This window comes from Enterobacter sp. DC4, from assembly GCF_000568095.1.
GTDB lineage: Bacteria > Pseudomonadota > Gammaproteobacteria > Enterobacterales > Enterobacteriaceae > Enterobacter > Enterobacter pseudoroggenkampii.
In genome coordinates this window covers 230,687-346,029 of the sequence record NZ_AZUB01000004.1, presented here as the reverse complement: position 1 = coordinate 346,029, position 115,343 = coordinate 230,687, and the positions used below count along the sequence as shown (strand labels likewise).

Annotated in this window: 104 protein-coding genes, 7 tRNA genes and 1 pseudogene (2 of these 112 running past the window's edge); 77 read left to right on the top strand and 35 right to left on the bottom strand. The window is 54.8% G+C overall.

Annotated features, from left to right (window positions below; translation table 11 throughout):
• From ptsI to cysZ, 4 genes are all read right to left on the bottom strand, one after another.
• On the bottom strand, positions 1-1,660 hold the 5' portion of the coding sequence (gene ptsI / locus P349_RS10475; RefSeq protein ID WP_032646702.1) for a phosphoenolpyruvate-protein phosphotransferase PtsI. Its footprint begins 68 nt before the window's first position; 1,660 of the gene's 1,728 nt are visible here — the first part of the coding sequence; it begins with the start codon at positions 1,658-1,660; its stop codon lies beyond the left edge, outside the window.
• A gap of 44 nt (positions 1,661-1,704) precedes the next feature.
• Positions 1,705-1,962: a phosphocarrier protein Hpr gene (gene ptsH, locus P349_RS10480; RefSeq protein WP_000487600.1), complete on the bottom strand. Its 258-nt coding sequence runs from the start codon at positions 1,960-1,962 to the stop codon at positions 1,705-1,707.
• Positions 1,963-2,279: 317 nt separating this feature from the next.
• Positions 2,280-3,251 carry a cysteine synthase A gene (cysK, locus tag P349_RS10485; RefSeq protein ID WP_014884739.1) on the bottom strand — a complete coding sequence of 324 codons (972 nt, stop codon included), beginning with the start codon at positions 3,249-3,251 and terminating at the stop codon, positions 2,280-2,282.
• Positions 3,252-3,414: 163 nt separating this feature from the next.
• Positions 3,415-4,176 carry a sulfate transporter CysZ gene (gene cysZ, locus P349_RS10490; protein WP_032646700.1) on the bottom strand — a complete coding sequence of 254 codons (762 nt, stop codon included), beginning with the start codon at positions 4,174-4,176 and terminating at the stop codon, positions 3,415-3,417.
• A gap of 230 nt (positions 4,177-4,406) precedes the next feature.
• Between cysZ and zipA the strand changes: the two genes are divergently transcribed.
• From zipA to P349_RS10505, 3 genes are all read left to right on the top strand, one after another.
• Positions 4,407-5,384: a cell division protein ZipA gene (gene zipA / locus P349_RS10495; protein WP_032646698.1), complete on the top strand. Its 978-nt coding sequence runs from the start codon at positions 4,407-4,409 to the stop codon at positions 5,382-5,384.
• Between the two features lie 69 nt (positions 5,385-5,453).
• Positions 5,454-7,469 (top strand): NAD-dependent DNA ligase LigA, encoded by a 2,016-nt coding sequence (gene ligA / locus P349_RS10500; protein ID WP_032646696.1) that lies wholly within the window; start codon positions 5,454-5,456, stop codon positions 7,467-7,469.
• A 1-nt stretch (position 7,470) separates the two neighbouring features.
• On the top strand, positions 7,471-7,686 hold the full coding sequence (locus tag P349_RS10505) for a DUF3820 family protein (protein ID WP_003861328.1): 216 nt from the start codon (positions 7,471-7,473) through the stop codon (positions 7,684-7,686).
• On the opposite strand, the gene P349_RS10510 is transcribed toward P349_RS10505, so the two are convergent.
• Complete coding sequence (locus P349_RS10510; RefSeq protein ID WP_023332950.1) at positions 7,683-8,678, bottom strand: bile acid:sodium symporter family protein; 996 nt, start codon at positions 8,676-8,678, stop codon at positions 7,683-7,685. The genes P349_RS10505 and P349_RS10510 overlap by 4 nt on opposite strands.
• An 89-nt stretch (positions 8,679-8,767) precedes the next feature.
• On the opposite strand from P349_RS10510, the gene P349_RS10515 reads away from it, so the two are divergent.
• A complete protein-coding gene (locus P349_RS10515) occupies positions 8,768-9,703 on the top strand; it encodes a LysR family transcriptional regulator (protein WP_032646694.1) in 936 nt (311 codons plus the stop codon).
• Here the strand turns inward: P349_RS10515 and P349_RS10520 are convergent.
• Complete coding sequence (locus P349_RS10520; RefSeq protein ID WP_024907617.1) at positions 9,700-10,038, bottom strand: FlxA-like family protein; 339 nt, start codon at positions 10,036-10,038, stop codon at positions 9,700-9,702. The genes P349_RS10515 and P349_RS10520 overlap by 4 nt on opposite strands.
• A gap of 207 nt (positions 10,039-10,245) precedes the next feature.
• On the opposite strand from P349_RS10520, the gene xapA reads away from it, so the two are divergent.
• From xapA to P349_RS10535, 3 genes are all read left to right on the top strand, one after another.
• The gene (gene xapA / locus P349_RS10525) at positions 10,246-11,070 is read left to right on the top strand and encodes a xanthosine phosphorylase (protein WP_032646692.1); all 825 of its coding nucleotides are present in this window, start codon (positions 10,246-10,248) and stop codon (positions 11,068-11,070) included.
• A 51-nt stretch (positions 11,071-11,121) separates the two neighbouring features.
• Positions 11,122-12,378: a nucleoside permease gene (locus P349_RS10530; protein ID WP_032646691.1), complete on the top strand. Its 1,257-nt coding sequence runs from the start codon at positions 11,122-11,124 to the stop codon at positions 12,376-12,378.
• Between the two features lie 67 nt (positions 12,379-12,445).
• The gene (locus P349_RS10535; protein ID WP_032646689.1) at positions 12,446-13,336 is read left to right on the top strand and encodes a LysR family transcriptional regulator; all 891 of its coding nucleotides are present in this window, start codon (positions 12,446-12,448) and stop codon (positions 13,334-13,336) included.
• Between the two features lie 47 nt (positions 13,337-13,383).
• Here the strand turns inward: P349_RS10535 and P349_RS10540 are convergent.
• The 4 genes from P349_RS10540 to P349_RS10555 all read right to left on the bottom strand — a co-directional run bounded on the left by P349_RS10540 (position 13,384) and on the right by P349_RS10555 (position 13,761).
• Positions 13,384-13,459 (bottom strand) — tRNA-Lys (locus P349_RS10540).
• A 4-nt stretch (positions 13,460-13,463) separates the two neighbouring features.
• Positions 13,464-13,539: transfer RNA gene (locus P349_RS10545), tRNA-Val, on the bottom strand.
• Between the two features lie 29 nt (positions 13,540-13,568).
• A tRNA-Val gene (locus P349_RS10550) sits at positions 13,569-13,644 on the bottom strand.
• Between the two features lie 41 nt (positions 13,645-13,685).
• Positions 13,686-13,761 (bottom strand) — tRNA-Val (locus P349_RS10555).
• 258 nt (positions 13,762-14,019) lie between these two features.
• Here P349_RS10555 and gltX point away from each other — a divergent pair.
• Complete coding sequence (gene gltX / locus P349_RS10560) at positions 14,020-15,435, top strand: glutamate--tRNA ligase (RefSeq protein ID WP_024907621.1); 1,416 nt, start codon at positions 14,020-14,022, stop codon at positions 15,433-15,435.
• A gap of 38 nt (positions 15,436-15,473) precedes the next feature.
• Here the strand turns inward: gltX and P349_RS10565 are convergent.
• Positions 15,474-15,865 (bottom strand): annotated as a pseudogene (locus P349_RS10565) (YfeC-like transcriptional regulator).
• 1 nt (position 15,866) lies between these two features.
• Entirely contained in the window at positions 15,867-16,229 is a 363-nt protein-coding gene (locus P349_RS10570; protein ID WP_024907623.1) for a YfeC-like transcriptional regulator, read from the bottom strand.
• Positions 16,230-16,446: 217 nt separating this feature from the next.
• On the opposite strand from P349_RS10570, the gene P349_RS10575 reads away from it, so the two are divergent.
• The 3 genes from P349_RS10575 to P349_RS10585 all read left to right on the top strand — a co-directional run bounded on the left by P349_RS10575 (position 16,447) and on the right by P349_RS10585 (position 19,044).
• A tRNA-Ala gene (locus tag P349_RS10575) sits at positions 16,447-16,522 on the top strand.
• A 41-nt stretch (positions 16,523-16,563) separates the two neighbouring features.
• Positions 16,564-16,639, top strand: a tRNA-Ala gene (locus P349_RS10580).
• Positions 16,640-16,854: 215 nt separating this feature from the next.
• Positions 16,855-19,044 (top strand): sensor domain-containing phosphodiesterase, encoded by a 2,190-nt coding sequence (locus P349_RS10585; protein ID WP_032646688.1) that lies wholly within the window; start codon positions 16,855-16,857, stop codon positions 19,042-19,044.
• Between the two features lie 45 nt (positions 19,045-19,089).
• Here P349_RS10585 and P349_RS10590 read toward each other — a convergent pair whose 3' ends face one another.
• On the bottom strand, positions 19,090-20,277 hold the full coding sequence (locus tag P349_RS10590) for a NupC/NupG family nucleoside CNT transporter (protein ID WP_024907625.1): 1,188 nt from the start codon (positions 20,275-20,277) through the stop codon (positions 19,090-19,092).
• Between the two features lie 348 nt (positions 20,278-20,625).
• On the opposite strand from P349_RS10590, the gene P349_RS10595 reads away from it, so the two are divergent.
• Positions 20,626-21,864: an Nramp family divalent metal transporter gene (locus P349_RS10595; RefSeq protein ID WP_024907626.1), complete on the top strand. Its 1,239-nt coding sequence runs from the start codon at positions 20,626-20,628 to the stop codon at positions 21,862-21,864.
• Positions 21,865-21,897: 33 nt separating this feature from the next.
• Here P349_RS10595 and P349_RS10600 read toward each other — a convergent pair whose 3' ends face one another.
• A complete protein-coding gene (locus P349_RS10600) occupies positions 21,898-22,248 on the bottom strand; it encodes a DUF2502 domain-containing protein (RefSeq protein WP_024907627.1) in 351 nt (116 codons plus the stop codon).
• 127 nt (positions 22,249-22,375) lie between these two features.
• Positions 22,376-23,374, bottom strand: coding sequence for an L-glyceraldehyde 3-phosphate reductase (mgrA, locus tag P349_RS10605; RefSeq protein WP_032646685.1), 999 nt, complete (start codon positions 23,372-23,374; stop codon positions 22,376-22,378).
• A gap of 187 nt (positions 23,375-23,561) precedes the next feature.
• Here mgrA and ipdC point away from each other — a divergent pair, with 187 nt between their 5' ends.
• Entirely contained in the window at positions 23,562-25,220 is a 1,659-nt protein-coding gene (gene ipdC, locus P349_RS10610; protein WP_032646684.1) for an indolepyruvate decarboxylase, read from the top strand.
• Here the strand turns inward: ipdC and P349_RS10615 are convergent, their stop codons facing one another.
• Positions 25,221-26,456, bottom strand: a complete 1,236-nt coding sequence (locus P349_RS10615) for an ion channel protein (protein WP_024907630.1) — start codon at positions 26,454-26,456, stop codon at positions 25,221-25,223.
• Positions 26,457-26,661: 205 nt separating this feature from the next.
• On the opposite strand from P349_RS10615, the gene glk reads away from it, so the two are divergent.
• Positions 26,662-27,627 carry a glucokinase gene (glk, locus tag P349_RS10620; RefSeq protein WP_032646682.1) on the top strand — a complete coding sequence of 322 codons (966 nt, stop codon included), beginning with the start codon at positions 26,662-26,664 and terminating at the stop codon, positions 27,625-27,627.
• A gap of 35 nt (positions 27,628-27,662) precedes the next feature.
• Here the strand turns inward: glk and P349_RS10625 are convergent, their stop codons facing one another.
• Both P349_RS10625 and P349_RS10630 read right to left on the bottom strand, forming a co-directional pair.
• On the bottom strand, positions 27,663-28,394 hold the full coding sequence (locus P349_RS10625) for a LytR/AlgR family response regulator transcription factor (RefSeq protein WP_024907632.1): 732 nt from the start codon (positions 28,392-28,394) through the stop codon (positions 27,663-27,665).
• Between the two features lie 3 nt (positions 28,395-28,397).
• A complete protein-coding gene (locus P349_RS10630) occupies positions 28,398-30,104 on the bottom strand; it encodes a sensor histidine kinase (protein WP_024907633.1) in 1,707 nt (568 codons plus the stop codon).
• A 386-nt stretch (positions 30,105-30,490) separates the two neighbouring features.
• On the opposite strand from P349_RS10630, the gene alaC reads away from it, so the two are divergent.
• Complete coding sequence (gene alaC, locus P349_RS10635; protein ID WP_023308710.1) at positions 30,491-31,729, top strand: alanine transaminase; 1,239 nt, start codon at positions 30,491-30,493, stop codon at positions 31,727-31,729.
• 52 nt (positions 31,730-31,781) lie between these two features.
• On the opposite strand, the gene ypdK is transcribed toward alaC, so the two are convergent.
• Positions 31,782-31,853, bottom strand: coding sequence for a membrane protein YpdK (ypdK, locus tag P349_RS26350; protein ID WP_099458937.1), 72 nt, complete (start codon positions 31,851-31,853; stop codon positions 31,782-31,784).
• Between the two features lie 358 nt (positions 31,854-32,211).
• Positions 32,212-33,132 carry a kdo(2)-lipid IV(A) palmitoleoyltransferase gene (gene lpxP, locus P349_RS10640; RefSeq protein WP_152540059.1) on the bottom strand — a complete coding sequence of 307 codons (921 nt, stop codon included), beginning with the start codon at positions 33,130-33,132 and terminating at the stop codon, positions 32,212-32,214.
• 794 nt (positions 33,133-33,926) lie between these two features.
• On the opposite strand from lpxP, the gene tssB reads away from it, so the two are divergent.
• The 22 genes from tssB (at position 33,927) to P349_RS10750 (ending at position 63,014) form a co-directional block, all read left to right on the top strand.
• On the top strand, positions 33,927-34,424 hold the full coding sequence (tssB, locus tag P349_RS10645; RefSeq protein WP_032646679.1) for a type VI secretion system contractile sheath small subunit: 498 nt from the start codon (positions 33,927-33,929) through the stop codon (positions 34,422-34,424).
• 32 nt (positions 34,425-34,456) lie between these two features.
• Positions 34,457-36,001, top strand: a complete 1,545-nt coding sequence (gene tssC, locus P349_RS10650) for a type VI secretion system contractile sheath large subunit (protein WP_032646678.1) — start codon at positions 34,457-34,459, stop codon at positions 35,999-36,001.
• Between the two features lie 18 nt (positions 36,002-36,019).
• The gene (tssK, locus tag P349_RS10655; protein WP_032646675.1) at positions 36,020-37,357 is read left to right on the top strand and encodes a type VI secretion system baseplate subunit TssK; all 1,338 of its coding nucleotides are present in this window, start codon (positions 36,020-36,022) and stop codon (positions 37,355-37,357) included.
• On the top strand, positions 37,354-38,007 hold the full coding sequence (tssL, locus tag P349_RS10660; RefSeq protein ID WP_032646673.1) for a type VI secretion system protein TssL, short form: 654 nt from the start codon (positions 37,354-37,356) through the stop codon (positions 38,005-38,007). Before tssK ends, tssL begins: the two co-directional genes overlap by 4 nt.
• 3 nt (positions 38,008-38,010) lie before the next feature.
• Positions 38,011-39,735 (top strand): OmpA family protein, encoded by a 1,725-nt coding sequence (locus P349_RS10665; RefSeq protein WP_081758209.1) that lies wholly within the window; start codon positions 38,011-38,013, stop codon positions 39,733-39,735.
• Positions 39,736-39,739: 4 nt separating this feature from the next.
• Positions 39,740-40,231 carry a type VI secretion system effector Hcp gene (hcp, locus tag P349_RS10670; RefSeq protein ID WP_023325816.1) on the top strand — a complete coding sequence of 164 codons (492 nt, stop codon included), beginning with the start codon at positions 39,740-39,742 and terminating at the stop codon, positions 40,229-40,231.
• A gap of 156 nt (positions 40,232-40,387) precedes the next feature.
• Positions 40,388-43,021, top strand: a complete 2,634-nt coding sequence (gene tssH / locus P349_RS10675) for a type VI secretion system ATPase TssH (protein WP_032646672.1) — start codon at positions 40,388-40,390, stop codon at positions 43,019-43,021.
• A gap of 25 nt (positions 43,022-43,046) precedes the next feature.
• A complete protein-coding gene (locus tag P349_RS10680; protein ID WP_032646670.1) occupies positions 43,047-43,688 on the top strand; it encodes a hypothetical protein in 642 nt (213 codons plus the stop codon).
• A 291-nt stretch (positions 43,689-43,979) separates the two neighbouring features.
• On the top strand, positions 43,980-46,826 hold the full coding sequence (locus tag P349_RS10685; RefSeq protein ID WP_238550719.1) for a type VI secretion system Vgr family protein: 2,847 nt from the start codon (positions 43,980-43,982) through the stop codon (positions 46,824-46,826).
• Between the two features lie 461 nt (positions 46,827-47,287).
• Complete coding sequence (locus P349_RS10695) at positions 47,288-49,315, top strand: lipase family protein (RefSeq protein WP_032646665.1); 2,028 nt, start codon at positions 47,288-47,290, stop codon at positions 49,313-49,315.
• Complete coding sequence (locus tag P349_RS10700) at positions 49,308-50,078, top strand: hypothetical protein (protein ID WP_032646663.1); 771 nt, start codon at positions 49,308-49,310, stop codon at positions 50,076-50,078. Before P349_RS10695 ends, P349_RS10700 begins: the two co-directional genes overlap by 8 nt.
• 30 nt (positions 50,079-50,108) lie before the next feature.
• Entirely contained in the window at positions 50,109-50,375 is a 267-nt protein-coding gene (locus P349_RS25465) for a PAAR domain-containing protein (RefSeq protein ID WP_071601076.1), read from the top strand.
• Between the two features lie 33 nt (positions 50,376-50,408).
• Positions 50,409-51,539, top strand: a complete 1,131-nt coding sequence (locus P349_RS10705; protein ID WP_238552258.1) for a hypothetical protein — start codon at positions 50,409-50,411, stop codon at positions 51,537-51,539.
• Positions 51,526-54,939, top strand: a complete 3,414-nt coding sequence (locus P349_RS10710; RefSeq protein ID WP_032646660.1) for an ImcF-related family protein — start codon at positions 51,526-51,528, stop codon at positions 54,937-54,939. Before P349_RS10705 ends, P349_RS10710 begins: the two co-directional genes overlap by 14 nt.
• Positions 54,939-56,534 (top strand): type VI secretion system protein TssA, encoded by a 1,596-nt coding sequence (gene tssA, locus P349_RS10715; protein WP_032646658.1) that lies wholly within the window; start codon positions 54,939-54,941, stop codon positions 56,532-56,534. The genes P349_RS10710 and tssA overlap by 1 nt, the downstream gene beginning before the upstream one ends.
• 64 nt (positions 56,535-56,598) lie before the next feature.
• Positions 56,599-57,333, top strand: a complete 735-nt coding sequence (locus P349_RS10720; protein ID WP_032646656.1) for a hypothetical protein — start codon at positions 56,599-56,601, stop codon at positions 57,331-57,333.
• Between the two features lie 23 nt (positions 57,334-57,356).
• Positions 57,357-59,120, top strand: a complete 1,764-nt coding sequence (gene tssF, locus P349_RS10725; RefSeq protein ID WP_032646654.1) for a type VI secretion system baseplate subunit TssF — start codon at positions 57,357-57,359, stop codon at positions 59,118-59,120.
• A complete protein-coding gene (tssG, locus tag P349_RS10730) occupies positions 59,075-60,178 on the top strand; it encodes a type VI secretion system baseplate subunit TssG (RefSeq protein WP_032646652.1) in 1,104 nt (367 codons plus the stop codon). Before tssF ends, tssG begins: the two co-directional genes overlap by 46 nt.
• Entirely contained in the window at positions 60,159-60,695 is a 537-nt protein-coding gene (tssJ, locus tag P349_RS10735) for a type VI secretion system lipoprotein TssJ (RefSeq protein WP_193745666.1), read from the top strand. The genes tssG and tssJ overlap by 20 nt, the downstream gene beginning before the upstream one ends.
• Entirely contained in the window at positions 60,688-61,140 is a 453-nt protein-coding gene (tssE, locus tag P349_RS10740; protein WP_032646649.1) for a type VI secretion system baseplate subunit TssE, read from the top strand. The genes tssJ and tssE overlap by 8 nt, the downstream gene beginning before the upstream one ends.
• A gap of 14 nt (positions 61,141-61,154) precedes the next feature.
• Complete coding sequence (locus P349_RS10745) at positions 61,155-61,625, top strand: hypothetical protein (protein WP_032646647.1); 471 nt, start codon at positions 61,155-61,157, stop codon at positions 61,623-61,625.
• 57 nt (positions 61,626-61,682) lie between these two features.
• Positions 61,683-63,014 carry a VasL domain-containing protein gene (locus P349_RS10750; protein ID WP_032646644.1) on the top strand — a complete coding sequence of 444 codons (1,332 nt, stop codon included), beginning with the start codon at positions 61,683-61,685 and terminating at the stop codon, positions 63,012-63,014.
• A 49-nt stretch (positions 63,015-63,063) separates the two neighbouring features.
• Here the strand turns inward: P349_RS10750 and P349_RS10755 are convergent.
• Together P349_RS10755 and P349_RS10760 are read right to left on the bottom strand one after the other, a co-directional pair.
• A tRNA-Arg gene (locus P349_RS10755) sits at positions 63,064-63,135 on the bottom strand.
• Between the two features lie 75 nt (positions 63,136-63,210).
• Positions 63,211-64,140, bottom strand: coding sequence for a formate/nitrite transporter family protein (locus tag P349_RS10760; protein ID WP_032646643.1), 930 nt, complete (start codon positions 64,138-64,140; stop codon positions 63,211-63,213).
• Between the two features lie 316 nt (positions 64,141-64,456).
• On the opposite strand from P349_RS10760, the gene mlaA reads away from it, so the two are divergent.
• Positions 64,457-65,209 carry a phospholipid-binding lipoprotein MlaA gene (mlaA, locus tag P349_RS10765; RefSeq protein ID WP_024907657.1) on the top strand — a complete coding sequence of 251 codons (753 nt, stop codon included), beginning with the start codon at positions 64,457-64,459 and terminating at the stop codon, positions 65,207-65,209.
• A 44-nt stretch (positions 65,210-65,253) separates the two neighbouring features.
• Here mlaA and fadL read toward each other — a convergent pair whose 3' ends face one another.
• Positions 65,254-66,537 carry a long-chain fatty acid transporter FadL gene (fadL, locus tag P349_RS10770; RefSeq protein ID WP_032646642.1) on the bottom strand — a complete coding sequence of 428 codons (1,284 nt, stop codon included), beginning with the start codon at positions 66,535-66,537 and terminating at the stop codon, positions 65,254-65,256.
• 372 nt (positions 66,538-66,909) lie between these two features.
• Here fadL and P349_RS10775 point away from each other — a divergent pair, with 372 nt between their 5' ends.
• The 4 genes from P349_RS10775 to sixA all read left to right on the top strand — a co-directional run bounded on the left by P349_RS10775 (position 66,910) and on the right by sixA (position 71,625).
• Positions 66,910-67,194: a YfcZ/YiiS family protein gene (locus tag P349_RS10775; protein WP_024907659.1), complete on the top strand. Its 285-nt coding sequence runs from the start codon at positions 66,910-66,912 to the stop codon at positions 67,192-67,194.
• A gap of 278 nt (positions 67,195-67,472) precedes the next feature.
• On the top strand, positions 67,473-68,783 hold the full coding sequence (gene fadI / locus P349_RS10780; protein WP_032646640.1) for an acetyl-CoA C-acyltransferase FadI: 1,311 nt from the start codon (positions 67,473-67,475) through the stop codon (positions 68,781-68,783).
• Positions 68,783-70,930, top strand: coding sequence for a fatty acid oxidation complex subunit alpha FadJ (fadJ, locus tag P349_RS10785; protein WP_032646639.1), 2,148 nt, complete (start codon positions 68,783-68,785; stop codon positions 70,928-70,930). Before fadI ends, fadJ begins: the two co-directional genes overlap by 1 nt.
• A 209-nt stretch (positions 70,931-71,139) precedes the next feature.
• Positions 71,140-71,625, top strand: coding sequence for a phosphohistidine phosphatase SixA (gene sixA / locus P349_RS10790; protein WP_024907662.1), 486 nt, complete (start codon positions 71,140-71,142; stop codon positions 71,623-71,625).
• Positions 71,626-71,671: 46 nt separating this feature from the next.
• Here the strand turns inward: sixA and smrB are convergent, their stop codons facing one another.
• Positions 71,672-72,223, bottom strand: a complete 552-nt coding sequence (gene smrB / locus P349_RS10795; RefSeq protein WP_032646638.1) for an endonuclease SmrB — start codon at positions 72,221-72,223, stop codon at positions 71,672-71,674.
• A 145-nt stretch (positions 72,224-72,368) separates the two neighbouring features.
• Between smrB and prmB the strand changes: the two genes are divergently transcribed.
• From prmB to P349_RS10825, 6 genes are read left to right on the top strand one after another with little or no spacing between them, the layout of a single operon-like run.
• Positions 72,369-73,301: a 50S ribosomal protein L3 N(5)-glutamine methyltransferase gene (gene prmB, locus P349_RS10800; protein ID WP_025757143.1), complete on the top strand. Its 933-nt coding sequence runs from the start codon at positions 72,369-72,371 to the stop codon at positions 73,299-73,301.
• A gap of 60 nt (positions 73,302-73,361) precedes the next feature.
• Positions 73,362-74,447: a chorismate synthase gene (gene aroC, locus P349_RS10805; protein ID WP_024908934.1), complete on the top strand. Its 1,086-nt coding sequence runs from the start codon at positions 73,362-73,364 to the stop codon at positions 74,445-74,447.
• Positions 74,448-74,449: 2 nt separating this feature from the next.
• Positions 74,450-75,274, top strand: coding sequence for a penicillin-insensitive murein endopeptidase (gene mepA, locus P349_RS10810; RefSeq protein WP_024908935.1), 825 nt, complete (start codon positions 74,450-74,452; stop codon positions 75,272-75,274).
• Positions 75,274-76,083 carry a sulfite exporter TauE/SafE family protein gene (locus tag P349_RS10815; RefSeq protein ID WP_032646637.1) on the top strand — a complete coding sequence of 270 codons (810 nt, stop codon included), beginning with the start codon at positions 75,274-75,276 and terminating at the stop codon, positions 76,081-76,083. The genes mepA and P349_RS10815 overlap by 1 nt, the downstream gene beginning before the upstream one ends.
• Positions 76,083-76,628, top strand: coding sequence for an elongation factor P hydroxylase (locus tag P349_RS10820; RefSeq protein WP_024908937.1), 546 nt, complete (start codon positions 76,083-76,085; stop codon positions 76,626-76,628). Before P349_RS10815 ends, P349_RS10820 begins: the two co-directional genes overlap by 1 nt.
• A gap of 13 nt (positions 76,629-76,641) precedes the next feature.
• Positions 76,642-76,920: a YfcL family protein gene (locus tag P349_RS10825; protein ID WP_032646635.1), complete on the top strand. Its 279-nt coding sequence runs from the start codon at positions 76,642-76,644 to the stop codon at positions 76,918-76,920.
• 57 nt (positions 76,921-76,977) lie between these two features.
• Here the strand turns inward: P349_RS10825 and mnmC are convergent, their stop codons facing one another.
• Positions 76,978-78,975, bottom strand: coding sequence for a bifunctional tRNA (5-methylaminomethyl-2-thiouridine)(34)-methyltransferase MnmD/FAD-dependent 5-carboxymethylaminomethyl-2-thiouridine(34) oxidoreductase MnmC (gene mnmC / locus P349_RS10830; RefSeq protein WP_032646633.1), 1,998 nt, complete (start codon positions 78,973-78,975; stop codon positions 76,978-76,980).
• A 158-nt stretch (positions 78,976-79,133) separates the two neighbouring features.
• Here mnmC and fabB point away from each other — a divergent pair, with 158 nt between their 5' ends.
• Together fabB and P349_RS10840 are read left to right on the top strand one after the other, a co-directional pair.
• Positions 79,134-80,351: a beta-ketoacyl-ACP synthase I gene (gene fabB, locus P349_RS10835; protein WP_014832795.1), complete on the top strand. Its 1,218-nt coding sequence runs from the start codon at positions 79,134-79,136 to the stop codon at positions 80,349-80,351.
• A 208-nt stretch (positions 80,352-80,559) separates the two neighbouring features.
• Entirely contained in the window at positions 80,560-81,738 is a 1,179-nt protein-coding gene (locus P349_RS10840) for an MFS transporter (RefSeq protein ID WP_032646632.1), read from the top strand.
• A 90-nt stretch (positions 81,739-81,828) separates the two neighbouring features.
• Here the strand turns inward: P349_RS10840 and flk are convergent, their stop codons facing one another.
• On the bottom strand, positions 81,829-82,833 hold the full coding sequence (gene flk / locus P349_RS10845) for a flagella biosynthesis regulator Flk (protein ID WP_032646631.1): 1,005 nt from the start codon (positions 82,831-82,833) through the stop codon (positions 81,829-81,831).
• A 113-nt stretch (positions 82,834-82,946) separates the two neighbouring features.
• On the opposite strand from flk, the gene pdxB reads away from it, so the two are divergent.
• From pdxB to hisP, 15 genes are all read left to right on the top strand, one after another.
• Complete coding sequence (gene pdxB / locus P349_RS10850) at positions 82,947-84,083, top strand: 4-phosphoerythronate dehydrogenase PdxB (RefSeq protein WP_032646630.1); 1,137 nt, start codon at positions 82,947-82,949, stop codon at positions 84,081-84,083.
• Positions 84,084-84,150: 67 nt separating this feature from the next.
• Positions 84,151-85,164: an aspartate-semialdehyde dehydrogenase gene (locus tag P349_RS10855; RefSeq protein WP_032646629.1), complete on the top strand. Its 1,014-nt coding sequence runs from the start codon at positions 84,151-84,153 to the stop codon at positions 85,162-85,164.
• Positions 85,164-85,976 carry a tRNA pseudouridine(38-40) synthase TruA gene (truA, locus tag P349_RS10860; RefSeq protein ID WP_023312566.1) on the top strand — a complete coding sequence of 271 codons (813 nt, stop codon included), beginning with the start codon at positions 85,164-85,166 and terminating at the stop codon, positions 85,974-85,976. Before P349_RS10855 ends, truA begins: the two co-directional genes overlap by 1 nt.
• A gap of 28 nt (positions 85,977-86,004) precedes the next feature.
• Complete coding sequence (locus P349_RS10865; protein WP_008502599.1) at positions 86,005-86,664, top strand: DedA family protein; 660 nt, start codon at positions 86,005-86,007, stop codon at positions 86,662-86,664.
• Positions 86,665-86,818: 154 nt separating this feature from the next.
• Positions 86,819-87,724 carry an acetyl-CoA carboxylase, carboxyltransferase subunit beta gene (gene accD, locus P349_RS10870; protein WP_003861408.1) on the top strand — a complete coding sequence of 302 codons (906 nt, stop codon included), beginning with the start codon at positions 86,819-86,821 and terminating at the stop codon, positions 87,722-87,724.
• Positions 87,725-87,794: 70 nt separating this feature from the next.
• On the top strand, positions 87,795-89,063 hold the full coding sequence (folC, locus tag P349_RS10875) for a bifunctional tetrahydrofolate synthase/dihydrofolate synthase (protein ID WP_032646627.1): 1,269 nt from the start codon (positions 87,795-87,797) through the stop codon (positions 89,061-89,063).
• Entirely contained in the window at positions 89,053-89,757 is a 705-nt protein-coding gene (gene dedD / locus P349_RS10880) for a cell division protein DedD (RefSeq protein ID WP_024908946.1), read from the top strand. The genes folC and dedD overlap by 11 nt, the downstream gene beginning before the upstream one ends.
• Before the next feature lie 229 nt (positions 89,758-89,986).
• Positions 89,987-90,475: a colicin V production protein gene (gene cvpA / locus P349_RS10885; RefSeq protein WP_000262116.1), complete on the top strand. Its 489-nt coding sequence runs from the start codon at positions 89,987-89,989 to the stop codon at positions 90,473-90,475.
• Positions 90,476-90,508: 33 nt separating this feature from the next.
• Complete coding sequence (gene purF, locus P349_RS10890; protein WP_024908947.1) at positions 90,509-92,026, top strand: amidophosphoribosyltransferase; 1,518 nt, start codon at positions 90,509-90,511, stop codon at positions 92,024-92,026.
• Positions 92,027-92,115: 89 nt separating this feature from the next.
• On the top strand, positions 92,116-92,685 hold the full coding sequence (locus tag P349_RS10895) for a UbiX family flavin prenyltransferase (RefSeq protein WP_029740194.1): 570 nt from the start codon (positions 92,116-92,118) through the stop codon (positions 92,683-92,685).
• A gap of 291 nt (positions 92,686-92,976) precedes the next feature.
• Positions 92,977-93,759 (top strand): lysine/arginine/ornithine ABC transporter substrate-binding protein ArgT, encoded by a 783-nt coding sequence (argT, locus tag P349_RS10900; protein WP_023312560.1) that lies wholly within the window; start codon positions 92,977-92,979, stop codon positions 93,757-93,759.
• A 226-nt stretch (positions 93,760-93,985) separates the two neighbouring features.
• A complete protein-coding gene (gene hisJ / locus P349_RS10905; RefSeq protein ID WP_024908950.1) occupies positions 93,986-94,768 on the top strand; it encodes a histidine ABC transporter substrate-binding protein HisJ in 783 nt (260 codons plus the stop codon).
• An 88-nt stretch (positions 94,769-94,856) separates the two neighbouring features.
• Positions 94,857-95,543, top strand: coding sequence for a histidine ABC transporter permease HisQ (locus P349_RS10910; protein WP_032646626.1), 687 nt, complete (start codon positions 94,857-94,859; stop codon positions 95,541-95,543).
• Entirely contained in the window at positions 95,540-96,256 is a 717-nt protein-coding gene (locus P349_RS10915) for an ABC transporter permease (protein ID WP_008502590.1), read from the top strand. The genes P349_RS10910 and P349_RS10915 overlap by 4 nt, the downstream gene beginning before the upstream one ends.
• An 8-nt stretch (positions 96,257-96,264) precedes the next feature.
• Positions 96,265-97,038: a histidine ABC transporter ATP-binding protein HisP gene (hisP, locus tag P349_RS10920; RefSeq protein WP_010433274.1), complete on the top strand. Its 774-nt coding sequence runs from the start codon at positions 96,265-96,267 to the stop codon at positions 97,036-97,038.
• 100 nt (positions 97,039-97,138) lie between these two features.
• Here hisP and P349_RS10925 read toward each other — a convergent pair whose 3' ends face one another.
• From P349_RS10925 to yfcG, 4 genes are all read right to left on the bottom strand, one after another.
• Positions 97,139-97,657 (bottom strand): GNAT family N-acetyltransferase, encoded by a 519-nt coding sequence (locus tag P349_RS10925; protein ID WP_032646625.1) that lies wholly within the window; start codon positions 97,655-97,657, stop codon positions 97,139-97,141.
• A gap of 44 nt (positions 97,658-97,701) precedes the next feature.
• Positions 97,702-98,595 carry a TIGR01777 family oxidoreductase gene (locus P349_RS10930; RefSeq protein WP_032646624.1) on the bottom strand — a complete coding sequence of 298 codons (894 nt, stop codon included), beginning with the start codon at positions 98,593-98,595 and terminating at the stop codon, positions 97,702-97,704.
• 13 nt (positions 98,596-98,608) lie between these two features.
• Entirely contained in the window at positions 98,609-98,977 is a 369-nt protein-coding gene (folX, locus tag P349_RS10935; protein WP_032646622.1) for a dihydroneopterin triphosphate 2'-epimerase, read from the bottom strand.
• 75 nt (positions 98,978-99,052) lie between these two features.
• Positions 99,053-99,682, bottom strand: a complete 630-nt coding sequence (yfcG, locus tag P349_RS10940) for a GSH-dependent disulfide bond oxidoreductase (protein ID WP_032646621.1) — start codon at positions 99,680-99,682, stop codon at positions 99,053-99,055.
• A gap of 141 nt (positions 99,683-99,823) precedes the next feature.
• Between yfcG and yfcF the strand changes: the two genes are divergently transcribed.
• Genes yfcF through yfcD form a run of 3 tightly spaced genes read left to right on the top strand, consistent with a single transcriptional unit; the run spans position 99,824 to position 101,686 of the window.
• Entirely contained in the window at positions 99,824-100,468 is a 645-nt protein-coding gene (gene yfcF, locus P349_RS10945) for a glutathione transferase (protein ID WP_032646620.1), read from the top strand.
• Between the two features lie 56 nt (positions 100,469-100,524).
• On the top strand, positions 100,525-101,076 hold the full coding sequence (gene yfcE / locus P349_RS10950) for a phosphodiesterase (RefSeq protein ID WP_024908956.1): 552 nt from the start codon (positions 100,525-100,527) through the stop codon (positions 101,074-101,076).
• Positions 101,077-101,131: 55 nt separating this feature from the next.
• The gene (gene yfcD / locus P349_RS10955) at positions 101,132-101,686 is read left to right on the top strand and encodes an NUDIX hydrolase YfcD (RefSeq protein WP_032646619.1); all 555 of its coding nucleotides are present in this window, start codon (positions 101,132-101,134) and stop codon (positions 101,684-101,686) included.
• A gap of 3 nt (positions 101,687-101,689) precedes the next feature.
• On the opposite strand, the gene P349_RS10960 is transcribed toward yfcD, so the two are convergent.
• Positions 101,690-102,709, bottom strand: a complete 1,020-nt coding sequence (locus P349_RS10960; RefSeq protein WP_024908958.1) for a LacI family DNA-binding transcriptional regulator — start codon at positions 102,707-102,709, stop codon at positions 101,690-101,692.
• Positions 102,710-102,943: 234 nt separating this feature from the next.
• On the opposite strand from P349_RS10960, the gene P349_RS10965 reads away from it, so the two are divergent.
• The 5 genes from P349_RS10965 to P349_RS10985 all read left to right on the top strand — a co-directional run bounded on the left by P349_RS10965 (position 102,944) and on the right by P349_RS10985 (position 106,926).
• The gene (locus P349_RS10965; protein WP_032646618.1) at positions 102,944-103,387 is read left to right on the top strand and encodes a PTS sugar transporter subunit IIA; all 444 of its coding nucleotides are present in this window, start codon (positions 102,944-102,946) and stop codon (positions 103,385-103,387) included.
• 80 nt (positions 103,388-103,467) lie between these two features.
• Complete coding sequence (locus tag P349_RS10970; RefSeq protein ID WP_024908960.1) at positions 103,468-103,740, top strand: PTS sugar transporter subunit IIB; 273 nt, start codon at positions 103,468-103,470, stop codon at positions 103,738-103,740.
• A 21-nt stretch (positions 103,741-103,761) separates the two neighbouring features.
• Entirely contained in the window at positions 103,762-105,153 is a 1,392-nt protein-coding gene (locus P349_RS10975; protein ID WP_023312548.1) for a PTS ascorbate transporter subunit IIC, read from the top strand.
• Positions 105,150-105,980 (top strand): transketolase, encoded by an 831-nt coding sequence (locus P349_RS10980; protein WP_032646617.1) that lies wholly within the window; start codon positions 105,150-105,152, stop codon positions 105,978-105,980. Before P349_RS10975 ends, P349_RS10980 begins: the two co-directional genes overlap by 4 nt.
• Positions 105,973-106,926 (top strand): transketolase family protein, encoded by a 954-nt coding sequence (locus P349_RS10985; protein WP_032646616.1) that lies wholly within the window; start codon positions 105,973-105,975, stop codon positions 106,924-106,926. The genes P349_RS10980 and P349_RS10985 overlap by 8 nt, the downstream gene beginning before the upstream one ends.
• Positions 106,927-107,038: 112 nt before the next feature.
• On the opposite strand, the gene pta is transcribed toward P349_RS10985, so the two are convergent.
• Together pta and ackA are read right to left on the bottom strand one after the other, a co-directional pair.
• On the bottom strand, positions 107,039-109,180 hold the full coding sequence (pta, locus tag P349_RS10990) for a phosphate acetyltransferase (protein WP_032646614.1): 2,142 nt from the start codon (positions 109,178-109,180) through the stop codon (positions 107,039-107,041).
• A 76-nt stretch (positions 109,181-109,256) separates the two neighbouring features.
• Positions 109,257-110,459, bottom strand: coding sequence for an acetate kinase (gene ackA, locus P349_RS10995; RefSeq protein WP_024908964.1), 1,203 nt, complete (start codon positions 110,457-110,459; stop codon positions 109,257-109,259).
• A 337-nt stretch (positions 110,460-110,796) separates the two neighbouring features.
• Here ackA and yfbV point away from each other — a divergent pair, with 337 nt between their 5' ends.
• The 4 genes from yfbV (at position 110,797) to P349_RS11015 (ending at position 114,417) form a co-directional block, all read left to right on the top strand.
• Positions 110,797-111,252, top strand: a complete 456-nt coding sequence (yfbV, locus tag P349_RS11000) for a terminus macrodomain insulation protein YfbV (RefSeq protein WP_008502875.1) — start codon at positions 110,797-110,799, stop codon at positions 111,250-111,252.
• A 91-nt stretch (positions 111,253-111,343) separates the two neighbouring features.
• The gene (locus P349_RS11005) at positions 111,344-111,838 is read left to right on the top strand and encodes a YfbU family protein (protein WP_008502874.1); all 495 of its coding nucleotides are present in this window, start codon (positions 111,344-111,346) and stop codon (positions 111,836-111,838) included.
• An 11-nt stretch (positions 111,839-111,849) separates the two neighbouring features.
• Positions 111,850-112,509, top strand: coding sequence for a sugar phosphatase (locus P349_RS11010; RefSeq protein WP_032646613.1), 660 nt, complete (start codon positions 111,850-111,852; stop codon positions 112,507-112,509).
• A gap of 75 nt (positions 112,510-112,584) precedes the next feature.
• Complete coding sequence (locus P349_RS11015; protein ID WP_032646611.1) at positions 112,585-114,417, top strand: SLC13 family permease; 1,833 nt, start codon at positions 112,585-112,587, stop codon at positions 114,415-114,417.
• A gap of 80 nt (positions 114,418-114,497) precedes the next feature.
• On the opposite strand, the gene yfbR is transcribed toward P349_RS11015, so the two are convergent.
• Both yfbR and alaA read right to left on the bottom strand, forming a co-directional pair.
• Complete coding sequence (yfbR, locus tag P349_RS11020) at positions 114,498-115,097, bottom strand: 5'-deoxynucleotidase (protein ID WP_024908967.1); 600 nt, start codon at positions 115,095-115,097, stop codon at positions 114,498-114,500.
• 118 nt (positions 115,098-115,215) lie between these two features.
• Positions 115,216-115,343 carry the 3' end of an alanine transaminase AlaA gene (gene alaA, locus P349_RS11025; RefSeq protein WP_008500204.1) on the bottom strand. Its footprint extends 1,087 nt past the window's final position, so the window shows 128 of its 1,215 coding nt (coding positions 1,088-1,215); its start codon lies beyond the right edge, outside the window; its stop codon occupies positions 115,216-115,218.

The following is a 115,343-nucleotide window of genomic DNA, read 5'->3' as shown; positions in this document are numbered from 1 at the left end:
CAAGAGCCTGCTCTGCTAATACCTTCGCATCTTCGAAGTTCGTGTTACGGATAATCTTCTTAATGCGCGGGATGGAAATGGCGCTCATAGAGAATTCGTCCAGACCCATACCCAGCAACAGAAGTGTAGCACGTTCGTCGCCTGCAAGCTCACCACACATGCCAGTCCATTTACCTTCTGCATGAGAAGCATCAATAACTTGCTTGATCAAGTTCAGTACGGACGGTGACATTGGCTGGTAGAGATGTGAAATCATATCATTACCACGGTCAACTGCCAGGGTGTACTGCGTTAAATCATTGGTACCGATACTAAAGAAATCAACTTCTTTGGCTAAATGACGCGCAATGGTCGCCGCCGCTGGTGTTTCCACCATCACGCCGATCTCGATTGACTCGTCAAACGCTTTACCTTCGTCACGCAGTTCCTGTTTGTAGATTTCAATCTCTTTCTTCAGTGCACGCACTTCTTCAACAGAGATGATCATCGGGAACATGATGCGCAGTTTACCGAAAGCAGAGGCGCGCAGGATCGCACGAACCTGGTCACGCAGGATCTCTTTACGATCCATCGCGATACGCACGGCACGCCAGCCCAGGAACGGGTTCTCTTCTTTCGGGAAGTTCATGTACGGCAGCTCTTTGTCGCCACCGATGTCCATGGTACGGACGATAACCGCCTGAGAGCCACACGCTTCAGCCACGGCTTTGTAAGCAGCAAACTGCTCTTCTTCCGTTGGCAGCGCGTCGCGGTCCATGAACAGGAATTCTGTACGATAGAGACCGACACCTTCCGCACCGTTGCGCTCAGCGCCATCAACGTCGCGGACGGTACCGATGTTTGCGCACACTTCAACCTGATGGCCGTCCAGGGTGATGGCTGGCAGGTCTTTCAGCTTAGCGAGTTCCGCTTTTTCAGTCGCAACCTGCTCCTGAACCGCGCGCAGTTTGTCGATCTCTTCATTGGTTGGGTTGACGTAAACCAGATTGTTTACGGCATCCAGAATCAGATAGTCGCCATTTTTCACCTGAGAGGTGACGCTACCGGTACCCACGATGGCAGGCAGTTCCAGAGAACGCGCCATGATAGAGGTGTGGGAGGTACGGCCACCCGCGTCGGTGATGAAACCGAGGACCTTTTTCAGGTTCAGCTGTGCGGTTTCAGACGGGGTGAGGTCAGCGGCAACCAGGATCACTTCATCCTGAATCGCGCTCAGGTCGATGATGGCCAGGCCCAGGATGTTGCGCAGCAGGCGCTTACCGATGTCACGTACGTCAGCCGCACGCTCTTTCAGGTATTCATCATCCAGTTCTTCCAGGGCAGTTGCCTGACCTTCGATAACTTCATGCGCAGCCGCGTCGGCCGTCATGCCTTTATCTTTAATCAGGGCTATGATTTCCTGCTCCAGCTCCTCATCTTCGAGCAGCATGATGTGCCCTTCGAAGATGGCTTCTTTTTCTTCACCGAAAGTTTCGCCAGCTTTAGTCTTGATTGCTTCCAGTTGCGCAGATGCCTTGGCACGACCGCTCAGAAAACGTTCAACTTCCTGATCAACCTTGTCGGCAGAAATTTTTTTCCGGTCGATGACGATCTCGTCTTCTTTCAGCAGCAGTGCCTTGCCGAAAGCGATACCCGGGGATGCTAAAATGCCTGAAATCATAACCCTACCTTACTTGTGACTGATATTTAAAAGAACCCGGAAACTTACTCGAGCTCAGCCATCAGTTTAACCAGATGCTCAACTGCTTTCTGCTCGTCTTCACCTTCTGCAGAGATGGTGACAACGGTGCCCTGAGTCAGGCCCAGAGTCTGCAGTTTGAACAGGCTTTTTGCGCTCGCGCTTTTGCCGTTGGAAGTCACAGTGATTTCAGAAGTGAAGCCTTTTGCTTCTTTAACAAACTGAGCAGCAGGGCGGGTGTGCAGACCGTTCGGAGCGGTAATGGTAACTTCTTGCTGGAACATTGTATTTCCCCAACTTATAGGTTTAGTGTTGTGGAACTAAAGTCTAGCCTGGCGACTGAACTTTAGCCTGTATTGTTAGCGCTGACGTTTCGATCGTCATTAAACATTATGCAGCGAAAGCAAGACTTGAACCAAATCATAAAATCGATTCAGCAAGGCTATTTCGTTTGCCGATTAATTTCACGCATCAAAATAATTGCTGGTTTAAATACCAGACCCTTCGGGGTGAAGCAATGCCAGGAGGGGTAAAAGTTTGAAGCAGGCCACAAAAAAGCACCTGAAAAGGTGCTTTTTTACGCGTTATTAACATGCTGGCACTACTGTTGCAGCTCTTTTTCGGTAAACAGATCGGCAAACAGTGCGGTGCTCAAGTAACGCTCACCCGAGGACGGAAGGATAACCACAATATTCTTATTGGTAAAGGCTTCATCTTCCTGAAGCTTGAGCGCTGCCGCAACGGCCGCACCGGAAGAGATACCCGCCAGAATGCCTTCTTCATCCATCAGGCGACGCGCGGTAGAGATGGCTTCTTCGTTAGTGATGGTAACCACTTTATCAATAAGCTTCAGATCCAGGTTTCCCGGAATGAAGCCTGCGCCAATACCCTGAATTTTGTGTGGGCCGGGTTTGAGCTCTTCACCCGCCAGTGCCTGGGTGATAACCGGTGAGTCGGTTGGCTCAACGGCAACGGTGATCAGGTCTTTTTTACCCTTTGTGCCTTTAATATAGCGCGACACGCCGGTCAGCGTACCGCCGGTACCCACGCCGGAGATAAAGACGTCAACCTGGCCGTCGGTATCTTCCCAGATTTCCGGACCGGTGGTCTTCTCGTGAATTTCCGGGTTAGCCGGGTTGCTGAATTGCTGCAGCAGGAGATATTTCGCCGGATCGCTGGCCACAATCTCTTCGGCTTTCTGAATGGCACCCTTCATGCCCTTCGCGCCTTCGGTCAGCACCAGGTTCGCACCCAGCGCTTTGAGCAGCTTACGCCGCTCGATGCTCATGGTTTCTGGCATGGTCAGCGTCAGCTTGTAGCCACGTGCGGCAGCCACATAGGCCAGCGCGATACCGGTATTGCCGCTGGTCGGTTCCACCAGCTCAACACCAGGCTTCAGTACGCCACGTTTTTCAGCATCCCAAATCATGTTTGCACCGATACGGCATTTTACGCTGAAGCTCGGGTTACGTGATTCGACCTTCGCCAGAATGCGTCCATTACCGATACGGTTCAGTCGAACCAGGGGCGTATGACCGATAGTCAGCGAGTTGTCTTCATAAATCTTACTCATGGCCTGTCCTTAACTGTATGAAATTGGGATACCGACCCAGCATACCTGCTAAGCAGGTAGGGGGAAGTAAGGAATTCGCATATCTATATACTGCAAGGAAATAATGGGGATCAGTATGGAATAAGGGGCGGCATAAGCCACCCCTGCTTTACACATTTTTGCATTATTTCCATAACGCGTGCTTAGCACGATAGCAGTCGACCCACATCGCCGTCGCGCCGCAGACGGCGACGGGCATAATGAACAGATTCAGGAAGGGAATCATGGTGAACAGGCTGGTCAGCGCGCCAAACTGCATATTGGCGACCTTCTGGCTGCGCAGGGCGGTGCGCATCGTTTTAAACGGCACCTTGTGGTTATCGAACGGATAATCACAGTACTGGATGGCCAGCATCCAGGCGCTGAACAGGAACCACAGCACGGGTGCCACCGTCTGGCCAATGCCTGGCACAAAGTAGAGGATAAGCAGCACAACCGCGCGGGGCAGGTACCAGGCAAACTTCTGCCATTCACGCTTCATAATGCGAGGGAGGTCTTTCATGATCCCCCATATGCCCGTATCCGGCGGCGTCGCGCCGGTAAGCCGCGCTTCCAGCTGTTCCGCCAGCAGACCGTTAAACGGCGCGGCTATCCAGTTGGCAATCGTCGAGAAAAAATACCCAAACACCAGCAGCACGGAGATCACCGCCACTGGCCAGAGCAGGTAGTTAAGCCACTGCAGCCAGTCTGGCACGTAGCTCATCAGTGACGGGATCCAGCTCTCCAGCTTGGTGAACAGCCACCAGAACGCGCCGCCCATCAGAATAATGTTGATCAACAGTGGGAGAATGACGAAGCGTCGAATCCCCGGCAGGGAGACCAGTTTCCAGCCCTGAGAAAAATACCAGACGCCGCTGCGTGGGGGAGAAGAAGATGTTGAAACCATAGCCAGGCTGTACTCCTTTTTACACAACCAGTGGAATTGCCCGCCTATATTATCCACTTACGGAGCAATGACCAGTTCGGAAATGTTCGAAAAACCAGCAAAAAGCACGATTTCCTTCATCTTTATGCTGTGAATGCTCTGCACACACTTGCACTTGACGTAAACGGCAAATACTCTTAGTGAGTAAATGTTTGCCGTGGTGGCAAGGTGTTAGAACAACAGAGAATATAATGATGCAGGATTTGCGTCTGATATTAATCATTGTTGGCGCGATCGCCATAATCGCTTTACTGGTACATGGTTTCTGGACCAGCCGTAAAGAGCGTTCCTCGATGTTTCGCGATCGCCCACTGAAGCGCATGAAGTCCAGTCGTGATGACGATGACAGTGAAGATGACATCGACGGCAGCGACGACGACGGCGTGGGTGAAGTTCGTGTTCATCGGGTCAATACTGCGCCCGGCGCAGGCCATGGGGAGCAAGAAGCACCTCGTCCTTCGCAGCACCAGTATCAACCGCCGTATGCTTCCGCACAGCCGCGCCAGCCAGCGCAGCAGCCTGTGGAAGAGCCGGTGCGCCAGCCGCCGCAACAGCCTGTCTATCAGCAGCCTGCCCAGCCGGTTCAACAGCAACCGGTGCAGCAGCCCGTGCAACAACAGCCTGCTCAGCCGGTACAACAGCCGCAGCAGCCTGTTCATGTGCAGCCTGCGCCTCAGCCCGCTCCGGCCCCGCACGTTGAGCCTGAGCCCGTTGTAGAGCCAGAGCCGGTTGTTGAAAAACCGCAGCGTAAAGAAGCGGTGATCATTATGAACGTGGCCGCGCATCACGGCAGCCATCTCAACGGTGACGTGCTGCTCAACAGTATTCAACAGGCAGGCTTCAAGTTTGGTGATATGAACATCTTCCATCGCCACCTGAGCCCTGACGGTAGCGGCCCGGCGCTGTTCAGCCTGGCCAACATGGTTAACCCTGGCACCTTTGATCCGGAAATGACCGGTGATTTCGTGACCCCGGGTGTGACTATCTTTATGCAGGTGCCGTCCTACGGCGACGAACTGCAAAACTTTAAGCTGATGCTGCAGTCCGCTCAGCACATCGCTGACGAAGTCGGCGGTGTGGTGCTCGACGATCAGCGTCGAATGATGACCCCGCAGAAGCTGCGCGAGTATCAGGACCGCATCCGCGAAGTTAAGGAAGCTAACGCGTAATCGCCGCGTTGACTTCAACTCCTCCTCAACCCCCGCATGTCGGGGGTTTTTTCTCATTGATGGTGCGATATGGACTCAATCGAACAACAACTCACTGAACTGCGAACCACGCTTCGCCATCATGAATACCTCTATCATGTTATGGACGCGCCGGAAGTTCCGGATGCGGAATATGACCGCCTGATGCGCGAGCTGCGCGAATTAGAGGCGCAGCATCCTGACCTTATCACACCGGATTCCCCCACCCAGCGCGTCGGCGCTGAGCCGCTGGGGGCTTTTAGCCAGGTGCGTCATGAAGTGCCGATGCTGTCGCTGGATAACGTCTTCGATGAAGAGAGCTTCCTCGCGTTTAACAAGCGCGTGCAGGATCGCCTGAAAAGCAGCGATTCCCTCACCTGGTGCTGCGAGCTGAAGCTGGACGGCCTGGCCGTCAGCCTTCTCTATGAAAACGGCGTGCTGGTGCGTGCCGCGACGCGTGGCGACGGCACGACGGGCGAAGACATCACCACCAACGTGCGTACCATCCGCGCGATCCCGCTGAGACTGCAGGGCGACAACATTCCTGCGCGTCTGGAAGTGCGCGGCGAAGTGTTCCTGCCGCAGGCGGGCTTCGAGAAAATTAACGAAGAGGCGCGTCGCACCGGCGGGAAGGTGTTTGCTAACCCGCGTAACGCGGCGGCGGGCTCGCTGCGCCAGCTTGACCCGCGTATCACCGCGAAGCGACCGCTTACTTTCTTCTGCTACGGCGTCGGTATTCTGGAGGGCGGCGAGCTGCCGGATACCCACCTCGGGCGTCTGCTGCAGTTTAAAGCGTGGGGCTTGCCGGTGAGCAACCGCGTTCAGCTCTGCGACTCGCCGGAAGCGGTCCTGGCGTTCTACCACAAGGTGGAAGAGGACCGTCCGACGCTCGGGTTTGATATTGATGGCGTGGTCATCAAGGTGAATTCACTGGCGCTGCAGGAGCAGCTGGGCTTTGTGGCGCGCGCGCCGCGCTGGGCGGTGGCGTTTAAGTTCCCGGCTCAGGAGCAGATGACCTTCGTCCGCGACGTGGAGTTCCAGGTCGGCCGTACGGGCGCCATTACCCCGGTTGCGCGTCTGGAGCCCGTGCAGGTTGCGGGCGTGCTGGTCAGTAATGCCACGCTGCATAACGCCGATGAGATTGAACGCCTGGGCCTGCGCATTGGTGACAAAGTGGTGATTCGCCGCGCGGGCGACGTGATCCCGCAGGTGGTTAACGTCGTGGAGTCAGAACGTCCCGACGATACGCGCGAGATTGTCTTCCCGACCCATTGCCCGGTGTGCGGCTCTGACGTTGAGCGTGTGGAAGGTGAAGCGGTGACGCGCTGCACGGGGGGCTTAATCTGCGGTGCGCAGCGTAAAGAGTCGCTGAAGCACTTCGTCTCCCGTCGGGCGATGGACGTTGACGGCATGGGCGATAAAATTATCGATCAGCTGGTTGAGAAAGAGTATGTCCACACGCCAGCGGATCTCTTCAAACTGACGGCGGGCAAACTGACCGGTCTGGATCGCATGGGGCCGAAGTCAGCCCAGAACGTGGTTAACGCGCTGGAAGCCGCCAAAGAGACCACCTTCGCCCGCTTCCTGTACGCGCTGGGCATTCGTGAAGTGGGTGAAGCAACCGCAGCAGGTCTGGCGGCGTACTTTGGTACGCTGGAGGCACTGGAAAAGGCGAGCATCGAGGAGCTGCAGAAAGTCCCGGATGTCGGCATCGTTGTCGCCACGCACGTCTTTAACTTCTTCGCCGAAGAGAGCAACCGCGAAGTCATCGGCAAACTGCTGGAAGAGGGCATCAGGTGGCCCGCACCGGTAGTGGTCAACGCCGAAGAGATCGACAGCCCGTTCGCCGGTAAAACGGTGGTGCTGACCGGCAGCCTGAGCCAGCTTTCACGCGACGATGCAAAAGCGCGTCTGGTGGCGCTGGGGGCAAAAGTGGCGGGCAGCGTGTCGAAGAAAACCGACCTGGTGATCGCCGGGGAAGCGGCGGGTTCTAAGCTGGCGAAAGCCCAGGAGCTCGGCATTGAGGTTATCGACGAAGCGGAAATGATGCGTCTGTTAGGAGAGTAACGTGGAGAAAGAGCAGCTCGTTGAGATCGCCAATACCGAGATGCCGTTCGGTAAATACAAGGGCCGCAGGCTGATCGATTTGCCGGAGGAGTATCTGCTGTGGTTTGCCCGCAAGGATGAATTCCCGGCAGGGCGACTGGGCGAGCTGATGGCTATCACGTTACTGATCAAAACCGAGGGGCTGACCCAGCTGGTGCAGCCCCTGAAACGTCCTTAAGCCTTCGCGGCGCGGGTCTCTTCCTGCGCCAGCTTTTCGGTCTGGCGTTTGTAGCGACGCGCCAGCACCGCGCAGACCATCAGCTGGATCTGATGGAAAATCATCAGCGGCAGCACCATCATCCCAATCACCGAGGTCGGGAACAGAATGTTGGCCATCGGGATACCGTTAGCCAGACTCTTCTTCGAACCGCAGAATACAATCGTAATTTCATCCGCTTTGTTGAAGCCGCACCTGCGTGCCACAAAGACGTTTACCGCTATTACAATCGCCAGCAGGACAATGCTGACCACCACGATAAACAGCAGCGAGCCTGCCCCCACCTTGTGCCAGATCCCGTTCACGACCGCTTCGCTGAAGGCGGAGTAAACCACCAGCAGAATCGAGGTCTGGTCGGTTTTTGAGATCCACTTTTTATGCTTCGCCACAAACGCGCCGGTCCACGGACGGGAGAGATGGCCCAGGACAAACGGCAGCAGCAGCTGCAGACAGATTTTGCCCACCTGCTCAAGGTTACCTTCCGCACCGTGCATGTTCATCAGCAGGCCCACCAGCAGCGGAGAGACGAAAATCCCTAACAGGCTGGATGCCGATGCCGAGCAGACCGCGGCCGCCACGTTGCCGCCTGCCAGCGAGGTAAAGGCGATGGCGGACTGCACGGTGGCCGGCAGAATACAGAGATACAGGAAGCCGGTGTAGAGTGCCGGGTCAACATTCACCGGTGCCCACCAGGCAAACAGCACCCCGAGGATTGGGAACAGAATAAAGGTGCTGCACATCACCCACAGATGCAGTCGCCAGTGTCCGCCGCCTGCGATAATGGCTTCGCGGGAGAGTTTGGCGCCGTGCATAAAGAACAGCAGGGCGATGGCCGCCGTGGTCAGCCCTTCAAAGAATGGGACGAAACCGCCGCGAGCCGGGAAAAACGAGGCCAGTAAAACGGTAACCACCAGGGTAAGCGTGAACGGATCAAGGATACGAAAAAGTTTCATAATCACTCCTGAAAGCAGATGTCGCTATTGTGCTTTCTTCCGTTTGAGAAATAAAATTGATTTATTGCATCCATTCATGAATTAAACAGATGAATTATTCATTACGTCAGCTTCGTGTTTTTGTCACCGTGGCGCAGGCTCGCAGTTTTAGCCGGGCAGGGGAGATGATTGGCCTGAGCCAGTCGGCGGTCAGCCACAGCGTGAAAGAGCTGGAGAATCAGACCGGGGTGAAGTTGCTTGACCGCACCACGCGCGAAGTGGTGTTGACCGAAGCAGGGCAGCAGCTGGCCCTGCGTCTTGAGCGGCTGCTGGATGAGCTGAACAGCACGCTCAGAGACGTGGGGAGGCTGGGGCAGCAGCTTTCGGGTACCGTGCGGGTCGCGGCCAGCCAGACGATCTCTGCACACCTTATCCCGCAGTGTATAGCCGAGGGCAGTCATCGCTACCCGGACATTGATTTTGTCCTGCATGACAGGCCGCAGCAGTGGGTGCTGGAGAGCATCCGTCAGGGAGATGTGGATTTTGGTATTGTTATCGATCCCGGTCAGGTGAGCGATCTGGCGTGCGAAAGCGTACTTTCGGAGCCCTTTTTACTGCTCTGCCGTGACGACGATCCGCTGGCCACGTTGCCGGAGGTCAGCTGGCAGTTCCTGCAGGGCGCCAACCTGGTTTTACAGGACTATGCCTCGGGCAGCCGTCCGCTGATTGATTCCGCGCTGGTGAATCAGGGCGTAAAGGCAACGATTGTCCAGGAGATTGGTCACCCGGCGACGCTGTTTCCGATGGTGGAAGCCGGGATTGGCATCAGCGTGTTGCCAGCCCTGGCGCTTCCCCTGCCGCAGGGAAGCCGGCTGGCCGTCAAGCGATTAACACCCGTTGTCGAGCGAAAGCTGATGCTGGTGCGGCGAAAAAATCGTTCACTCTCGGGGGCGGCGCAGGCTATCTGGGAAGTGGTGCGTATTCAGGCACAACGATTAACCGAAGCCCGCATACGCGACCCACTGTTTAACGCATCAGAAGATTAGATGTAGATATCGATCTGATTTTTGTCTGACGGGCTGTTCACTCCTTCCACTTTGCCCAGTTTTTGATCCTGCTTCTTCTGGGCCTCTTCAGCCTGCTGGCGCTGCAGTGCGGCGAGCTGCGCCTGCAGCACTTTGATCTGGGTCTGAATAAGTTCCTGCTGCTTCTTCTTCTCATCCGTGCTGACGGGGCTGTTCGCCAGCTCTTTTAACTGCTGGGTCAGCTTTTTGATCTTGTCGAGAATGCGGGTGATTTGCGCAGAGATATCGTTACTGCTCGAAGTGCCACTCGCGCCGCTGGTTTGAATCTGTTGGGTTGAAGCCTGAATGGTCGTCATACTTTTTCCTCGCGTTATAAAACAGAGGTATCGGCACCGACGGGATTAGCTTGAGCAAAACTGCCATATCTGGCAGGGAGTTGCATCGATACACAATCAGTATTGATGGTGCGGTGAAAGTGTATTGGAGGTCACCGGCAGGCTGCGGATATAAGACGTAAGTCATGCGATCCCCGCTATCGCGATTTTCATCCTTAAGGAGCCTCTATGACCCTCTCGAATAACCCGTGGTACTGCGCCGATATCATTCGCGCCGCTAAGCCGAACTTCACGCCTCGCGTGGCGTTTATTCTCGGCTCTGGCCTGGGCGCACTTGCCGACCAGATTGATGACGCCGTTTCCCTGAGCTACGAAAAGCTGCCGGGCTTCCCGGTGAGCACCGTGCATGGCCATGCCGGCGAGCTGGTGCTCGGGCATCTGGCCGGGGTGCCGGTTGCCTGCATGAAGGGGCGCGGCCATTTCTATGAAGGGCGCGGGATGACCATCATGACCGATGCGATCCGCACCTTTACGCTGCTGGGGTGCGAGCTGCTGTTTAGCACCAATGCGGCGGGTTCGCTGCGCCCGGAGGTTCAGCCGGGAAGCCTGGTTGCCCTGAGCGACCATATCAACACCATGCCGGGCACGCCGATGGTGGGGCTGAACGATGAGCGCTTTGGCGATCGTTTCTTCTCTCTGGCCAATGCTTACGACGCGGATTACCGTGCCGTTCTGCAAACTGTGGCAACGAAAGAAGGCTTCCCGCTGCATGAAGGGGTGTTTGTCTCTTATCCCGGCCCGAACTTTGAGACGGCGGCCGAGATCCGCATGATGCAGATTATCGGCGGCGATGTGGTGGGGATGTCCGTGGTGCCGGAAGTGATTACCGCGCGCCACTGCGGCCTGAAGGTCGTGGCCGTTTCTGCAATTACCAATCTCGCCGAAGGGCTGGGGGAGGTCAAACTCTCGCATGAGCAAACCCTCGCTGCTGCCGAGCTCTCCCGCCAGAACTTTATCAATCTTATCTGCGGTTTTCTTCGCCATATTGCCTGAGTAAAACAATAAAGTGGCCCGCCAGGGCCACACTGCTATAAGGAATGGGTTATGAACATCACGACTCGCTTAAAGCTGATGTCCTTTATGCAATATTTTATCTGGGGGAGCTGGCTGGTAACCCTCGGCGCTTACATGATTAACACCCTACACTTTACCGGCTCCGACGTGGGCATGGTGTACAGCTCCAAAGGACTTGCCGCGATTGTTATGCCCTCGCTGGTGGGAATTATTGCCGACAAATGGCTGCGGGCAGACCGTGCTTACGTGATTTGCCACCTCGTCTGCGCCGTCGCGCTCTGCTATGCCGCACAGGTCAATGAGCCCGGCCTGATGTTCTGGGTCATGCTGGTGAATGCGATGGCCTTCATGCCCACGATTGCGCTGTCGAATACGATTTCTTACTCCTGTCTTGAACAGGCAGGGCTGGATACGGTGAGCCATTTTCCGCGAGTACGGGTGTATGGCACCGTGGGCTTTATTGCCGCGATGTGGGCCATAAGCCTGATGGGGGCGGAGCTGAGCAACGTGCAGCTCTATATTGCGGCTGCCGCGTCTCTGCTGCTGGCGCTCTATTCTCTGACATTGCCAGCCATTCCAGTTGCACAGGCGAAAACCTCTCAGTCGCTGGCAAGCAAGCTCGGCCTCAATGCGTTTATCCTGTTTAAACAGCCCCGCATGGCGGTGTTCTTTTTATTCGCGATGCTGCTGGGCGCCGTGCTGCAGATAACCAACACGTTTGGCAGCCCCTTCCTGCATGATTTTGCGCGTAATCCGGCGTATGCCGATAGCTTTATCGTCAACTATCCGTCCATCCTGCTCTCCGTTTCGCAAATGTCTGAGGTGTTCTTCATTCTGACCATTCCGTACTTCCTCGGACGCTTTGGCATTAAAGCCGTCATGCTGATGAGCATGGTGGCCTGGATGCTGCGGTTCGGTCTATTTGCCTTTGGCGATCCGTCCGCGACGGGCTTCGTGCTGCTCATGCTCTCAATGATTGTCTACGGCTGCGCGTTCGACTTCTTCAATATTTCCGGCTCGGTATTTGTTGAACAGGAGGTCAGCGCCGATATCCGCGCCAGCGCGCAAGGGTTGTTTATGACGACCGTTAACGGTATCGGGGCGTATTTCGGTTCGGTATTGAGCGGTATGGCCGTTGATTATTTCTCGGTGGACGGGGTGAAGGACTGGCAGACGATCTGGCTGGTATTTGCGGCCTATGCCCTGGCGCTCGCGGTAGTGTTTTATTTCAGCTTTAACTATAGCCACACCTGCAAAAACAGCGGGATGCGCACAGTTGCGCACTAAATTTCCCCTCCGGACGCGGAAAGGCTTTAAGGTAGGCGCATAAGTGTTATCGCCAGGATATGTTTTGATGGAACGCGTCTATCGGACCGATCTCAAGCTGCTGCGCTATTTTCTGGCCGTGGCGGAGGAACTGCATTTTGGACGGGCTGCGGCCCGTCTCAATATGTCTCAGCCGCCGTTAAGCCTGCATATTAAAGAGCTGGAAAGCCAGCTGGGCACGTTATTGTTTATTCGCCACTCGCGGAGCGTCGCGTTGACGCATGCCGGTAAAGTGCTGATGGAAGAGTCACGACGGCTGCTCGCCAGCGCAAACCAGGTTCTGGCTCGCGTCGAGCAAATTGGCCGGGGGGAAGCAGGGCGCATTGAGCTGGGGATTGTGGGCACCGCCATGTGGAGTGAGGTGCGCACGGTTATGCGCGCTTTTTTGAAAGAACATCCGAATGTTGATGTCGTTTTTCGCGAGAAATCCCCGGTCATGCAGATGGCGCTGCTTGAGCGCCGGGAGCTGGATGTCGGGATCTGGCGAATGGCAACGGAACCTACCGCGGGGTTTACCAGCGTGCGGTTACGTGAGGCGGCTTTTCTGGTGGCGATGCCGGAAGATCACCGGCTGGTCAGGGAACCTTCTATTGCGCTCGCAGAATTGCAGGACGAGTATTTTGTCACGATGCCGTCGGCTCACTCTGACTGGGCGTTTTTACATCGCGTCTGCCAGCAGGCCGGTTTTTCGCCGATGATTGTGCGCGAAGCCGTTGAACCGCAAACGGTGCTGGCGATGATCAGCATGGGCATGGGAATTACGCTCGCCGCAGACAGCTACGCGCAAATGCAGTGGCCGGGCGTGGTGTTCCGTCCGCTGAAAGAGCGGATACCGGCAGATTTATATGTGGTGTATGACGAGAAGCAGGCAACGCCAGCGGTGAAGACGTTAATTGCGACGTTGACGGCTGGGAAGTAGACAAATCGCAGATAGCAAAAAAGCGCCTTTAGGGCGCTTTTTTACATTGGTGGGTCGTGCAGGATTCGAACCTGCGACCAATTGATTAAAAGTCAACTGCTCTACCAACTGAGCTAACGACCCGAAATGGTGGGCGATGACGGGCTCGAACCGCCGACCCCCTCCGTGTAAAGGAGATGCTCTACCAACTGAGCTAATCGCCCATTTCGGAACTGCTGCGATAAGGTGAGAATGGTGGGCGATGACGGGCTCGAACCGCCGACCCCCTCCGTGTAAAGGAGATGCTCTACCAACTGAGCTAATCGCCCAATCTCAATTCTTATCTACACTGCGAGTCTACCGAAGTAGATGGTGGGTGATGACGGGCTCGAACCGCCGACCCCCTCCGTGTAAAGGAGATGCTCTACCAACTGAGCTAATCACCCCCGCTGTGTGGAGTCGCATTATAGGGAGAGTTGAAAATGAGTCAACGCATTTTCTAAAGTTTTTATTCGTTCGTCGTAAAATTAAACAAAACGACCGCGAAACGGGCTGTGGCGCATGATTTCTAAACAAAAATCGCAAACCCGGTCATGATAAAGGGATCAACATTGAGGATTCCCCCCACAGTGATAGAATATTGCCCATCGTTTTTTCCCCAGGATTTGCCGATTGCCGGCATCTTTATAACGTAAGGCCATTTCATGAAAATCAAAACTCGCTTCGCGCCGAGCCCGACAGGCTATCTGCACGTCGGTGGTGCACGTACCGCTCTCTATTCCTGGCTTTTCGCACGCCACAACAAAGGTGAGTTCGTGCTGCGTATTGAAGACACCGATCTTGAGCGCTCCACGCCGGAAGCAATTGAAGCCATTATGGATGGGATGAACTGGCTGAATCTGGAATGGGACGAAGGCCCGTATTTCCAGACCAAACGCTTTGACCGCTATAACGCCGTCATTGATGAGATGCTGGTCGCGGGCACGGCGTATAAGTGCTACTGCTCAAAAGAGCGTCTGGATGCGCTGCGCGAAGAGCAGATGGCGAACGGTGAGAAGCCGCGTTATGACGGCCGCTGCCGCCACGACCACAGCGAGCATGCTGCTGATGAGCCTTGCGTCGTGCGTTTTGCTAACCCGCAGGATGGCTCGGTGATCTTTGACGACCAGATCCGTGGCCCGATCGAATTCAGCAACCAGGAGCTGGACGATCTGATCATCCGTCGCACCGATGGTTCCCCAACCTACAACTTCTGTGTTGTGGTTGACGACTGGGATATGGAAATTACCCACGTTGTGCGCGGTGAAGACCACATCAACAACACGCCACGTCAGATCAACATCCTGAAGGCGCTGAACGCGCCGGTGCCTGTTTATGCGCACGTCTCCATGATCAACGGTGATGACGGCAAAAAACTGTCTAAACGTCACGGTGCGGTGAGCGTCATGCAGTATCGTGACGACGGTTATCTGCCGGAAGCGCTGCTGAACTATCTGGTGCGCCTGGGCTGGGCCCACGGTGATCAGGAGATCTTCAGCCGCGAAGAGATGATCGAACTGTTCTCTCTGAGCTCTGTGAGCAAATCAGCGAGCGCATTTAATACCGACAAGCTCCTGTGGCTGAACCATCACTACATCAATACCATGCCGCCAGAATATGTGGCGACGTATCTGCAGTGGCACATTGAGCAGGCAAATATTGATACCCGCACTGGCCCTGAGCTGGCGGATTTGGTGAAACTGCTCGGCGAGCGCTGCAAAACCCTGAAAGAGATTGCCGAAAGCTGCCGCTACTTCTATGAAGAGTTTGATGCGTTCGACGCGGACGCCGCTAAGAAACACCTCCGTCCGGTTGCGCGTCAGCCGCTGGAAGTGGTGCGTGATAAGCTGGCTGCCCTCACCGAGTGGACCGCTGAGAATGTGCATCACGCCATTCAGGCGACGGCAGACGAGCTGGAAGTCGGCATGGGTAAAGTCGGTATGCCACTGCGCGTCGCGGTGACCGGTGCGGGTCAGTCTCCGGCGCTGGACGTAACGGTTCATGCCATCGGCAAGTCGCGCAGCGTGGCGCGCATTAACAAGGCGCTGGACTTCATCGCTGAACGTGAAAATCAGCAGTAATCACGTCTACAAAAACGGCAGGGTAACCTGCCGTTTTTTTATGCCTCTTTTTCCGCGATACCCAGACGTGTAAGAAAACCGTGTATACCCTCGCGTTTCAAAAAGCGTCCAGACGCTTCTGCTCTGACGGAGTCATACTCTCCAGCGTCTCAATAATGCCCGGAGACAGGTTTGAAGAGGGTCCATTATAGGCAGACGTGGCCTCAGCGAGATGGTAAACCACCTGACGGTTACGGATCGCCGGGAGGCTTATAATATGTTCCTTCACGCGCGCATCAACATGAATGAGCCGAGCCCGACCCCCCTTTACGCCGTTGAGTCCTTCCGTTTTCCACCCCTGCTGGCGTATCCAGCTATTAACCGTTTGTCTGGCAACGCCTAAACACTCCGCCAGCTCTTCCGTGGTCATTTTGCTACGTAATTTTTTCATATCAGTTCTGATCGCGAATCCCTAAACGTTGCAACAATCCGGTAATCCCTTCCCGCATTAACAGCGATGTCATCTGCTTCTGCTCTTCCGGCGTCATTTCATTGGCCAGCGTGAGGAGTAGGGTGTGAAGCGAACCGTCAAGGCTGGTGCCTTCCGGCAGTTCGGACGTTTCACTTGCCCGACGTGCGCTGCGGATAAAGTCACGGACTTTTTCGTTCACATGCACCAGGCGCGCTTTCCCGCCCTGGACGCCTGGCTTTGGTGATGTAATCCAACCCTCTTTGCGTACCCATTTATTGATGGTCTGGCGGCTATAGCCAGTGAGGAGGGCTAACTCTTCTGGCGTCATTCGTTCCTTGATCATGCAATTTCCTGAATATCTGTGGGGTTAATTAACGGCTCATTTTATAGCACCGTTTTACGTGAAAACGTGACAGGCTTAACTCCTGATTACGAGCACGCTCGCAAAGTGATTCATTTGCATGATTTTTCGGCGATCGAACGACGGTCATTGATTTTGCCGTTGACACTCCGCAGCGGAATTCATATTATGCCGCCCGTCAACATGACAGCTTTACGATGGGGCTATAGCTCAGCTGGGAGAGCGCTTGCATGGCATGCAAGAGGTCAGCGGTTCGATCCCGCTTAGCTCCACCAAACTCTGAACCCAACAGAGTGCGGTTAGTAAAGTAACATGTGGGGCTATAGCTCAGCTGGGAGAGCGCTTGCATGGCATGCAAGAGGTCAGCGGTTCGATCCCGCTTAGCTCCACCAAAATTGTAAACCCTCGTCAAAAGACGAGGGTTTTTTTTATGTGTTTGTAACACCCTCTCCCGTATTTTGTTATCAAAAAGAAGGTATTCTCGTACCTCACCTCAATCGACATCAATAAAGCAGTCTATAAATAGACTTGAACTTGATTCGTGCAATTAATAAACCTATTATCCACCCGGTCAATGATTCGAACGGATAATATACTCATCAGCTTAATGAATAGAAAAACGTACAATAATGTAAAGATATTTATAATTGCCCTGACACTTTGTCTGATTGCGGTACCTGTCTCCCGTTATCTCTCCCCCCGCGCAATGGTTAATGGTCACGACGTTTATTTAGCATGGCTACCGCTAAGCGTGATGCTGGCAGTAATTCTGCTATTTGGGCGCAGGGCAATTCTTCCCATTGTGTTAGGTTTTACTGTCACTAATTTATTTTATGTTAATTTAGCACCGCTACAATATTCAGTTTTACTGTTCTGTCAGACCTTTGCGCTGTTCGCGGCGTGCGGCCTGCTGCGCCTCATGCTGGGCAAGCGCTGGCGTCACAGCATCCCTAACAAGCACATCGGGCTACGTATATTCTGGCTCGGTTTTATTGTGCCATTAGGTATTAAACTGTCGATGTATATGGCAGGCTATTTGTTTGATTTTCCGGTGACTATTTCCACCTTTTTCGGCGAAGGGACGGTAATTTATAACGTTGTGGATATACAAAGCCTGATATGTGCGGCATTGATTTTTACCATGATGTTCTATTACCCATTAAGAATGATAATTAATCCTCGTTATGCCATGACCTTCTGGCGGCGAAGCGTGAAGCCCGTGTTTAATCACAAGAATCTATTATTTATTTTTGTCTGGCTGATGCTTTTAGGCTTCATTCTCGTCATTTTATGTGGTCCTTTTGAATCACCGGTCATTGCGGGCTACTTGATGCCGCTGATTTTTATTCTTTTTACCTTAGCGATAAGCCGCCTGACCTATGCGCTTATCTCTCTGCTGTGGGCTGCATCCGCGCTCCTGCTGTTGACCTACAACTACAACTTCCTTAACGGAGTGGAATCGGGCCATTCGCTCTCTTTTATCCTGTCCGTGCTTATCTCTTTTGCTATCTGTCTGCTTTACATGTCACGAATTTACCAGCGCAGCGAGTGGCTGAAACGGGGCTGGCAGGGCAGGGCGCTGACCGATCCGCTGACCGGTTTGCCCAATATTCGTGCGCTGGAGGATTACCTCGAGATTCATCCGGATGCCAAAGTGTGCATTCTGCGTATGGATAACCTGGAGTTTTTGAGCCGCCACTACGGGATTATCATGCGGGTCCACTGCAAACGTACGATCGCCACGTCGCTACAGCCGCTTTTGCAGAAAGATGAGACGCTCTTCCAGCTTCCGGGAAGCGAACTGGTGCTGGTATTACTGGGGCCGGGAACCGCCGAGCGTCTCCAGCACATGGTCGATCGGCTGAACAGCCGTAAGATTTTCTGGAACAACACCGGGCTGGATATTGAATTTGGCGCGTCCTGGGGAATGGTCGAAAACGGCGAAAAGCTGCATCACACGCTGGGACAGCTGAGCTGGCTGGCAGAGCAGGCCTGCGGAGAGCAAAACGTTCTCGCGCTCACAAATAGCCTTGAGGCGGCATCAGGCCAAACGACAGAGCGTGTCCTGATGCTGGCGCGAATTAAGCATGCCCTTGAGGCGGGGCAGTTCCATTTATACGCGCAACCGATCCAGAAAGCGGACGGGAGCGGGTATTACGAAATCCTGGCGCGTATGGAGAGCGAGGGCGAGATCTTCACCCCTGACCGCTTTATTCCGCTGATTGCCCAGTTCAACCTCAGCCATCGGTTTGATATGTGCGTCATGGAAAAATTACTGGTGTGGCTGCGCGATCACCCTGCAACGCAGGCTGGCGCCCGTTTTTCCGTCAATCTGATGCCGCTCACGCTGATGCAAAAAGAGGTGGCGAACGAGATTTGCGCGCTCTTTGAACGCTATGGCGTTGCGCCGCAAGCCGTCGTGATTGAGATCACCGAAGAGCAGGCCTTCTCAAACTCTGGCTGCAGCATCCACAATATTCAGCAGCTGCGGGATTACGGTTTCCGGATTGCCATTGATGATTTTGGTACTGGCTACGCCAACTACGAGCGTCTCAGACGCCTGCAGGCAGATATCATTAAAATTGACGGCTGTTTTGTTAAAGACATTTGTACCGACGATATGGATGCGATGATCGTCCAGTCGATGTGTAATCTGGCAAAGACGAAATCGCTGTGCGTTGTAGCGGAATATGTAGAAACACCTGAGCAGCGGGAGATGCTGCTTCGCTTCGGCGTGGATTACCTGCAGGGCTACCTGATAGGTAAACCCAAACCGCTGGAAGAGTTGCGGGCATAAAAAAACCGGGAGCCAGGCTCCCGGTTTTTTGTTTAACGGTAAACGTTACAGTACCAGTGCCGCGATGGAAGCAGACAGGACGCTCACCAGCGTAGAGCCGTAAACCAGCTTCAGGCCAAAGCGAGAAACCACGTTACCCTGTTCTTCGTTCAGACCTTTAATCGCACCCGCGATAATCCCGATGGACGAGAAGTTAGCGAAGGAGACCAGGAACACGGAGAGAATGCCTTCCGCGCGCGGAGAAAGCGTGCTGGCAATTTTCTGCAGATCCATCATCGCAACGAATTCGTTAGATACCAGCTTGGTTGCCATGATACTGCCCACCTGCAGCGCTTCGTGCGCAGGAACACCCATCACCCATGCAACAGGGTAGAAGATGTAGCCCAGAATCCCCTGGAAGGAGATGCCCAGCACAGCGGCGAACAGGGCGTTCAGGCCAGAAATCAGCGCAATGAAGCCGATCAGCATGGCGGCAACGATAATCGCCACTTTGAAACCGGCCAGAATGTACTCACCCAGCATTTCGAAGAAGCTCTGGCCTTCGTGCAGGTTTGACATCTGGATGTTCTCTTCGCTGGCGTCAACGCGGTACGGGTTGATCAGCGACAGAACGATAAAGGTGCTGAACATGTTCAGAACCAGCGCCGCAACAACATACTTCGGCTCCAGCATGGTCATATACGCACCCACGATAGACATGGAAACGGTAGACATTGCGGTTGCCGCCATGGTGTACATGCGGTTGCGGGACATTTTGCCGAGAATATCTTTATACGCGATGAAGTTCTCAGACTGACCGAGGATCAGGGAACTGACGGCGTTAAAGGATTCCAGCTTGCCCATGCCGTTCACTTTGGATAACAGGAAGCCAATTCCACGAATAATGAACGGCAGAACGCGGATGTGCTGCAGAATACCGATCAGTGCGGAGATGAAGACGATTGGGCAGAGAACCTTCAGGAAGAAGAACGCCAGACCTTCGTCGTTCATTTTACCGAAGACAAAGTTGGTCCCTTCATTGGCGAATCCGAGCAGTTTTTCGAACATTTCGGAGAAGCCTTTTACGAAGCCGAGGCCTACGTTGGAGTTCAGGAAGAACCACGCAAGTAAAACTTCAATGACCAGCAGCTGGACAACATAACGGATACGAATTTTTTTGCGGTCTGTGCTGACCAGCAATGCAAGTGCAGTAACGACAACAAGTGCCAGGACAAAATGAAGGACGCGGTCCATATTTGCTCCAAATATGAGGCAGGTTTAATTTTCGTGCACATTCTATGTAACAAGCGAAAAGAAAACGAGATCGAGGACACACTATAGTTACATCCTGTGACGAGTCTCAAAAATAGTGATCCACAATACATTTTTGTTATGTTAGGTAAATGAGTGAAAAGTTAAGTTTGTGTGCTAGTCTTCACAAAAGCGCGCGCGATTTCAGTTTCTGTTAGATCGCCCCACTTACCCGCCCGTCTATCGTTCAAAGCTATCAGAGAAATCACTGTAAACCTCACAAATGAACTTGATAATCATTCTCATTTTGATAGCATTAAACATAGCAAAGGCTATATTTCAGAGGCAGAAATGACAAACAGTCGCGTAGAGGGTAGCAGTGGCAGAGCCGCGCGCAAGTTGCGGTTCGCATTAATGGGACCTGCGTTCATCGCTGCCATTGGCTATATCGATCCAGGTAACTTTGCGACCAATATTCAGGCCGGGGCCAGCTTCGGCTATAAGCTGCTGTGGGTGGTCGTCTGGGCTAACCTGATGGCGATGCTGATTCAGATGCTCTCTGCAAAGCTGGGGATTGCCACGGGCAAAAACCTGGCGGAGCAAATTCGCGACCATTATCCGCGTCCGGCCGTCTGGCTCTACTGGATCCAGGCGGAAATCATCGCTATGGCCACTGACCTCGCTGAGTTTATCGGCGCAGCGATCGGCTTTAAGCTGATTCTGGGCGTGTCGCTGTTGCAGGGGGCGGTACTCACCGGGATTGCCACGTTCCTGATCCTGATGCTACAGCGTCGGGGTCAAAAGCCGCTGGAGAAGGTCATTGGCGGTCTGCTGCTGTTTGTCGCGGCGGCCTATATCGTCGAGCTGATTTTCTCACAGCCGAATCTGGCGCAGCTCGCTAAAGGGATGGCGATCCCAAGCCTGCCAACCTCGGAAGCGGTGTTCCTGGCCGCCGGGGTATTGGGGGCGACCATCATGCCGCATGTGATTTACCTGCACTCCTCGCTGACGCAGCATCTCCACGGTGGGACGCGCAAAGAGCGTTACTCCGCCACCAAATGGGACGTGGCGATCGCCATGACCATCGCCGGGTTTGTCAATCTGGCGATGATGGCTACCGCAGCTGCCGCTTTCCACTTTAACGGTCACACCGGTATTGCCGATCTCGACCAGGCGTATCTCACGCTGGAGCCGCTGCTGAGCCATGCTGCCGCCACGATATTTGGTCTTAGCCTGGTGGCTGCCGGTCTTTCTTCCACGGTGGTGGGCACGCTGGCAGGCCAGGTGGTGATGCAGGGGTTTGTCCGGTTCCATATTCCGCTGTGGGTGCGTCGCTCCGTCACCATGCTGCCGTCATTTGTGGTGATTCTGATGGGGCTCGACCCAACGCGAATTCTGGTCATGAGCCAGGTGCTGCTAAGCTTTGGCATCGCACTGGCGCTGGTGCCGCTGCTGATCTTTACCAGCGACAAAAACCTGATGGGCGAACTGGTCAACTCAACGCTGGTGAAACGGACCGGGTGGGCCATCGTGGTGGTGGTGGTGGCGCTGAACCTGTGGCTGCTGATTGGTACAGCGTTGGGACTCTAAAAGAAAAAGGAGCCGTGAGGCTCCTTTTTGCTGTTAGTCGTCATGACCGTGGTGACCATGTCCGTGACCTTTGCCGCGACCCCAGCCGCCGCGACGGTCATCACGATCGTTCCACCCTTCACGGTAGCCGCGCTCGTAGGCGCTGTCTTTATACCAGCCGCGGTGTCTGCCGTTATCATGCTTCCACCAGCGGTCTCCGCGCCACTCATAGTGACGGTTCCAGTAGTCACGGTCGCGCCAGTAGCCACCGTCCCAGTATCTGCCGTAGTCGTCACGATCGCCAATTTGTAATTTTACTGATGGCAACAGGGTGATTTCGCCCGCAGTGGCGATCAGCGGAGCCGAAGCCAGTAATACCGCTGCAAGAATCAGTGACCTGAACATACTCTTTCTCCTTCACGATCGGAGCCTTTGTGGGGCCTGTTAACGCAATTTTACGAGTTGGTAAAGCTTCGTATCATCGCCTCAACTCCGAATTCCTGGGTGAGAGCACTTTTTGCTAAAAATGATTCTATTTTGAGCTGCTCAGGATCCCTTCTATACGGGACAGCTCTTCCGCAGAGAAATGGCGGTTTGCCAGCATGCCCACGGCGTCATCAATCTGCGCCGCTTTACTTGCCCCAATCAGCACAGACGTCACATTCTCATGGCGTAATACCCAGGCCAGCGCCATCTGGGACAGCTTCTGGCCGCGCTCTTCCGCCATGGCGTTCAGCTTTCTTACCTTCTCCAGCTTCTCTTCGGTTATCTGGTCAGGGTTAAGGAACTGACTGCCGCTTGCCGCGCGTGAGTCTGCCGGAATGCCGTTCAGATAGCGGTTGGTCAGTTGCCCGCCAGCCAGCGGCGAGAAGGGAATACAGCCAACCCCTTTTTCCTGCAGCACGTTCAGCAGTCCCGCTTCTGGAGCACGTTCAAAGAGGGAGTATTTCGGCTGGTGGATAAGGCAGGGCGTCCCGAGGTCATTAAGGATATCAATCGCCTGGCGAGCCAGTTCAGCCGGGTAGTTGGATAACCCGACGTACAGGGCTTTTCCCTGGCGCACCACATGGTCAAGCGCTTTCATGGTTTCCAGCAGCGGCGTTTGTGGGTCTGGACGGTGATGATAGAAGATATCCACATACTCCAGCCCCATGCGCTTCAGGCTTTGATCGAGGCTCGCCAGCAGATATTTGCGTGACCCCCAGTCGCCGTAAGGACCCTCCCACATGGTATAACCCGCTTTGGTAGAGACGATCAGCTCATCGCGCCAGGGCAGGAAATCCTCCTGCAAAATACGGCCGAAATTACGTTCGGCCGATCCGGGAGGCGGGCCATAGTTGTTGGCAAGGTCGAAATGCGTAATGCCCAGATCGAATGCGCGCTGTAAAAGTTGACGGCTGTTTTCGATAAGAGTGATGTCACCAAAGTTATGCCACAGCCCAAGCGAGATGGCGGGTAACCTGAGCCCGCTTCGCCCGCAGCGGCGATACTCCATTGTCCCGTAACGATTTTTGTCCGGCTGATAACCCATTTTCGTGACCTCTGGCGCTGAAGTGAAAAATCAGTGTATGCGTTTACATTTACGTGAAAAAAAGCAGCATAGCGCAGCCTTTTTTGTAAAGCATTCTTTCCATGCCCTTCTTATCGCCAATTCTGGACAGCCATCACGCTTATTTAATACTCAAGGTGAGGTCAAAACATTAGAAGGATACCTGTTTATGCGTACCCCATACTGCGTCGCCGATTACCTGCTGGACCGTCTTACAGATTGTGGAGCCGATCATCTGTTTGGCGTGCCGGGCGACTATAACCTGCAGTTTCTCGACCATGTGATAGACAGCCCGGATATCTGTTGGGTGGGCTGTGCCAACGAATTAAACGCCTCTTACGCCGCGGACGGATATGCCCGATGTAAGGGCTTCGCCGCGCTGCTGACGACATTTGGCGTAGGAGAGTTAAGCGCCATGAACGGCATTGCGGGCAGCTACGCCGAGCACGTTCCGGTCTTGCATATTGTGGGTGCGCCGGGTACGGCGTCACAGCAAAGAGGTGAGCTGCTGCACCATACGCTGGGCGACGGTGAGTTTCGTCATTTTTACCATATGAGCGAACCGATCACCGCTGCACAGGCGATCCTGACCGAACAAAACGCCAGTTATGAAATCGACCGGGTATTAACGACCATGCTCCGGGAACGTCGTCCCGGCTATCTGATGCTGCCTGCCGACGTGGCAAAAAAAGCCGCCACTCCGCCTGTAAACGCTCTCACTCTCCGGCACGCGCATGCCGATAGCGCCTGTCTGAAAGCGTTCCGGGATGCCGCAGAAAACAGGCTTGCCAGGAGCAAGCGTACTGCGCTGCTGGCCGATTTCCTTGTCCTGCGCCATGGCCTGAAGCATGTGCTACAGAAATGGGTCAAGGACGTGCCGATGGCGCACGCCACCATGCTGATGGGTAAAGGCATATTTGACGAGCGTCACGCCGGTTTTTACGGCACGTACAGCGGTTCGGCGAGCGCAGGCGCGGTAAAAGAGGCGATTGAAGGGGCGGATACCGTGCTGTGCATCGGCACGCGATTTACCGATACCCTGACCGCCGGCTTCACGCATCAGCTTACCCCGGCTCAAACGATAGAAGTTCAGCCTCACGCCTCACGCGTCGGTGATATCTGGTTTACCGGCATCCCCATGCTCCAGGCAATCGAAACGCTGGTGGAGCTGTGTAAACAGCACGTGCACGAGACGCCGGTACCGGCCTCTCAAAGCGCGATGGCCTACCCGCAGCCGGATGGCTCGCTGACGCAGGCGAATTTCTGGCAAACGTTGCAGACGTTTATCCGCCCGGGGGACATCATTCTTGCGGATCAGGGCACCTCGGCCTTCGGCGCGATCGACCTTCGTCTGCCGGCTGACGTGAATTTTATCGTCCAGCCGCTGTGGGGATCGATCGGCTATACGCTGGCGGCGGCATTTGGCGCGCAAACGGCCTGCCCGAACCGGCGCGTGATTGTGCTGACGGGGGATGGCGCGGCACAGCTCACCATTCAGGAGCTAGGCTCGATGCTGCGGGATAAACAGCACCCCATCATTCTGGTTCTGAACAACGAAGGGTACACGGTAGAAAGGGCGATCCACGGGCCGGAGCAGCGGTATAACGACATTGCGCTATGGAACTGGACGCAAATCCCGCAGGCACTGAGCCTTGATCCTCAGGCCCAGTGCTGGCGGGTCAGTGAAGCGGAGCAGCTGGCGGACGTCCTTGAAAAAGTGGCGCACCACGAGCGGCTCTCGCTGATTGAGGTGATGCTGCCGAAAGCAGATATCCCACCGCTGCTGGGGGCGCTTACCAAAGCGCTGGAAGCGCGCAATAACGCCTGACTACTTGTCGTTTCGCCAGGCCATCATCATCGGTTTGCCCGCCAGCAGGAGCCAGGCGGGCAACATCACGATACAAAGCAGAGGGAAAAGCGTCGAATCCGGTACGACTACCGCCGCCATGAACAGGCTGAGCCACGCGTCGCGCGTGACTACCAGAACCAGTCCCAGAATAGAGCAGGAGACGGTAATCGCCGCCGGCACCGCATCGACATGTTCGTGCAGCATCAGCCCCAGCGCGACGCCGACAAAGACCGCCGGGAAGATGCGTCCACCGCGGAAACCGCAGGCGGCCGCCACCACCAGCGCTGCCAGCTTGATTACGGCAAACAGCAGATAGTCGGAGACGCTAAATACCTGACTGAAGGCCAGCTGTTGCATCTCGTCCAGACCTTTAAACAGCGTCACCGTCCCACCGATTGCCCCTAAAATACCGAGGATCAAACCGCCAGCCCCCAGAATTAACACCGGGTGTTTGAGTCTATGCATTAGCCGGTGCAGACGTGGAAGGCACCATACCGCCACCATCCCCAGCGCGATGGCGATAGCAACGACGATGGCGCCGCTGAAAATATCGGCGATTTGCATCTGGCCGTAGTGGGGGAGTGAGAGGGAAAAATGAGGATGGAAAAACAGGCTGGTGGTCAACGCCCCGGCGGCGGCGGCCATCAGCGGCGCAAAGAGTTTATCCCAGAGGGGGACGTCGTTATTGCTGCTGAGCGTCTGCGAAAAGATCAGTGCGGCAGCGACGGGTGTACCGAAAAGCGCTCCGATGGTGCCTGCGGAGGCGAGAATGGTCCAGTCCAGCGCGCCGACGCGGGGCAAAATGCGTGAACCGAGGAAAACCGCCAGGCCAATGTTGACCGCCATAATCGGATGCTCTGGTCCCAGGCTGACGCCACCGGCCAGACCGAGAATCAACGCGATAATCAGCCCCGGCAGTGCCGAAGGAGAAACCGGGGCACCAATCAGCGGTTCCTGTGCCGGGTCTGGTCCAGCATGGCCAGGACTGAAACGGATCACCAGGCCCACCGCAATACCGGTCAACGTTAGCATCACAACGATCCAGGCAGGGGAGTCAGCGGTGACGCCCAGTCCTGCAGGAAGTGCGTTCCATAATAGTGTTTGCAGCACCGACGCGACTTTCATCACGACAATGAGCACCAGGCTTGAAACCACGCCAATGATTAGCGCCGGAATGGCCAGCAACAGCATGGTTCTGGCTCGCGGGTGGAGCATGATGATTTCCTTGTACAAAACGGTATTACGTTACTTTGCACATTAAGCTTTATGGCAATAGTGCAAAAGGTGCTGAAACGGTAAAGTTATTCTGTGACGAAGATCGATAATCCATGGGCATTCACCTTACGGCCGTTGTTGTTATCACGCCTTGAATTTACAGTGTCCCAAAGATTTATTCTGACTTTAGCGGAGCAGTAGAAGAATGACAAAGTATGCTTTGGTAGGTGATGTGGGCGGCACGAACGCGCGCCTCGCATTATGCGATGTAAGTAGCGGTGAAATTTCCCAGGCGAAAACCTACTCAGGGCTGGATTATCCAAGCCTTGAGGCCGTTGTCCGCGTCTATCTGGACGAGCATCAGGTAAGCGTCGAAGATGGCTGCATCGCCATTGCCTGTCCGATAACCGGCGACTGGGTCGCAATGACCAACCATACCTGGGCATTCTCCATCGCCGAGATGAAAAAAAACCTCGGCTTTGCGCATCTTGAAATCATCAATGACTTCACCGCGGTGTCCATGGCGATCCCGATGCTGAAGCCGGAGCATCTGATCCAGTTTGGCGGCGCTGAACCTGTCGAAGGTAAGCCAATTGCGGTTTACGGGGCCGGGACCGGACTGGGCGTTTCACATCTGGTGCACGTTGCTCAGCGCTGGGTGAGCCTGCCGGGTGAAGGCGGCCACGTAGACTTTGCGCCAAACAGCGAAGAAGAGGGCATTATCCTCGAAGAATTACGCGCTGAGATCGGCCACGTCTCCGCCGAGCGCGTCCTTTCGGGGCCGGGGCTGGTGAACCTGTACCGTGCGATTGTGAAATCTGACGGTCGTCTGCCGGAAAACCTGCAGCCGAAAGACGTCACCGAACGCGCGCTGGCGGACAGCTGCATTGACTGCCGTCGTGCCCTGTCGCTGTTCTGCGTGATTATGGGACGCTTCGGCGGCAACCTGGCGCTGACGCTGGGCACCTTCGGTGGGGTCTATATTGCGGGCGGGATCGTACCGCGCTTCCTCGACTTCTTTAAAGCCTCGGGCTTCCGCGGCGGGTTTGAGGATAAAGGGCGCTTCAGAAGCTACGTGCAGGACATTCCGGTTTATCTGATCGTGCATGATAATCCAGGCCTGCTGGGGTCGGGTGCCCACCTGCGTCAGGTTCTCGGTCAAATTCTCTGATGCATGGCCCTCTCCCGCGGGAGAGGGCTTTTTCTTTACAGGTGCATCAGCTGGCGGAACTCTTTCACCTTGCTGCGGCTCACCGGCACCTGAAAATCCAGATCCTTCAGACGCAAAATGTAGGTGTTGTTAAACCAGGGTTCGATCTCGCGGATCTTGTTTAAATTCACGCAGAACGACCGGTGGCAGCGGAAAAAGTGCGACGCAGGCAGCTTGCTGCAAAACTCGGTGATGTTCATCGCCATCACGTAAGATTCCCGCCGCGTATAAACAAACGTCATCTTTTCATGGGCTTCGGCATAGTAGATATCATTGACCGGCGTCACGATGATGCGCTCGTCTTTGACCAGATTAATTGTGTCGTTTTCCCGTACCGTTGGGGTGGCGCTAGCGGGGGCGGTCTGCTGCTGCCATGCGGCCTCCAGCTTTTGCAGCATGCTGACAATCCGCGACTCCTGGTAAGGCTTAAGGATATAGTCAAACGCCTCCAGCTCGAAGGCCTCTACGGCGTGCTCTTTCCATGCGGTAACGAAAACAATAAACGGCTTATGGGCAAACTGATTGATGTTTTGCGCCAGCAATACGCCATCCAGCGACGGGATATTTATATCCAGAAAAATGGCGTCGACCCGGTTATGCTGCAAAAACTTCAGCACGTCCAGACCATCATCAAACGTACCCACAATCTCCATCTGGCTGTGGGTGTTGATAAGCCAGGTGAGCTCCTGTTGAGCCAGGAATTCATCTTCTACGATGATAACTTTCATGGGTTACTCCACCTGGGGCAACAGTGATGTTGTCGAATGAACGGGAGAACGCTCATTCGGGACGTAAAAAGCAATTTCGGTGCCCGGCTCAAGACGCTGAATATGCAGTCCGTCGCCGTAAAGCAGCTTGACCCGGTGGTGCACGTTCAGCAGGCCGATTTTATTCCCGGGCATCTCGTTAGACTCCACGCGCTCAATGACTTTTGGGTCAATCCCGTGGCCGGTATCGCGCACGGCAATGCGTACCCGGTTACCGCTTTCGGTGATGCTGATGGTGACCACCCCTTTGCCTTTACAGGGCTGAATGCCGTGAACAATCGCGTTTTCGACCAGCGGCTGGATAAGCAGGCTCGGAATCACGCAGTTGACCTCTTCATCAATATCGTAAATGACCGTGAGCTTGTCACCAAAGCGCGCCTGTTCAATGGCGATGTAGTCCTTGATCTGATACAGCTCTTTTTTGATGTCGATCTGCTCGTCATCTTTCAGCTCGATGTTGTAGCGCAGATAGCGGGACAGGTTAAAAATCAGCTGGCGCGCGGTGTCCGGATTAAGACGAATGGACGAGGAGATCGCGTTCAGCGCGTTAAACAGGAAATGGGGATTGATTTTGCTCTGCAGCGCGCGCAGCTCTGCCTTATTTGCCATCTCACGCAGCTGTTCTGCACGGGAGACTTCCAGCTGAGTGGAGATAATCTGCGACAGGCCAATCGCCATCTCCTGCAGGGAGGAGGTGATCTGATGCGCGTGACAGTAATAAATTTTCAGCGTGCCCGTCACGACGCCTTTCTCCCACAGCGGGATCACCAGCATGGAGTGGATTTCCGGCGTTCTGTGGGCTTCGTCATTGTTTTTAATAATGATTTTACCGTAATTGATCGCCTGTCTGGTGGTCGGGCTGATGGTGTCATCATTATCGCGATAGTTGTGTTCCCCGACGCCAACGTAGGCCAGCACGTGGTCAATATTGGTGATGGCGACGGCGTCTGCGTGGATGTCGTGGCGGATAATCTCGCAGACCTGACGCAACGATTCCGCGTTAACGTGGCGGAAAAGCGGCAGCGTTTTGTTGGCGATATCCAGCGCCAGCTTGGCCTGACGGGCAGCGCTGGCCTCTTTTTCCCCTTCAACGCTTTGCACCAGCAGCACGATAAAACCGATGCACACGCTGCCCAGGATCATCGGAATCCCGATTTTCGAAACGATATCCAGCCCTAGGGCGGTGGTGGGGGCCCAGACGACGACCAGGATCATAGTCAGCGTTTCGCACACCATGCCTGCGACGATCCCGGCGCGCCAGCGCTGTTTTTTCGGGATTTTGCGGCTGATCCAGCCGGAGAGCACCCCGGCGATAATGCTGGTAATAAAGCAGGGCACCGCCGTTACGCCGCCGATATCAATCAGGTAGCGATGGGTTCCGGCAATCACGCCGGTGATAACGCCCACCCACGGGCCAAACAAAATTCCGCCGGACATCACGGCGATAATGCGTACGTTAACAAGCGAGCCCTCTACCGGCACGCCTGACCATGTGCTGAACAGGGCGAACAGCGAAAAGATGGCGGTAACGGCCAGCAGCTCTTTTGGCGAGTGGGCGGATTTGTGCAACAGCTCGCGAAACAGGCGAATGCGGATGAGGAAGAACAGGCAAATCAGCATTAATGCCGCACGGTCAAAAACCGCCAGCAGCATAGTGAATATTTCGTGCACGAGTAGACCTGGGAAAACGGGAAAGAACCATGATAAAAAACCTGGCGCGTATTGACCAGCTATCCGTCAGGTTTATCAAATGAGGAAAAACCATAATTCTTAAAGGGGATTGTCCGGCGGTAACGGACACGGCCTTATTTTTTATAGTCAGCGCATCGTCAGGTAACTGTTTTGATATCATCCTGTTAAATAACGGCTATCAGAACGCCAACCCTGAAACAGGGGCTTCCGCTTTTTGGCACTGGCGGGTTCCGGTTTTAAGGCGATTGCTTTTTTTTCATTTCCCTCTCGACAGCATGATTTTTTTCAGGTTATTTTCTAAGCATGCCACATCGGTGGCAGCGTCGCTCGGACGGTCCGGGCGCTAACGTTAATCTGAGGAATCTATGGCTGAATTCAGTCCTGAACGCCGTTTTACGCGTATCGATCGTCTCCCCCCTTATGTTTTCAATATCACTGCTGAACTGAAAATGGCTGCGCGTCGGCGCGGCGAAGATATCATTGATTTCAGCATGGGTAACCCTGACGGTCCAACGCCACCGCATATTGTTGAGAAGCTCTGTACGGTTGCCCAGCGCCCGGATACGCACGGCTACTCAACGTCTCGTGGTATTCCCAGATTACGTCGCGCGATCTCGCGTTGGTATCAGGATCGTTATCAGGTTGATATCGATCCTGAAAGCGAAGCGATTGTCACCATCGGCTCGAAAGAGGGGCTGGCACACCTGATGCTGGCCACGCTGGATCATGGCGATACGGTGCTGGTGCCTAATCCAAGCTATCCGATCCACATCTACGGCGCGGTGATTGCCGGGGCGCAGGTCCGTTCCGTTCCGCTGGTGGAAGGTGTCGATTTCTTTAACGAACTGGAGCGTGCGATTCGCGAAAGTTATCCGAAACCGAAGATGATGATCCTCGGTTTCCCGTCGAACCCAACGGCCCAGTGCGTGGAGCTCGATTTCTTCGAGAAAGTCGTCGCCCTGGCTAAACGTTATGACGTGCTGGTGGTTCACGATTTAGCCTACGCTGACATCGTCTATGACGGCTGGAAAGCCCCTTCCATCATGCAGGTTCCGGGCGCGCGTGACGTGGCGGTAGAGTTCTTTACGCTGTCAAAAAGCTACAACATGGCGGGCTGGCGTATTGGCTTTATGGTGGGTAACAAAACGCTGGTGAGTGCCCTGGCGCGCATTAAGAGTTACCACGACTACGGTACCTTCACGCCGCTACAGGTCGCGGCTATCGCTGCCCTGGAAGGCGACCAGCAGTGCGTTCACGAGATTGCCGCCCAGTATAAGCGCCGCCGTGACGTGCTGGTAAAGGGCTTGCATGAAGCAGGCTGGATGGTGGAAATGCCGAAGGCGTCCATGTACGTCTGGGCGAAAATTCCGGAGCCGTACGCGGCGATGGGATCGCTGGAGTTTGCCAAAAAGCTGCTGCAGGATGCGAAGGTGTGTGTGTCACCGGGCATTGGCTTTGGTGATTACGGCGACACCCATGTGCGATTTGCCCTGATTGAAAACAGCGATCGTATCCGTCAGGCGGTGAGGGGCATCAAGAGTATGTTCCGGGCCGACGGTCTTCTCACTTCAAAGAGCGTCGCTGAACATCCCGCGTCGTCATGACATAAAAAAACAGGAGCCGATGGCTCCTGTTTTTTTGACTGCATGTTCTTCACTAGATCATCAGGGCAAAGGTTCCGGCCCAGACTAAAACAATCACCGAAATGCCCATAAAGAAATATTTCACGTTTCATCGCTCCGCGTATCTTGTGGTACGCATTTAAAAACAGAGTCCACCTGATTATAGAGAACTGAAATCCGGTCAAAACGGAAATGAGAATTTTCCCGTTACGCCGTTAACTCCAGTTCAGAATTCTGTGCTTTCCTGTTGCCAGACGGCGCTAATGTACGCCTAAAAATGAGGGGTGACAAGAGGCATTTTTTTAAATAATTTCCGTTACTTACGAGTGTCGTGGAACGGCGACAGTTTGATTTCGCATCGCAATAAATTCACTTTGGGCGACGCAATGAAAGAGGGCTTCTCAACGGGATGACAGGTGATTGAAAAGGTTAGTTTCTTAGCGAAACTAACCTTCCTGAAAGACTTAAATATAGAGAGAGGCTTCGCCAAGAGGGCGTGTTTTGAAACGGCGATGCATCCACAGATACTGCTCTGGCGCACGCATGATTTCAGTTTCGATGACTTTATTGATAAACGCTGCGGCTTCGCACTCGTTTTCCGGATAGTTAGCCATTTCAGGGGAGATGTGCAGACGATAGCCTGACTTATCTGCTTTTCTCACCATCGTCACGGTCAGCATGGAGGCGCCCGACAGACGCGAAATGACAAAGGTGCCATTAGTCGTCGCAACGTCTTTAACGGCAAAGAAAGGCGCAAAGCTGCTGCCTTTACGTCCATAATCCTGATCGGGTGCAAACCAGACGGCTTCACCTTTCTTCAGGGCACCGACCATGCCGCGCAGGTTGTTACGGCTGATCATCGCCTTATTGGAACGCATGCGGCCTCGCGTCTGTACCCACTCCATCAGCGGACTGTTGTGCGGTCTGTAGGTTGCCATCATTGGCTGACAAAGCCCCATCACGCGGCCGCCCAGCTCCAGCGACATAAAGTGAACGCCAACGACCATCACGCCGCGTTTTTGCATCTGCGCGCGCTTAAGATTATCCAGGCCTTCCACGTCAAACCACTTGCGGACACGCTCATCCGGCCAGAACCAGGCCATGCCGGTTTCAAGCAGCGCCATGCCGATGGATTTGAAGTTTTCAGCGATGAGTTTCTCGCGCTCATCAGCATTGTACTGCGGAAAACAAAGCTCAAGATTTTTACGCGCGATGGATTCGCGTCGTTTCAGGAAAACGCGGGAAGCGCTGCCCAGTTTCGATCCCAGCAAACGCAGAACAGGGTACGGAAGTTGAACCAGCAGCCAGAGTACGCCAAGACCAAACCATGTAAACCAGTAACGCGGGTGTAAAAACGCGCGTTGAAATTTGGATTGAGACAAAATAGTAAAACCTATGTGAAGCCTGTAAAGGTAGCGCAGAGTTTGCGATACGACGTGCCGATAAGACCGTTCTTCAAGGTGATGGTTGCAGACTTTACCGAACTTTACGGCGTTGCCTGGCCACTGCTGATTTGGGCGGGCGGCGTAATGTAGCACCGTTATACGATATGTGCTATTACTCGTTTTTGATTAAAAAAGCGGCAGTTTGGAAGGTGCTTGATTTTACAGATTTTATAATAAATCGCTGCAAGAGCAGGTCATATGGATGAGTTGGGCAGGTAGATCATCGTCTGATGAAGGCGTAAAGGGGAAAAAAAGCGTTGTGTTTATTCGTGACTGATTCCGCACTTGATAAATTTATTTATCGCTTACACATTAGCGAATAGGAAAATTCCTTGTGAAATGTCTCATGTATTATTTTTGTAATCAATAATTCAGATTTTTTCATCATGCCGAAATATCTTATTTTTATCGTACTGCAATACTGCATTGCAGTACGCCTATCTATTTTTGGTCGCAGCTTATTGATGCAAATCAATATAAGGTGTTTTCCCTGGCGTCTATCTGCCTACGATCGTTTTTGCGATACAAATATTCGGGTTGCATACCGAAAGCAGTGTCTTTTTCTGGGGTGGAGGGGGTAATTCGCCATAATGTTTTAGTGGAAAATTCTTAAGAAATTTCTTATATCGGATAAAAGATCTGTGTATTTGATTTTATGTCGATCATTATTCTAATATTGCGCATCAAGAACGATACCGTGAAGTTGGCGTAGCAAAACAAAGAGGGATGATGAGATGGCTGACAGTTTTCAGAATGAGGTGCCTAAGGCACGTATTAACCTGAAGCTTGACCTGCATACGGGTGGGGCAAGCAAGAAAATGGAATTACCATTGAAATTACTGGTTACAGGTGATTTCAGTAATGGGCAGGAGTCTGCTTCAATATCTGAGCGTGAAAAAGTTAACATCACGAAAAATAATTTTGATAGCGTTCTTTCCGAATATTCCCCAAAAGTTAATCTAACCGTTAAAAATACGCTGTCTGACGATGGTGGTGAGGACAACATTCAGCTGACTTTCCAGAGCATGAAAGATTTCACGCCAGAGCAGGTGGCAGCCCAAATTCCACAGCTGAAGGCGATGCTGGCGATGCGCAACTTGCTCCGCGATCTGAAAGCCAACCTGCTGGATAACCAGACTTTCCGAAAAGAGCTGGAGAAAATCGTTCTTGACCAGTCACTTAGTGCTGAGTTGCGAAATGAACTATCCGCACTGGCTTCAAAAAAACCTTAACCATCATGCTGTTTTAACGGATTAATCAAGGAATGCTCATGTCTGTACAAAATAATACTGCTGGCGGGGAAAGCGTGGTGCTGGAACGCCCTGGTGTGGGTGGGGTATACGCCTCACTGTTTGAGAAAATCAATCTGAACCCTGTCTCCGAGCTGAGCGCGCTGGATATCTGGCAAGATGCGCAGGCGATGTCGGATGCGACCGCTGACGAGCGTCTCACCGCAGGTATGCAGGTCTTTCTGGAATGCCTGACCAAGGCAGGCTCGAAAGTCGAAAAACTGGATAAAAGCCTGATCGATCACCACATCGCTGAGCTCGATTACCAGATAAGCCGCCAGCTCGACGCCGTTATGCACCATGAAGAGTTTCAGGCGGTTGAGAGCCTGTGGCGCGGCGTGAAGTCGCTGGTTGATAAAACAGATTTTCGCCAGAACGTGAAAATTGAGCTTCTGAGCATGTCTAAAGAAGACCTGCGCCAGGACTTTGAAGACAGCCCGGAAATCATCCAGAGTGGTCTGTATAAACACGCCTATATTGATGAATATGATACCCCGGGCGGCGAGCCGATTGCGGCGCTGATTTCCGCTTATGAGTTCGATGCTTCAGCTCAGGATGTCGCTCTGCTGCGCAACATCTCTAAAGTATCCGCAGCTGCACATATGCCGTTTATCGGCTCGGCAGGCCCAAAATTCTTCCTCAAGGAGTCAATGGAAGACGTCGCGGCGATTAAAGATATTGGTAACTATTTTGACCGCGCAGAGTACATCAAGTGGAAATCGTTCCGCGATACGGACGACGCTCGCTACATCGGTCTGGTGATGCCGCGCGTACTGGGACGTTTACCGTACGGCCCGGATACCGTTCCGGTTCGCAGCTTTAACTATGTTGAAGAAGTCAAAGGTCCGGATCACGACAAATACCTGTGGACGAATGCGTCGTTTGCCTTCGCGTCCAACATGGTGCGTAGCTTTATCAATAATGGCTGGTGCGTACAAATCCGTGGCCCACAGGCCGGCGGTGCGGTTCAGGATCTGCCTATCCATCTTTATGACCTGGGTACCGGCAATCAGGTAAAAATCCCGTCTGAGGTCATGATCCCTGAAACGCGTGAGTTCGAGTTCGCGAATCTGGGCTTTATTCCTTTGTCCTACTATAAAAACCGCGACTACGCCTGCTTCTTTTCAGCCAACTCCGCCCAGAAACCGGCGCTGTATGATACCGCAGATGCAACGGCCAACAGCCGCATCAACGCCCGCCTGCCGTACATCTTCCTGCTGTCGCGTATCGCCCACTACCTGAAGCTGATTCAGCGCGAGAACATCGGTACTACCAAGGATCGCCGACTTCTGGAGCTGGAGCTGAACACCTGGGTCCGCAGTCTGGTGACCGAAATGACCGATCCGGGCGACGAACTGCAGGCATCTCATCCACTGCGTGATGCAAAAGTAGTGGTGGAAGATATTGAGGATAACCCGGGCTTCTTCCGCGTGAAGTTGTATGCGATCCCGCACTTCCAGGTGGAAGGGATGGACGTAAACCTGTCGCTGGTTTCCCAGATGCCGAAAGCGAAATCGTAAGGCGAGGGGTGATCAGGGATGAAAATTTACCGCCCACTTTGGGAGGATGGGGCCACTCTGGCCCCGCAACAGTTCCAGCAGCAGGTCCGCTGGAGTGAGCACGTTGCCGGCATGGTCGCCCGGATGGGTATTTCTCATCCCTGGGGCGTGGTTGCGGCAGAATTTGATGATGCTGCACTTGCGCTCTCGCGTCTGAATGCCATCCGTCTGGTCGTACGTTTCCAGGATGGCACGATTGTTGATACGGATCTGGCGGATAATATTCCGCCGGTCTGTGATTTGTCTGCCGCAAACGGCTCAGAGGTTGTTGAGGTGGTTGCCGCATTGCCGCTGTTGAGCGCCAGTGGTGGCAACCTCGATAACGGACAGGACAGTGAACGCCCGCGTCGCTGGAAAGCCGAACGTGTGGTGGTGCAGGAACTGGCTGGGTATGAAAGCGGAGAGTTGGCCATTATGCGTCATGCGCTGACCCTGCGTTTGTCCAGCCAGGAAAATACGGCATACCTGACCTGTCCGGTGACCCGCCTGGTGCGTAATGCTCAGGGGCAGTGGAGCCGGGACCCGGCTTTCATTCCGCCGATGCTTTCCCTTTCTGCAAGCCCATCGCTGGCCATCGAACTGGGTGACCTGCTGGTTCGTCTGCAGGCCCGCCGCCGTCGCCTGATGGCTATGCGCCGTGAAAGCAATGAGCGGATGGCAGACTTTGCTGTCGCGGATGTCTCCCTGTTCTGGCTGCTGAATGCGCTGAACAGCGCCGAGCCGGTGTTAACGGAACTTCTGCAGACGCCCGATCGTCACCCGGAACTCCTGTACCGCGAACTGACCCGTCTTGCCGGCAGCCTGCTGACATTCTCACTGGAACATGACGCCGGGGACATTCCTGCTTATCAGCACGATGCACCGGAACGGGTATTCCCGCCTTTGCTGGCATTGCTGGACAAGCTCCTTGAAGCGAGCCTGCCGTCGCGGGTCGTAAGAATCCACCTCGAGCATCAGGACCAGATCTGGAAAGGTGCCCTGCACGACGCGCGTCTGCGCGAAGGGGCGGACTTCTACCTCTCAGTACGTTCTTCCATGCCGAACCATGAGCTTCAGACAAAATTCCCGCAGTTGTGTAAAGCGGGCAGCTTTGATGATGTTTCGGATGTGGTGAATGTAGCGCTGAGTGGGATGCTGATTAAGCCTTTGACGCATGTTCCGGCCGCTATCCCGTTGCGCCTTGAGAATCAGTATTTCTCGCTGGATCTGAGCAGTGAGGCGGCTCGCGCCATGCTTGAGATGGGCTGTTGCACCTTCTATACCCCGCGCTCGCTGGGGGATGTTGATCTCGAACTCTTTGCGGTGCTGCGTACATGAATAAATCTGAACTCAGCCAGATAGAACGTATTTTCTACCCGGGCTGGCTGATGGCCAGCCAGATACGGGGCGGTCAGGAAGTCCGTGACGGGGAAGGGCTATACCGGTGGGCCTGCCGTCTGGTGCAAGAGGCGAAAGCGGCGCTCACTGAGGCTGGTTACAGCGACCTCAGCCGTGACCATATGGTGTATACCCTGTGTGCACTGCTTGATGAGAGCGTGATGAACCGGGGAACCACCGATGCTGGCTACCTGACCTGGCGCCGTGATCCGCTGCAGGCACACTTCTTTGGTACCCTCAACGCAGGTGAAGAGCTGTGGGAAAGGATCCGTAACCTGCTGAAAGAAACAGCCCCTGATACCGCCGTCCTGACCTGTATGTACCGGGCTCTGCAACTGGGGTTCGTGGGACAGTATCGCGCTCAGGATGATGAGCGTAGGGAAGATATTGTTCGCGCTCTCGCAGAGCGGGTGCCCGCCTTCACATTGGCACAAGATGCCCCCATTGTTGCCCGCGCATCGCGTCTGCGCAGAGGCCGTCGCTGGTACTGGCTGAGCTGGGTTGTGGCCGCTGTCGCCCTGGCAGCGCTCTGGTTCTTCCTTTCGTCTTCGCTTACCGAACTGGTAAGCCAGATCGTCAGGCCGGGGTAAGCGATGCGGGATACGTACCGAAGTCTGTTAACTGCCCAGGGTGCCATTCTGGCGCTGTGGCTCGTTCTGGGATTCTGGCCACTGTCCACGGGCAGCCGTGTAGCACTCGGTCTTCTGGTTGCTCTGGCGGCCGGAGTTATTTTCTGGTGCCAGCGTCGGGGTTCTCTGGCGAGGGCAACCGCTGTTCGTGAGATCGTGGATGAAAGCCTGCCGCCGGAAGATTTTCAGGGGGCAGTTATCTTTGTCTGTGGTGATAACGCTCCACTCTTTGTGTCCGGAACCCGTCACCGGGAAACCCGGCAGGGCTGGTATCTGTGGGTAAAGGATGCAGAGCAACTACCGCTCTTTGCGCAGCACCTGAGTTTGGTGCGCCCGGCTCTGGTGTCGCAAATCTCGGTCATGCTGGCGGTTGTGCCTGAGCAGCACATATCCAGCGATGATTTTACCCAGTCTCTTCGGGGCTGGCAGCGTGCTGTCGTCCAGTGTCGTGCGGCATTCGACACGCTCCCTCCATTGTGGACCGTAACCTGGGTGTCACCACCGGCGGCGTATGCGGAAGCCGAGCCTGTCTGGTTTACTACGGTAAGCCAGCGGAGCGGTATTCAGGTCTATCAGCCTGGTCAGGGCAATGTGTCACTGACGGAGTGGGCCCGGGATACTGGGTCAGACGGACGTTTTTCCCGTCTGAGTCAGGCACTGTGGCTGGACAGTCTGCTTGCCTGGCAGAAAAGCGCGGTGAATGACTTGTTGTCGGTACGGCGGGGTGAGTTACCCGTGATGAAGCCCTGCGTGCAGGGCATGTGCATGGTGCGAGTGAACGGTATCGCGGGCAATCTCTGGCAACAGCACGTTACCTCTTTGACGGCTCTGCCACCGGATGCGGCCGTGACCACAGAGCCACTGCCGCTACCTGAACTGCTTCTGCCAGCGTTACCACGCCGACATGGTATTAGCCGTCGGAAGGTATTCTGGGGTTATGCCGGGCTACTCGGGGGCATTTTCCTTGCGTTGGCGATGCTGGCGTCCTGGATGAACAACCAGCGCCTCATCCGTAACGTTGGCGATCATCTTGCACTGTATCACCAACTGAGCGGTAAGCCTGTTGAACCGAAACTGCATGCGCAGCAGCGCCTGCGGGCTGATAGTGCGTTGCTCGACGACTGGCTGCGTCGTGGGGAACCACTACGTTATCGCCTGGGACTATATCAGGGGCTGCGCCTGGTTCCGCACGTTGAGGCCGCTCTCAGCGACTGGGCACCTCCGCCACCGCCTCCACCGGTCATTAAGAAAATCATCCAGGGACCGAAAACCATTCGCCTCGACAGCATGTCGCTGTTCGATTCCGGCAAGTCCGTGCTGAAAGCGGGTTCCACCAGGATGCTGGTGAATTCACTGGTTGGCATCAAAGCGAAACCGGGCTGGCTGATTGTCGTGTCTGGGCATACCGATAACACCGGCAATCCGCAGCTGAACCAGACGCTGTCTCTGAAACGCGCCGAAGCGGTGCGCAACTGGATGAGGGACACGGGCGACGTGCCCGAAAGCTGTTTTGCGGTGCAGGGCTATGGCGAAAGCCGTCCTGTCGCAACCAACGACACCCTGGAAGGGCGTGCGCTCAACCGCCGTGTCGAAATCAGTCTGGTACCGCAGGCGAATGCCTGTCAGATACCCGGCAAACACCCGGCGCCATCGCAGGATGATGGCGCTTCACTACACAATGGAGAGTAATTCCATGGCAATTCCTGTTTATCTTTGGCTGAAGGACGACGGCGGCGCGGACATCAAAGGGTCTGTTGACGTTCAGGATCGTGAAGGCAGCATCGAAGTGGTTGCACAGGAGCATAACCTGTACATCCCAACCGACAACAACACCGGCAAGCTGACCGGCACCCGCATCCACACGCCGTTCCTGTTCACGAAGGAAATCGATTCTTCCAGCCCGTATCTGTACAAGGCGGTGACCACCGGTCAGACCCTGAAATCTGCTGAATTCAAGTGGTACAAAATCAACGACGCGGGCCAGGAAGTGGAGTACTTCAACACCAAACTGGAAAACGTGAAGGTAGTGAAAGTGAATCCTGAAATGTATGACATCAAGGATCCTTCTAAAGAGAAGCACAACCACCTTGAACGCGTTGAACTGCGTTACGAAAAAATCACCTGGACCTACAAAGACGGCAACATCATTCATTCCGATTCCTGGAACGAACGCGCCACGGCGTAATCCTGATGCGGGCAGGTTTCCTGTCCGCAGTTTTTGCTGAGTGCCTGAGATGCGGACACTCAGCAAAGAAAAAACAATCTGCCTGCCTGACCTTATGCGCTTTGGTGAACAGCGAGGGGCGGTAGCGTGTCCAGGAACCGACAAAGAGAGAATCTCATGGAAAATCCAGCCATCCTGTTACGTCGTCTGAACCCTTACTGTGCCCGAGCGATGGAAGGCGCAGCTTCGCTCTGTCAGACCCGTGCCCATGCCGAAATTCTGCCGGAGCACTGGCTGCTGAAGCTGCTGGAGCAAGGGGAAGGTGACCTGACGGTGTTGGCGCGTCGCTATGAATGGGATATGGATGGCATCTGGCAGGATTTACTTGGCTGGCTCGACAGACAACCTCGATCCGTGCGCCATCGGCCCCAGCTCTCTGATGACATCCAGACTCTGATGCAGCAAGCCTGGCTACTTGCCTCACTCAATGGCGAAGAGCACATTCGCAGCGTCCATCTGCTGATGGCCCTGGTGGAAAAACCAAAACTGGCACGTTGTGACGGCCTTTGGCCGTTATTAACGCTTGCTCAAAGCCAGCTGGAGCGCCTGCGACCTTTGCTGGATGCGCAATCGGATGAGCGTCCGGAAATGCAGCGCGAAGCCGAGCTGGCACAGAACCACGGTGGTGAGGTGGAGTTTGTCGGGCGTCCGGCTGGTGTGGAAATGAAAGAGGGGGAACTGAGCCCTGCGCTGCAGAACACGCTGGATAAATTCACCCTCGATGTCACCGCCAAAGCGAAGGAAGGGAAGATCGACCCTGTGTTTGGCCGTGACACAGAAATCCGTCAGATGGTGGATATCCTCTCTCGTCGCCGCAAAAACAACCCGATTCTGGTCGGCGAGCCGGGCGTGGGGAAAACCGCACTGGTTGAAGGTCTGGCATTGCGTATTGCTGAGGGTAATGTGCCTGAATCACTGAAAACGGTCACTCTGCGTACCCTTGACCTGGGCCTGCTGCAGGCCGGTGCAGGCGTGAAAGGCGAGTTCGAACAGCGGCTGAAAAACGTCATCGATGCGGTGCAGCAATCCCCGTCCCCGGTCCTGCTATTTATTGATGAAGCGCATACCATCATCGGCGCGGGCAACCAGGCGGGAGGCGCCGATGCAGCGAACCTGCTGAAACCGGCGCTGGCGCGTGGCGAACTGCGTACTATTGCGGCCACTACCTGGAGCGAGTACAAGCAGTACTTCGAACGCGACGCGGCCCTGGAGCGTCGTTTCCAGATGGTAAAAGTCGATGAGCCTGACGACGACACAGCCTGTCTGATGCTCCGTGGTCTGAAATCTCGTTACGCCGAGCACCATCACGTGCACATTATCGACGATGCGGTGCGCGCTGCTGTTACGCTTTCCCGCCGCTATCTGACGGGCCGCCAGCTGCCGGACAAGGCGGTTGATCTGCTCGACACCGCCGCAGCGCGCGTCCGCATGAGCCTCGACACCGTGCCGGAGCAGCTGACCTGCATTCGCTCGCAGATTACCTCTCTTGAAATGGAGAAGCAGGCACTGCTGGAAGATATTGCTGTCGGCAATCAGAGCCATGGTGAACGCCTGACCGTCATTGAGCAGGAAGAGAACGATCTTATCGTTGCTCTCGACGAGCTTGAAACTCAATACGGGCAGGAACTGAAACTCACCGAACAACTGCTGGAAAGCCGCCAGGACATCTCCCGTCAGAGCGAGACGCACGCGCTGCAGCAGGAACTGAACGGCATGCAGCACAGCAACCCGCTGCTCTCGCTGGATGTGGACGTGCGCACCGTTGCCAACGTGATTGCTGACTGGACAGGCGTTCCGCTGTCATCGCTGATGAAAGATGAGCAGACCGAATTGCTGGCCCTCGAAAATGAAATGGGTAAACGTGTGGTTGGGCAGGATGTGGCGCTCGAGGCCATCGCCCAGCGTCTGCGTGCGGCAAAAACGGGTCTCACCTCCGAGAATGGCCCGCAGGGCGTATTCCTGCTGGTGGGACCGAGCGGCGTGGGGAAAACCGAAACCGCGCTTGCGCTGGCCGATGTCATGTACGGCGGCGAGAAGTCACTTATTACGATTAACCTCTCAGAATACCAGGAGCCGCATACGGTTTCCCTGCTAAAGGGCTCGCCTCCGGGTTACGTCGGTTATGGTCAGGGGGGGATCCTGACCGAAGCCGTGCGCAAGCGACCATACAGTGTGGTTTTGCTCGATGAAGTCGAAAAAGCCCACCGCGACGTGATGAACCTGTTCTACCAGGTCTTTGATCGCGGCTTTATGCGCGACGGCGAAGGGCGTGAAATCGACTTCCGTAACACGGTTATTCTGATGACCTCTAACCTCGGCAGCGATCGCCTGATGCAGTTGATCGACGAACAGCCGGAGGCCAGCGAAGGCGATCTCCACGAGCTGCTGCGTCCGATCCTGCGTGACCACTTCCAGCCCGCGTTGCTGGCCCGCTTCCAGACCGTCATTTACCGTCCACTGGCGGAAGCGGCCATGCGTACCATCGTGGAAATGAAGCTGTTACAGGTTAGCAAGCGCCTGCATCGACACTACGGACTGTCCACGCACATTGATGAGAGCCTGTATGACGCCCTGACTGCCGCCTGTCTGCTGCCGGACACCGGCGCACGCAACGTTGACAGCCTGCTGAACCAGCAAATCCTGCCGGTGCTGAGCCAGCAGCTGCTCACGCACATGCCCGCGAAGCAGAAGCCACACAGCCTGACGCTGGGCTGGGATGACGAAGAAGGGATTGTGCTGGCGTTTGATTAACTAGTTTATCTAAAGGGTAGCAATTATGGACAGCGCAAAAGAGATTGCCAGAGATATGCTTGAGGCCATTCATATCGATGGGTCTGGGTTTATCGGTGCTGTGGCGAAAGGTGTTATTTCCTTACCCGTCAGCCTTGCCTATCTTGGCTATGATTTTATAGATACGGAACACCGCAGAGAGAATCAGGATGATAAATTTCGGTTAGCAGCACTGGTTAAAAAAGTAACTTTTAACGATGAGGTTATTTATAAGGTTATTAAACCATTTATAGATGATTTTGTTTCTCATGTAGACATACATAAAATTTCACATTTTTCAAGAAATATATCTGGAAGTGTTATAGGTAAAATGATGTTCTCGCAGTTTACGGGGCTTAACCTCGGAAGGGCGATTATATCTCAAGGAGTTAGTGCCTTTTTTTCTGGTTCTGTTGCTGGTGGTGTATTGGGAGTTGGTGCTGAAGCATCAAGATCTATTTATACATCACGGTACTTGCGTGAAAGAAACCCCATAATGTATGAGAAATTAAACAGTATGGGTGATTTTGATCTTTTTTATTACCTTGTTGAGGACATTGTTAGGCCTTATGAGACGGCTTGTGAAATTGAAAAGATAAATCCTGAAGAGTTTAATAATGTCTGCGAATATTTCTTTGGAGGTTTATGAATATAAAAGATTTTATACTTATCATTGTTTCACGGATCGTAGCCAGTATCGGAATGACGCTAGGAACTATCAGTATGATTTACTCTTTCTATTGTTTCTTTTTTTCAGCCAATCCTTACCGCTTTATTCTAGGTGGGGTAAGTATAGTAGCCTTTCTCATAGGTTATGGACTTTATAAATTCGCCTTGAAATACATTTATGATGAATGGGAACATTATAGATAGTATTCATCATATTTGTTGAGTTTGGTTCTATTTAATATCATTCTAACCCAGGACAGGAATTATAGAAATGGAAAATATATTTAAAATGACAGAGGGTATCCTTAATCGCTATAAACTGGATATTCCTTCCTGCCCTTATCCATTGGATGTGGAACGTTTTGATGGTTTAGAACAAATGAGTGCTCTCTATCATTACACCATTCGTTTTACCAGTTCACATCCGGATCTTACGGCTGAAATGATGTTAAGTAAAACCGCTACGCTGAGCATGGGGGTGGGGAAATTATTAGATTCTGTTGTCGGTAAAATTGTTCATGGTGTGGTGACAAATTTCCGACGCCTGGCCGGTTCACGCGATCAGGTTACGTATGAAATTATTCTGGAACCTTTTATATCCTTACTGGATAAGCAGTTTCGTACTCACCGTTTCTTCGTCAACAAATCAGTGCCGGAAGTGGTAGAGCAAATTCTTGGCGAGCATGGTTTGAAGAGGTGGGAATATGAATTCAAGCTTAAACAAACCTACCCAAAACGGGAACAGATAAATCAGTACCAGGAAAGTGACCTCGCGTTTATCGAACGTCTGCTGGCTGAGGTGGGGATTTTTTACTTCTTCACCCTGCAACCGGATACCCAGACTGAAGTGGTGCACTTTGCGGATAAGCAGAGCGCCTGGACATTCGATAAAAAACTGCCACTTAACAGCCCTTCAGGCACCAATGACAATGCCGTTGACTCGGTGTGGGATATCCAGGTCTGGCACAACGTGGTGGAACGTTCGGTCACCGCCAGCGACTATAACCATCGTGAAGCGCAGAATATTCTGACGTCCGTCCCGGCAGACATGACCCGGGGCGACGGTGACGGTATCACTTATGGTGATGTGTATCACTATCGTCCGCGTCATCTCGAACGGGGTGACAAAATTACCCCTGCAACCGAAACCGGTAACTTCTGGGCTCGTCTGGAGCATGAACGTTTTTTGTCCGCCCAGACTACAGTGACTGGCAGCAGTACGGACCATACCCTGGGCCCGGCGCAGGTTCTTACCATTATCGAAACCGCTATCTCGCCGACACTACCCCGTGAAACGGAGAATGGTGTTGTTATTATCCGCACTGGCTACTACGGTAGCCGTAAGAATGCCTTGAAAGTGACATGGGTAGCGATGCCGTACTACGAGAACCGCTGCTGGCGTCCTGCTGCTAAAAAGCGCCCGGTGATCAGCGGCACCCTGACGGCGCGCGTGACCAGCGCCAAAGATAACGATATTTACGCCTGGCAGGATGCATCCGGCATGTACCGGGTGAAATTCGATGCTGACCGCGACGATAAACGCCAGGGCATGGAAAGTATGCCGGTACGCTTTGCCAAACCTTATGGAGGCGACAAGTACGGTTTTCACTTTCCGCTGATACAGGGTACTGAAGTCGCCATTGCGTTCCATGAAGGCGACCCGGACCGTCCATACATCGCTCACGCCCTCCACGACTCCCGCCACGTTGACCACGTCACTGAAGCCAACAGCACGCGTAACGTTATCCGCACCGCTGGCCTGAACAAACTGCGGATGGAGGACAAGCGCGGCGAAGAGCACGTTAAGCTCAGTACCGAATACGGGGGTAAGACCCAACTTAATTTAGGACACAACGTCAATGCTTCCAGGGTTCTTCGTGGTGAAGGGGCAGAGTTGCGCACTAACGACTGGGTCAGCGTTCGTGGTGGTAAGGGCATTCTGCTTACTGCAGATGCTCAGCCTGACGTCGGTAGCAAAATGCTTGAAATGGACAGGGCTGTAGAACAACTGGAGCAGGCGCTCACGCTGGCAAGAAGCCTCCAGACTGCTGCGAAAGGGGCACAGGCGACAGTATCTGACATCGACAGCCAAAAGACGCTAAACAGCTCACTGAAATATCTGAAAATGCCAGGATTACTGGCCAGTGCACCGGCTGGAATAGGCATTCTCAGTCCTGAGACTGTCCGGCTTGCTTCAGGCGGGGCAAGTATAGGCCTCATGTCAGGCAAAAACACCGATATCAGCGCCGGGCAATCGTTCACTGTAGCGGCAAGCGAGGCTGTAAGTTTGTTTGCACAGGCTGCAGGAATGAAAATGTATGCGGGGGCAGGGAAGGTTGATATTCAGGCTCAAGCTGATGCCATGAATGTCTCAGCATTACAGGACATCACTGTCGCCAGTGGTCAGGGAAGCGTGAAGGTGAATGCCAGCAAGGAACTGATTTTAAGTTGCGGTGGCGCTTATATAAAGCTTAGCGGTGGGAATATTGAACTGGGATGTCCGGGAAATATTTTGCTGAAAGCGGCCAATGTTAATCAGACCGGTCCTGCCAGTTTAGATACACCACCAGTGACTTTCCCGAAAGGATATGGCGGAACGTTTACTGTTACCGATCCTGAATCAGGGGATATCAAACCATTCACCAGTTATAGAGTAACCTCTCCAGATGGCGAGGTGCTTGAAGGAATATCTGACTCGTCAGGGAAGACTGCACCGTTTTACTCATCGACACCTGGTAATGTAAAAATAGAGTTTCCACGTGAGCAAAAGGATGAAGGACCCGGGCATTGGGTTACTGTTGATCATGATTATCACGGGTTGAAAAATACTGCAATTATGGCAATCAACCGCTTAACTTCTATGGGAGATGAGGGGCGTGTTTTTGGTTCAGAAGGGAAGGACTATATGAATACGAAAAGAGATAAAATTCAGGAATGGCAGCCTTTGCCATCTGATGCTACAGACGAGATAGAGCAGCAATCAGCAGTACATCGTTACGGAGAACAGAGAAAGGTAACGCAAACTTTTCTGGAAGGTGATGATGCCTGGGCTGTTACAGGTCAGTCGTGGCACTGGCAACCAACGACCGCTGATGATGTCTATGAGGGAAGTAAATGAAAGTTATTTTAAAACGGAATCGTGTATTGAATTGTTGGGCCATATTTGACCTCTTTTACATTATCAGATTTGGTTGGTTGAATATCTCTCATGGCCGAATTCCTTTAGTTGATGATATATTATTTTTTAGCGAGATCTATCCGCAGCAAGGTGTTTATTCGCTAATCCTTTTTTCTTTCTCGTTACTGTTTAACGTGTCAGTTATATTTTCTGCTGTAATGTTCTTAAAAAAGTGGAAGTATGCGAATTGGATAGTCTATGTTCAAACGCCATTCAGACTATTCTTCATGATCCCTTCTGTTTCGATATTGCCATGGATGTTCAAAACTATGTCAATCAAAGTTGGAGCGATGTTTCTTGCCGCTGTATTTTTATCAGAGATAATTAAGCTTGGGACATTTTATCTTACAAGAGAAAAGAGCTCATGAATTTTTGTTAAATCTGAATAAAGAGGGATGTTTATGGCAGGAAATTCATTAGTGACATCTGTGACACATACAGAGGCAAAAGCTACGGCGGGAAGGCAAAAACCTTATTGGGTTGAGTTTCAACTGGTTGATGAGCAGGGTGATCCCGTGGCGAATATGCCATGGGTAGCCGAAAGTTCTCATCCCGTTTCAGGGCCAGTCGATAACTTTACGTATACAGGTCAAAGTGACTCAGATGGGCTTATTCGCATTGATATGCCGCATGGACTTGAATTGAGGCTGACGTTAGATGGCAATCAACTGGCCAGGGAAATGGAAAAACGTGCCTTGCGTGTTAGCCGTGATGCGGAAAATGATTCTGTTGTGCGTCCAGAAGCTGAAGAGAAAGGGTATATCTGGCATTATGCCGTTATTGGTGAACTTTGCCAGAGTTCACCAAACCTGGAATTAAGACCTGGGGAAATGTTACCTGCATACCACTTTCCTGCAAAAACAGCATTTAAAGGATTTAAATTCCGAACGAATGAACTTGAAAAGCGTCATGTAATAGAGATATGCCCTTTCAGAGCATGGGAGCTTGTTCTGCATCATCAAAAGGACTATTCCATTGCGAATGGAATTAACCTTGGGGCGGCATCGACGCTTGCCTATGCAAACGACAGTACTCTGGATACGGTATCAATCACACGCTTTTTTATTAACCAGTGTCAGGATCTTTCCCGCTTACCTCAGCTTTTTAAAGACGGCGCTGCATGGAATACGTTAGTACAGGATGTTCCCTTTAGTGAGCGGTATTATCCCCCGGTATTTATGGATACCTCACTAGACACGTCATCTAAGCTAGACGAGAAGAACCCACTTGGAACAGCACAGGCCAAGGACGATACGGCTGCAAAAAAGGCAGACGGTGATACACAGCTTTATTATGTTTATAACGCTGATAAGGTGATTGTTGCCTGGCGTGGAACGGCCAGTTTGTTTGATGTAGGAACGGATCTTGCATTCAGGCCGATAAATACAAAATTATGCGATATAGATAAAACCCAATGTACTAGCTTACTACCCGCTGGGAAAGTGCATACAGGGTTTTGGGGCGGATATAGTCGGGTTGAGCTATCCTTCCCCAAGGAAATAAAAATCCTCAATGACTTGGCTGAACGCTTGGATTTATTTATTTGCGGTCATAGTCTTGGTGGCGCTTTGGCATTGATTCATTCAGCAAATTTAAAAATCTTTAATCCTCTTTTATACACCTATGGAATGCCACGGACTTTTACGCGTGATGCTGTAATGAAATTGTCGGATATTACCCATTTTCGTCATGTTAATGATAATGATCCTATTCCAGCCGTACCCGCTGAAGCTAACCTGGATAACGAGTTATATAAATTATGGGGATGGTTTGGTGGGACGCTGGGCTTTTTCTGGTCACTGGGTGAACTTCTCGCTTACCAGATGGTTGCCTGGGGAGACTGCTTCTGGCACCACGGCAATACGGTTGCCTTTCTCACAGCCACACAGAGCCGGGAATGGAATGAGTGTAAGAGGGCTCTCCCAACTCCTGCAGGGTGTATTACCATCAGAAATCCACTTCCACTAAAGGTTAAGCTTTATCTAGTGCCCGCTCTGGCGGAACAAGAGATGCAACAGGCCGGGAAGAAACAGAAAGATTTTAAAGCGTCATTGACGCAATCGGATTTAAATGATTTCTTCCCTAAAGGCAGCAACCCAGACAGGGGGGTTAATATAAATATTTTTGAACACTTTATGACGTCCTATATGCCTTATATGTATAACAAGGTGTTAGAGTTGATTGATAACGCCGGTATAGTAGAAAAACACACATTTACTGAGCATATGTATAATGTTGATTCATTCAGGGAGCAGATGGCAGAAAATAAAAATGATATACCGACTGATGAATTATCCAGAAATGAAATGTTTCTTAATGTCGAAGGCTTGCTGGGAGTGTCGCTGACTCCAACATTATCTATGCCGTCTGGCAATGATACGCTTTTGCGGTTTGCTCAATATGGAGAAGAGGTAATGGAAAATGTATAATCAATCAAAAATTATTCTGCTTTCCCTGGTGTTGTTTTCCTCTGCAGGATGCAGTGTTAGCCAGGCCGTTAACAAGACGTTATCTCCACCGGCGGATACAAAATGGGTTAATTTTGAAGTAAAAAACCCTTCTCAGTACACGAAACCGATTCCACTTGAGGTCAGATACATCTCGCATGAATGTATGAAAAAAAGAATCAGTGGATTTGATGGCTCAGTTATCACAGAGCCAGGCTATAACGTTATCGTGATCCCCATGCAGCAAGAGAGCGGGGATATCTGGAAAGCAAAAGTTGCTATGACTGGTGGTGGTTCATGTAAATGGACGTTGAGTGCGGTCAATTTAGGTATCGAGTATATAGACGCTACACATCTTGGTAAAGATCTTGTTCCTGGTACGGCGGTAGGTGTAGCCCTCGCCTTTGATAATGATGCTTCTCGTAATGGACAATTTACCTTTGTCACTGGAGATGTAGATCTATCTCCTAAATATTACCCTTATATAAGAGAGAAGAAAATGGGGGGGGTAGAGAATAGCTTATCTCTATTTGGTGAGAAAGACTTCCTGTCATTGCGTGTAGGTGAGGTTAGTTCTGTAAAGTTTTCACCAGAAATAGATGAGGGGAAAGTAACAAGATTTGTCGGGTTAGAAAAGAAAATAAAAGGTAAATATCCAAAGATTATTTATCCGGACGGAAGTGTTGCTCCTGAAAGAACATTATTCCCGGATTTTGATAAGGTCGACAAAATGAGTATTAAATGATTCTTATTTGTTTTTTTTCGAGGATTCAACATGACAAAAGGCTTGGTTTTGCTTGGTGACAAAACTTCTCACGGAGGGAAAGTGATCTCCGCCTCTTCCAATATTACTGTCGACGGAAAAAAAGCCGCATTAGTTGGTGATATGGTGAGTTGCCCGATAGAAGGGCATGGAACTAATCCTATCGTGGAAGGATCACCGCACCGGACATTTAACGGCCGGGCTGTTGTCGTGGATGGCTGCAAATGTCAGTGCGGTTGTACTGTAATTTCAAGTGCTCAGAACAGCACAGTAGGATAATAAATGGGCTGGGAGAGGACGAAAGCAACAACGATGGAGTTGCCTCCTGAACCATCTTTTACGGGATGGCTATTGGCGGGTGGCATTGCCGCGGTTGTGGGTATTTTGCTGTTTATTCTGCATGCGTCAGGCATGGTTAAGGCACTGGCTGCATTCAATATCTGGTGGCTGGCATCCAGCCCGGTTCTTGGCTGGTTTTTCCTGTTTTGTTTGCGGGGGTGGCTGTGGGGCAGAACCGTCAATGAACATCAGTTTTTGCAGAAGGAAGCTGAATACGGACAGCAACGGTGGGAGGCCATGGCTGGGCGCTATCTGGCCATACTTGGAAGCAGCATACTGCTACCTTCCGGAGTGACCTCTGACGTCATTGCTAAATCAGATGCCGCAGATGCGCCGCAATTGCTTTCACTGACCAGCCATTTTGATGCGAAATCGACGACGCCCACCTCCTTGCTCGAACTGGGTCTGGCCGGTGTACAAAACGCGATCGCGATGTTGCCTGCGACAGTGCCGTTCAACGTTACCATTTTGAGTGACATGTTTTCGTCAGACTTCGAGACCTGGTTTCGCAAATCATGGGGAAAAATTTATCCAGGGCGTGCGCTAACAGGTTCGATTTCATGTTGTGAAGTCCTTTCTTTTGCCTGGATCGAAGAGCGCCTTAAAAATCCCGTTTTAGATATTGATTTGATCCTGATATTGCAGAATCAGGGGGCTGAACAGTATTCCGATGCACTCGCAGCGATGGTACTTACCAGCGATGATGTTGCTGAAAAATACCAGCTTCCTCACTCTGCCCGCATATTGCGACCGATGCTGCTGGATATGCCAAATTTTAAGACTGATATGGGGTTGTTCCTCGAAACACAAACGATCGCCTGTCAGACATCAAACGTGTTCTGTGATTACGGGCACTGGAATGACGGGTTTGCTGATTTAATGACCGCGTCTCAATCACATCTGACACCGTGGGTGCCCCAGGAAATTGATGTACTGGAAAAGTATAACGGTATTCCAGGGGCTGGTAGTGCATGGCTTCTAGCCTCATTACTGGCCGACATCGTGTCCGTCAGCAACAAACCTGTTTTAGGGTTGTTTACCTCAGGTACTGATCGTTTTGTCAGTACTGTTACCTCAGGGAGTAAAAATAATGATGCCGGGTAGTACATGGAGCAGGTGGGGGCTTGCCGGCATAATAGCCTGCATCTCAGCGATTATAGTGGCCTTGATCCTTCATTTCGGCCCCTCGCATGGCCTTGATACCCGACTGAAGCAAGTGCTTGCATTTGTTGCCGTATGGATAGTCTTGCTGATTGTTTTCTACACACCGTTTATTTTCCGGTTTATGAAGGAAAAGTATCACCGCTGGCGGGAACAGAAAAACAATGCGTTACCTTCTGATGAATCAAGAGTTGCCCGGACTCCGCCACGCAATGTCACTGTGGATACTATCCGTGACGCCATGCGTAACCTCTACGTCCGGGGCTGGGGACGTAAAACACGCATTCTGCTGGTCACTGGGACCATATCTGAGGTGGAGCAGTTGACTCCGGGTCTTACGGGCCAGCTCTGGCAGGAAGATCGCGGCACGCTGTTACTATGGGGCGGTGACCTCAATACTCCAGCCGACAGTGCCTGGCTGACCGCACTGCGTAAACTGCGCCGCCGTCCGGTGGATGGTCTGGTGTGGGTCACCTCGGCCTTTGACCAGCTCTCAGCACCTGGTCTGGAACAGCCGCTACCGATTCCGTCTGAAAGCATCATGGATTCCCTGTCTCACGCCATCAGCGCGCGTATGGAAACGCTTGGCTGGAAACTTCCTCTCTACGTCTGGTCCCTGCACCCGCGCGCCGGTAAGCCGGAAGGGCGCATTACGCAGGCGACCGGCTGTCTGTTGCCTGCCGGTTGTCGTACCGAAGGGCTGGCAGAACAACTCTCCGCCCTGACGCCAGATTTGATATCACAGGGTCTGCAGCAGACCTGCGGTGAAGTGAAACATAACTTCCTGCTGACGCTTGCCGACCAGCTGATTCGTGAGCCGGAGAGTGTGACCGCACCGCTGTCGGTAATGCTCAACCCGTACCGCCCGCTGCCGCTGGCCGGTGTGGTGTTCAGTCAGCCCTCTGCCGGTGCCGAACGTGCCGTTACGCACCACTGGGGCATGGATAAACGCTGGGATGTTTTACCTGAGTCTGTCCGCACGCTTGCTGCCGGACTGCGTCCGCGCAAGCCGGGCATTCCATGGCGTAAAGTGTTTGTGTCAGTCGCTGCCCTGGCGATGGTGGGCTGGGCTGTGTGGATGGGCATCGCGTATGTCACCAACCGCAGCCAGATTGCCGGTGCGAATGCCCAGGCCGAACTTGCCGCCCGACAGAATCAGCCGCTGGAGCAGCGCCTGCACGCGCTGTCTGAACTTCAGAAAACCATGGCCCGTCTGCAGTACCGCTCTGAGCATGGCGTACCGTGGTACGAGAAGGCCGGGCTGAGTCAGAATAACGCCCTGCTGGCGGCACTCTGGCCACGCTATCAGGACATTGCACTGCCACTGTTGCGGGATGCCGCGGCCGGTCATTTGCAGCGCCAGCTCAGTGCCTTTAATGCACTGCCGCCGGCCAGCCCGCTGCGTGAGCAGATGGCAAAAAACACCTGGACGCAGCTGAGGCTTTATCTGATGCTGGCCCGCCCGGAGCATATGGACGCCGCCTGGTTCAGTACCACTCTGATAAAGGACTGGCCGAAACGTGACGGAATAAAAGAGAGCGAGTGGCAGGGCATGGCCCCGTCACTGCTGGCGTTTTATGCCGCCAGCCTGACCACCCACCCGTACTGGCGGTTGCCTGCGGATGAGACGATGGTCAGCCAATCGCGCGCACTGTTAGTACGCCTGATGGGTGTGCGCAACAGTGAATCGACCCTGTACCAGAAGATGCTCTCGCAGGTGGCTAACCTGTATGTGGATATGCGCCTCGAAGACATGACCGGCGATACTGATGCTGCCCGCCTGTTCAGCACTACTGAGATCGTGCCAGGCATGTTTACCCGCCAGGCCTGGGAGCAGGCCGTCCAGCCTGCCATCGAGAAGGTGGTGAAGGCTCGCCGGGACGAGCTCGACTGGGTGCTGACTGACAGCAAACGTCAGGCAGCGACACAGGATGAAACCTCGCCGGAAGCGCTGAAAAATCGTCTGACGGATCGCTACTTCGCCGATTTTAGCGGAGCCTGGCTGGCGTTTCTGAACAGCCTGCGCTGGAACCAAGCCACCACGCTGTCGGACTCCATTGACCAGTTGACCCTGATGGCCGACGTGCGTCAGTCGCCTCTGGTGGCGCTGATGAACACTCTGAATGTTCAGGGGCGTACCGGACAGACAGGCGAAGCGATATCAGATTCACTGGTGAAATCAGCCAAAAATCTGCTGGGCGGTGATAACCAGGATGCCATTGACCAGAGTACCGGCGTTCACGGTCCACTGGATGCAACCTTTGGTCCGGTACTGGCGCTGATGGACAAAAATCGCACGGGAGCACAGGAACTGAGCCTGCAATCATATCTGACCCGCGTGACGCAGGTACGTCTGCGTCTGCAGCAGGTGACCAATGCCGCCGACCCGCAGGCGATGACCCAGACCATTGCCCAGACCGTATTTCAGGGTAAAGCTGTGGACCTGACCGAAACCCGCGACTACGGCAGCCTTACTGCCGCCGGTCTGGGGCAGGAGTGGAGCGGCTTTGGCCGAACGGTGTTTGTGAATCCAATGGAGCAGGCCTGGCAGCAGGTGCTGACCCCTGCGGCCGACAGCCTCAATGCCCAGTGGCAGCAGGCGGTAGTGGCTGAGTGGAACAGTGCCTTTGGTAGCCGCTATCCGTTTAACAACTCAAGCAGTGATGTCTCGTTGCCGCTGCTGGCCAAATACCTCAACGCGGATTCCGGGCGTATCGCTCAGTTCCTGCAGACCCGTCTCAAAGGCGTGCTGCACAAAGAAGGAAACCACTGGGTGCCGGACAGCATCAACTCGCAGGGGCTGGCCTTTAACCCAGAGTTCCTCAATGCCATTAACACCCTGAGTCATATCTCGGATGTGGCCTTCACCGAAGGCAATGCCGGGATGAACTTCGAACTACGTCCAGGTACTGCCGATGGCGTGATGCAGACCACCATGATTATCGACAGCCAGAAGCTGATATACGTTAACCAGATGCCAGCCTGGAAGCGCTTCACCTGGCCTGCGGATACTGAGGCTCCTGGTGCGAACCTGAGCTGGATAAGCACCCAGGCAGGCACCCGTCAGTATGCGGATATTCCCGGCGCCTGGGGCTGGATCCGACTGCTCGACAAAGCTGCCGTCAGTGCTTATCCGGGCGTGGGTAGTAGCTACAGCCTGAGCTGGATGGCACAGGACGGTCGCAAACTCAATTACATCCTGCGTACCGAAGCGGGAGAGGGTCCTCTGGCGCTGCTGAAACTGCGTAATTTCCGCCTGCCAGAGACCATCTTCAGCACGACAGACGTGGCAGCATCAGACCAGGTCGCCAGCGCAAGCAATGATACAGAGGACGTATATTGATGAGCACGCTCAATGCTTTACTCCGCGCCTGCCAGACTGAGCAGGAACCACTCCTTGCGGCCACCCGTGAGCGGGTTAGGCTCTGGGATAGCTGGCTGCAGCCGCTGTCCGGTCCATCTCCTCAGGGTGACGACCCAGGTTATGACGATGACTTTCAGCAGATGCGCGAGGAGGTCAACAAACTCTCAGGTGCAGATACCGAACTTATCTGCCAGCTTGCAGAGAAGCTTCTGACCACGACCGCCAAAGATATCCGTGTGGCCACCTACTACTGCTGGGCAAAGCTGCACCGCGAAGGTGAGCAGGGGCTCGCTGAAGGACTTGAACTGCTGTGCGGCCTGCTGGAGCGCTTTGGTACACAACTGCATCCACAGCGTGAGCGCAGCCGTAAGGCGGCACTGGAATGGCTGGCGGGATCGCGAATGACTGACTCTCTTTCCCTGTACCCCGAAGTGGTCAGGAACGATGCGATACGTACCACCGGGGCACTGCTGTTGATAGAGCAACTGACGGAAAATGAGCCGGATGAAATCCGACCGGAACTCAATACGCTGTATGGTGCTCTTGAAAGCCGCTTGCAGAAAGCGGGTGGTGTGGATGCGGTTGTGCCGCAGAACGCCAGTGCCTGCGAAACCCCTGCGACTGCTAGCCACTACGATGCCCCGGTCATCGGACGTATCACCTCCGGTCAGGATTTGCTGACACAGGCCCGCACGCTCGCCGAATATCTGCGCGAACAGCCGGACGGCTGGCTGTCCGCACACCATCTGATGAAGAGCCTGCGTCACGATACTCTGCGGGCAATTCCGGCCCCGGATGCGCAGGGCCGTACCCGCATCGAACCGCCAAGAGCAGACCAGCGCGCGTTACTTAAGCGTCTCTATCTGCAGCAGAACTGGGTAGAGATGCTTGAAACGGCAGATAGCACTTTTTCTCGCGGTGCTAATCATCTTTGGCTGGATTTGCAGTGGTACATCCACCAGGCCCTAACGAAATCAGGTCAGGACACTCTGGCTGGCATTATTGCCGCTGACCTGAAAGGGCTGCTGACCCGCCTGTCCGGTCTGGAAACGCTCGCGTTCAGTGACGGAACGCCATTTGCGGATGAAGTAACGCTGAACTGGATCCAGCAAAGCGTGATGGACACAACTGGCGGGTGGGGCAATGACACCCCATCCACACCGATGTCTGCTGGCAATGATGACATTCTGGCGCTGGAGCCAGAAGCCGTGGTGCTGGCGGACAGTGAAGGCCCTGATACTGCGCTGGCCTGGCTACAGAAGCGCCCGGGTGTGACCACCGATCGCCAGAAGTGGCTGTTACGTCTGCTGATGGGCCGCATTGCTGAGCAGTACGGTAAAAATGAGCTGGCGATGCATCTGTTTGCTGAACTGGGTGATCGCGCCAGAGACGTGACTCTCAGCAACTGGGAGCCTGAGCTGCTGTTCGAGGTACAGGCCCGTCATCTGAAACTTCTGCGCCTGAAAGCCTGTCGCAGTGAGGCGGATAAGGCCCGCCTGACACCGTTAATGGACCAGTTACTTGCCGGGCTAATTGCTATTGATCCTGCCCGCGCGGCAGTCCTGTGTGGTTAATGCAAAGAAATATGTGCCGGAAATGATGTCGGTGATATTAATGATTTTAGGAATATAAAGTTTCATGAAAATAACTAAATCTGCAGCATGTACTCTCATGGTGCTATTACTCTCAGGGTGTACTGCAATTTTGTGGGGCGGAAATAAAATCTCAGGCAGTCATAAGGTGAATGTTATAAAAATGCAGGATAATGTCACCGCTATTTTTCAGTATGAAAATATTTCCGCTTCTGTTGTTCAGGATAAGACTAATATACCTCTGACTGTTCCTTCGAAAGGTATTGCATTTTTAGGTGAAAAAAATGTCTATATTCTGACGAGGGGGGCTGACGAGTTACTATCTTTAAACAAATTAACAGACAAAATCCCACTGATTACAGGTAACGAAGAAAATACGCTCAAACTTCAATTGGTTCGTCCAGTAAAAGGAGATGCTGTCGTTCGCTTTGAGGATTCGTTACGTATCTGGGTTAATAAAAGTGCAGGTGAGCTTTCAGAAAACGATATAGGTGTCATTAAGCACTCAGGCTTCCAGCGTGGGAAAGAGGGATACTGGAAAGACGTCACTATTGAGGGCAAGGTTCTTCCAAGGAAAAGTCTCAATTATACATTTACCAATACAGAGTCACTGGGGCGAAAGTATAGTGTTGAATTTTACGCGACTGACAATGAAACCGATTTTTATCCGAAGAATCTTGCTACTAACATTGTGCTCACACCTGTGGTATTGGCTGCAGATATCGTATTTTTCCCTGTCTCCCTCACGTTTCTACGCTTAATCATCGGGCAGCAACACTAGAGCTAACTCCTGCTGGAACGCATATGAAAGATCAGACCTTGCGCTATTTCGATGCAGAAATGCGCTACCTCCGTGAAGCGGCTAAAGAATTTGCCCAGACCCATCCGGACCGGGCAGCCATGCTGGACCTGGATAAAGCCGGCACACCCGATCCGTATGTAGAGCGCCTGTTTGAAGGCTTTGCTTTCTCTATGGGGCGGCTTCGCGAAAAGATTGACGACGATCTGCCGGAGCTGACTGAAGGACTGGTCAGTATGCTCTGGCCACATTACCTGCGGACCATTCCGTCACTCTCGGTGGTCGCGTTCACGCCTGCGCTTCAGACCGTTAAGATGGCAGAGGTGATGCCAGCGGGTCTGGAAGTGTATTCTCGTCCGGTGGGGCCGAAAAACACGGTCTGCCGTTACCGCACAACCCGCGATGTGATGCTCAACCCGCTTAATATCTCTCGGGTGACCATGACCACTGAGCCGGACGGGCGCTCGTTACTGCGAATGCGCTTTGCCTGCAGCACACAGGCGGACTGGTCCCATGCGGACCTCAGTGACCTGAGCCTCTATCTAGGGGCGGATGCACCGGTCAGCAGCCAGCTGCACCTTATGCTGACCAAACGGCAGGCCGCACTCTATATGCGCCTGCCTGGTCAAACTGACCGTATCCGGCTTGACGGATATTTCTCACCGGGCGGCTTTCGTGACGAAGACTGCCTGTGGCCGAAAGGCGATACCGCGTTCAGCGGCTACCAGCTTCTGCTGGAGTATTTCACCTTCCGCGACAAGTTTATGTTTGTCCACCTTAACGGCCTTGAGGGCATCACGCCGCCAGCGGGGGCCGAGTATTTTGATGTTGAAGTGGTGTTCAGTACGCCATGGCCATCTGACCTGCCGGTCACTGATGATGCGGTTCGCCTCCACTGCGTGCCGGTGATTAACCTGTTTACGCTGGAGGCTGACCCGCTCACCATCACCGGGCTTGAAAACGAGTACCTGCTGCGTCCTAAACGTCTGCAGGACGGACATACCGAGATTTATTCGGTGGATTCGGTCACTGGCTCAAACCGCACCAATGACGCGGAGTATGTACCGTTCAGCAGCTTCAGGCACAAGGGCGGGATGATGCGCCGTTATGCTCCCCCCCGTTATTACCACACCCGCGTTAAGCGCAGCGTGACCGGGCTCTATGACACCTGGCTTATCCTTGGCGGGCACCAGTGGGAAGATGACCGCCTGTTTGAGCGTGAGGCCGTGTCGCTGCAAATCACCGGCACCAACGGTCAGTTACCACGCCGGGCATTACAGAGCACACTGCTTGACCGCTGTGAGCAGGTGGTGAGTACGCAACTTTCAGTACGTAACCTCTGCAAACCAACGCTGCCAGTCTATCCGCCTTCTGAAGACCGCTTCCACTGGCGGGTTCTGAGCCACCTGGGATCCGGTTTCCTGAACATGATGAGTACCGCCGAAGTGCTGCGCGGCACGCTTGCCCTGTATAACTGGCAGGAAGATGAACTGAACACCTGGCGTCTGGAGGCGATTCAGCATGTTGAGCACCATCGCCTTCAACGCTTTGAACAGGGCTACCTGCTGCGGGGGCTGGATATCGAAGTAACCCTCGACAGCAACGGCTTCACCGGTGAGGGTGATATTCACCTGTTCGGTGAAATGCTCAACCGATTCTTTGCGCTGTATGCCGATATGAACCAGTTCAACCAGCTTACCCTCATTGTTCAGCCAGAAGGAAAATGCATCCGGTGGAAAGAGAATCACAGTCCGCGTCTGCCAGGCTGATAGCGCAGCTGGGCGACCGGCTGCCGTACATGAATTTTTACCGTTTCTGTCAGCTACTGGAGCAGAGCCAGCCGGATAAACCGGTCACCGGCAGCACCTGGCAGGTGCGACATGAGCCGGTTCGCTTCCGACCCCATTCGGGGATGGGGTTCCCGGCCTCTGAAATCAAAGGGGCAGAGCTACCGGAACATCCGCACCTTCCACCCACAATCCGTACCACCTTTATGGGGCTTTACGGCGTGGAGTCTCCGCTGCCGACACACTATATCGATGACATCGCTCAGCGACGGGAAGGGTACGAAGCTAATGCGGACTTCCTCGATATCTTCAACCACCGGCTGATTGCTCAGTACTACCGTATCTGGCGTAAATATTCGTATCCGGCAACGTTTGAAGAAGGCGGTAAGGACAAAACTTCACAGTATCTGCTGGGGTTGGCCGGGCTTGGGATTGACGGCTGCACAGAAAGTATAGCGGCGCCTGCCTCACGCTTTCTGGCGCTGCTGCCGGTGATGTTGTTGCCAGGACGTACTGCGGAAGGCATGGCTTCACTGGTACGTCTTCTGGCACCCAATACGCAGGCGAAAATCTGGAACCACGACAGGCGTCGGGTACCGCTGAAGAAACCTTTGAAAATGAGCGTTAGCCAGCCTGTCACACTGACGCATCGCCCGGTGATGGGCAGTTATGCCACCGATGTGAACAGCCAGGTACTGATGCGTCTGACCACCACAGACCCTGTGGAAGTACCGGGTTGGTTGCCCGGCGGGGTGCTTTACACGGATCTGATGGCGCTATTGCACGTCTATCTTGGCTCTCGCCTGGATGTCCGCCTGCAGCTGTGTGTCGACCGTAGCCTGCTGCCGGACGCGACAATGAGCACTCAACCCAAAGCGGGTGCAGTGCAACTGGGCCGCACTGCCGTGATGCGACCGCTGAATGCGGCTAAGACAACATCACACCCAAAAACAATAACCATCAATCTTGGCCGCTACGAGCGCGTGCAGGAAAACATTCACCGCAAGGAGACTGATGAAGATGGCGATTACCGTTGGTAAATTTCCTCTGGTTACGCTGGCTGTAGGCATTACGCTGATGCTGGCTGGCTGTGGACTTACTCAGAGTGTTACGGACGGCACTGTCGCCGTGACTAAATCGATTTTTTATAAGCAGATAAAGACTCTACATCTGGATATTCGTGCCCGTGAGGCCGTGAACAGCAATGCTGGTGGCATAGCACTGTCGACGGTGGTGCGCATCTACCAGCTTAAGGATCGCAAAACCTTCGACACCACCGACTACCCGTCATTGTTTAAGGCTGACAGCCAGGCTATCAAGGCAGACCTCGTGGCTGAGAAAGACATCCGCCTGCAGCCGGGTGGGGCCGTGACTGTTGATATGCCGATGGAAGAGAGTACGCAGTATGTGGCGGTGGCCGGGATGTTTATGTCACCAGATCAGGAGAACAACACCTGGCGGGTGGTGCTGAGTCGTGACGACCTCGATCCGGATAAAGCCCGCGTGATTGAGGCGGGGAACAACCGGCTGACCCTGCAGGCGCTGAAAGATGAGTAAGTCATCCCATCCTTCACTGTATGAAACACTTTATGGCAACTTCACCGGCGGCCTCGACCTGCATCAGGTCAGCGAGCAGAACCAGGTCATTTTGTCCGTACTCGATAACATGCAGCGTATCCTAAACTGTCGTGCCGGCACGCTGGCGCATCTGCCTGACTACGGCCTGCCGGATATGACCAAAATCCTGCAGGGCATGCCGGGAACGGCTCATGAACTGATGGGCACATTGTCTGCCGTCCTGCTCAAATACGAACCACGCCTGAAAAAAATAACCGTTGTCCTGCTGGAACAGAACGTCCCCGGTGAACTGCGCTATGCCATTGATGCTGAACTTAAAGGGATTGGCCTGGTGCGCTACGGGACTGAATTTATGCCCGAAGGACGGGTTCTGTTGCGGCATCTCAGGCAACAACAGTATCTCGACACAACAACCCGCATATAAGGTCCCATAACATCATGTCCGTAAAATCACAGTTCCTGAAGAAGTTGCAGGCACGCCAACCTGCACCTGTTCCTGCCATCAGCAAGAGTCAGGCTGATATTGCAGAGTTTCGCCAGCGAATGGTCCAGCTTCAGGATCAAATGGACGCGTGGCTGACGGATACGGGACTGAAAGTGGAGCCACTGACCGTATCCGTTTCGGATCTGCTGGTGGAGGGCGGGGCTTTTGAGATTTCCGGTATCGTTTTGCGCTATCACAGCCGGGCGGTCAAATTTATGCCGATCTTTCTGTATGGGCTGGGCGTCGCAGGTTGTGTCGAGATAACTTTCTGCTCCGGGGACAAGGTGATTTCTCAAGGACGCCTGTTCATGCGGGTGGGGAACGTAAACGGTTGGTTCTTTACTCCCCCTGATACCTCATCCCGGTCAGGACAACTATTTGATGAAGGTATTTTTTACGGTCTGATTTTCGCGCTGCTGCCATAGCGATAACATTCATTCCTTATTAGTCATTAACCGACACGGATATGCAGGCCCTCCAGGATGACCACAAATATAACGTTAAAAACCGGCGGCGACCCGCGCACGCTGCCAGATTACGCCGCCCTCCGCGATGAACTCAGCAAGCTGACGCATCCTGCTCGCCCGGATGTAAACTGGCAATATGTCGAAAAACGCTGCCTCTCTTTGTTTGAACAAAACGGTGTGGAGTTGCAGACTGCGGCCTGGTTCACCCTTGCCCGGACTCACCTGTCTGGATTGGCTGGCCTGAACGAAGGGCTGGCGATTCTGGAGGCCCTGATTAGCCATCAGTGGGACGTTTTCTGGCCGAAGACGCTACATACTCGTCTGGAAATTCTTAGCGGCCTGAGCCAGCGCCTGCAGCAGCGCATGCGTATGCTTCCACTCAACAATAGCCATCTTAGTGAGCTTTATCGTGCTGAAGCGTTGCTTACCCGCCTGAGTGCGGTGCTCCAGCGCCTTGAGCTCAAACACCTTAGCCAGTTCGATACGTTACGAACGTTGATACGTTCAAATGCCGAACGGCTGGAAAACAGTAATGACGCATCAGATTTGAATGCGAGCATAATGCCCGGTCGCGAATTACCTCTGGAGAGGGCAGAACCGAGTGACGAAGTGAAATGGGTTTATGTTGTGCAGCCGGAAAATCAGCCGAATGCAGAGGATCGTGCGACAGTGCATGGGGCTGTCAGACCATGGAAACCCTTTGTCGCCGGGATGTGTTCTATGCTGGTGGTCAGCGTCGCCGTGGCGTGGGGAGGGGGCTTTCTGTCCAGACCCGATCCTTTAACGGCTCAGGCTATTGCCTCGCTGGCACCGTTACCTGAAGCGCTTACACCTGCTCAGCAAGACGCGTTAGCACAGCGAGGCACTTTCCCGTCCACGTTTATCACAGAAACGCAGCAGCAGCTTGCCCGACTGGATAAATTGCCTCCTGACTGGAATATTTCCTACAGCCTTCAGCTGTTAGCTCAACTCCAGACATTGCGGCCGGAGGAAGCAAAGCCGCTCGCCGTGCAGTGGCAGCAAAAATTTAGCGCGGCAGCGTTGCCTGTTGATGCCATGAACAGCTGGTATCAGGGAATGATGAAGCTTCAGCAACTGAGCCATCGGCTGAGTAGTCTGGATGAGCAAAAAGGAAAATATATCACGGTGAGTGAGCTTAAATCGGTGGTTTTTTCGACTATACAGTCATTTAACCAAACAATACCGGCTGAAGAACAACTCAGACGCCTGTCACAGCATCCAACAGGAGGTGTGCTTCCTGAAGCCGAAAAGACCCAGCTGGAGTTGCGTCTTAAACAGCTGGCAACGCGTTACGCTCAAATAAAACGGGATTCTTCTTCGCAGTGAATTCTGCGGTGGACAGACGAATGTGTTCAACAACGCGTGGAAGTCAAAGTGTCCCCTGCAGGAATCGAACCTGCAACTAGCCCTTAGGAGGGGCTCGTTATATCCATTTAACTAAGGGGACGAGGCGGCACGAGTATAGCCTTATTTACACTGTGCGTTAAGCGCATCGCCGCCTGACTGCTCAAAGAGTCACCATTCAGGTCGGTTTTTTTGTCGATTTATCATCATTTTCCCGTGCCTTAAGCTCGGCTTTGCGTTTGTTCGACATATCGTTACGGATTTGAGCATGGCTTAACAGCGCGAAGATAAACGTTCCGCCGCAGATGTTTCCTGCCAGCGTCGGAAGGGCGAACGGCCAGAAAAAATCGCTCCAGTGAAGTGTACCGTTGAAGACCAGATAGAGGATTTCAACGGTACCGACCACGATATGCGTGGTATCAGCCAGCGCAATCAGCCAGGTCATCAGTATGATCACCACAATTTTGGCGCTCCCCGCTGAAGGAAACATCCAGACCATTGTGGCGATGATCCAGCCGGAGATGATGGCATTCGAGAACATCTCCACCGGGGTGTTTTTCATCACATCCATGCCAATTTTCACAAACGCGTCCCGGGTGGGTTCATCAAAGATCGGCATGTGTTCAAACGCCCAGGCCGCGATGCCCGTGCCGATGATATTACCCAGCAGGACGACGCTCCACAGACGCATCAATAAACCGAAATTGCCGAGGGTGGGGTTTTGCATTACAGGCAGAACGGCGGTTACCGTGTTCTCGGTAAACAGCTGCTGGCGGGCCATGATGACAATAATAAAGCCGAAGGTATAGCCGAGATTCTCGAGTAAAAATCCGCCGGGTACACCCTCCAGCTGCACATGAAATATCCCTTTCGCAAGCAGAGATGCGCCCATTGAGAGCCCGGCAGCGATGGCTGACCAGAAGAGGGCCATCGCGTCGCGCTCCATCTCCTTTTCACCATCCTGGCGTATATGTTCGTGGATGGCCATCGCGCGGGAGGGGAGGCGATCTTCATCAATTTCTATCTTCTCGCCCCGCGCTTTCTCCTCGCTTTCAATTTCAAGTTCCTCACTGTTCTCGCCAATTTTTTCTTCGCCCACGTCTTTCATATTTGCTCCCGGAGGTTGATCTTTTTGTTAAGCGTAGCGGCTTTTATCGGAATGCCTGTGGGGATGCTCTTAAATTGGCGGCAATGGCAACAAAGGTGATACATCTCTTTCAAAAGACATTATAAAATTGCCAGCGAAACGAATTCCAAAAGCCAGGCTATGCTGAGATCAGAGTCACGGTGGTTACTGCCCGTAATTGTGCTCATAGACATCGGTAAACGTGCTGTTACAATCGCTTGCACGTTTACAGACGGAGCGTCAACGGCTCCGTTACGGATGGCAATCAACGATAGCCATACTGAACAGGGAGATATTTATGAAACTTCGGCTGTCGGCGCTTGCGCTGGGCGCGACGATGCTTGTGGGCTGCGCCAGCTCCGGTGAGCAAACGGGACGCTCCGATCCTCTCGAAGGATTTAACCGCTCAATGTATAGCTTCAACTACAACGTGCTGGACCCGTATGTGGTTCGCCCGGTGGCAGTAGCATGGCGCGATTATGTTCCACAGCCCGCGCGTAACGGATTAAGTAACTTTACCAGCAACCTCGAAGAGCCTGCGGTAATGGTGAACTATTTCCTGCAGGGCGATCCGTATCAGGGGATGGTGCACTTTACTCGCTTCTTCCTGAACTCCATTCTGGGGATGGGCGGCTTTATTGATGTCGCAGGTATGGCGAACCCGAAACTGCAGCGTGAACAGCCGCACCGTTTTGGTAGTACGCTGGGGCATTATGGCGTTGGTTACGGCCCTTACGTTCATCTGCCGTTCTATGGCAGCTTCACCGTGCGTGATGACGGCGGCGATATGGTCGATACGCTGTATCCGGTTCTGTCGTGGCTGACCTGGCCGCTTTCTGTGGGTAAATGGACGGTGGAAGGGATTGAAACCCGTGCGCAACTGCTCGACTCTGATGGTCTGCTGCGCCAGTCTTCTGACCCGTACATTATGGTGCGTGAAGCGTACTTCCAGAATCATGACTTTATCGCCAACGGCGGTAAGCTGAAGCCGGAAGAGAATCCAAACGCGAAGGCTATCGAAAACGAACTAAAAGATATCGATTCACAGTAAATAAAAAAGGTGAGCAATGCTCACCTTTTTTGATTCCAGTACGATTAGAACGCGTAGTTGAAGTTCGTACCGAACAGCCAGGCTTTACCTTCAGAGGTAAACTCGTAAGGGCCTTCCTGGAACGTCACTTTCTGACCGTGCATATAAGAAACGCCCGCATCGATGGATGCATTCTCGTTGAACGCATATGTCGCGCCTGCACTTAACCAGAAGCGGTCCTGATCCGGAATCGAAATGGAACGCTTGTCTGCCGGAACCGGGCTGTCGTCAAATGCGATACCGGAGCGGAAAGTCCAGTTTTTATCGTAGTAGTAGGTGGTACCCAGCGCAATACGATAGGCGTCGTGGAAGCTTTCGTCCTTATAGAACAGCGTTTGACCATTGGTTCCGGTCGCTTTCAGCTCCTGGAACTGGCTCCAGCTGGTATAGGCCAGGCTATAGTGAATAGCCCATTGTGGTGCAACGCGGTTGTAACCGGACACTTCCCACATTTCTGGCAAATGCAGCGACAGTGAACCTGGAACGGTCTGGTTTGACGTTCCCCAAGGAATGGTGGTACCTGCACCTGGAACCAGGTTGTTCACAGGCTTCAGGATGCCGCTCTTGTAATCGCCGTCGAAGTCAATTTTCACTTCGGAACGATAGGTCAGACCCCAGCGGTTGTTTTTATCCAGTTCGTACAGGATACCGGCATTCCAGCCATAGCCCCACTCATCACCTTCAAGGCTGGCAATTTTATTGCTGTTTTTTGGCAGGCGAGCAGTCTGTTCCCCGGAATAACGTTCGATTTTGGCATCGGCGTAGACGGCATCAAAGCCCAGGCCAAAACTCCAGTTATCGTTCAGGCGATACGCACCGCTCAGGTTGAGGTTCAGCGTGGTAAGGTCTGTTTTACCGCCGTATTCACCTGCCGGGTAGTTGTTATTGAACTCGGTAGCAAGGCCGTAGTTAGACGTTACGGATGCACCCCAGCCAAACTGTTCATTGATAGGCGCAACGAAGTGCAGGTTAGGGATCCATGCTGTTGGGGCAATATTGTCCGCTTTAAGACTCGCACCCGTATTAGGCGACTTACCGGAAATGTTTACATCAGGATCGATATAAACCGCACCAGCAGAGAAGGTCGGACGATCAAACATCATGATCAATGCAGGGTTACGACTCGCGTTACCTGCATCATCAGCAATAGCGCCTTCCCCGGAATATGCGCGGCCAAGGCCAGAGGAAGAAAATTCGTTTAACTGAAAGCCCGCTGACCATGCGGAAGTGGAGACGAGTGCCACTGCGACTGCCAGCGCAGTCTTGTTGAACAGGGTTTTCTGGCTCATGACCATAACCTCATTGAGTTATTTTTATTCAATAATTGTTACATACCGTAACAGGAGCGCGAAGTGTAGGGTCTGAGGTATGACAGACAAATCAGACCAGTGGCCAGAGTATAGGTCTGACCAGCCGGAATGTTGCAAGTTTGTTTATTAATATTTTCAAACATGTTTCGTGAAACGAGATCTGGTTGGCAAAATTGTGACCATCGAGACTCACCCAAAAGGGTGGTTTTTGTTTTAGATCATTTTTTAGTGTGATATTGGTCACTTATCCGATTTTGCGCCATTAACGGCTGGAGAGAGCCCGCGCCGGGGCGTAAAATAGCAGCATCGTGTTTATCTCGCGCGCTGCGCGAATACAGAGGAAATTGAGCTATGAGTAAATGCAGTGCTGATGAAACCCCGGTTTGCTGCTGTATGGATGTTGGAACCATCATGGACAACACCGATTGCACCGCCTCTTACAGCCGCGTATTCACCAACCGTGCCGAAGCGGAAGAGACCCTGACTGCGCTGAGCAAGCGTGCGCGTGACGTTGAATCCGATCCTTGTGAAATCAAGTCTACCTTTACCGAAGTGGAAGGTGGCGTGAAGCTGGACATCGACTTTGTCTTCGCCTGCGAAGCAGAAACGCTGATTTTCCAGCTGGGTCTGCGTTAATTTCTGCGGCCTGATGCCCTCACCCCGACCCTCTCCCACGGGAGAGGGCGCAAACATTAAAAACGGTAACCTACGGGTTACCGTTTTGCTTTTACCTTGCGCACCCGGCAACATACCGCACAAATGCCCCTGCCATGCAGGGGCATTTTCTTTTTCTTCTCTGTGTTTTAGCTCGCATTTTTTCGTTTCCCCGATTGGCTGAATGTAAAAAAATGGTTAAGACTATTATCAGGTCAGACCACTTTGCGTTTGCGAAAATTTTTTTACAGGGGAGTGTTATGAGTCAGGCATTACCGCTTATTACCCGTCAGGGCGATCGCATTGCCATCGTCAGTGGATTGCGCACGCCATTTGCGCGTCAGGCAACGGCGTTTCATGGCATACCGGCCGTCGACCTGGGGAAAATGGTAGTGGGGGAGATGCTGGCTCGCAGCGAAATTCCGCCTGAGGTCATCGAACAGCTGGTTTTCGGCCAGGTTGTGCAGATGCCTGAAGCCCCCAACATTGCGCGGGAAATCGTCCTCGGTACCGGGATGAACGTGCATACCGATGCCTATAGCGTCAGCCGCGCCTGCGCAACCAGTTTCCAGGCCGTGGCGAACGTCGCCGAAAGCCTGATGGCGGGGACTATCCGCGCCGGGATTGCGGGCGGGGCGGACTCCTCTTCGGTACTGCCGATTGGGGTCAGTAAAAAGCTGGCGCGTATCCTGGTCGATGCTAACAAAGCCCGTACGACGGGTCAGAAACTCAAACTCTTCTCGCGTTTACGTCTGCGCGATCTGATGCCCGTGCCACCTGCCGTAGCGGAATATTCCACCGGTCTGCGCATGGGCGATACCGCCGAGCAGATGGCGAAAACCTACGGCATTACCCGTGAACAGCAGGATGCGCTGGCGCATCGCTCGCATCAGCTTGCGGCAAAAGCCTGGTCGGAAGGCAAGCTGACCGACGAGGTCATGACCGCCTATATTCCCCCCTACCGGGAACCGCTTGCGGAAGATAACAATATTCGCGGCACCTCGACGTTGGCGGATTACGCCAAACTGCGCCCGGCGTTTGACCGCAAGCACGGCACGGTGACGGCGGCGAACAGTACGCCGCTGACGGACGGGGCCGCCGCCGTGATCCTGATGACCGAATCCCGAGCGAAGGAGCTGGGCATTACTCCCCTGGGCTATTTACGCAGCTACGCCTTCACCGCCATTGACGTCTGGCAGGACATGCTGTTAGGTCCGGCGTGGTCCACGCCGCTGGCGCTGGATCGCGCCGGGCTGACACTGGCCGATTTAACCCTGATTGATATGCACGAAGCATTTGCCGCGCAAACCCTGGCCAACGTCCAGCTGCTGGCAAGCGAGCGTTTCGCACGCGATGTGCTGGGCCGCTCCCATGCTACGGGTGAAGTGGATCAGAGCAAATTCAACGTGCTGGGCGGCTCTATCGCTTATGGTCATCCGTTTGCTGCCACCGGCGCGCGAATGATCACGCAAACATTACATGAACTTCGTCGCCGTGGCGGCGGGTTTGGCCTTGTTACCGCCTGTGCGGCGGGCGGCCTTGGTGCAGCAATGGTTCTGGAGGCTGAATAATGGATATGCCATCTGCATTTAATCTGACGGTTCGCCTCGATAACGTGGCCGTTATCACTATTGATGTGCCGGATGAAAAGATGAATACCCTGAAGGCTGAATTTGGTGTTCAGGTGCGCGCGATGCTAAAGCAGATCCGCGAGAACAAAGCCATTCGCGGCCTGGTGTTTATCTCTGCCAAGCCGGATAACTTTATCGCCGGGGCCGATATCAACATGATCGCCCGGGCGCAAAGCGCGCTGGAAGCCGAAGAGCTGGCGCGTCAGGGCCAGCAGGTCATGGCGGAGATAAACGGCCTGCCGATCCCGGTTATCGCCGCGATCCACGGTGCCTGTCTGGGCGGCGGGCTGGAGCTTGCGCTGGCGTGCCACAGCCGTATATGTACCGACGATCCGAAAACCATTCTGGGTCTGCCGGAAGTGCAGCTGGGCTTGCTGCCAGGCTCCGGCGGAACGCAACGACTGCCGCGCCTGGTGGGCGTCAGCAAGGCGCTGGAGATGATCTTAACCGGTAAACAGCTGCGTGCCCGTCAGGCGCTGAAAGCCGGTCTGGTCGATGACGTCGTGCCGCAGTCCATTTTGCTGGAGTCCGCCGTTGAGCTGGCGCTGAAAGGGCGTCAGGCAAAACGTCCTCTGCCGGTACGCGAGCGCGTGCTGGCAGGGCCACTGGGGAGAACGCTCCTGTTCAACATGGTGGGCAAAAAGACCGAACAAAAGACCAAAGGTAACTATCCGGCGGCAAAGCGGATCCTCGAGGTGATTGAGACCGGGCTGTCCCAGGGCAGCAGCAGCGGCTATGCCGCAGAGGCCAAAGCTTTTGGCGAACTGGCGATGACGCCGCAGTCACAGGCGCTGCGCAGCATCTTCTTCGCCAGCACGGACGTGAAAAAAGATCCCGGTAGCGAGGCGCAGCCCGCGCCGCTGCGTGCCATTGGCGTACTGGGTGGAGGACTCATGGGCGGCGGTATCGCTTTTGTTACCGCCAGCAAAGGCAAATTGCCTGTACGCATCAAAGACATTAATCCTAAGGGGATCAACCACGCGCTGCAGTACAGCTGGCAGAACCTTGATCAAAAGGTCAAGCGCCGCCATATCAAGGCAAGCGAGCGTGATAAAACCCTGGCGATGATCTCCGGCACAACGAATTACAGTGGTTTTGCGCACCGCGATCTGGTGATTGAAGCCGTGTTTGAGGATCTGGCGCTTAAGCAGCAGATGGTGGCAGACGTTGAGCAGCATTGCGCCGCGCATACCATTTTTGCCTCCAATACGTCGTCATTACCGATTGGCGATATCGCGGCGAAAGCCACGCGTCCGGAGCAGGTGATCGGGCTGCACTTCTTTAGTCCGGTGGAAAAAATGCCGCTTGTGGAAGTTATTCCACACGCAACCACCAGTCCGCAAACTATCGCCACGGTAGTCAAGCTGGCGAAGAAGCAGGGTAAAACGCCGATCGTGGTTGCAGATAAAGCCGGCTTCTACGTCAACCGCATTCTGGCGCCCTACATTAATGAAGCCATGCGGCTGCTGACGGAAGGCGAGAAGATCGAACATGTCGACGAGGCGCTGGTAAAGTTTGGTTTCCCCGTTGGCCCAATCCAACTTTTGGATGAGGTGGGAATAGACACCGGCACTAAAATTATACCTGTACTGGAGGCGGCTTATGGCGATCGTTTTAGCCCGCCTGCAAACATTGTTTCTGCAATTTTGAAGGACGATCGCAAAGGCAGAAAAAATGAACACGGTTTCTATCTTTACGGCGCGAAAGGGCGTAAAAGCAAGAAACAGGTCGACCCTTCGGTTTATGGGCTTATTTCGACCACTGGTCAGGGAAAACTGTCCGCCGTTCAGTGCGCTGAACGCTGCGTGATGATGATGCTCAATGAAGCGGCGCGCTGCTTTGGTGAACAGGTGATCAAGAGCGCGCGCGATGGCGACATCGGCGCGGTATTTGGCATTGGTTTCCCGCCGTTCCTTGGCGGCCCGTTCCGTTACATGGATACGCTCGGCGCGGGTGAAGTGGTTGCTATCCTGCAACGTCTGGCTTCGCAATATGGTCCACGGTTTACACCGTGTGACGAATTATTGCAGATGGCGGAACGGGGCCAGACATTTTGGCCTGCAAGGGAAACTGTCCTCGTAAGCTGAGGTCAAAGAAGGGTAAATCCTGAAGTGAATGAACCTGTTCTGGCGATTTTGTAAACAGAGATTGACTATACTTACGCCATTGAGGTAAAAAACAGCGTTTCATTCACCGAATGGATCAGGCACAATGCCCGACCATCGGGTTTTCTACCTCGCAGCATTTATCGCGGGTAGTTAACGCCGGTGATTCTGGTTAACAAAAGCGGTGCAATATGCAAGTTTTTATCATGCGTCACGGCGACGCGGCACTCGATGCCGCCAGTGACTCAGTACGTCCTTTGACCGTCTGTGGCTGCGACGAATCTCGTCTGATGGCGAACTGGCTTAACGGTCAAAAAGTGGACATCGAACGCGTTCTGGTGAGTCCGTTCCTGCGTGCAGAACAGACGCTGGACGTGGTAGGGGAGTGTATGAACCTGCCATCCAGTGTGGATGTTCTCCCTGAACTCACCCCGTGTGGTGATGTCGGCCTTGTCAGCGCCTATCTTCAGGCGCTGTGCAATGAAGGTGTCGCTTCCGCGCTGGTCATTTCCCACCTGCCACTGGTTGGCTATCTGGTATCTGAGCTGTGCCCTGGCGAGACCCCGCCGATGTTCACGACATCCGCCATTGCTAATGTTTCTCTCGACGAAACGGGCAAAGGTGTCTTCAACTGGCAAATGAGTCCGTGCAACCTGAAGATGGCAAAAGCCATCTGACGTGACGTGCGATATGGCGGGGGGCAATGTGCTTCCCGCCATTCTGTCAGGGCAACTCTGGCGGCTGCCACTCTTCCACTTCAATCAACACCAGCAACGCGGCATCTCCGCCGTACTCTTTTGGTGCCTGATGAAACGCCATCACGTGTGGATGCTGAGCCAGCCACAGCGGCGTTTGTTGCTTGAGGATATGTTTACCGTGGCCGTGCATCACGCAGGCGCAGAAAACATGTTCACGACGACAGGCTGCAATCAATGCCCCCAGCTCCTGTTTCGCCTGCATCTGCGTTAAACCGTGCAGATCAAGAAACAGCTCCGGCGAATAATCTCCGCGACGTAACTTTTTCAGCTCAAAATGGCTGACGTCTTCGCGTACGTATTTCACCGCACCCTGAGTATTGAGCAGTGGCTGAAATTCATCTGAAAAATAGTGGCTGTTATCCGCCTGCTCCTGCAGCAGACGTTTGACCGGTACTTCGCTGATTTTTTTACGCTGCGGGCGATGGACAATCGTGTCCTGCGTGATTTTACGCGTCCCGGTCATTAGCTGCCGGAAGAGCGCCTGATCCTCCTCGCTGAGCGATGTTTTCTTTTTCATTCGTCATTCTCATCTCGTATTTCCGACAGTGTACCCGACTAAACGCATTTTTTAACCTCAAGCGAGACGCGTCATTGCTGATTTATCGCCGTCTTCATGGCAAACTAGCCGCCGAAAATTATGCGAGCATGCCCTGGAGGAAAGAGTGGATAAAATTTTTGTCGATGAAGCAGTAAACGAGCTGCATACCATACAGGACATGTTGCGCTGGTCGGTTAGCCGCTTCAGCGCCGCCAATATCTGGTACGGTCATGGTACCGATAACCCGTGGGATGAGGCCGTGCAGCTGGTGTTGCCGTCCCTCTACCTGCCGCTGGATATCCCGGAAGACATGCGCACCGCGCGCCTGACCTCCAGCGAAAAACACCGCATCGTTGAGCGCGTGATCCGCCGCGTGAACGAACGTATTCCGGTCGCCTATCTGACCAATAAAGCCTGGTTCTGCGGCCACGAGTTCTATGTCGATGAACGCGTGCTGGTGCCGCGCTCGCCGATTGGTGAGCTGATCAACAACCACTTTGAAGGCTTGATCGGCCATCAGCCGCAGCACATTCTGGATATGTGTACCGGCAGCGGCTGTATCGCCATCGCCTGCGCTTATGCCTTCCCGGAAGCGGAAGTGGACGCCGTCGATATCTCCACCGACGCGCTGGCCGTGACCGAGCACAACATTGAAGAGCACGGTCTGATCCATCACGTCACGCCAATTCGCTCCGATCTGTTCCGCGATCTGCCGACGTTGCAGTACGATCTGATCGTCACTAACCCGCCGTACGTCGATGCGGAAGACATGTCCGATCTGCCGAGCGAATACCGTCACGAACCGGAGCTGGGTCTGGCGTCAGGATCTGACGGCCTGAAGCTGACCCGCCGCATTCTGGCCTGCGCGCCGGATTATCTGACCGACGACGGCGTTCTGATTTGTGAAGTGGGCAACAGCATGGTACATCTGATAGAGCAGTACCCGGATGTGCCGTTCACCTGGCTTGAGTTCGACAACGGCGGTGACGGTGTCTTTATGCTGACCAAAGCGCAGTTGCTCGACGCGCGCGAACACTTCAGCATCTATAAAGATTAATCCAGCGGGCTTCGGCCCGTTTCACAACGCTCAAACACAAACAACAACATCGGAGCCGTGATGGCAGGAAACAGTATTGGACAGTTATTCCGCGTGACCACCTTTGGCGAGTCGCACGGGCTGGCGCTGGGCTGTATCGTTGATGGCGTACCGCCAGGCATCGAACTGACCGAAGCCGATTTGCAGCACGACCTCGACCGTCGTCGTCCGGGCACCTCTCGCTACACCACGCAGCGTCGCGAGCCGGACCAGGTCAAAATTCTCTCTGGCGTCTTTGAAGGCCGCACTACAGGCACCAGCATTGGTCTGCTGATTGAAAACACCGATCAGCGCTCCCAGGACTACGGCGCCATCAAAGACGTGTTCCGTCCGGGCCATGCCGACTATACCTACGAACAAAAGTACGGTTTCCGCGACTATCGCGGCGGCGGGCGCTCTTCCGCGCGTGAAACCGCGATGCGCGTGGCGGCTGGCGCCATTGCCAAAAAATACCTGCAGCAGAAATTTGGTATCGTTATCCGCGGCTGTCTGACCCAGATGGGCGACATTCCGCTGGCGATCAAAGACTGGGATCTGGTCGAGCAAAACCCGTTCTTCTGTGCCGATGCCGACAAGCTGGACGCGCTGGACGAACTGATGCGCGGCCTGAAAAAAGAGGGCGACTCCATTGGGGCGAAAGTGACCGTCGTGGCCGACGGCGTCCCACCAGGCTGGGGCGAGCCGGTATTTGACCGTCTCGACGCCGACATCGCCCACGCGCTGATGAGTATCAACGCGGTGAAGGGCGTTGAGATTGGCGACGGTTTTGACGTGGTATCCCTGCGCGGCAGCCAGAACCGTGACGAGATCACGAAGGCGGGCTTCCAGAGCAACCACGCGGGCGGTATTCTGGGCGGTATCAGCAGCGGGCAGCAGATTATTGCCAACATCGCGTTGAAGCCAACCTCCAGCATTACCGTGCCGGGCCACACGATTAACCGCGATGGCGAAGAAGTTGAGATGATCACCAAAGGACGTCACGATCCGTGCGTGGGGATCCGCGCGGTGCCGATCGCAGAAGCGATGCTGGCGATCGTGCTGATGGATCACTTCCTGCGCCAGCGCGCGCAGAATGCGGACGTGACGACCACCATTCCACGCTGGTAAACATGAAAAAAACCGCAATTGCTCTGCTGGCGCTGCTGGCCAGTGGAGCCAGTCTGGCCGCAACGCCATGGCAAAAAATCACCCACCCGGTGGCGGGGAGCGCGCAGTCCATTGGCGCCTTTTCCAACGGCTGTATCGTCGGTGCCCAGGAGCTTCCTCTCCAGTCTGATACCTATCAGGTGATGCGCACCGATCAGCGGCGTTATTTCGGCCACCCGGATCTGGTGCTGTTCATCCAGCGTCTGGGAAATCAGGTGCATAACCTGGGGCTGGGCACGATGCTGATTGGCGATATGGGGATGCCTGCCGGGGGTCGCTTTAACGGTGGACACGCCAGTCACCAGACCGGACTGGATGTCGATATCTTCCTGCAGCTGCCGAAAACCCGCTGGACCTCCGCCCAACTGCTGAAGCCGCAGGCGCTGGATCTGGTGGCGAGCGACGGCAAGCGCGTTGTGCCGTCCCTGTGGACGCGGGACGTATCCAGCATGATCAAGCTGGCCGCGGAAGATAACGACGTCACGCGGATTTTCGTCAACCCGGCCATCAAGCAGCAGCTCTGCCTGGATGCCGGAACCGATCGCGACTGGCTGCGCAAAGTGCGCCCGTGGTTCCAGCATCGTGCGCACATGCACGTTCGTCTGCGCTGCCCGGCGAATAGCCTGGAATGTGAAGATCAGCCGCTACCGCCGCCAGGCGATGGCTGCGGTGCGGAACTGCAAAGCTGGTTTGAACCGGCAAAACCTGGAACCTCTAAGCCTGAGAAGAAGACACCGCCTCCGTTGCCGCCTTCCTGCCAGGCGCTACTGGATGAGCATGTACTTTAATGGATAATTTCGTCGATCTGTTTATGGTGTCACCGCTGCTGCTGGTGGTGCTGTTCTTCGTGGCCATGCTGGCCGGTTTTATTGATGCCCTTGCGGGCGGTGGCGGGTTATTAACCGTACCCGCGCTGCTGGCGGCGGGCATGAGCCCGGCGCAGGCGCTTGCCACGAACAAGCTGCAGGCCTGCGGCGGCTCGCTCTCGGCGTCTCTCTATTTTATCCGCCGCAAGGTGGTGAGCCTGGCCGACCAGAAGCTCAATATCCTGATGACCTTTATCGGCTCCATGTCGGGCGCGCTGCTGGTTCAGCACGTGCAGTCGGATATTTTGCGGCAGATCCTGCCGGTTCTGGTCATCTGCATCGGTCTCTACTTCCTGCTGATGCCAAAGCTCGGCGAGGAAGACCGCCAGCGTCGTCTGCACGGCCTGCCGTTTGCCCTGATTGCCGGGGGCTGCGTCGGCTTTTACGACGGATTCTTCGGCCCGGGGGCAGGCTCGTTTTACGCGCTGGCGTTCGTGACGCTGGCCGGGTTTAACCTCGCCAAATCGACCGCTCATGCCAAAGTGCTCAACGCGACCTCGAACCTCGGCGGTCTGCTGCTGTTTATCATTGGCGGCAAGGTCATCTGGGCAACCGGATTCGTCATGATGGCAGGGCAGTTCCTGGGCGCACGCGCGGGTTCGCGTCTGGTGTTAAGCAAAGGACAAAAACTTATTCGCCCGATGATTGTCATCGTCTCGGCCGTAATGAGCGCCAAACTTCTTTATGACAGCCATGGACAGGAGATCCTCACCTGGTTGGGGATGAATTAATGAACAGTACGCATCACTACGAACAGCTGATTGAGATTTTCGACGGCTGTTTTGCTGACGATTTTAATACCCGTCTGATTAAAGGCGACGACGAACCGATCTATCTTCCTGCTGATGCAGAGGTTCCGTATAACCGTATCGTGTTTGCGCACGGCTTTTACGCCAGCGGTCTTCACGAGATTTCGCACTGGTGCATTGCGGGGAAAGCGCGGCGCGAGCTGGTGGATTTCGGTTACTGGTACTGCCCGGACGGACGTGATGCCGCCACCCAGGGGCAGTTTGAGGATGTGGAAGTGAAGCCGCAGGCGCTGGAATGGCTATTCTGCGTCGCGGCGGGTTTCCCGTTCAACGTGAGCTGTGACAACCTTGAAGGCGACTTCGAGCCAGACCGTATCGTCTTCCAGCGCCGCGTTCATGCGCAGGTGATGGAATATCTTGAGAAAGGCATCCCGGAACGTCCGGCGCGCCTGATCGAGGCCTTACAGAATTATTACCACACGCCGGCGATCGCGGCGGAATGCTTCCCTTGGCCGGAAGATCTTTAACAGAGGAAAGAAGATGATCGCAGAATTTGAATCACGCATTCTGGCGTTAATTGATGACATGGTGGAACACGCCAGTGATGATGAGCTGTTCGCCAGCGGTTATCTGCGTGGTCACCTGACGCTCGCGGTAGCTGAGCTGGAAGCGGGTGACGATCACTCTGCCGACGCTGTTCACGCTGAAGTCACTCGCAGCCTGGAAAAAGCCATTCTGGCCGGGGAGCTCTCTCCGCGCGACCAGTCACTGGTGCTGGGTATGTGGGACAATTTGTTCCGGCAGGCGAAAGCGAAGTAAGTGTTTCACCACCCTCTCCCTGTGGGAGAGGGACGGGTGAGGGCACCAGGCCGCCCCCTACTTAACCTTCTTCCCCTTCAGCAGTTTCCGTACCCACAAGCGATTCGGATTCAGCCCCGCAAGCGTAACACTGTCCAGCGGAACCGGCTCGTCGCTCATTTGCGCGGCCAACACTTCTGCCAGCAGCGGGGCAGAGCACAACCCGCGAGACCCTAATCCACCGAGCATATACAGCTCCGGATAAACCGGCGCGCTTACCGCTTTATCCCGGTTATCAGCAAGGTCCTGATAGGCCTCAAGCGTTGCCTCATAGTCCGGCACATTTCCCGCCATCGGCAGATGATCGCGGGTGGCACAGCGAACGCCGCAGCGCGCTTCCCCTTCGCTGACGTCAACCTCTTGCGCCCATGCCGCATCCGGGAAACAGTCAATCAGGCGCTGGCGGTTTTGCGCCTGATCCGCATCGCTGTAGCGCATATCCGTTTCGCCACGATGATAGCTGGCCCCGATGCAGTGATGGCCGTTAGACGGATTTTGCGGCGTCAGATAGCCGTCATAGCACAGCACCTGACGCAGTTTGCTCAGTTCGGGGGAGGACGGAATGTGGCTTACCTGGCCGCCGACCGGATAAACCGGCAACGTTTCTGTCTGGATAAACTGGTTGATGTTATGCCCGTTTGCCAGCACAACGCTGGCATGGCTTACCGCTTTGCCATCCGCAAAACGCAGATTCCAGCGCTCGCTTCGGCTCAGCGATTCAACGGTGTGAGCATAATGTGCCTTCAGCCCGCGCGACTGCGCCAGGGAAATGACCGCCGCGGTCAGTTCAGCCGGACACAGCCAGCCGCCGAGCGGATACTGAATGCCCCCACAGCCGGTTTCCACGCCAGCGGTGGCTGCCACCTCCTGCGCGCTTACCGCGCGGGCAATCTCGTCAGGCAGGCCCAGCGACAGCATCTGCGTGATTTTTTGCTGGCTCTTTTCATCCCAGCCGAGCTGCGTCACGCCGCACCAGTCATGATCGAACGCTACCGGCAGGGCGTCGTAGAGGCGACGAGCAAAGGTAAACGCCGCCGGGAAAAACCGGAACAGGGCCGGGTCGTGCGCGCTTAAAAGCGGATAGAGCGCCCCCTGGCGGTTGCCGGACGCGCCGCTGGCGGGCACATCGTCAGCACAGTAGAGCGTGACCTGCCAGCCACGGTGGAGAAGCGCGAGAGACAGCAGGGCGCTGGCGATCCCTCCGCCGACTATCGCCACCTCACGTGATGCACTGGCGCGGCGTGCAAACCAGGGCGCCTGAGCGGGAACGTCCAGCGTCTGCTCCATCCTTCCGACCAGCATGTCGCGCTTGCGGCCAAAGCCTTTGGTCTTCTGCATGGTAAAGCCCGCCTCCTGCAGCCCGCGGCGGACAAAGCCCGCCGAGGTGAAGGTGGCAAGCGTTGCGCCAGGGCGCGCCAGCCGCGCCATCGCGCTAAAGAGGTGCTGGCTCCACATGTCCGGGTTTTTGGCGGGGGCAAAGCCGTCCAGGAACCACGCGTCCACCGTCTGATTCATCGAATCATCGAGCGTATCGGTCAGGTCATTGATGTCGCCAAGCCATAAATCCAGCGTCACGCGTCCGCCGTCCAGAATCAGACGGTGGCAGCCGCCGATGTGAGGCGGCCACTGCGCCTGAAGCTGCTCCGCCCAGGCTGCAAGCTCTGGCCAGCGCTGATGAGCGAGCCGCAGATCGTGCGCGGTGAGCGGGAATTTTTCGAAACTGATGAAATGTAATCTTTGTAGCGTAGCCTCAGGGTGTGCAGCGTGAAACTGGTTAAACGCCTGCCAGAGGGTTAAAAAATTCAGCCCGGTGCCGAACCCACTTTCCGCGACCACAAACAGGCTCCGCGGATGCTCCGGGAAGCGGGTGCTGAGCTGGTTCCCATCGAGGAAAACATAGCGAGTTTCTTCGAGCCCGTTATCATTAGAAAAATAGACGTCATCAAAATCTCGGGAAACAGGTGTACCCTCAGCGTTGAATTCGAGGTTGGCGGGTTGTATAGCGTTTTGTTTCACGTAAGTTACTCGTCTGACAGGCAGTGGCACGATCTTAACGATGTGAGTCCATCGGTGCAAATTTCCGCAGAAAATGTCTGATCGGACTTGTTCGGCGTACAAGTGTACGCTATTGTGCGACTCGAAACTTACTATAGTGCGACTTACAGAGGTATTGAATGAAACGTGCAGTGATTACTGGCCTGGGCATTGTTTCCAGCATCGGTAATAACCAGCAGGAAGTCCTGGCATCTCTGCGTGAAGGACGCTCCGGGATCACTTTCTCTGAAGAGTTTAAAGATTCAGGTATGCGTAGCCACGTATGGGGTAACGTCAAACTGGACACCACCGGTTTGATTGACCGCAAAGTGGTTCGTTTCATGAACGATGCCTCTATTTATGCTTATCTCTCCATGCAGGAAGCGATCAAAGATTCTGGCCTGAGCGAAGAGGTTTATCAGAACAACCCGCGCGTGGGTCTGATCGCCGGTTCCGGCGGTTCATCTAAAGCGCAGGTATTCGGTGCTGACGCAATGCGTAGCCCGCGTGGTCTGAAAGCGGTAGGTCCGTACGTGGTCACCAAAGCCATGGGTTCTGCGGTTTCCGCGTGCCTGGCGACCCCATTCAAAATCCACGGTGTGAACTACTCCATCAGCTCCGCGTGTGCGACTTCCGCGCACTGCATTGGTAACGCTGTTGAGCAGATCCAGCTGGGTAAACAGGACATCGTATTTGCTGGCGGCGGCGAAGAGCTGGGCTGGGAAATGGCCTGTGAATTCGACGCGATGGGCGCACTGTCCACCAAGTACAATGAGACCCCGGACAAAGCCTCCCGTACCTATGATGCGCACCGTGACGGTTTCGTTATCGCGGGCGGCGGCGGTATGGTTGTGGTTGAAGAACTGGAGCACGCACTGGCGCGTGGCGCGCACATCTACGCTGAAATCGTGGGCTATGGTGCAACGTCTGACGGCGCCGACATGGTTGCGCCATCCGGCGAAGGCGCGGTGCGCTGCATGAAGATGGCGATGCACGGCGTTGACACCCCAATCGACTACCTGAACTCTCACGGTACCTCTACGCCGGTAGGCGACGTGAAAGAGCTGGGTGCGATCCGCGAAGTCTTCGGCGACAACAGCCCGGCGATCTCCGCGACCAAAGCCATGACCGGTCACTCTCTGGGTGCGGCTGGCGTTCAGGAAGCGATCTACTCGCTGCTGATGCTGGAAAACGGCTTTATCGCCCCAAGTATCAATATCGAAGAGATGGACGAGCAGGCTGCTGGCCTGAACATCGTGACCAAACCAACGGAAGCGACGCTGACTACCGTCATGTCCAACAGCTTCGGTTTCGGCGGTACCAACGCCACGCTGGTCATGCGTAAGCTGAAAGCATAAGTTTTATGTTTGATTCAGAAGGGGAGCCATAAGGCTCCCCTTTTTTATGCATTGACAAGCAGCTGATCTCACAGGCAAACTTCACCCCTCAACATTATCCTCACGATAATGCGTAAGCGTTTAACGTCAACCAACGCACCTTAATCCTGATAATCAGGTAGAGGGGGCGTGGCATTTCCCCGCCTTACTCTTCATTTCGGAGTAAAGCATGACTGCAGTAACTCAAACAGAAACAACCCCTTCAGCGAACGTCTCGCTGTTCCGTATCGCCTTTGCGGTATTCCTGACCTATATGACCGTTGGCCTGCCGCTGCCGGTGATCCCGCTGTTCGTTCATCAGGAGCTGGGCTATGGCAACACCATGGTCGGTATTGCCGTGGGCATTCAGTTTTTAGCCACGGTCTTAACCCGCGGTTACGCCGGACGGCTGGCGGATCAGCACGGTGCTAAACGCTCGGCGCTGCAGGGGATGTTTGCCTGCGGGCTGGCTGGCGGCGCCTGGCTGCTGGCGGCTCTCCTGCCGGTAGACGCTGCGTATAAATTTGCGCTGCTGGTGCTGGGCCGTTTAATTCTTGGCTTCGGTGAAAGCCAACTGCTGACCGGCACCCTGACCTGGGGAATGGGGCTGGTGGGGCCAGCACGTTCCGGCAAGGTGATGTCCTGGAACGGCATGGCCATCTACGGCGCGCTGGCCGCCGGTGCACCGCTTGGCCTGCTGATCAACAGCCAGTTCGGGTTTGCGGCGCTGGCTGCAACGACCATGGCGCTGCCGCTTGTGGCATGGGCGTTTAACGGCTCGGTGCGTAAGGTACCTGCGCACAAAGGCGAGCGTCCTTCCCTGTGGAGCGTGGTCGGCCAAATCTGGCAGCCGGGCCTGGGCCTGGCGCTGCAGGGCGTGGGTTTTGCGGTAATAGGGACGTTTGTATCGCTCTATTTTATGAGCCGCGGCTGGGCGATGGCCGGTTTTACGCTTACTGCCTTTGGCGGCGCGTTTGTGCTGATGCGCGTGCTTTTTGGCTGGATGCCGGATCGCTTTGGCGGCGTGAAGGTGGCGGTGGCATCGCTGGTCATTGAAGCTATCGGTCTTCTGCTGTTGTGGAATGCTCCCGTGGCATCCGTGGCCCTGCTGGGTGCTGCGCTGACCGGCTGCGGCTGTTCTCTGATCTTCCCGGCGCTGGGCGTTGAAGTGGTGAAGCGCGTGGCCCCGCAGGTGCGCGGGACGGCGCTCGGCGGCTATGCGGCGTTTCAGGATATCTCATACGGCGTTACCGGACCGCTGGCCGGGGTGTTAGCGACCTCGTTTGGCTATCCGTCCGTCTTTCTGGCCGGTGCGGTTTCTGCGGTGGTGGGGATCGTGGTGACGCTGGTGGCGTTTCGCAGGCGTTGAGCCGTTGTTGCCGGGTGACGGCTGTGCCTTACCCGGCCTACGATTCGAGCCGTTGTAGGCCCGGTAAGCGCAGCGCCACCGGGCAAAACCTCAGGCAACCAGCCAGAAAATCGCCAGGGCAATCAGCAGTGCAATAAACATCAATCCCGGACGTGCAGAGAGCGTTCTGAATGTCTCGACGACCGGCGCAAACAGCGGGCTGTAGATCGGCTGAACGTTTCTCACCTCCGGCACGCCGCCTTCACGTTCGGCGCGACGAACGAAGATTTGATTGAGCAGATCCTGCACCTGCGCGGTGGTCAGCACCGTCTGCGGCGTGGCCTGCCAGTTTTGCTGGGCGTAATCCCGAATCACGTCGAACTCGTGCGGCTCAAGCGGCTGTTTCAGCGCGGCCTGGACAGTATGCAGGGTAGGGGCATTCTGGGTGCTGAGCGTCTGGCGCGCCTGGAGCCAGGTCACCAGATGAGTAAACTGTTTGGCCGGGATCAGTTCACCCGCCTTCACGCCGGACAACTCCAGCATGGATTGCCAGATAAGCTTCGTCGGTTCGCCGGTGGCCGCAGCCAGCTTTGTCACCATCTGCTTGAGCGTGTTGTGCTCGGCGGGCAGCAGCGGACGCTCGGTCGACGGGCGCACCTGAGGCTGCGGAATAGACAGCTCGTTGTTCTGCAGCAGGGTCAGCACGGTTTTGAGCTGGTCCGGCGTCAGCTGCCCTAGCGCGGTCTGACCATACTGCTGGCGAATAAAATCACTCACCGCCTGGCGGTTATTACCCTGGCCCAGCAATTCCGTCAGCTGAGCAACAATCTGGCGCGTGGTGTGGTTCTGCTGCGCGGTCGTAATACGCTGGTTCAGATTTTGCTCGGCAGCAGGGAAATGACGCGACTGCAGCGGTGCGTCGTTCCTCACGCCTAAATCATGCTTTACCCCGGCCCAGACTTCCGCATTTTGCTGTGAAGTCAGCGCAATCAGGCGCGTGATCAGTCGCTCCAGCACGGTGCGCTGCTGCGTGGATAGCGGTTGTTCACCGGCAACGTTTGGCGTGACGGGGCCTTCACCCGGAGGGCGTGGCGGCGTACCTGAAATGGGCTGCATCGTCAAAAATCCTTAAAGTCAAAACTCAGCGTAAACCAGGTATACGTATATGCCTGGCGGCCAGATTATGGCACACTTGGCAGGTTTTCTTCCTCTCAAACAGGTACTCAGACGTGAAAATCCTCGTTGATGAAAATATGCCTTATGCCCGTGAGCTGTTTAGCCGCCTGGGTAACGTTAAGGCTGTCCCTGGTCGCCCGATCCCGGTCAACGAACTGGATGACGCAGACGCGCTGATGGTGCGCTCGGTGACCAAAGTAAATGAGGCGTTGCTCGCCGGTAAAGCGATTAAATTTGTCGGAACCGCAACGGCAGGGACCGATCATGTGGATGATAAGTGGCTGAAGCAGGCTGGAATCGGTTTTTCCGCCGCGCCGGGCTGTAACGCCATTGCCGTTGTGGAATACGTTTTCTCCTCGCTGCTGATGCTGGCCGAGCGCGACGGGTTTGCGCTGAAGGACCGCACCGTGGGGATTGTTGGCGTGGGTAACGTCGGCGGACGCCTGCAAAAGCGTCTTGAAGCGTTAGGGATCCGCACGCTGCTGTGCGATCCGCCGCGCAAAGACAACGGTGATGACGGGGATTTCCGCTCGCTGGACGAGCTGGTCGAACAGTGCGACGTGCTGACTTTCCACACGCCGCTGTTTAAAGAGGGGCCGTATAAGTCGCTGCATCTTGCTGACGAGGCGCTGATCCGTCGGCTGAAGGCTGGCACTATTCTGATAAATGCCTGCCGTGGCCCTGTGGTCGATAACGCTGCGCTGCTGACATGTCTGAATGAAGGACAAGACCTCAGCGTGGTGCTGGACGTCTGGGAGCCGGAGCCGGATCTCAACGTTGAGTTGCTTAACAAGGTAGACGTGGGCACAGCGCATATCGCCGGTTATACCCTCGAGGGGAAAGCGCGCGGCACGACGCAGGTCTTCGAGGCCTACAGCGCTTTTATCGGCCATCCGCAGCAGGTAGCGCTGGATACCTTACTCCCGGCGCCTGAATTTGGCCGCATTACCCTGCATGGTCCGCTCGATCAGGCAACGCTGAAAAGGCTGGTGCATTTGGTGTATGATGTGCGCCGCGATGATGCGCTGCTGCGTAAAGTGGCGGGGATCCCGGGTGAGTTTGATAAGCTGCGCAAGAACTATGTTGAGCGCCGCGAGTGGTCTTCCCTGTATGTGATGTGCGACGACGCGTCGGCGGCGACGCTGCTGCATAAGCTGGGGTTTAACGCCGTTCATCATCCGGCACGTTAATGTCTTCTTAATGCTCCCTGTCGGATACTCCGACAGGGACGTTTTTTTATTTCTGGAGTAAACCACCATGTCTGAAGGCTGGAACATTGCCATTTTAGGTGCCACGGGTGCCGTGGGCGAAGCCCTGCTCGAAACCCTTGCTGAGCGTCAGTTCCCGGTGGGCGATATCTATGCGCTGGCGCGTACCGACAGTGCAGGTGAGCATCTGCGTTTTAACAGTAAATCCGTGATGGTCCAGGATGCGGCAGCATTCGACTGGACCCAGGCGCAGCTGGCGTTTTTCGCTGCGGGCGCTGAAGCCACTGCTGCGTACGTTGAAGAGGCGACCAATGCAGGCTGCCTGGTGATCGACCTGAGCGGCCTGTTCTCAATGGAGCCGGATGTGCCGCTGGTGGTGCCGGACGTGAACCCGTTTGTGCTGGCTGACTACCGCAACCGTAACGTCATTGCGGTGCCCAACAGCCTGACCAGCCAGCTGCTGACTGCCCTGAAACCGCTGATCGACGACGGCGGCCTGTCGCGCATTACCGTCACCAGCCTGCTCTCCGCGTCCGCGAACGGTAAAAAGGCCGTTGACGCGCTGGCCGGGCAGAGCGCGAAGCTGCTGAACGGTATCCCGATTGATGAAGATGATTTCTTTGGCCGCCAGCTGGCGTTCAACATGCTGCCGCTGCTGCCGGACCGCGAGGGTTCCGTGCGCGAAGAGCGTCGTATCGTCGATGAGGTGCGTAAAATTCTGCAGGACGATGGCCTGATGATCTCCGCAAGCGTCGTGCAGTCCCCGGTCTTCTACGGCCACGCGCAGATGGTCGGCTTTGAAGCGCTGCGTCCGCTGGCGGCAGAAGAGGCGCGCGATGCGTTTGGCCGCGGTGAAGACATCGTGCTCTCTGAAGAGAGCGAGTTCCCGACCCAGGTGGGTGATGCTACCGGCAGCGCGCATCTTTCCGTTGGCTGTGTGCGTAACGATTACGGCATGCCGGAACAGGTGCAGTTCTGGTCCGTTGCCGACAACGTTCGCTTTGGCGGCGCGCTGATGGCGGTCAAAATCGCTGAAAAACTGGTGCAGGAGTACCTGTACTGATGTCAGACGTGGAACAAAAGCCGGTCCATAGAATTGCCCTCGGCATTGAGTACGACGGCAGTAAGTATTATGGCTGGCAGCGTCAGAACGAGGTGCGCAGCGTCCAGGAGAAGCTGGAAAAAGCGCTCTCTCAGGTGGCAAACGAGCCGATTAACGTCCTGTGCGCAGGACGTACGGACGCGGGTGTTCACGGTACGGGGCAGGTCGTGCACTTTGAAACCACCGCCGTGCGTAAGGATGCCGCCTGGACCCTGGGTGTAAATGCGAATTTGCCTGGTGACATTGCGGTGCGTTGGGTAAAAGCTGTGCCGGATGATTTTCACGCGCGCTTTAGCGCCACGGCGCGTCGCTACCGTTATGTCATCTACAACCAGCGCCTGCGTCCGGCGGTGTTAAGCCAGGGCGTGACGCATTTTTATGAACCGCTTGATGCTGAACGTATGCATCGCGCGGCGCAGTGTCTGATTGGTGAAAATGACTTTACGTCGTTTCGTGCGGTGCAGTGTCAGTCCCGCACGCCGTGGCGAAACGTCATGCACATAAACGTCAGCCGTTTTGGCGCGTATGTGGTGGTGGATATCAAAGCCAATGCCTTTGTACATCATATGGTTCGGAATATTGTGGGCAGCCTGATGGAAGTGGGCGCCGGACACCAGCCGGAGAGCTGGATTGCAGACCTGCTGGCAGCGAAGGACAGAACGCTTGCGGCAGCTACGGCGAAAGCGGAAGGGTTGTATCTGGTCTCGGTAGACTATCCGGATCGGTTTGACCTGCCGAAACCGCCAATGGGCCCGCTTTTTTTAGCGGACTAAACAAAGGTGCAATTAGGGCTTAGACAATATGGACGTAATTCGTTTTTTGATTGATTTCATCCTGCATATTGATGTTCACCTGGCGGAGCTGGTCGCGCAGTATGGCGTCTGGGTTTACGCTATTCTGTTCCTCATTCTGTTTTGTGAAACCGGTCTGGTCGTTACCCCATTCCTGCCAGGGGATTCCCTGCTGTTCGTTGCCGGCGCGCTATCGGCGTTACCCACTAACGATCTGAACGTGCATCTTATGGTGGTGCTGATGGTGATTGCCGCTATTGTCGGTGATGCGGTCAACTACACGATTGGACGCGTATTCGGTGAGCGGCTGTTCAGCAATCCGGATTCGAAAATTTTCCGTCGCAGCTATTTAGACAAAACCCATGCGTTTTATGAACGCCATGGCGGAAAAACCATTATCCTTGCGCGTTTTGTGCCTATTGTGCGCACATTTGCACCGTTTGTGGCGGGAATGGGACATATGTCCTATCGTCATTTTGCCATGTATAACGTCGTGGGGGCGCTGCTGTGGGTACTGCTGTTTACCTATGCAGGCTACCTGTTTGGCGATCTCCCGGTGGTTCAGGAAAATCTTAAGTTACTGATTGTAGCGATTATTGTGCTTTCCGTACTGCCGGGCGTTATCGAAATTATTCGTCATAAACGTGCGGCGGCAAAACAAGCGAAGTAAATGCACGCTGGCGGTTCGACCACTTTTTTATCCAAAGTTTCGGGCTGTTATGTTTTAATGTGCAACATTCATGGTCTGTTGGAGGCAAAAATGGCATTATTCGCCTCTTATAGCAAAACTGGCAAACGACCAGGTTCAGGCAGAAAGGTTATCAATGAGCTGGATTGAACGAATTAAAAGCAACATTACCCCAACGCGTAAAGCGAGCATTCCTGAAGGGGTATGGACGAAGTGTGATAGCTGCGGTCAGGTTCTGTATCGCGCAGAGCTGGAGCGCAACCTTGAGGTGTGTCCGAAGTGTGACCACCATATGCGTATGTCGGCGCGCAACCGCCTGCATAGCCTGCTGGACGAAGGCTCTCTGGTAGAGCTGGGTAGCGAACTCGAGCCAAAAGACGTGCTGAAGTTCCGCGATTCCAAAAAATACAAAGATCGTCTGGCCTCTGCACAGAAAGAGACTGGCGAGAAAGACGCGCTGATCGTCATGAAAGGCACCCTGCATGAGATGCCGGTTGTTGCCGCTGCGTTTGAGTTCTCCTTTATGGGCGGCTCAATGGGCTCTGTGGTCGGTGCGCGCTTCGTGCGTGCCGTTGAGCAGGCGCTGGAAGACAACTGTCCGCTGATCTGCTTCTCTGCCTCCGGCGGTGCGCGTATGCAGGAAGCGTTGATGTCACTGATGCAGATGGCGAAAACCTCTGCTGCGCTGGCGAAGATGCAGGAGCGCGGTCTGCCGTATATCTCCGTGCTGACCGACCCAACCATGGGCGGCGTCTCCGCGAGCTTCGCAATGCTGGGCGATCTGAATATCGCTGAGCCAAAAGCGCTGATCGGCTTTGCGGGTCCTCGCGTTATCGAGCAGACCGTTCGTGAAAAACTGCCGCCGGGCTTCCAGCGCAGTGAGTTCCTCATCGAGAAAGGCGCCATCGACATGATCGTCCGCCGTCCGGAAATGCGCCTGAAGCTGGCGAGCATCCTGGCGAAGCTGATGAATCTGCCAGCGCCGAACCCGGATGAGCCGCGCGAAGGCGTGGTGGTACCGGATCAGGAACCCGAGGCCTGATAACTGAAAAGGGCAGGGCCGGTTGGCGCTGCCCTTTTGCTTTCTAATCTGTTAATGACAACCGGGCATTATGGAAAATAAAAGCATTCCCCAAGCCACGTCGCCCCTGGCCGCGTGGCTTTCTTATCTGGAAAACCTGCACAGTAAAACCATCGATATGGGGCTTGAGCGCGTAAGCCAGGTCGCCGCGCGTCTTGATGTGCTCAAACCGGCACCTTTCGTGTTCACCGTCGCGGGGACCAACGGTAAAGGCACGACCTGCCGCACGCTGGAATCTGTCCTGATGGCCGCGGGTTACAAAGTTGGCGTGTACAGCTCGCCACACCTGGTCCGCTATACCGAGCGCGTTCGTGTGCAGAACCGCGAACTGCCGGAATCGGCGCATACGGCGTCGTTCGCGGAAATTGAAGCCGCACGCGGTGAGATCTCATTAACCTATTTTGAATACGGTACCCTGTCGGCGCTGTGGCTGTTCAAACAGGCGCAGCTGGATGTGGTGATTCTTGAGGTTGGCCTCGGCGGACGTCTTGATGCGACCAATATGGTGGATGCGGACGTGGCGGTGGTCACCAGCATCGCGCTGGACCATATCGACTGGCTGGGACCGGATCGTGAAAGCATTGGCCGCGAGAAGGCCGGTATTTTCCGCGCAAACAAACCCGCCGTGGTCGGCGAGCCGGATATGCCGCATACCATTGCTGACGTGGCGAACGAGAAGGGCGCGCGTCTGCTGCGCCGCGACGTTGACTGGCAGTACGAGGTCCAGGATAACGGCTGGCGCTTTAGCGACGCGCAGGGCGCGCTCGACAACCTGCCGCTGCCGCAGGTACCGCAGCCGAACGCAGCAACCGCGCTGGCGGCACTGCGCGCCAGTGGCCTCACGGTCAGCGAGCAGGCGATCCGCGACGGCATTAAGAATGCGCTGTTGCCCGGGCGTTTCCAGATAGTTAGCGAGTCACCGCGCCTGATTCTGGACGTGGCGCATAACCCCCATGCGGCGGCGTATCTCGCGGGACGTCTCAATTCGTTACCAAAAACCGGGCGCGTGCTGGCGGTTATCGGTATGCTTCATGATAAAGATATCGGCGGGACGCTGGCCTGCATGGAGAGTGTGGTCGATAGCTGGTATTGTGCTCCTCTGGAGGGGCCGCGCGGCGCGACGGCTGAGCAACTGATGGAACATCTCGGCAAAGGCGCAATCTACAGTAGCGTGGCTCAGGCCTGGCATGCCGCGATGGCGGATGCTAAACCAGAAGATACCGTGCTGGTGTGTGGGTCATTCCACACGGTGGCACATGTCATGGAAGTGATGGACGCGGGGAGAACCGGTGGCGAGTAAGTTTCAGAACCGTTTAACAGGAACCATTGTGCTGGTCGCGCTCGGGGTGATTATTCTCCCGGGTCTGCTCGACGGGCAGAAAAAGCATTATCAGGATGAGTTTGCCGCTATTCCGCTGGTGCCGAAACCGGGTGACCGCGATGAGCCGGATATGCTGCCCGCGGCGACGCAGGCGCTGCCTGCTCAGCCGCCGGAAGGGGCGGCGGAAGAGGTGCGTGCAGGCGATGCCGCCGCACCATCGCTCGATCCGTCTCGCCTGGCGGCAGCGAGCAACAGCGATATCGATCCGGTGCCGGTCGAGCAGCCTAAACCGGTTGAAAAACCGAAGCCGGTTGAGAAGCCGCAGCCGCAGCCGAAACCGCAGCGGGATAAAGCCGCAGAACAGCTAGCCGCGGCGTCAGAGACACCTCCGCCAGCAAAACCGGCGCAGCAGGATGCCGCCGCCCCAACGGGTAAGGCCTACGTGGTGCAGCTTGGTGCGCTGAAAAACGCCGATAAGGTCAACGAGGTCGTGAGCAAACTGCGCAGTGCGGGATATCGTGTTTACACTTCACCTTCCACGCCGGTGCAGGGTAAAATTACCCGTATCCTCGTGGGGCCAGAAGCGTCTAAAGATAAGCTTAAAGGTTCGCTCGGTGAGCTGAAGCAGATCTCCGGCCTGAGCGGTGTGGTGATGGGCTACAGCGCGAACTGATAAGATCTTACCCATCCCCGGAATGGTTTGCTCCCTCTCCCTTGAGGGAGAGGGTTGGGGGGAGGGGGGAGCAGACGTCCACAGAGACGTCAAATGGACCGTGGCGTTGAACATTTTTTCAGCGCCTTTTTTATTTACGCGCGGGAAGGAAATCCCTACGCAAACGTTTTCTTTTTCTGTTAGAATTCGCCCCGAACTGGATGACAGGGCGTTAAATCGTGGGACACATATGGTCTGGATTGATTACGCCATCATTGCGGTGATTGGTTTTTCCTGTCTGGTTAGCCTGATCCGTGGCTTTGTTCGTGAAGCGTTATCGCTGGTGACATGGGGTTGTGCTTTCTTTGTTGCCAGTCATTACTACACTTACCTGTCTGTCTGGTTCACGGGCTTTGAAGATGAACTGGTCCGAAATGGAATCGCTATCGCGGTGCTGTTTATCGCAACGCTGATTGTCGGCGCTATCGTGAATTACGTGATAGGTCAGCTGGTCGAGAAAACCGGTCTGTCAGGAACGGACAGGGTGCTCGGGATCTGTTTCGGGGCATTACGAGGCGTGCTGATTGTGGCCGCGATCCTGTTCTTCCTGGATACCTTCACTGGGTTCTCCAAAAGCGAAGACTGGCAAAAATCGCAGCTCATTCCAGAGTTCAGCTTCATCATCAGATGGTTCTTTGACTATCTGCAAAGCTCGTCAAGTTTTTTGCCCAGGGCATAAACCCTGAGATGTGGCTTAACGAGGAAAAGACGAATGTGCGGTATTGTCGGTATCGCCGGTTTCATGCCGGTAAACCAGTCGATTTATGACGCGTTAACGGTGCTTCAGCACCGTGGGCAGGATGCTGCGGGTATCATCACCATTGATGCAAACAACTGCTTCCGTTTACGCAAGGCGAATGGCCTGGTAAACGATGTGTTTGAAGCCCGCCATATGCAGCGTCTGCAAGGTAATATGGGGATCGGTCACGTTCGTTATCCTACTGCTGGCAGTTCCAGCGCCTCTGAGGCACAGCCTTTCTACGTCAACTCACCGTATGGCATTACCCTTGCTCATAACGGCAACCTGACCAACGCGCATGAGCTGCGTAAAAAGCTGTTCGAAGAGAAACGTCGCCACATTAACACCACCTCTGATTCTGAAATCCTGCTCAATGTGTTCGCCAGCGAGCTGGATAACTTCCGTCACTATCCGCTCGAAGCAGACAACATTTTTGCCGCGATTGCCGCGACAAACCGTCAGATCCGCGGCGCGTACGCCTGCGTTGCGATGATCATCGGTCACGGTATGGTCGCCTTCCGCGATCCTAACGGCATTCGTCCGCTAGTGCTCGGTAAGCGCGACCTCGGCGATGGCCGTACTGAATATATGGTTGCCTCTGAGAGCGTGGCGCTGGATACCCTGGGCTTCGAATTCCTGCGCGACGTTGCACCGGGCGAAGCGGTCTACATCACCGAGAAGGGCCAGCTGTTTACCCGCCAGTGTGCCGACAACCCGGTCAGCAACCCGTGCCTGTTTGAATACGTTTACTTTGCCCGTCCGGATTCCTTCATCGACAAGATTTCCGTCTACAGCGCGCGCGTCAACATGGGCACCAAGCTGGGCGAGAAGATTGCCCGCGAGTGGGACGATCTCGACATCGACGTGGTGATTCCTATCCCGGAGACCTCCTGCGATATCGCGCTGGAGATCGCCCGCATTCTGGACAAGCCATACCGTCAGGGCTTCGTGAAGAACCGCTACGTTGGCCGCACCTTTATCATGCCGGGGCAGCACCTGCGTCGTAAGTCCGTGCGCCGCAAGCTGAACGCCAACCGCGCGGAATTCCGCGACAAGAACGTTCTGCTGGTGGATGACTCCATCGTTCGCGGCACCACCTCTGAACAGATTATCGAGATGGCGCGCGAAGCGGGTGCGAAGAAAGTCTATCTGGCCTCTGCTGCGCCGGAGATTCGCTTCCCGAACGTGTACGGCATCGATATGCCAACCGCCAACGAGCTGATCGCTCACGGGCGTGAAGTGGATGAAATTCGCCAGATCATCGGTGCCGACGGCCTGATTTTCCAGGATCTGAACGATCTCATCGACGCGGTGCGTGCCGAGAACCCGGAAATTCAGCAGTTTGAATGCTCCGTGTTCAACGGTATTTACGTGACCAAAGACGTTGACCAGCAGTACCTCGACTATCTTGATTCGCTGCGCAACGACGATGCGAAAGCCGTCCAGATGCAGAACGATCTCGAAAGTTTAGAGATGCACAACGAAGGTTGATGCTCCGGCAGGTGAGGGCGAATGCCCTCACTTGCAACTCCCCGCAAAATCCTGCACAGTCTGCCCTGAAATCAGTAAGGGCGAAAATCATGAAACGACTCATTGTTGGGCTCAGCGGTGCCAGCGGCGCGATTTACGGCGTACGTCTGTTACAGGTTCTGCGTAACGTGGCGGAAGTCGAGACCCATCTGGTGATGAGCCAGGCGGCGCGTCAGACCCTCTCTCTGGAAACAGATCTCTCCCTGCGCGATGTTCAGGCACTGGCGGACGTGGTTCACGATGCCCGTGATATCGCCGCCAGCATCTCCTCAGGCTCGTTTAAAACGGCCGGCATGGTTATCCTGCCCTGTTCCATTAAAACGCTCTCCGGCATTGTGAACAGCTATACCGACACCCTGGTAACGCGCGCGGCGGATGTGGTGCTGAAGGAGCGTCGTCCTCTGGTGCTCTGCGTGCGGGAAACGCCGCTGCACCTCGGCCATCTGCGCTTAATGACGCAGGCTGCGGAGCTGGGAGCCATCATCATGCCGCCGGTACCGGCATTTTATCATCGCCCGACCTCGCTGGATGACGTGATTAATCAGACCGTTAACCGCGTGCTGGATCAGTTCGACATCGACCTGCCTGAAGATCTCTTCACCCGCTGGCAGGGGGCCTGATTCTGTGCACAAACAGAGTGCATGAAAAGACAAGTTGCCCTGTTTCAGGGCAATTATGCAACGGCGATCATATCCTCGACATTTAATTCGTTTTTTCCCTTTTTCTCTCTCCGGTTCGTTCGGCAGACCTGCTATCTTTCACCATTAAGGCAGTATCGCAACGTTTTATTAACATATTTAACGTCGAAGTTTTGACCAGACGGCAATGTGGCATAAGACCTGCAAGATGAAGCCTGCAACACAACACACAACACAATACATAATAAAATCACGGTACTTGAGGGTAAATGTATGAAGAAGACGGTTCTGGCTCTGTCTTTGCTCGTGGGGTTAAGTGCGGCAGCAGGTAGCTACGCAGCGCTTCCACAGACGGTTCGTATCGGTACAGACGCAACCTACGCGCCATTCTCTTCCAAGGATGCGAAAGGTGATTTCGTGGGGTTTGATATCGATCTGGGAAATGAAATGTGCAAACGCATTGCAGTGAAATGCACATGGGTGGGCAGCGACTTTGACGCGTTAATCCCGTCGCTGAAAGCCAAGAAAATCGACGCCATTATCTCTTCTCTCTCCATCACCGAAAAACGCCAGCAGGAGATTGCCTTCTCTGACAAGCTCTACGCCGCGGATTCTCGCCTGATTGCGCCAAAAGGCTCCCCGATTAAGCCAACCATCGACTCGCTGAAAGGCAAGCATGTTGGCGTGCTTCAGGGATCGACCCAGGAAGGTTATGCCAATGCCACCTGGCGTGAGAAGGGTGTAGACGTGGTGGCATACCAGAACCAGGATCTGATCTACTCTGACCTGGCGGCAGGCCGTCTGGATGCGGCATTCCAGGATGAAGTCGCCGCGAGCGAAGGCTTCCTGAAACAGCCTGCGGGGAAAGACTACGCGTTTGCGGGCCCGTCGGTGAAAGACAAAAAATACTTTGGTGACGGCACCGGTATTGGCCTGCGTAAGGATGATACCGAGCTGAAAGCCGCCTTCGACAAAGCCTTTGCAGAGCTGCGTAAAGACGGTACTTACGACAAACTGGCGAAGAAATACTTCGACTTCAACGTATACGGTGAATAATACCTGGCGCTAACGCACCGGAAAGGTGCGTTACGGGAACGGTTGACCCAATACGGTGCGCTCGTTGCACCGTATTGGGTCGCTTTGTGCATACTTACGCATTTATAATGCAAAAATTCCCGCCTGAAGGGCATTAGTCTTTGCCTGTCAGAGGGAATTAATGGCACATTAGCACCAACCCGTCGTCGTAAAAATCCCGTATGAAGACAGTTTGTTGAGGACAAATATGAAAAAACTCGTGTTGTCACTATCTCTGGTGCTGGCCTTTTCCAGCGCTACCGCGGCATTCGCAGCCATTCCGCAGAAAATTCGGATCGGTACCGATCCCACCTATGCGCCGTTCGAATCGAAGAATTCAAAGGGTGAACTGGTTGGTTTTGACATCGATCTGGCCAATGAGCTGTGCAAACGCATCAAAGCACAGTGTACCTACGTTGAGAACCCGCTGGATGCGCTGATCCCGTCCCTGAAAGCGAAAAAAATCGACGTGATCATGTCCTCGCTCTCCATCACTGAAAAACGCCAGCAGGAGATTGCCTTCACAGACAAACTCTACGCGGCCGATTCTCGTCTGGTGGTGGCTAAATCGTCTGACGTTCAGCCAACGCTGGAGTCCCTGAAAGGCAAACGCGTCGGCGTGCTGCAGGGCACTACCCAGGAAACCTACGGTAACGAACACTGGGCGCCGAAGGGGATTGAAATCGTCTCCTATCAGGGCCAGGAAAATATCTACGCTGACCTGACGGCAGGCCGAATTGATGCGGCATTCCAGGATGAAGTCGCGGCAAGCGAAGGTTTCCTGAAAACGCCGGTCGGTAAAGATTACAAGTTTGGCGGCCCGTCCATTAAGGACGTGAAGCTGTTTGGTGTGGGCACCGGTATGGGCCTGCGCAAAGAAGACAATGAGCTGCGTGAGGCGCTGAACAAAGCGTTTGCTGAAATGCGCGCTGACGGCACCTACGACAAGCTGGCGAAAAAGTACTTTGATTTTAATGTTTACGGCGGCTAATCGCCCCGTCAAATAACGTGCGGCCCCTCCCTCCGTGGGAGGGGGAAAGACACGGTTCCACCACTCACGATACGACAGGGCTCGCGGTATGCTGTACGGATTTTCTGGCGTTATTTTACATGGCGCGCTTGTCACCCTTGAGCTGGCTATCAGCTCCGTGGTGCTGGCGGTGCTGATAGGTCTGGCAGGCGCAGGGGCGAAGCTTTCGGCTAACAAACCGCTGGCGCTAATTTTTGAAGGCTACACCACGCTTATTCGCGGCGTTCCCGATCTGGTGCTGATGCTGCTTATCTTTTACGGTCTGCAGATTGCGCTGAACGGCGTGACGGACGCGATGGGCATGGGACAAATTGATATCGACCCGATGGTGGCCGGTATTATTACCCTCGGTTTTATCTACGGTGCCTACTTCACCGAAACCTTCCGCGGTGCTTACATGGCCGTGCCGAAGGGGCACATTGAGGCGGCAACCGCATTTGGTTTTACCTCTTCACAAACGTTTCGTCGGATTATGTTCCCGGCCATGATGCGTTACGCGCTGCCGGGCATCGGCAACAACTGGCAGGTTATCCTCAAAGCGACAGCGCTGGTCTCGCTGCTCGGTCTGGAGGACGTCGTGAAGGCGACTCAGCTGGCGGGCAAGAGCACCTGGGAGCCGTTTTACTTTGCGGTGGTCTGCGGCGTGATTTATCTGGTCTTTACGACCGTCTCCAATGGTGTGCTGCTTCTGCTCGAGCGTCGCTACTCCGTGGGTGTGAAGAGGGCTGACCTGTGATTGAGATCATTCAGGAATACTGGAAATCGCTGCTGTGGACAGATGGCTACCGCTTTACCGGCGTGGCGATTACGCTCTGGCTGCTGATCTCCTCCGTGGTGATGGGTGGCATTCTGGCGGTGTTTCTTGCCATTGGCCGCGTGTCGAACAATAAATTTATCCAGTTCCCGATCTGGCTGTTTACCTACGTGTTTCGCGGTACGCCGCTGTACGTGCAGCTGCTGGTGTTCTATTCGGGGATGTATACGCTTGAGATCGTAAAAGGCACTGAGATGCTGAATGCGTTCTTCCGCAGCGGTCTGAACTGTACGGTGCTGGCGTTGACGCTCAACACCTGCGCCTATACCACCGAGATTTTCGCGGGAGCCATTCGTTCGGTTCCGTACGGTGAAATTGAGGCGGCGCGCGCGTACGGCTTTTCCTCAGTGAAACTTTATCGCTGCATTATTCTGCCGTCGGCACTGCGTATCGCGTTACCGGCGTACAGTAACGAAGTGATTTTGATGCTGCACTCCACCGCGCTTGCCTTTACCGCGACGGTGCCGGATCTGCTCAAAATCGCGCGCGATATTAACTCCGCGACCTATCAGCCGTTTACCGCGTTTGGCATTGCGGCGGTGCTCTATTTAATTATCTCTTATGTTTTGATTAGCCTGTTCCGTAAGGCTGAAAAACGCTGGTTGCAGCATATAAAACCTTCTTCGACGCACTGAGAAAGATGATGGCTGAGAACAAATTAAACGTTATTGATTTGCACAAACGCTACGGCGAACATGAAGTGCTGAAAGGGGTGTCGCTGCAGGCTAACGCAGGCGATGTAATCAGTATCATCGGTTCATCCGGCTCGGGTAAAAGTACTTTCCTGCGCTGCATTAACTTCCTCGAAAAGCCGAGCGAAGGCTCGATCGTGGTGAGCGGGCAGAACATCAACCTGGTGCGTGACAAAGACGGCCAGCTGAAGGTGGCGGATAAACACCAGCTGCGCCTGCTGCGTACGCGCCTGACGATGGTGTTCCAGCATTTTAACCTCTGGAGCCACATGACGGTGCTGGAGAACGTGATGGAAGCGCCGGTTCAGGTACTGGGGCTGAGCAAGCAGGAAGCCCGCGAGCGTGCGGTGAAATACCTGGCGAAAGTGGGTATCGACGAGCGCCAGCAGATGAAATACCCCGTGCATCTCTCCGGCGGTCAGCAGCAGCGTGTCTCCATCGCGCGCGCGCTGGCGATGGAACCGGAGGTGCTGCTGTTCGACGAACCAACCTCCGCGCTCGACCCGGAACTCGTTGGCGAAGTGCTGCGCATCATGCAGAAGCTGGCCGAAGAGGGCAAAACGATGGTGGTGGTGACGCATGAGATGGGCTTCGCCCGTAACGTCTCCAACCACGTTATCTTCCTGCATCAGGGGAAAATTGAAGAGCAGGGGCATCCGGACGAGGTGCTGGCGAACCCGCAAAGCCCACGTTTGCAGCAGTTCCTGAAGGGGTCGTTGAAGTAGGTTTTGCCTTTCTCCCTCTCCCTGTGGGAGAGGGGCGGGGTGAGGGCATCAGGCCGCAGTACAGCCCAATCGCCCGGTGGCGCTTCGCTTACCGGGCCTACTAATTCTGTTGCTGGCCGGCATACTCCAGCCGATACACCCAATCGTCATAGCGCACGCCGTCAATTTCATACGCCTTTTCCACCACCAGCGTACGCACAAACCCGGCTTTCTCCAGCACGCGCACCGATCCGCCGTTGTCCGCCAGCACGTACGCGTTAATCGCCTTCACGCCGGTCTGGTTGAACGCATAATCACACACCGCGCGCAGCGCCTCGCTGGCGATACCTTTCCCTTGCGCGGCAGGTACAACCGTATAGCCGATATCGGCCTCTTCACGATTCTCTGCACTAATCTGCAGGCCGATATCGCCAAGCGGCGTATCATCATCCCGGGCGCGAATGACAAACACATGAGCAGCAGCGAGTCGCGCGGCAAACACGCGTCGGGTCTCTTTTTCTGGCGCGATGGCGGCCATGTAGCGCATGATGCGGCGATCTTCACGCAGCGAGCGGAAGAAGGCCCAGTCAGTGGGTTCGAAAGGGGTGAGGTAAAGCCGGGGGGTGGTGATCGTTGCCATTGTGACGCCATATTTTCGGAACATGGCCTGTCACTGTAACATATTCACCGCACTACATCCCCCAGCGCCTCTTCTAATTCATACCAGCGGAACGCAAACCCGGCGGCTTCCAGCCGTTTTGGCAGCGCCCGCTGCCCGCCTAATACCAGTACAGACGCTTCTCCCATCAGCAGACGAATGACCGTAGCAGGCACGCGCAGTATCGCCGGACGGTGCAGGGCATGCCCCAGCGCGTGAGCAAACTGTTCATTACGCACCGGATACGGCGCGACCATGTTAAACGGCCCGCGCAGATCGTTATCCAGCAGCCAGAGAATACCGTTGACCATATCGTCGATATGGATCCACGCCATATATTGACGGCCATTACCGATGGGACCGCCGAGTCCGAGCCTGAAAGGAGGAAGCATCTTCGCCAGGATGCCGCCTTTCGGCGCGAGGACGACCCCGGTCCGCAGCAGGCAGACGCGGGTACGATCGCTTTGCGCCGCACAGGCGATACGCTCCCACTGGGCGCAAAGTTTATGGGTAAACTCGTTATGGGGCGGCTCTTCCTCGGTCACCACCACCTCGCCGAGATCGCCGTAATAGCCTACCGCTGAACCCGAAATCAGCACTGAAGGTGGGGTGTGGCTATTACGGATCAGCTCGACGAGCTTTTCGGTAATGTTCCACCGGCTGCTGCATAACAGCTGTTTTTGCTCTTCCGTCCAGCGCTTATCGGCGATGGGTTCACCCGCGAGGTTAATGACGGCGTCGAAACCGTCCAGATTTTGCTGCTCGGCCAGATTTTTCCAGATATCGACACCCGCCCCCAGCACCTGACGCGCTTTCTCCGGGCTGCGCGTGACCACGGTGATGTCGTGATGCAAGGCCTGCAGACGCGCAATGAGGTGACGACCAATCAGGCCTGTCCCGCCGGTCAGCAAAATCTTCATACAACCTCCAGGTTTACGCCTGGCGCCGCCAGCTTAACGTCATGGAGACGGAATCGGCGTAGCGCAGGGCGTGAAGTTTATCGATCTCAACTTCAGCATAAGTGACCCAGTGATGTTCGCGTGCGATATCGAGCACATCCTGAGTTAATTTTTCCAGCAGAGAGAAGCGGTTATTCTCCACAAACTGGATAATGTTCTTGGTGATTGTGCGGTAGTTCAGCGCGTCATTGATATCTTCGCTGGCCCGCGCTTTTTCTGCGGGATAGTGAATCACCACGTTAATGACAATATCCTGACGGTTGGCGATCTCTTCCTCTTTGATACCGATGAAGGTACGCAAGCGTAAATTTTTTATACGAATAACAGCATCTGGCTGTGACATTGCAGGTCTTCTCCGTGTCAGTATTTCCTGCTCATAATACATGAGAGGCTCGCAGGCACCCAGCCTCATAGAGGGTTAAATCTGCTGGATTTTTTGCATCGCCCGCTCGGTCGCCGGGCGGGTCCGGATGCGCTCAAACCAGTTGTTTACCGCCGGGTAAGAGGCCAGGTCAATTCGGTGTTTTTCATGCGTATTCACCCATGGCCAGCAGGCGATATCGGCAATGCTGTAATGATCCCCCCCGAGCCACGGCGTTTTTTTCAGCCGACGGTTCAGAACGTCGTAGAGCCGCTGCGTCTCGACCTGATAGCGTTCTATCGCATAGGGAATAGGCTGCGGGGCGTAAGCAGTAAAGTGATGGTTTTGACCCAGCATGGGCCCCAGCCCGCTCGCCTGCCAGAAGAGCCACTGCAGGGTATGGTGACGCTCACGCAGCTCGCCGCTCAGCAGCTTGCCGGTTTTCTCTGCCAGATAGAGTAAAATTTCACCGGATTCAAACAGGCTCAACGGTCTGCCCCCGTCCGCCGGCTGGTTATCAATAATGGCCGGGATTTTATTATTCGGCGAGATAGCCAGAAAGAGAGGGCTGAACTGTTCGCCCTTGCTGATATCCACGCGAATGATCCTGTAATCCAGCTCGGCTTCTTCAAGAAAGAGGGTGATCTTATGGCCGTTTGGGGTAGGGGCGTAATAAAGGTCGATCATTCTCAACTCCTGTCCATGCGAAGAGTGGTGCCATGACAAATGAGTATAGGTGGTTGTTGTAAATCGTGAGTTTTCATCAAGTGACAGCGAGGCAAAGAGATTATATGTTGAGTAAAAAACCGATCAGCCTATGAGGATGTTATGAACCAGCCCGTCATCACGTTGTGGTCCGATGCGAATTTCTTTTCTCCCTATGTTATGAGCGTATACGTTGCGCTGGCCGAAAAAGGGCTCACGTTTACGCTGAAGACCGTTGATCTCGACGGCGGTGAACATCTTAAACCGCAGTGGCAGGGTTACGACCTGACCCGACGCGTGCCGGTGCTGGAGATTGACGGTTTTGCCCTGAGCGAATCCTCGGCGATTGATGAATATCTGGAAGATCGGTTTGCGCCACCTGAGTGGGAGCGCATCTATCCTCACGATCTGCAAAAGCGCGCCCGGGCGCGGCAGATCCAGGCGTGGTTGCGAAGCGATCTGGTACCGATTCGCGTCGAACGCTCGACGGACGTCGTGTTTGCCGGGGTGAAAAAACCAGCTCTCAGCGCAGAAGGTGCAGAAAGCGCGCAAAAACTCATTGAAACCGCCACCTCGCTCCTCGCACACGGCAACCCGAACCTGTTCGGTGAGTGGTGCATTGCTGATGCCGATCTGGCGTTGATGCTAAACCGCCTGATCCTCAACGGCGATGAGGTGCCGCAGCTGCTGGTGGATTATGCCGCGTTTCAGTGGCAGCGCGCCTCCGTGCAGCGCTATGTGGCACTTTCGGCTAAGCGTGCGGGCTGATAAGCCCTGACGCTTCAGGTATGATGGGGGCAGTCTGTTTTCCCGAGGAGTGACTGATGAAACTGATGTTTGCGTCGGATATCCATGGATCGCTGCCCGCTACCGAGCGTGTCCTCTCCCTGTTTGCACAAAGCGGCGCGCAGTGGCTGATTATTCTGGGTGACGTGCTCAATCACGGCCCGCGCAACGCGCTGCCGGAAGGCTACGCCCCTGCGCAGGTCGCGGAAAAGCTCAACCCGTATGCCTCGCGCATCATCGCCGTTCGCGGCAACTGCGACAGCGAAGTGGACCAGATGCTGCTGCATTTTCCCCTTACTGCGCCGTGGCAGCAGGTGCTGCTGGAACAAAGCCGACTGTTTCTGACCCATGGGCATCTTTTTAGCCCGGATAATCTTCCGGCGCTCGCGGCTGGCGATGTCCTGGTTTACGGTCATACTCATATTCCGGTTGCTGAAAAGCGCGGTGAGATTTATCACTTCAACCCGGGTTCGGTCAGTATCCCGAAAGGTGGCTATTCTGCGAGCTATGGCATGCTGGATGGAAATACCCTGAGTGTTATCGCACTTAATGATCAGCAAGTTATTGCGCAAGTAGCGATTAATCCGTAAGTTACACCTCAACTGCAAACGCGCCGAAAGAGCGCTTAGAAGAGAAGGTTTCCCGATGGTGGAGCAGAGTCATTTGGCAAGTACAGAGTGGGTTGACATTGTCAGCGAAGAGAATGAAGTGATCGCGCAGGCCAGCCGCGAACAAATGCGTGCGGAGCGTCTGCGCCACCGCGCAACGTACATCGTTGTGCATGACGGGATGGGCAAAATTCTGGTCCAGCGCCGTACGGATACCAAAGATTTTCTCCCGGGTATGCTGGATGCCACTGCAGGCGGTGTTGTCCAGGCAGATGAAGTGCTGCTGGATTCCGCACGTCGTGAAGCAGAAGAAGAGTTAGGCATTGCCGGTGTGCCGTTTGCCGAGCACGGTCAGTTCTATTTTGAAGACGAAAACTGCCGCGTCTGGGGCGGGCTGTTTAGCTGCGTTTCTCACGGCCCGTTTGCCCTGCAGGAAGAAGAGGTGAGTGAGGTCAGCTGGATGACGCCGGAAGAGATCACCGCGCGCTGCGACGAGTTCACGCCGGATTCGTTAAAAGCGCTGGCGCTCTGGATGAGCCGCAACGCCAATAACGAATCGACAAAATCAGAGAAAGAGGAAGAGGCTGAGTAAGCTTCAGCAACTCTCTCTCAGACACAGACTGGACGCGATGGGCTTTTGATCGCGCCAGTCTCCGCCATTCAGGCGCTCCAGTAACGCTTTCCCGGCTTCAATTCCAATCTTACGATGCGGCACCGCCATGGTCGTCAGCGGCGGCTGACAGACGCGGCTCACGTCGCTATCGCCAAAGCCTACTACCGCCAGATCGTCCGGTACTTTGATTCGCCTGCGCTGGCACTCATACAGCGCGCCGCACGCCAGCTCGTCAGAGACGCATACCAGCGCATCCAGCTCCGGCCAGGCCAGCAGGAACTCGGGCAGCTGTGCTGCACCGGTCGAGAAGCTCGGCGGCATCGCCGCGTTAATGACCCGGTTCGGCGACATATGGTGGCGAAGCATGGCTTTGTACCAGCCCTGCAGATGCTGCTGGAAAATCCACTGTTCCTGGTTGGCGCACAGCAGGCCTATGTTTTGGTAGCCGCGCTTAATCACCATTTCCGTGAGTTCATACATGGCCGCCACGTTATCAATCCCGATATTCATATCAATCGGATCGGCGCGCATGGCACCCATCTCCATCACCGGGATAGAGGCATTTTTCAGCCAGTGGCGAACGGTGTCGGTATGTTCAACGCTGAGCAGGATAGCGGCGGCAATATTCGACGCCAGAAGCGTCTCCAGCAACTTCTCCTCCTGCTCAAGACGATGCTGGGATTCAGCCAGCATGATCTGATATCCGGCAGGCTGTAGCACCTGCTGTAGCCCGGCAAACATCTCCGAGCAGCCGGCTTCGGAGAGGTTGGGCACTACCATGGCTATCGTCCATGACGACGCCGAGGCCAGCGCGCTGGCGGCAAGATTAGGCATATAACCCAGCTCCTGCACGGCAGCTTCAATTTTTTCACGTAGTTTATCGGAAACCTGTTCGGGCGTGCGGAGTGCACGGGACACGGTCATCGTGCCCACACCGGCAAGCTGTGCGACATCGGCGAGTGTCACTTTACCAGTACTGCGCCGTTTTCGGGTTAGAGACATACACCTTCCTGCTGACCAGACGCGTTCTTCTTTTCCTTCGTTTCACGTGACAGGCAGTATACGCCTTAAATCCCTTTTTTTGCTGTGATTTAGCACCGTGATTGCGATTTGATAGCGCTATCACATTTCTGTATGTTAACGATTGGTAGCGCTATCTTTGTGATCGCGATCGCAGTCATCCAGCGATGTGTTGAATAAAGTTTGCTCATCTTAAGCGTGTCGCGGGAGTGAAAAGTGCTCAAAAAATGGATATATGATACAACCATCACGCTGCAGGAGAGCGTGGAAGACTGGCCGCAGGCGCTGGAGCTGTGCGCGAAGCCGCTGCTGGATTTGCAGGTGATTGAGCCTGAATACGTCACCGCCATCATCCAGCAGCACCACACGTTAGGACCCTATTATGTGCTGGCACCAGGGCTGGCGATGCCGCATGCGCGGCCGGAGGAAGGCGCCAAAGGACTGGGGTTGTCGTTATTAAAACTAAAACAGGGCGTCTCGTTTGGTGCCGGTGAGTTTGACCCTGTCGACGTCATTATTATGCTCGCGGCACCCGACAAAAATAGCCATATCGAGATGATCTCGTCGCTGGCAGAGTTATTTTCCAGCGATACCGATATGGACGAACTGCATCAGGTGAATACCCTGGAGGAAATTAAAACGATTATTAACCGCTTCTGATTTAATTCTTTAATCCGGTTTTTCACAACATTACGCGTCAGCGTGATGGGGCGTACTCTACTCAAAATAAGGGGACAACAATGAAAATCATGGCTATTTGCGGTTCTGGCCTGGGCAGTAGTTTTATGGTCGAAATGAATATTAAAAAGGTGCTCAAAAAGCTGGAGATTGAAGCTGAGGTTGAACACTCCGATCTCTCCTCGGCCACGCCGGGCGCGGCCGATCTGTTCGTGATGGCAAAAGACATTGCCGCCAGCGCCAGCGTGCCGGAAAGCCAGCTGGTGGTGATCAACAACATCATCGACATTAACGAACTTGAAGCGCAGCTGCGCGGCTGGTTCGAAAGACAATAACCCTGATAAGGCGAGGTGGATATGTTTATCCTTGAAACGCTGAATTTCGTTGTTGATATTTTAAAAGTCCCTTCGGTGCTGGTCGGTTTAATCGCGTTAATCGGTCTGGTTGCGCAGAAAAAAGCGTTTTCCGACGTGGTGAAAGGAACCATTAAAACCATCCTGGGCTTTATTGTACTGGGCGGTGGCGCCACGGTACTGGTGGGGTCATTAAATCCTTTGGGCGGGATGTTTGAACACGCCTTTACTATCCAGGGCATTATTCCAAACAATGAAGCGATAGTGTCCATTGCGCTGGAAAAATACGGTGCAGCGACCGCGCTGATTATGGCCTTCGGGATGGTGGCGAATATTATCGTCGCGCGTTTTACCCGCCTGAAGTATATCTTCCTGACTGGACACCACACGTTTTACATGGCGTGCATGATTGGCGTGATCCTGACGGTGGCGGGCTTTGAGGGCGTGGGGCTGGTCTTTACCGGGTCGCTGATCCTTGGCCTGATCATGGCCTTCTTCCCGGCGATTGCCCAGCGCTACATGAAGCGTATTACCGGCAACGATGAGATTGCCTTCGGCCACTTCGGCACGCTGGGCTACGTGCTGTCCGGCTGGATTGGCAGCAAGGTCGGCAAAGGCTCCCGCTCAACGGAAGAGATGAACCTGCCGAAGAACCTTAGCTTCCTGCGTGACAGCTCGATCTCCATCTCCCTGACCATGATGATCATCTACCTGATCATGGCGGTGAGCGCCGGTCGCGAGTACGTCGAGGCCACCTTCAGCGGCGGTCAGAACTACCTCGTCTACGCCATCATCATGGCGATTACCTTTGCGGCGGGCGTGTTCATCATCCTGCAGGGCGTACGCCTGATTCTGGCGGAAATCGTTCCTGCCTTTACCGGCTTCTCTGAAAAACTGGTGCCGAACGCGCGTCCTGCGCTGGACTGCCCGGTGGTGTATCCGTATGCGCCAAACGCGGTACTGATTGGCTTCCTGTTCAGTTTCCTTGGCGGGATTGTGGGGTTGTTTATCTGCGGTCAGTTTAGCTGGGTGCTGATCCTCCCGGGCGTCGTGCCGCACTTCTTCACCGGCGCAACGGCGGGCGTGTTTGGTAACGCCACCGGCGGACGTCGCGGGGCGATGATTGGCGCTTTTGCCAACGGCCTGCTGATCACCTTCCTGCCGGTCCTGCTGCTGCCGGTACTGGGCGCCATTGGCTTTGCCAACACCACCTTCTCTGACGCCGACTTCGGCGCGGTCGGGATTGTCCTCGGCAACCTTGCGCGCTTCCTGTCGCCGCTTGCTATCACCGGGCTGGTCGTGGCGCTATTCGCGCTGCTGGTGGCGTACAACGTCTTCGCGAAAAACAAACCTGCGGGCGGTAACGCGCAGGAAAACACCGGAGCCAAATCATGAATGAGAAAGAGATAACCGAACTCGCGCGTCAGATCCGTATTGAGACGCTGAAATCCCTGACGCAGCTCGGCTTTGGCCACTATGGCGGCAGCATGTCGGTGGTCGAAACCCTGGCCGTGCTGTACGGCGCGGTGATGAAAATCGACCCGGCGGATCCGGACTGGCCGGAGCGAGACTACTTTGTCCTGTCGAAAGGCCATGCGGGCCCGGCGCTCTACAGTACCCTGGCGATCAAGGGCTACTTTCCGACAGAAGAGCTGAGCACGCTGAACCAGAACGGCACGCGCCTGCCCAGCCACCCGGACCGCCTGAAAACGCGCGGCGTGGACGCCACCACCGGTTCGCTGGGGCAGGGGATTTCCATCGCGGGCGGCATGGCGCTGTCGCACAGGCTGGCCGGGCGACCGAATCGGGTCTTCTGCATCGTCGGCGACGGCGAGCTGAACGAAGGGCAGTGCTGGGAGGCGTTCCAGTTTATTGCCCACCATCGCCTGAATAACCTGACGGTATTTGTCGACTGGAACAAACAGCAGCTCGACGGCGAGCTGGACGAGATCATCAGCGCGTTTGACCTGGAGGGCAAATTCCGCGCCTTTGGCTTTGATGTGGTGACGGTGAAGGGGGACGACATTCCTGTGCTGCTGGAGGTGACGTCGCGGGTTCCGGCTGCTGTTGCGCGTCCGTTAGTCGTCATCCTCGACAGTATCAAAGGGCAGGGTGTGCCGTATCTGGAGCAGCTCAGCAACTCGCACCACCTGCGATTGACTGCAGAGAGCAAAGCGGCCCTCAACGAGACGATTCGCCAACTGGAGGCTTCACATGATTAAGGTTGCACCGGCAGGACAGAAAGACGCCGTTGAGATGCGTAAAGTTTACGCTGGCTTCGTGGCAAAACAGATTGAGGCAGGAAGTGACATCATTGCGCTCGAAGCAGACCTGATGAGCTCGATGGCGATGGACGGCGTGGCGCGCGATTATCCGCAGCACGTGATTAACTGCGGCATTATGGAGGCCAACGTCATTGGCACCGCGGCGGGGCTGTCGCTGACCGGACGTAAACCGTTCGTGCACACCTTCACCGCGTTTGCCAGCCGTCGCTGCTTTGACCAGCTGTTTATGTCCCTGGATTATCAGCGCAACAATGTGAAGGTGATTGCCTCGGACGCGGGCGTGACGGCCTGCCACAACGGCGGAACGCATATGTCGTTTGAGGATATGGGCATCGTACGCGGTCTGGCCCACTCGGTGGTGCTGGAGGTGACCGACGCGGTGATGTTCGAGGACGTGCTGCGCCAGCTTATCGACCTCGAAGGCTTCTACTGGGTGCGGACCATCCGTAAGCAGGCACCGAGCGTGTATGCCCCGGGTTCCGCCTTCACCATCGGCAAAGGCAACGTGCTGCGTGAAGGAACCGATATTACGCTGATTGCCAACGGCATCATGGTGGCGGAAGCGCTGGAAGCGGCACGCCAGCTTGAGCAGGAGGGCGTCAGCGCGGCGGTCATCGACATGTTTACCCTGAAGCCCATCGACCGGATGCTGGTGAAAAACTACGCCGAGAAAACCGGACGCATCGTCACCTGTGAAAACCACAGCATTCACAACGGCCTGGGGTCGGCGGTGGCGGAAGTGCTGGTGGAAACCTGCCCGGTGCCGATGCGGCGGGTGGGCGTCAAGGAGCGCTACGGTCAGGTAGGGACGCAGGATTTCCTGCAGAAGGAGTATGGCCTGACGGCACATGACATTGTGTCGGCGGCGCGCGAGCTGCTGTAAATAAAAAAGGCGACCGGTTAAGTGGTCGCCTTTCTTGCCGGATGGCGCTTCGCTTATCCGGCCTACAAAACCGTAGGCCCGGTAAGCGCTAGCGCCACCGGGCTTTTTAACATTACTGCTGCTGCGAAGACTGGATCGCCGTCAGCGCGATGGTGTAAACGATATCGTCTACCAGTGCGCCACGGGACAGGTCGTTCACAGGTTTGCGCATCCCTTGCAGCATCGGCCCGATGGAGATCAGGTCTGCAGAACGCTGTACCGCTTTGTAGGTGGTGTTACCGGTGTTCAGATCCGGGAAGATGAACACGGTAGCGCGACCTGCAACCGGCGAGTTCGGCGCTTTGGATTTCGCAACGTCAGCCATAACCGCGGCGTCATACTGCAGCGGGCCGTCGATCATCAGATCAGGACGTTTTTCCTGAGCAATACGGGTCGCTTCACGCACTTTCTCTACGTCGCTACCTGCACCAGAGGTACCGGTGGAGTAGGAGAGCATCGCTACGCGCGGTTCGATACCGAAGGCAATCGCAGAGTCCGCGGACTGGATAGCGATTTCTGCCAGCTGTTCTGCGGTTGGATCCGGGTTGATCGCGCAGTCGCCGTAAACGTAAACCTGTTCAGGCAGCAGCATGAAGAACACGGAAGAAACCAGAGAACTGCCCGGTGCGGTTTTGATCAGCTGCAGCGGTGGACGGATGGTGTTCGCCGTGGTGTGAACCGCACCGGAAACCAGACCGTCAACTTCGTCCTGCTCCAGCATCAGCGTGCCCAGCACCACGTTGTCTTCCAGCTGTTCGCGCGCAACGGCTTCGGTCATGCCCTTGCTCTTACGCAGCTCGACCAGACGGGCAACGTAGCTTTCGCGAACCACTTCCGGGTCAACGATTTCGATGCCAGCGCCCAGCTCAACGCCCTGAGACGCCGCAACACGGGTGATCTCATCAGGGTTACCCAGCAGCACACAGGTCGCGATGCCGCGCTCTGCACAGATAGCAGCCGCTTTAACGGTACGTGGTTCGTCGCCTTCTGGCAGAACAACGCGTTTGCCCGCTTTACGCGCCAGCTCGGTCAGCTGGTAACGGAATGCTGGAGGAGACAGACGGCGGCTGCGCTCGGAGGTCGCAGTCAGGGATTCGACCCAATCTGCGTTGATGTAGCCTGCAACGTATTCCTGAACTTTCTCAATACGCTCGTGGTCATCAACCGGCACTTCGAGGTTGAAGCTCTGCAGGCTCAGGGAGGTCTGCCAGGTGTTGGTGTTCACCATGAAGACCGGCAGGCCGGTGGCGAACGCGCGTTCGCACAGCTTGCTGACGCGTGGGTCCATCTCGTAGGCACCGGTCAGCAGGATCGCACCGATTTCCACGCCGTTCATCGCGGCCAGGCAGGCTGCAACCAGCACGTCAGGGCGGTCTGCGGAAGTCACCAGCAGGGAACCTGCGCGGAAGTGTTCCAGCATGTGCGGAATGCTGCGCGCACAGAAGGTCACGGACTTCACGCGGCGGGTGTTGATGTCGCCTTCGTTAACCACGGTGGCGTTCAGGTGACGTGCCATATCGATTGCACGGGTGGCAATCAGATCGAAGCTCCATGGCACCGCGCCCAGTACTGGCAGCGGGCTGGATTCCTGCAGCTTAGCCGGGTCAACTTTGATGACTTTCGCTTTAGACGAGTCGTCGAAGATCTCGGACAGGTCAGGGCGAGTACGACCCTGCTCATCCACCGGTGCGTTCAGTTTGTTCACGATCACGCCGGTGATGTTGGTGTTTTTCGCGCCGCCGAAGCTGCTGCGCGTCAGTTCGATACGCTCGTTCAGCTGCTCTGGGGTGTCGGTGCCCTGAGACATCACGAAAACGATCTCTGCGTTCAGGGTTTTCGCGATTTCAAAGTTCAGAGACTGGGCAAACTGGTGTTTGCGGGTCGGGACCAGGCCTTCAACCAGCACCACTTCCGCGTCTTGCGCGTTAGCATGGTAGTTGGCGATGATCTCTTCCATCAGCACATCTTTCTGGTTGCTGGACAGCAGAGACTCAACGTGGCTCATCTTCAGCGGTTCAGCCGCTGGCAGATTGGAATTCTTGCGAACGATGGTGGTGGTCTGGTCTGGCGCATCGCCACCGGCACGTGGCTGGGCGATTGGCTTAAAGACGCTCAGACGAACGCCTTTGCGTTCCATAGCACGGATAACGCCAAGGCTGACGCTGGTCAGGCCGACGCTGGTTCCGGTAGGGATCAGCATAATAGTACGGGACACGGTTTATCCTCTTTCGTTACCGCCCAAATGTAGCGGGTTACAAAACAGCACCGCCAGCATTGCTGGCGGTGTGGAATCAGGCAGTCAGGCGATGCGCGTCTTGCGCAATGACCAGCTCTTCGTTAGTTGGGATAACGATAGCCGGGCGGGTGCCTTCTTTGTTGATGAAGCCAGACTTGCCGAAGCGGGCAGCCAGGTTACGCTCGTGATCAACTTCGAAGCCCAGAACGCCCAGTTTACCCAGGGACAGTTCACGAACCATCGCTGCGTTCTCACCGATACCACCGGTGAAGATAACCGCGTCCAGACGGCCTTCCATCAGCGCAGTGTAAGAACCGATGTACTTCGCCAGACGGTGGCAGTAAACGTCCATTGCACGTTTAGCGTCTTCTTTGTCTGCGTAGTTGTCTTCAACATAACGGCAGTCGCTGGTGACTTCGGTCAGACCCAGCAGGCCAGACTCTTTGGTCAGCATTTTGTTGATCTGGTCAATGCTCATGCCCAGGGTGTCGTGCAGGTGGAAGATGATCGCCGGGTCGATGTCACCGGAACGCGTACCCATCACCAGACCTTCCAGCGGGGTCAGACCCATGGAGGTATCAACACATTTACCGTTACGGATAGCAGAAACAGAACCACCGTTGCCCAGGTGGCAAGTGATGATGTTCACTTCTTCAACCGGCTTGTTCAGCACTTTTGCCGCTTCCTGAGTTACATAGAAGTGGCTGGTGCCGTGTGCGCCATAACGACGTACGCCGTGTTCTTTGTACAGGCTGTACGGCAGGGCATAGAGGTAAGATTCTTCCGGCATGGTCTGATGGAACGCGGTGTCGAACACGGCCACGTTTTTGTCTTTCAGATTCGGGAAGGATTTCAGCGCTTCAGCGATACCGATCAGGTGAGCCGGGTTGTGCAGCGGTGCGAAGGATGCAGAGTCTTTGATACCCTGAATCACAGACTCGTCGATAACGACAGAGCTGGTGTATTTTTCGCCGCCGTGGACGATACGGTGACCAATCGCAGTCAGCTGAGCAGACAGTTCTGGTTTTTGTGCCAGAATAGTGTTAACGATAAAGTTCAGCGCTTCACTGTGAGCGGCGCCTGCACCTAAAGCCGCTTCTTGTTTGCTGCCGTCCATCTTCCACTTGATACGTGCTTCAGGCAGATGGAAACATTCGGCCAAACCAGAGAGGTATTCGTCACCGTTGAGCGCATCGATGATGGCGAATTTCAGTGAGGAGCTACCGCAGTTCAGAACCAGTACTAACTTACTCGACATGGAAGTACCTATTATTGATACGTGGCTAAAAAAACGTCAGTGAGTCTAACAGCGTAACGCATGATGACTCAGACATTTATGATTAACATCATGCCAAACGAACATTGTGGCATGATGGAAGAAATAACTATGATTTTATGCCATTTTGCACAATTTTCAGCCAATGGCATAATATGCAATAATTTGACGAGTTACTGATTCTCGTCTACGGCCCTATCAGGCTGGCACAGGATACCCGATACGGGGTAGAGATGACAAAATATTTTGAACGTTGTCATAGCTTGTTGTGGTTTTGCACGAAAATTTTAATTTTTATATGTGAAGTTGAGGTACAGCCATGTCGACACCAGAGAACCCGTCCGTAAATTTCTTTAGTCTGTTTCGTCGGGGACAGCATTACGCAAAGACGTGGCCGATGGAAAAGCGCCTTGCGCCTATGTTTATTGAGAATCGCACCATCCGCGCCACGCGCTATGCGATTCGCTTTATGCCGCCTGTCGCTATCTTTACGCTGTGCTGGCAGATTGCGTTGGGTGGGCAGCTTGGACCTGCGGTCGCCACGGCGCTCTTCGCATTAAGCCTGCCGATGCAGGGACTGTGGTGGTTAGGTAAACGGTCCATCACCCCGCTTCCCCCTTCTATTTTACACTGGTTTTATGAAGTGCGCGGTAAGCTGGAAGAGGCCGGGCAGGCGCTCGCCCCGGTTGAAGGCAAGCCGGATTACCAGGCGCTGGCGGACACGTTAAAGCGTGCTTTTAAGCAACTCGATAAAACATTCCTCGATGACTTGTGATTGATCATCGAAACGACGACGAAAAGAAGGCACAGTAACAATCAGTTACCGTGTCTTTTTTTTAAGTGCAATGCGCTACAGGAGTCGAAAGATGGAAATGACCCATGCTCAACGTCTGATTTTGTCCAATCAGTACAAAATGATGACTATGCTTGATCCCGATAACGCTGCGCGCTACAGCCGCCTGCAGACCATCGTCGAACGCGGTTTTGGTTTGCAAATGCGCGAACTGGACCGCGAGTTTGGCGAGCTGAAAGAAGAAACCTGCCGCATCGTGATCGACATTATGGAGATGTATCACGCCCTGCACGTCTCCTGGACGAATCTCAAAGATCAGCAGTCCATTGACGAGCGCCGCGTGACCTTCTTAGGCTTTGATGCGGCAACGGAAGCGCGTTATCTGAGCTATGTTCGCTTTATGGTGAATACGGAAGGGCGCTATACCCACTTTGACGCGGGCACCCACGGCTTCAACGCGCAGACCCCGATGTGGGATAAATATCAGCGTATGCTGAGCGCGTGGCATGCCTGCCCGCGTCAGTACCATTTAAGCAGCAACGAAATTCAACAAATCATTAATGCCTGACGGAGGTGCGTGTGCAGTGTAGAGGTTTTCTGTTTGATCTGGACGGTACGCTGGTGGATTCGCTGCCGGTGGTGGAGCGTTCCTGGTGCCACTGGGCTGACAGACATGGCATCGACCATCAGGACGTGCTGAATTTTATCCATGGCAAACAGGCCATCACCTCGCTACGGCACTTCCTGGCCGGACGCTATGAGGACGAAATTCAGGCGGAGTTCAAATACCTGGAACACATTGAAGCCACCGATACGGACGGCATCACCGCGTTACCAGGCGCGCGCGAACTGCTTGAGCATCTGAACGAGGCGCAGATCCCGTGGGCTATCGTCACCTCCGGTTCCGTGCCGGTTGCCCACGCCCGACACAAGGCGGCAGGCTTGCCAACCCCCGACGTATTCATCACGGCGGAGCGCGTGAAGCGGGGTAAACCGGAGCCTGACGCATTTTTTCTGGGGGCCGAACTGCTGGGCCTCGACCCCGCAGAGTGCGTGGTGGTGGAAGATGCGGCGGCTGGCGTACTGGCCGGGCTGAACGCAGGAAGTCACGTCATCGCTGTTAACGTTCCGGCCGGATCCCCCCGGCTGGACGAGGCAGATTTGGTGCTGGATTCACTGACGGCCCTGTCTGTTTCAAAAGCCTCTGACGGAGTTGTAACCGTCTCGCTAAAAGTGTAATCCCATGATATGGCCCCACATTGCTGGGGCTTTTTTATGGCAAAATTCCTCATCTTCCACTGACAAGGATAAGTTGTGAACGGTGAACTGATTTGGGTCCTGAGCCTGCTTTTAATCGCCATCCTTCTTTTTGCAACGGGCAAGGTACGCATGGACGCCGTCGCCCTGTTTGTCATCGTCGCGTTTGTGCTGAGCGGTACGCTCACGCTACCGGAAGCCTTCTCCGGATTTAGCGATCCCAACGTTGTCCTCATCGCCGCCCTGTTTATCATCGGGGATGGGCTGGTGCGCACCGGTGTGGCGACCATCATGGGGTCGTGGCTGGTGAAGGTGGCGGGCAACAGCGAAACCAAAATGCTGATCTACCTGATGGTGACCGTCGCCGGACTGGGGGCGTTTATGAGTTCCACGGGCGTGGTCGCCATCTTTATCCCGGTGGTGTTGAGCGTTTCCATGCGGATGCAGAGCTCGCCGTCTCGCCTGATGATGCCCCTGAGTTTTGCCGGTTTGATCAGCGGGATGATGACGCTGGTGGCAACGCCGCCAAACCTGGTCGTTAACAGCGAACTGATCCGCGAAGGATTTGAGGGCTTCAGCTTTTTCAGCGTCACCCCGCTGGGGCTGGTCATTCTGGTGTTGGGTGTGGTCTACATGCTGCTGACCCGGTTTGCCCTGAAAGGTGAAAAACAGGAAAAAAATAAAGAAGGGTGGAAGCGACGCACCTTCCGCGATTTGATTAAAGAGTACCGCCTTACCGGGCGCGCGCGCCGTCTGGCTATTCGCCCCGGCTCGCCGATGGTAGGACAGCGGCTGGATGACCTGAAGCTGCGTGAGCGCTATGGCGCGAATGTGATCGGCGTAGAGCGCTGGCGGCGGTTTCGTCGGGTGATCGTCAACGTCAACGGGGTGTCGGAATTCCGCGCGCGGGACGTCCTCCTGATTGATATGTCCACTGCGGACGTGGATCTGCGCGAGTTTTGCAGCGAACAGCTGCTGGAACCAATGGTACTGCGTGGGGAGTATTTCTCCGATCAGGCGCTGGATGTTGGCATGGCCGAGGTGTCGCTGATCCCTGAATCGGAACTGTTGGGCAAAACCGTGCGGGAAATGGGGTTCCGAACCCGCTATGGCCTGAATGTCGTGGGGCTGAAGCGCGATGGCGTAGCGATGGAAGGGGCGGTGGTGGATGAACCGATCCTGCTGGGCGATATTTTTCTCGTCGTCGGGAACTGGAAGCTGATAAGCCAGCTCGGGCAAAAAGGGCGTGATTTTGTGGTGCTCAACATGCCTGTTGAGGAGAGCGATGCCTCCCCGGCGCACAGCCAGGCCCCCCACGCGATTTTTTGTCTGGTACTGATGGTGGCGCTGATGCTGACCGATGAGATCCCCAATCCGGTCGCGGCAATTATTGCCTGTCTGTTGATGGGTAAATTCCGCTGTATTGACGCCGAAAGCGCCTATAAAGCCATTCACTGGCCGAGCATTATTCTCATTGTCGGGATGATGCCCTTCGCCCTGGCGCTGCAAAAAACCGGCGGGGTGGATCTTATCGTTAAAGGCTTAATGGACGTGGGCGGCGGGTATGGGCCGTACATGATGATGGTCTGTCTGTTTATCATGTGTGCCACTATCGGTCTGTTTATCTCCAATACCGCGACGGCGGTACTGATGGCGCCGATTGCGCTGGCGATGGCCAAATCCATGGGCGTGTCGCCGTATCCTTTTGCGATGATGGTCGCAATGGCGGCCTCAGCGGCATTTATGACGCCAGTTTCTTCACCGGTGAACACGCTGGTGCTGGGGCCGGGGAACTACACATTCAGTGATTTCGTGAAGCTGGGCGTGCCGTTCACCGTGCTGGTGATGGTGGTGTGCGTGGTATTGATACCGGTTCTGTTCCCGTTCTGAGCATTTTGCCGGGTGGCGGCTTCGCCTTACCCGGCCTACAATCCCGTAGGCCCTTCAAGCGCAGCGCCGCTGGGCGAAAATCAGAGTGGCGAATCCTGGCTAATCTCATCCAGCGACAGATGGAAGCTCGGTACAAACACCTGCATAAAGTAATCCATCTCTTCGCTGCGGCGGGATTCCAGCGTTTTTTCCAGACGCGTTTTTGCCAGTAAAAATTCGTTATTCCCCGCGGACAACTCTTCCAGACACTTGAGGTAGGCGCAGAGCGCGTCGGCCTGTTTGACCAGCGACTTTTCATCTTCCGTGTACTGATGCTCATCGATGAGCGGCTCAAAGATGTCGCGCAGTTCTTCAGGCACCATGTCAATCAGCTTCTGCTGGGCAATTTTCTCGATGGCCTTATATTCCTGCGCAATCTGCGAGTTGAAATACTTTACCGGCGTAGGCAGATCGCCGGTCAGCACTTCTGACGCATCGTGGTACATCGCCAGCAGGGCAATGCGCTCTGGATTGACCTGACCGTTGAATTTGCGGTTTTTAATGGCGGCCAGCGCGTGAGCGACCATCGCAACCTGCAGGCTGTGCTCTGACACATTTTCCGTGCGGACATTGCGCATCAGAGGCCAGCGGTTGATGAGTTTCAGGCGGGAGAGGTGGGCAAAGAAATGACTCTGACTCATAGGGTACCTTTTGTCTTCACTGCGACAGGCGTTCATTGTGCGGGGAGGGGAGGGAAGATGCAAATCTGAAGGTGTTGTAGGCCGGGTAAGCGCAGCGCCACCCGGCAGAAAGCCAGCGTTACTGATGATAACCGGACAGGAAGCGCCCGAAGCGGCTGATGGCCATTTCCAGATCATCTTCGCGCGGCAGCGTCACGATACGCACGTGATCCGGCCACGGCCAGTTAAACGCCGTACCCTGAACCA

Bases quoted from the DNA above. Each gene is read 5' to 3' on its own strand.
- P349_RS10820 (WP_024908937.1), top strand. From the start codon at position 76,083: ATGAACAGTACGCATCACTACGAACAGCTGATTGAGATTTTCGACGGC.
- P349_RS10600 (WP_024907627.1), bottom strand. From the start codon at position 22,248: ATGTTCAGGTCACTGATTCTTGCAGCGGTATTACTGGCTTCGGCTCCG.
- P349_RS10710 (WP_032646660.1), top strand. From the start codon at position 51,526: ATGATGCCGGGTAGTACATGGAGCAGGTGGGGGCTTGCCGGCATAATA.
- P349_RS10590 (WP_024907625.1), bottom strand. From the start codon at position 20,277: ATGGACCGCGTCCTTCATTTTGTCCTGGCACTTGTTGTCGTTACTGCA.
- P349_RS10625 (WP_024907632.1), bottom strand. From the start codon at position 28,394: ATGAAAGTTATCATCGTAGAAGATGAATTCCTGGCTCAACAGGAGCTC.
- cysZ (WP_032646700.1), bottom strand. From the start codon at position 4,176: ATGGTTTCAACATCTTCTTCTCCCCCACGCAGCGGCGTCTGGTATTTT.
- P349_RS10700 (WP_032646663.1), top strand. From the start codon at position 49,308: ATGTATAATCAATCAAAAATTATTCTGCTTTCCCTGGTGTTGTTTTCC.
- P349_RS10680 (WP_032646670.1), top strand. From the start codon at position 43,047: ATGGACAGCGCAAAAGAGATTGCCAGAGATATGCTTGAGGCCATTCAT.
- tssE (WP_032646649.1), top strand. From the start codon at position 60,688: ATGAGTAAGTCATCCCATCCTTCACTGTATGAAACACTTTATGGCAAC.
- P349_RS10930 (WP_032646624.1), bottom strand. From the start codon at position 98,595: ATGAAGATTTTGCTGACCGGCGGGACAGGCCTGATTGGTCGTCACCTC.
- P349_RS10760 (WP_032646643.1), bottom strand. From the start codon at position 64,140: ATGAAAGACGTGGGCGAAGAAAAAATTGGCGAGAACAGTGAGGAACTT.
- mgrA (WP_032646685.1), bottom strand. From the start codon at position 23,374: ATGGGTTATCAGCCGGACAAAAATCGTTACGGGACAATGGAGTATCGC.
- P349_RS10925 (WP_032646625.1), bottom strand. From the start codon at position 97,657: ATGGCAACGATCACCACCCCCCGGCTTTACCTCACCCCTTTCGAACCC.
- accD (WP_003861408.1), top strand. From the start codon at position 86,819: ATGAGCTGGATTGAACGAATTAAAAGCAACATTACCCCAACGCGTAAA.
- alaC (WP_023308710.1), top strand. From the start codon at position 30,491: ATGGCTGAATTCAGTCCTGAACGCCGTTTTACGCGTATCGATCGTCTC.
- P349_RS10855 (WP_032646629.1), top strand. From the start codon at position 84,151: ATGTCTGAAGGCTGGAACATTGCCATTTTAGGTGCCACGGGTGCCGTG.
- yfcF (WP_032646620.1), top strand. From the start codon at position 99,824: ATGAACCAGCCCGTCATCACGTTGTGGTCCGATGCGAATTTCTTTTCT.
- folX (WP_032646622.1), bottom strand. From the start codon at position 98,977: ATGTCACAGCCAGATGCTGTTATTCGTATAAAAAATTTACGCTTGCGT.
- xapA (WP_032646692.1), top strand. From the start codon at position 10,246: ATGACCCTCTCGAATAACCCGTGGTACTGCGCCGATATCATTCGCGCC.
- P349_RS10685 (WP_238550719.1), top strand. From the start codon at position 43,980: ATGGAAAATATATTTAAAATGACAGAGGGTATCCTTAATCGCTATAAA.
- purF (WP_024908947.1), top strand. From the start codon at position 90,509: ATGTGCGGTATTGTCGGTATCGCCGGTTTCATGCCGGTAAACCAGTCG.
- mepA (WP_024908935.1), top strand. From the start codon at position 74,450: ATGAAAAAAACCGCAATTGCTCTGCTGGCGCTGCTGGCCAGTGGAGCC.
- P349_RS10595 (WP_024907626.1), top strand. From the start codon at position 20,626: ATGACAAACAGTCGCGTAGAGGGTAGCAGTGGCAGAGCCGCGCGCAAG.
- yfbR (WP_024908967.1), bottom strand. From the start codon at position 115,097: ATGAGTCAGAGTCATTTCTTTGCCCACCTCTCCCGCCTGAAACTCATC.
- P349_RS10515 (WP_032646694.1), top strand. From the start codon at position 8,768: ATGAATTATTCATTACGTCAGCTTCGTGTTTTTGTCACCGTGGCGCAG.
- P349_RS10570 (WP_024907623.1), bottom strand. From the start codon at position 16,229: ATGATCAAGGAACGAATGACGCCAGAAGAGTTAGCCCTCCTCACTGGC.
- ipdC (WP_032646684.1), top strand. From the start codon at position 23,562: ATGCGTACCCCATACTGCGTCGCCGATTACCTGCTGGACCGTCTTACA.
- hisP (WP_010433274.1), top strand. From the start codon at position 96,265: ATGGCTGAGAACAAATTAAACGTTATTGATTTGCACAAACGCTACGGC.
- P349_RS10775 (WP_024907659.1), top strand. From the start codon at position 66,910: ATGAGTAAATGCAGTGCTGATGAAACCCCGGTTTGCTGCTGTATGGAT.
- cysK (WP_014884739.1), bottom strand. From the start codon at position 3,251: ATGAGTAAGATTTATGAAGACAACTCGCTGACTATCGGTCATACGCCC.
- P349_RS10535 (WP_032646689.1), top strand. From the start codon at position 12,446: ATGGAACGCGTCTATCGGACCGATCTCAAGCTGCTGCGCTATTTTCTG.
- P349_RS10960 (WP_024908958.1), bottom strand. From the start codon at position 102,709: ATGTCTCTAACCCGAAAACGGCGCAGTACTGGTAAAGTGACACTCGCC.
- P349_RS10530 (WP_032646691.1), top strand. From the start codon at position 11,122: ATGAACATCACGACTCGCTTAAAGCTGATGTCCTTTATGCAATATTTT.
- P349_RS10865 (WP_008502599.1), top strand. From the start codon at position 86,005: ATGGACGTAATTCGTTTTTTGATTGATTTCATCCTGCATATTGATGTT.
- fabB (WP_014832795.1), top strand. From the start codon at position 79,134: ATGAAACGTGCAGTGATTACTGGCCTGGGCATTGTTTCCAGCATCGGT.
- P349_RS10970 (WP_024908960.1), top strand. From the start codon at position 103,468: ATGAAAATCATGGCTATTTGCGGTTCTGGCCTGGGCAGTAGTTTTATG.
- hisJ (WP_024908950.1), top strand. From the start codon at position 93,986: ATGAAAAAACTCGTGTTGTCACTATCTCTGGTGCTGGCCTTTTCCAGC.
- fadI (WP_032646640.1), top strand. From the start codon at position 67,473: ATGAGTCAGGCATTACCGCTTATTACCCGTCAGGGCGATCGCATTGCC.
- yfcE (WP_024908956.1), top strand. From the start codon at position 100,525: ATGAAACTGATGTTTGCGTCGGATATCCATGGATCGCTGCCCGCTACC.
- P349_RS10750 (WP_032646644.1), top strand. From the start codon at position 61,683: ATGACCACAAATATAACGTTAAAAACCGGCGGCGACCCGCGCACGCTG.
- flk (WP_032646631.1), bottom strand. From the start codon at position 82,833: ATGCAGCCCATTTCAGGTACGCCGCCACGCCCTCCGGGTGAAGGCCCC.
- P349_RS25465 (WP_071601076.1), top strand. From the start codon at position 50,109: ATGACAAAAGGCTTGGTTTTGCTTGGTGACAAAACTTCTCACGGAGGG.
- P349_RS10985 (WP_032646616.1), top strand. From the start codon at position 105,973: ATGATTAAGGTTGCACCGGCAGGACAGAAAGACGCCGTTGAGATGCGT.
- glk (WP_032646682.1), top strand. From the start codon at position 26,662: ATGACAAAGTATGCTTTGGTAGGTGATGTGGGCGGCACGAACGCGCGC.
- yfbV (WP_008502875.1), top strand. From the start codon at position 110,797: ATGTCGACACCAGAGAACCCGTCCGTAAATTTCTTTAGTCTGTTTCGT.
- mlaA (WP_024907657.1), top strand. From the start codon at position 64,457: ATGAAACTTCGGCTGTCGGCGCTTGCGCTGGGCGCGACGATGCTTGTG.
- P349_RS10720 (WP_032646656.1), top strand. From the start codon at position 56,599: ATGAAAATAACTAAATCTGCAGCATGTACTCTCATGGTGCTATTACTC.
- ptsH (WP_000487600.1), bottom strand. From the start codon at position 1,962: ATGTTCCAGCAAGAAGTTACCATTACCGCTCCGAACGGTCTGCACACC.
- P349_RS10510 (WP_023332950.1), bottom strand. From the start codon at position 8,678: ATGAAACTTTTTCGTATCCTTGATCCGTTCACGCTTACCCTGGTGGTT.
- argT (WP_023312560.1), top strand. From the start codon at position 92,977: ATGAAGAAGACGGTTCTGGCTCTGTCTTTGCTCGTGGGGTTAAGTGCG.
- P349_RS10585 (WP_032646688.1), top strand. From the start codon at position 16,855: ATGAATAGAAAAACGTACAATAATGTAAAGATATTTATAATTGCCCTG.
- P349_RS10980 (WP_032646617.1), top strand. From the start codon at position 105,150: ATGAATGAGAAAGAGATAACCGAACTCGCGCGTCAGATCCGTATTGAG.
- P349_RS10840 (WP_032646632.1), top strand. From the start codon at position 80,560: ATGACTGCAGTAACTCAAACAGAAACAACCCCTTCAGCGAACGTCTCG.
- P349_RS10695 (WP_032646665.1), top strand. From the start codon at position 47,288: ATGGCAGGAAATTCATTAGTGACATCTGTGACACATACAGAGGCAAAA.
- truA (WP_023312566.1), top strand. From the start codon at position 85,164: ATGTCAGACGTGGAACAAAAGCCGGTCCATAGAATTGCCCTCGGCATT.
- yfcD (WP_032646619.1), top strand. From the start codon at position 101,132: ATGGTGGAGCAGAGTCATTTGGCAAGTACAGAGTGGGTTGACATTGTC.
- P349_RS10910 (WP_032646626.1), top strand. From the start codon at position 94,857: ATGCTGTACGGATTTTCTGGCGTTATTTTACATGGCGCGCTTGTCACC.
- sixA (WP_024907662.1), top strand. From the start codon at position 71,140: ATGCAAGTTTTTATCATGCGTCACGGCGACGCGGCACTCGATGCCGCC.
- tssF (WP_032646654.1), top strand. From the start codon at position 57,357: ATGAAAGATCAGACCTTGCGCTATTTCGATGCAGAAATGCGCTACCTC.
- tssB (WP_032646679.1), top strand. From the start codon at position 33,927: ATGGCTGACAGTTTTCAGAATGAGGTGCCTAAGGCACGTATTAACCTG.
- tssG (WP_032646652.1), top strand. From the start codon at position 59,075: ATGCATCCGGTGGAAAGAGAATCACAGTCCGCGTCTGCCAGGCTGATA.
- P349_RS10745 (WP_032646647.1), top strand. From the start codon at position 61,155: ATGTCCGTAAAATCACAGTTCCTGAAGAAGTTGCAGGCACGCCAACCT.
- folC (WP_032646627.1), top strand. From the start codon at position 87,795: ATGGAAAATAAAAGCATTCCCCAAGCCACGTCGCCCCTGGCCGCGTGG.
- P349_RS10975 (WP_023312548.1), top strand. From the start codon at position 103,762: ATGTTTATCCTTGAAACGCTGAATTTCGTTGTTGATATTTTAAAAGTC.
- gltX (WP_024907621.1), top strand. From the start codon at position 14,020: ATGAAAATCAAAACTCGCTTCGCGCCGAGCCCGACAGGCTATCTGCAC.
- zipA (WP_032646698.1), top strand. From the start codon at position 4,407: ATGATGCAGGATTTGCGTCTGATATTAATCATTGTTGGCGCGATCGCC.
- yfcG (WP_032646621.1), bottom strand. From the start codon at position 99,682: ATGATCGACCTTTATTACGCCCCTACCCCAAACGGCCATAAGATCACC.
- aroC (WP_024908934.1), top strand. From the start codon at position 73,362: ATGGCAGGAAACAGTATTGGACAGTTATTCCGCGTGACCACCTTTGGC.
- P349_RS10665 (WP_081758209.1), top strand. From the start codon at position 38,011: ATGCGGGATACGTACCGAAGTCTGTTAACTGCCCAGGGTGCCATTCTG.
- tssL (WP_032646673.1), top strand. From the start codon at position 37,354: ATGAATAAATCTGAACTCAGCCAGATAGAACGTATTTTCTACCCGGGC.
- P349_RS10815 (WP_032646637.1), top strand. From the start codon at position 75,274: ATGGATAATTTCGTCGATCTGTTTATGGTGTCACCGCTGCTGCTGGTG.
- tssA (WP_032646658.1), top strand. From the start codon at position 54,939: ATGAGCACGCTCAATGCTTTACTCCGCGCCTGCCAGACTGAGCAGGAA.
- smrB (WP_032646638.1), bottom strand. From the start codon at position 72,223: ATGAAAAAGAAAACATCGCTCAGCGAGGAGGATCAGGCGCTCTTCCGG.
- P349_RS10705 (WP_238552258.1), top strand. From the start codon at position 50,409: ATGGAGTTGCCTCCTGAACCATCTTTTACGGGATGGCTATTGGCGGGT.
- tssC (WP_032646678.1), top strand. From the start codon at position 34,457: ATGCTCATGTCTGTACAAAATAATACTGCTGGCGGGGAAAGCGTGGTG.
- tssJ (WP_193745666.1), top strand. From the start codon at position 60,159: ATGGCGATTACCGTTGGTAAATTTCCTCTGGTTACGCTGGCTGTAGGC.
- fadL (WP_032646642.1), bottom strand. From the start codon at position 66,537: ATGAGCCAGAAAACCCTGTTCAACAAGACTGCGCTGGCAGTCGCAGTG.
- ligA (WP_032646696.1), top strand. From the start codon at position 5,454: ATGGACTCAATCGAACAACAACTCACTGAACTGCGAACCACGCTTCGC.
- P349_RS10615 (WP_024907630.1), bottom strand. From the start codon at position 26,456: ATGCTCCACCCGCGAGCCAGAACCATGCTGTTGCTGGCCATTCCGGCG.
- ackA (WP_024908964.1), bottom strand. From the start codon at position 110,459: ATGTCGAGTAAGTTAGTACTGGTTCTGAACTGCGGTAGCTCCTCACTG.
- P349_RS10895 (WP_029740194.1), top strand. From the start codon at position 92,116: ATGAAACGACTCATTGTTGGGCTCAGCGGTGCCAGCGGCGCGATTTAC.
- tssK (WP_032646675.1), top strand. From the start codon at position 36,020: ATGAAAATTTACCGCCCACTTTGGGAGGATGGGGCCACTCTGGCCCCG.
- P349_RS10520 (WP_024907617.1), bottom strand. From the start codon at position 10,038: ATGACGACCATTCAGGCTTCAACCCAACAGATTCAAACCAGCGGCGCG.
- hcp (WP_023325816.1), top strand. From the start codon at position 39,740: ATGGCAATTCCTGTTTATCTTTGGCTGAAGGACGACGGCGGCGCGGAC.
- tssH (WP_032646672.1), top strand. From the start codon at position 40,388: ATGGAAAATCCAGCCATCCTGTTACGTCGTCTGAACCCTTACTGTGCC.
- P349_RS10825 (WP_032646635.1), top strand. From the start codon at position 76,642: ATGATCGCAGAATTTGAATCACGCATTCTGGCGTTAATTGATGACATG.
- P349_RS11005 (WP_008502874.1), top strand. From the start codon at position 111,344: ATGGAAATGACCCATGCTCAACGTCTGATTTTGTCCAATCAGTACAAA.
- cvpA (WP_000262116.1), top strand. From the start codon at position 89,987: ATGGTCTGGATTGATTACGCCATCATTGCGGTGATTGGTTTTTCCTGT.
- fadJ (WP_032646639.1), top strand. From the start codon at position 68,783: ATGGATATGCCATCTGCATTTAATCTGACGGTTCGCCTCGATAACGTG.